The organism is Arthrobacter sp. MDT1-48-3 (assembly GCF_054511015.1).
In genome coordinates this window covers 1-89,934 of record NZ_JBTNDL010000011.1, presented here as the reverse complement: position 1 = coordinate 89,934, position 89,934 = coordinate 1, and the positions used below count along the sequence as shown (strand labels likewise).

The window sequence follows — 89,934 nt, the reverse complement described above, 5'->3', positions numbered from 1 at the left end:
GCGGAACATCACCACGGCCGAGAAGCTGATGGTCGAACCCCTACGGGTACCCGAATCCATGAGCGTCGACACACTCCTGGGCCTGCTGCGCGGACAGGGCCTGCAGGTCGCGATCGTCACTGATGAGCACGGCGGCACCGCGGGTATCGTGACTCTCGAGGACCTCATCGAGGAAATCGTTGGTGAGCTCGAGGACGAACACGACCGCACCCGGGTCGGTGTCATCCGAACGGGCAAGTCCATCACCTTCGATGCGTCACTTCGCCCTGACGAGTTGAAGGAGCGCACCGGTATTGAGGTGCCCGAGGGTGAGGACTACGACACCCTGGCCGGGTACATGACCGACGAACTCGACCGCATCCCGGAACTTGGGGATGAAGTGGCCCTCAGCGATGGGGTCCTGCGCGTCGAGCGGGTTCTCGGATCCCACGTCGAACGGATCCGTTTCACTCCGACGGACCCCTCCGATTACCCACAGAACCCTGACAGTCCGCAGACCCGCCATGATCGGACGATCGATGAGCTGACGAAGGACCTGACCCATGAGTGAGTACCTGCCCGGACTGATCTGGCTGGTCGTGCTCCTGGCGGTCAATGCGTTCTTCGTCGGCGCGGAGTTCGCCGTCATTTCCGCCCGTCGCTCCCAGATCGAGCCGCGCGCCGAGGAGGGTAGCAAGGCCGCGAAGACCACGCTCTGGGCGATGGAACACGCCACGCTCATGCTGGCGACCAGCCAGCTCGGCATCACCGTCTGCTCCCTGGTCATCCTGAACGTGTCCGAGCCGGCGATCCATCATCTGCTCGAATATCCGCTGGCCTTGACGCCGATCCCGCCCGAAGCCATCGGTGTGATCGCTTTCATCATCGCCCTGCTGCTCGTCACCTTCCTGCACGTGGTCCTGGGTGAGATGGTCCCCAAGAACATCTCGTTCTCTGTCCCGACCCGGGCCGCGCTGATTCTTGCGCCGCCCCTCGTGTTCGTCTCGAAGGTGGTTCGACCGGTCATCTGGGCGCTGAACGGCATCGCCAACGGCATCCTGCGGCTGTTCAAAGTCGAACCGAAGAACGAGGCGACCAGCGCCTACACCTTCGACGAGGTAGCGACCATCGTGGAGCAATCCACCAGGGAGGGGATGCTCGCGGACGGCAGCGGCACCCTGACCAACGCGTTCGAGTTCACCTCGAAGACCGTCGCTGACGTCGAAGTCCCTATCGGCGACATTGTGCACCTGCCTGAGACGGCCAGTCCGGCAGATATCCAGCGCACCGTCGGAGAGCACGGGTACTCCCGGTACATCCTTACCCGTGACGGGGAACCGGCCGGATATTTGCATCTCAAGGACGTCACCGATCTCGCTTCCCCGGAAGCCTTCACTGCGCCGGTGCCGGCCAAGCGGGTTCGCAGGCTTGCGTCCGCGTACCGCAGCAGCGACCTCGAAGACGCCCTGGCAACCATGCGCCGGACCGGCGCTCACATCGCCCGGGTCTTCGACGCCGAGGGCAACACCACCGGAATGCTCTTCCTCGAGGACATCCTCGAAGAGCTCGTCGGCGAGGTTCAGGACGCGACTAGCGCCGCCTAGAAGCAGGACTGCCGGCGAGCTGCACCAGATCGTTGAGCTCGACGGCAGTCCAGTCGGAATCAGGAAGGGAGTGTGCCGCGCTCGGGCGCACTCCCACCTCGCCGAGGAGCGCGTCTCGAAAATCTTTATGTTTCTGAGACATGTGAGAACCGGTTGTAGAAGTCATGAGAGGAAGACTTTTGGTGGGTATGCGGACGGGTGCTACAAAGTGTTGCGCGTGGAGGAGCGCGGTGAGGGTGTTTCGGGGATTTCCTTGTGTAGAGGGGGCTCGTAGGGCCTGGGAGGTCACTGGGATTGCGTTGGGGTGGTAGGTGAGAGTTCCGTCAGGTGCCGGCTGCTTGATCCCGGACGGAATACCCCACATCCGCGCTAGCGCTTCCATGTAGTCAACGGTCCGAGCGCGGACGTGTCCGGGATCGTCGTGTTGCTTGCCTCCAGTGTGCACCTCCAACCCGACACAGCGGTGGTCGTAGGGTCTGGTTCCCATCAAGACTTCGGTGTGCACAGCATCAAGCCGGGACCCGAAGCAACAAATGGAGCAAAGGGGCGGGCTCAGGTGGGGCGGGTTAGAGAGCTCGGAACAGGTCGACCAGGGCGTGGGTGCGGGGTTGGTGCTGGTCCTGTCGGGTGAGTTGATGGGCGCGGTCGATGATGTCCTGGGAGATGACGACGACTTTGCGGTTCGTGCGTTGGCTGTACTGGCTGATGGTCTCGAAAGCTTCGGTGGCGTTCAGGCCGGTGCGGCCCATGAGGATGCCTTTGGCCTGCTCGATCACGGCCCGGCTCAGCGCTGATGCGGCGACGGCCTCGTTGGCGAGCTGGTGCCGGTCGACGTGAATGGACTCGGTGAGGTCCACCACCAGGCCCCACACTCCGACGGGTTCGCCGTCCTGGATGATGGTGTCGGCGTGAACGAGGACCTTGTGGACGCGCCCTTTGAGGTCCCGGATCGAGGTGTAGATCGATGCTGCCCCTTTGTTCGCGGACACGTGGTCCCAGAACTGACCGGCGGCGTCCCGGTCGGCCGGCTCGATGTGAGCCAGGCCCAGGTCCAGGCTGGGCACGACCTCGCCACGTTCGTAGCCATGGACGTGGAACATCTGATCGGACCAGTGGAAGGTGTTGTCGGCGAAGTAGTGTTCGACGGTCCCTGTGGGGCAGTCGACGAAGTACTCGACGCTGGACACAACATCGGTCAGAGGAAGTAACGAGTCAGGGGAGTGAGTCACGATAGGCCGTTCGACGTACTCAAGTCGGGCTAGCGTCTTAACCCGGACCTAAAAGAGCACAATACCAAGCACTGACAACCCAGGCTGGACCGCTCAAGGCCCCTCTACCCGGCCCAGATCCCACCCAATCGCCCCCTGACTGGTTTAGGACTGGTCCCCGACACGTCTCTGACTGATCTTCAACTGGTGCCTCGACTGCGTGATCGGTAGTGGTCTGTAAGGGCTGGTGGGGTGAGGGAAGGGCCCTTGTTCTGCAGTGCTCGTAGGGGCGGGCGTAGAATAGTGCTTGTCGTTTATGGGAAAGGCGCTGCAGATTCGCTTGATGTGGCGTCCCGGGTTCTTCCAGGCGTTACTGCTCCACGAACGTCGATCTCCTGATGAGGAGAACCCGCATGAACGACCTTTCACCCTCCACGCTGTCGCCCAGGAACTTGTTGGATGCGCCGCATGCCACGGTGCAGGTCGACGATCCTGTTCCCGGGTCGCCCGCCTATACGGCGATTTTTCTGCAGGACCTGGTCCTTGACGGTGAAGACGTCGAGGTCCTGCTGACCGAACTGGCGCGGGCAGCCGCGCACCACCTGACGGGGCCAGACCAGGACGTGTTCTGCGGTGTGACGTTGCTGCGTCCCAAACACACCGAGACGGTTGCGAGCAGCAGTCCTGCCGCCAGGGAACTCGATGAGATCCAGTACACGTATAAGGACGGGCCGTGCCTGCGAGCGGCACGGACCCATGAGCTAGTTCATGTGCGAGACACCCGTATCGATGATCGTTGGCCGGAGTTCTTCTCGGCGATCGCCCATCACGGAATGTCGTCGATCCTTGGGGTACCGATTCCGCTCGACGGTGAAGCGGACTGCGCACTGAACCTGTACTCGAGCACTGTCGATGCTTTCACCCCGCAGGCCGTCGCGGCTGCTGAAGTGTTCGCCGCTGAAACCTCACGGTCCCTGCGCCTGGCCGTGAGAATAGCCCAGCTGACCGATAGGGCGGAGAACCTCAACGCAGCCCTGGAATCGAGGACCACCATCGACCTCGCGGCCGGCATCATCATGGGACAGAACAAGTGCAGCCAGAGCGCGGCGATCAACATCATGAAGACCGCCGCCAGCCACCGACAAGTCAAACTCAACCGGCTCGCCCACGAACTCGTCACCACTATCGGCAACGAACCTCCAGCCACCCACTTCGACTGACCAGAAGTCCAACCAGCACTCAAGCCACAGCGCCAGGGGCAGGCTCGTTCGCGGCTGATGCTCGGCGAGATATCCGATGGTCGGGCTACTGCCAAAGGCGGAGCACAGCAGCCAACGAACCCTTCTGACGCGGCTATTCGCGGCGGCGGAAGAACCAGGTGCCCGCTGAGATGTCCGTCCGCATCTCATCGACCGCGAGGGCTAGCATCGTGCGGTCCACTCCCGGCAGAGGCATCAGGCCGTGGAGGTACGCGTCCAGGTCTATCTGATCGAGGCTCCCGGAGAGGCTGAAGTAATACAACCACAACTCCTCCACGCTGATCCCGGCGTCCTGGATCATCAGGGCGATCGGCACTTCGTTCTCGCCGTCAAAGGCGGCCTGGCTCACAGCGCTCTCCCAACACCAGCTTTACAGTGCATTTGTATTCGCGAACAACCATAGACACACGTGAACGCGGAGCGCACGCCCTAAAAAACGGACATCGAACCTTGCACCGGGCGTCGCGTTCGCCGCACCTGCGAGAAGCGGAAGGGGAATGGTCCCCCCTCGTGGAAGACGCGCCGACCCCCAACAGGCGGTCATTGACTCCCTGATACAAGTAGCGTGCGCACGCGCTGTACCCCCGCTCCAACGTTTCACCACTATCGAAGAAGTCGCTTCATGGTTGGCGCCCTCCTACGCGCAGCAGCACCCGCGTGAGTCATAAGTAGCAGGGCAGTCCTACGAGGACCCGTCTTGGGAAGCTTTAGCTTTCTGAGACTGCAGTAGGGCTCTTCAATATAGCTCTAACCTCCACGTCAATGCCGAGGGGGCAGCAGAAGCCAGGAAGCTCTTCCGTTCAGGTGGCTGACGTTGGAACGAGGGTCGATAACAACAAATCAGCCGAACCTGCGTCACTGTGAAAGAGGCTGGCTCACTCGCTGTTAGGACTCGTTCTGCTGGTCGTATCGTGATTCTGCTGTGTGCAGTTGAGATTGAAGGCCTTGAAGGACGATGGTCATGCCCTGGTCAAGTTCTGCCTTCCCGTCGTAAGCCAGCAGCAGTGCTGCCAAATCGCGCAGGTGTGGGAAGTCCTTTTCGGGAAGCCGGTGGAGGCCCATGCGTAGTCCGGCTTCGTCCTCGTCAGGGTTCACCACGAGTTCTTCGAGTTCGTTGAGAAGGTGTCCGAGGAGGAATCCGTAATAGGTGCGATAGGCATGGAGTGCTCCGGCGGAATCGAAGCCTGCTTCCCGCAGGATGGTGAGGATCCGCTCGATGGGTCGTAGCGCCCCGAGGGGCCTGAGTCCAAGGGGCGTCGATAAGGGGCGCGTGACCAGGAGGGGGACGATGTTGCGGTGCTGCAGGGTGAGGTCTCGGAAGTTATGGGCGGCCTGCCGAAGCTGCTCCTGCCACGCGCCCTTGGTCCCATCCGTGGCCGGGATCGTCCATTGGTCCAGTAGCAATTCGGTCAGTCCGTCCAGGAGGGCTTCCCGGTTGGCCGCGTACCGGTAGAGCGCCATGGCATCCCTGTCGAGCCGGGCGCCCAGACGCCGCATTGACAGGGCATCGAGCCCGTTCTCATCGACAAGGTCCAAGGCTGCTGCCAGCACTACGTTGCGGCTGAGGGATCCGCGGGCATGACCTGGACGCGACGCGTCGTCCAAGGACCCAGCGGCTCCATTGACGGTTGGGGAGGACGGAGAATCGTTCCGGTTGTTCGCGATCCTGAACACCACTTCCTGGTCTGGTGCTTGTAAGCACGCTTGCTATTCATTGCTCTACACCGTAGAGTCTACAGCGTAGAGCAGCCGTGGAGCAGACCGCGGACCCTTTCAGCTCACATCCCATGAAGCAGCCCGATCCGGGCCTTCATCGCCGACTCTTGGCGCCCTTACCTTTTTCAGGAGAACCCCTTTGGCTAATAACACCGCACACACCAACACCCATAATGACCACGGCGATGTCCGAGGCGAGAACGAGCACGGCCACAGCGCCGGTAACCGGGTCGAGACCCGCCGTTCGACCGAAACGAAGGCCTCGACGAAGACCACCGAGTTCTTCGCCTACATCGCGATGGTCATCGCGACCGTCGTCACCGCGCTGGTCGTCGGCGACGGCGACGGCGAGGACGGCATCGACATGTTCAACGCCCACCAGGGCATGGAGCTGATCACGTTCCTCACCATCGGCTACATGGTGGCCCGCGGCCTGGCGAAGTCCGGCAGCCGCGAGTACTACAACGTCTGACGACACCCGTGAGCCCCGTACCTGAGCTCCTTGCTTTCGGTACGGGGATCACCTGTATCCAGCAGATACGGCCCCGCCGCCGGAGGCGGAGATCAGCGCCAACCGGCCCATCGGTTGCTCGCCGATGAGTCTCCCGCTGATAGTCCCGATCAGTACTCCCACCGGTGTTCCCACAAACGCAGTTTTATGAACGTCAAGGATCTTTATGAGTGACCTCGCTACTTCTGCCGCCCCTGTTGCTGGGAACGTGCCGTCGCCGGCCCCGCGTACCGTCCGTATCTCGAAGCCGAACGACGTCGTCGCCTCCTACTCGGTCCTGCTGAAGCAGGTGCGCAAGGAGGGCCTGTTGACCCGCCGACGCCGTTTCTACGTCTCCGTGTTCGCGCTGCTGGCCCTGGCCATGGGAGCGGCCTGGACGGGCTTCGCCCTGCTCGGGGACACGTGGTTCCAGCTCCTCATCGCGGCGGTCCTCGGCGTGGTCCTGACTCAGGTTGCGTTCCTCGCCCACGAGGCCTCCCACCGCCAGATCTTCAAGACCCGCGGGGCCAACGACTGGTCCGGCCGCATCCTCGCCGCCGGCGTCGTCGGAATCAGCTACGCCTGGTGGATGGACAAACACACACGCCACCACAACGACCCCAACACCAAGGGTAAGGACCCGGACATCGAGGTGGACACCATCTCCTTCCTCGAGGAGGACGCCGCCAAGGCCCGTGGCATCCAGGCCTGGATCACACGCCGCCAGGGCTACCTCTTCTTCCCGCTGCTCACCATGGAGGGCATCAACCTCCACGCCCGCTCCATCAGCACCCTCTTCGCCCGCCGCACCATCAAGGGCCGCTGGGTCGAGCTCGCACTCCTCGGCGCCCGCTTCGGCGCCTACCTGGGCATCCTGTTCTGGTTCCTGCCCGTCGGCATGGCCTTCGCATTCCTCGGCGTCCAGCTCGCCGTGTTCGGCATCTACATGGGGGCCAGCTTCGCCCCCAACCACAAGGGCATGCCCGTGGTACCCAAGGACAGCACGCTCGACTTCTTCCAGAAGCAGGTCCTCACCTCACGCAACATCCGCGGCGGCTCCTTCGTCAACAACGCCTTCGGCGGCCTCAACTTCCAGATCGAGCACCACCTCTTCCCCGACATGCCGCGCCCGCACCTGCGCCGGGCCGCCGTCATCGTCAGGGAGCACTGTGAACGACTCAAGGTCCCCTACACCGAAGTGGGTGTCGCCGCCTCCTACGGCGCCGTCATCTCCTACCTCAACCGTGTAGGACTCGCCGCACGCGACCCCTTCGACTGCCCCATGATCAACCGCTACCGCCGACCCTGATACCCGGGCCGCTACCCGGCGCGGGCAACGGGACGCGATATACAGGATCCCGCGAGTTGGACCCAAAAACTCCTAGACCACGAGAAACCCTTGATGCCAACGCAAACCGCCGACACTGCTGACACTGCCGCAACCGTCGCGAGCACGAGAATGATCGAGATCGAGGACGTGCGCGGGCGTTTTTCCTGCCGGATGCACCTGTCCCGCCGACTGCCGAGACACGGACAAGCCCGGCCCCTCTTTGTGATGGTGCATGGAATCGGGATGTCCCACCGCTACTACGATAAGTTGCAGCGCAGTCTCATCGAGCACGGCGACACCCTCGTCCTGGACCTGCCGGGCTTCGGCGGCACGCCGAAACCAGAGCGCCGGATGAGTGTGGATGACTACGCGGCTGTGATCGCCCGCACCCTGGACGAAGAGGATGCCAGTAGGTGCGTGGTGATTGGGCATTCCATGGGCGCGCAGTTCGTCACCGAACTGGCCATCAGCAGGCCCGACCTCGTGTCCCGGCTCGTGCTGATCGGGCCTGTCACCGACGTCGAGCACCGCTCACCCGTGAAGCACACGCTCATGCTCGCCGCTGACACCCTGCTCGAACGGCCCGTCACGAACCTGATGGTCGGCACCGCTTATGCCGAATGCGGGATCCGGTGGTACCTGCGGGAACTACCCGTCATGCTCGGCTATCGCCTCGATGAGCGGCTGCCCCTCGTCGACTGCCCTGTCCTGGTCACGCGCGGCACCCGCGACATCATCTCGGGCCACGACTGGTGCGAGAAACTTAGCTGCAACGCCCGTAACGGGAACCTCGTGGAAGTACCGGGACAGCCTCACGCCGCCCACCGCGGAGGCGCCGCCGCGGTCGCCGCCGCAGTGCTCGATGCAGCAGTTCTCGCCACAGTGGTGAAGCAGGTAGGGGAGCAGATGGAGGAGCCGCCTGCTGACCAGCCCGATGAGCCAGCGGAGGGGCGGGCAGGTGACCGGCCGCTGCAGGGCGAGCTGCGCCAGGAGAAGCACATGCATGCTTCTTCCCCCCGTTTTTCCAGGTCCTACGCCTCCGGGGTCCGATGCCTTCCCGGGGTGCTTGAACTGAGGAGTATCGCGGTGGGAGACCGTCAGTGCCGGGCCTACTTCATCAGCCATGGCACAGGTCCTGGCCGCGAAGGCCGCACTGACCGCGTCGACCCTCAGGATGGAACCGTCGCGCCGGTGTTCGTATTCATTCACGGGATCGGCATGTCCCACCGGTACTTCCGCCGCCTCGGCGCTGTCCTGGCTGCTTACGGTGACGTGCACCTGATCGACCTGCCGGGGTACGGCTGGACGAGGCGACCAAAGCACGCATCGAGCAACGAGGCCACGGCCGACCTGATCGGGAGGCTCCTCGACGAAGCCGGTGCGTCGTCCTGCGTCGTCGTCGGTCACTCCATGGGAGTGCAGAGCGCAACGGAACTGGCCATCGAACGCCCCGATCTGGTGTCGCACCTCGTCCTCATCGGCGCCGCCGTCGACGTCGATCACCGCACCGTCGGCCAGCAGGCCGTGAGGCTGAGCGTCAACTCGATCCTCGAGAAGCCGTTGCTGAGCATAGTGCAGTCCTTCGACGTCCTGCGGTGCGGGCCGCGCTGGTACCTGGCCCAACTGAAACTGGCGATGAGCTACCCGATTGAGGACCGGTTGCCACTGGCCGAACAGCCCGTGCTGGTCCTGCGTGGTTCACGCGACGTCGTCGCCGGCGCCGCATGGTCCGACCGGCTCGCCCGCACCGCACAACGCGGAGAAGCAGGCACCATCGACGGCGCACCCCACGCAGCACACCACAGCGCCGCCGGAACAGTAGCAGCCGCCATCACCAGCTTCCTGGTTCGCCGATAACCCGCTATGAAAGCCGACCTGCCAACGCGGTCAGCAACAACACCGGCCGCAAGAACGAAACCCTCCCACCGAAAGAACAGACATGGACAAGACATCAACGGAACGGCCTCGCAAGTTCGACACGATCACCATCATCTTCAACCCCAACAGCACCGGCGATGCCCCGGCACTGGCCCGGGAACTTTACGACGAGCTCACACCCCGGCTCCCGGGAACCGATGTCCGGCTAACCCCTACGGAACATGCAGGGCACGCTGTCGATCTCGCCCGGGAAGCGGCATCGGCAGGTAACGCCCTGGTCATCTCGGTCAGTGGAGACGGTGGATACAACGAGGTCGTCAACGGCGTGATGGCCAGCGGCCGGGACGATGCCGTATCGGCGGTCCTGGCGGCCGGGAACGCCAATGACCACAGCCGTGTCACCGGACGGAAACCCCTGGCAGAGGCGATCATCGAAGGCAACGTCCGGCGCATCGATCTGCTTCGGCTCAGCATCCGCTACGGCGGAATCCCGTCCAGCTCCCGGCCGAACCCTGAGCCGATCTATGCTCATTCCTACATCGGGTTCGGTCTGACGCCCATCATGGCGATCGACCTCGAGAAGGGCAGCAAAGGCGCGATCAAGGAAATGTTCTCCGTGGTACGCACCTTCCGCAAGTTCAAGCCGTTCCAGATCCGCCAGAGCGACGGGAAACGCCGGACGTTCGACAGCCTGGTCTTCGCGAACATCTCGCAGATGGCGAAGTACGCCACCCTGAGCGAGGCCAGCGACCACCCCGCTGACGGGAAATTCGAGGTCGTCACCTTCCCCCACATGGCCAAGTGGCGAATCCTCCTCACCGCTCTGCGAGCCTCGACCAAGGGCCTTGGTGACCAGCCGAGCTACACGCAGTACCAGTTCTCAGCCCTGAAACCCATGCCCTACCAGATCGACGGCGAGGTCAAGGACATTGACGCCAACACCACCGTCACCATCGACAGCGTCCACCGGGCCCTGGCCATCCTTGGCTGACGCCCGCCTAACTAACGCCCACCCGGCCATCTGGCAGAAGACGGCCCCGCATGGTGAACGGTCTGCCGGTGCGGGTTTAGTTTCCGCCGAGCAGCTCTCCGCTGCTGACGAGGTGATCAGCAACATTCCAGAGTTTGGTGTTGCTTCGCTGGCTGGCCATTGAAAGCACGATGAAGGCCTGTGGTCCCGTGATTCTGTGGCGCTCGATGAGGATTCCCTTGGCCTGACCGATGATGTCCCGGGTATCGACCGCGACGTTCAGCTGCCGTGACTTTTCGGCTTCGGCGAACGCCACGGCAGCGTGAGAAGCGACCAGCAGCCCGATATCTTCTGATGCGTCGGTGAAAGCATTGGCCTTGTAGGAATACAAATTCAACGCGCCCAGATCATCGCCCTCGACATACAGCTGAAGGGAAAGCATCCCCCTGGCCCCGGCTTCAAAGGCACGCTGGGCGAAGCGCGGCCAACGCTCCTCTGTTTGCATATCCGCGACCCGCACCGTCCGGTGGTCATACGCGGCCTCCAGGCAGGGGCCTTCCCCGGTTTCCATCTGCAACGCATCAATGCGTTCAGGCAGGCCACCGGAAGCAGCCCGAGAACCAATGTTCGTGCGCCCGATCACGACACTGACGGACCCTTCATCCACCCCAGGGATCAGCTCCAACGCCGCATGAACCATCCCACCGAGAACCGCATCCGCGTCGGACGCATGCTGGAGCGAGCGAGCTAACTCAGCCAACTCAGCGGCAAGGTCACCACCCCGGGCTCCGCTCCCGTAATGGGACGAGGGCTCACCCCTGCCAAGGTCGGACTCTTCCGTCATCGCCTACCCCGCCCTGCTGTCCTGCACACACTGAATTCGATTGCAGACTGTTGGTCCATAACGACAGTCTTGCAGGACCGGTCACCATCAGACCACCGCGCCAGGCCGATCGGATACCGGATTTGGGCGCCAGCCGACCAGCAGCCAGCCGGCATCCAACCAAGAACGCCGCTGCCGCTCAGTGCATCCCCTGACCCCTGCACCACCCGTTGTCGAACAACCGACACGTACACCCTCCCTAGAGGGGCTACATCTGAAACGATCGTTTGACCCGATAGTCAGCATACTGTCGAATTGTGGCAGGGGTTCATGATGTCAAGCAGTCGGCATGGTGGATGTCGACAAGGGGTGCAGGTCGGCCGTAGCCGCCCTGCACCCCTCCCCTCTCCCAGAGCCTCGTCATACACCGGGCAACGTGTAGGGCTCAGCACACCACTACATAGGCTCAGCACACCACTACATAGCAAGACGCTAGGGCCGAAAAACACCCTCTAAGTGCCAAGCCCCAACCGCCACTTAGCACTACAAAAATCACGCCACCGATCGCTGCGATTCACAGATTAGTGTGGCTTTAGGGTCCTTTTCTAGTTTTCGCAACGCTTCTGTGCGAAGGTCTAGACATGGCGCAACAAGAAGGGCAGCGGATCGGGTATGCACGTGTGTCGAGTGTTGACCAGAATCTTGCCCGTCAGCTGACCAGTCTCGGCAGCGTCGATCGGCTGTTCGAGGAGAAGCAATCCGGCGCGCAACGATCCGGCCGTATCGCTCTCGCGGAGATGATTGGGTACGCCCGCCATGGTGACACCGTCGCTGTGTCATCCATGGACAGGCTGGCGCGGTCGGTCGTCGACCTCAACCAGATAGTGGGGGAGCTGACTGGTAAGGGTGTAACCGTGGAGTTCATCGCCGAACGGGTTACGTTCACTCCTGGTGGCGCGGATCCTTTCGCAGAGTTCCAGCTGAATATCATGGCGTCCTTCGCGCAGCTCGAGCGAGCGATCACCAGGGAACGGCAGGCCGATGGCATCAGGGCAGCGAAGGAACGCGGTGCCTACCAGGGCCGGTCCCGCAAGCTCACGGACGACCAACTGCTCGAGGCCCGGAACTTGATCGAGGCGCGTGTGTCGAAGGCCGAAGTCGCCCGGCGCCTGAACATCGACCGCACTACCCTGTACCGGGCGCTGGGTCGGACGGCCTCCGCATGACAACGCCACACGACCAACCAGCCGGCGACGCCCTTCTACAGGAGGCCTGTGCCATCGTCGGGCGAGTCGCGGCACAGGCAGGTCTTCCAACACCGGCGGTCGCTCTTGCCTTATCGGTAGGTAAGCCGGGCGCACCCCGCGCGAACGCCGAGTACAAGGCAATCCTCGGGGTACCAACAATCACGGTCGCCACGTCGGCAATGCAAGAACTACCCCCCGACCCCCTTGGGTTCCTGTTGACACACGAGCTGGGCCACTTAGCAGACGAGGCATGGTGGAAGCGGAAAACCCGTCAGTTCCTCGCAGGAATGGCCTTTGCAGCACTCCTAGCAATCGGGGGAGTGGTAGTGGGTCCGATCGGGGAAAACTCCGGCGCCGGATACGCCCCTGGTTTGGCCATGTTCGCTGTCAGTCTCATCGTCGCAGGCGCACTGAGCCTCACCTACCTAGCGAACAGCCGCACGCATGAGTTGCGAGCTGACTTGTTCGCTGCGCGCCAGCACGGGGACCTGTCGAGTGCTCGGGCTCTGTTCGCAGCATGGGACCGAGAAGCACCAGAACGTGAGTGGGGCCGGGGTCTGCTGCTCCCGATCCGAACCCATCCGTACCGTGGCACGAGGCTCACAGCCATCGAAGCTGAACTGAATCGGCAAGACCCGCCGGCGACCAGGAGAACAGGATGATCAGGCTCATCCGCTGGTTGCTCACCTCGAGCATTCGGTACAGCTACCGGTTCGTCCGTGCCACCCTTCGGCTGCCGCTGCTGCTGCTGCCCATCCCGCCGCGGGTGTGCAATCAGGTCGCAGGCGCCTTGGCGATTGCATTCTGGTTCTTCCTTCTGCTCGTCCCGGTCGCCGTCTCCGATAGTCCCTGGTGGGCCGAGTGGCTGGTCATCGGCGCGGCCGCTCTGGTCATCGTCGGTGTGGTGCGGATGGAGGGCCGCCGGCCGATCCTCCGTCGACCTGCGCGGGTCCGATGACGTCCTGGCAGAGGTAGTCGGTGATGAGGCAGCGCAGGGGAGAGGCTGACCGGTTCTGGGAGAAAGTCGTCAAGGGCCCGCGGCCGCAGGACTGCTGGATCTGGACCGGTGCGGTGGCCGACGACGGGTACGGGCGGTTCTGGGTCACGAGAGACGGGGAGCAACGCGCCCTGCGGCCGCAGCGCTACGCCTACGAACACCTCACCGGAGAGACCCTGCACCCCGGCATCGCGCTCATGCACGTCTGCGACGTGCCGCTGTGCGTTCACGCGACCACCGGGACGGAAACTCACCTGCTGCCCGGCACCCAGGCGCTGAACATGCTCGACCGGTCCCAGAAGGGCCGGCACGCGAATGCCTCGACCTTCCGGTGGCGCGGTGTCGGCCGCGCCCAGTTCCGGGCCCAGTCGCTCACACTGCGCACAGCCCTCCTCGAGCACGGATGGGACGAGCCGATCATCCGACCCTTGCTCACGGGCATCGACCCCGAAGCGCCAACGCTCTTCTGACCACGGGAGGGTCCTTTCGGCCATCTCCTCGTCAGGCCGTGTCAGAGCCGTGTTCTACGCTTCGTAGTGGAGTCCTGACCGGGGTGTCCGTCGTACCCGACCTACCGTCGTTGGAGACTCATGCCCGATCGCTCGATACCGCGCCCCGCCGATTTGGCCCACCGCGTCCGCCGTGCGTTCCGTGCCCGGGTCTCCGGTGACCCCACCGGGGCACCGGACTGGGTGCGCGACATCGCCCTGGTTGGAGAAGGCCCAGGCTTGTTCGAACCCGACGGCGTCGTCTGGCAGGTCCACGGTGACCTGGCCACCCTCGTCGGCGGCGTCGCGGCCCTCCTCGGCCAGGGCGCACACCCGCTGGCGATGGCCGGGGTGGCGCGGCACTCCTCCTACCGCAGCGACCCCTGGGCCCGCCTCGCCGGGACAGCACGCTGGCTCACCATCACCACCTTCGGCTCCGCAGAACTCGCCGAGCGGGAGGCGGCGCGGGTCCGCGGTATGCACGGGCGGGTCCGCGGCACCACCGACGACGGCCGCGCCTACTCCGCCTCCGACCCCGCCCTGCTGCGCTGGGTGCACCTGGCCTTCACCGACGCCTTCCTCGGGGCCCACGAGGCCGTCGGCCACGACCTGGCCCCGCGGTTCGGCCGCGACTGGGCCGACACCTACGTCGCCGACTGGTCCCGCAGCGCCCGGGCCCTCGGGGCCGAGGACCTCCCGGTCAACCGACGGGAACTCGCCGAGGCCCTGCGCGCGGTGGAGCCCGACCTCGAACCCGTTCCCGCCGAGCTCCTTACTTTCCTCTCCGCCCCGGACGGGTTGAACCGGGCCGAGCGGATCTTCTACAAGGGCCTGGCCGTCGCCGGGGCGCTGGTGCTCTCCCCGTCCGTGGCCCCCCTCGCCGGGGTGCCCGGCCGCGGTGACCGCTCGCCTGCGGACCGCCTCCGCTTGCAGCGCACCCGCATACAGTTGCGGGCCTTCCAGCTGGCCCTCGGGCCGCACAGCCCCTCCGAGGACGCGGCGCGCTACCGGATCGGCCTCGCCGGCCCGCCGGACTGGCTCGACCGAACCTCGGCCATACCCGGACCGCCTTCAGCAGGGCTTCCGCACCGGCGTCCTAGCGGCGGCGCAGTCAATATCGGGACGCCGTAGCGGAAGACGCGCACTCGGGTGCGGAGCCGCAGGTTACCGGCCGGCACCTTCACGTCCGTGTCGGCGGCGCAGTCTACGATCGGTACCTTGGGCCGTTGCGGCCATCGGGAGGGAAGGATGCGCGAGGTCATGGACGAGTTCGGTGCATCCGGTAGGGCCCTCGGCCGGCCGGCTCCAGCCGCTGCCCGCGCGGAGTTGATGCCATCGGGCTTCGCGTCCCCGGCCCAGGACTGGTTCGAGGACCGGATCGACCTGAACCGGCACCTCATCAAGGACATCACCAGCACCTACATCGTGCGTGTGTCCGGGCACGCCATGGACGGCGCGGGAATCTCCGATGGTGACGAACTGATCGTCGACCGGGCCCTGCACCCCAGGGACGGGTCCGTGGTCGTCGCCGTCCTCGACGGCGAACTCATCGTCCGTCGGCTCCGCATCACCCACTCGGACACCAGCACCGACCCCGAGACCAGTCCCACCACCAAGTCCAACAGCACGGATCCTGGTGACGGTACGGCTGCCGGCGTCGCGCTGGTCGCGGCGAGTTCCGCCTACCCACCCATCCCCGTGCCGGACCCCGATGGCCTGGTCATCTGGGGTGTGGCCACCCGGTGCCTCCACCGTGTCTGATCCTGAACCTTCCCCGCTTGGTCGGGGTCCGGTCGCCGGTCCGGTCACCTCCGGTGTCGCCCTGGTCGACGTCAACAATTTCTACGTCTCCTCCGAGCGGGCCTTCGACCCGTCGCTGGAAGGGCGCCCCCTGGTGGTCCTGTCGAACAACGACGGCTGCGTGATCACCCGCAGCGCCGAGGCGAAGGTACTCGGGATCCCGATGGGCGCTCCCTGGTTCCAGATCGCCGGACAGGCGAAGAACTGGGGGTTGCAGGTCCGCTCGAGCAATTACGAGCTGTACGGGGATATGAGTGCCCGCGTCATGGAAGTCCTCGGCCGCCACACCACCGACCTCGAGATCTACAGCATCGACGAAGCGTTCCTCACCCTCCATGGCACCCACAGGGCACAGCAGGCTACGGGCAGGACCATCAAGGCGACCGTCCGGCGCAACACCGGGCTTCCCGTGTGCGTGGGCATAGCCCCGACGAAGACCCTTGCGAAACTCGCCAATCGGTGGGCCAAGGGCAATCCCCACTTCGACGGGGTCTGCCACTGGGACCTCGTCCCGCAGGATCAGCGGCGCGCCCTGCTGCGCAGGTTGAAAGTCACCGACGTCTGGGGCGTCGGCACCAGGAACGCCGCACGCCTGAACGCCATCGGCATCGACACCGCCTGGGACCTTGCCGCCGCGGACCCGGTACTGATCCGGAAACGGTTCTCCGTGGTCCTCATGCGCACCGTCCTCGAACTGCAGGGCACGCCCTGCATCACCTCCAGCGAGTCCACCGGCAACGAACAGGTTCTCTTCTCCCGCTCCTTCGCCAATCCCGTCACCACCCTGGGCGCGATGCAGCAGGCGTTGAGCGTCTACGCCCAGGGCGCCGCGTCACGCCTTACCCGAAAGAACCTCCAGGGGAGGGTGCTCACCGCGTTCGCCGGAACCTCACCGTTCAGTACCGGCACCAGAAGCGCGCCGAGTATCTGCATTCCGCTCCCGGCCCATACCGCGAACCCCCTGGAACTCACCCGTGCCGCGCACCGGCTCCTGCCGCTCATCGACGAAGGAGTGTCCTACATCCGGGCCGGAGTCATCATCACCGACCTCCAACCCGCCGGGACACAGGACACCCTCCTGACGCTCGACCAGGATGCCGGGGCCGGCGCCGGTCCGACCCTGGGGAAGGACACGGGCCCACTCCTGCACCAGATCGGCCAGAAATTCGGGCGCTCGGCGATCGGCCTCGGCCACGCGGGCCTGAAAGCAGGCTCGGACTGGACCATGAAACGCGACATGCTCTCACCCCACTACACCACCAAGTGGGCGGACCTGCCCGTCGTCAAAGCGCAGTAGGACCATCCAGGACCCTGAGCATCCCGCTCCGGGCCGGACGGGCAGGGCCAGTCAGGAGTGGATGCCCTCGCGGGAGGCCGCGAGGGCCCGTCACTAGCCCTTGGTAGGGGACTTCGCCGCCTTCTGCGCCTTCTTCTGCCTGGCTTCACGGGCGAGGAGTGTCTTCTCGTCGATCGGCGCGTCACCGCTGGCGCGGCGGCGGCGCGTGTACTCGGCGGCCTCGTCCTGGCGCTGCTGCTCCGCTCCGCTCGCGATGGCCGAGCGCAGGTGTTCGGGCCCGTACCCGAACGACTCCACCAGGTCGAGGGCGTGCGGCCGGATCCTGGTCAGCAACCGGTTGATGTACCGGTCCAGTGTCCGCGCGCGCTGGGAGGACAGGCGGCCGTTCATGAGGAACCACGCGAGGTCCTTCTCGATGAGGCACAGACCGAACAGGTCCCGGAGCCGGGTGAGGACCTCGCGTGTTCCCGGGTCCTCGATCTTCTTGAGGCCTCGGGTGAACGCTTCCCACTGGAGCAGCTCGGCGTGTGCGTGGGCCACCTCGATGAGCTCGTTCTGGTGCTCGTTGAAGAGGGCGGCGGACTTCTCCTGCGACATCCCCTTCGCACCGCGCAGCACGGCGGCGACGTCCGCCACACGTGACTGCACCCGGTCCGACAGCAACTCGCGCTGCGTGTCCTCGTCCCGCAGCGCCTTGGCGGACTTCTTGCCGGAGCCGGAGTCCGCCACCGTCTGCGCGACACGGCGGAGACCGGAGCGGTGCAGGGTCTTGCCCGCCGCCTGCGACACGGCGTAGCGGGCCAGGACGCCGAAGTCGACACCCTTGAACTCCTTGGCGTAGTCCGTCAGGAGGCGCTTCGCGACGAGCTGCAGCAGCACGGTGTTGTCGCCCTCGAAGGTGACGTAGACGTCGAGGTCGGCGCGCAGCGATGCGAAGCGGTTCTCGATCAGGAAGCCCTGGCCGCCCGTCGCCTCGCGGCACTCCTGCAGGGTGTCGAGGGCCAGCCAGGTGCTGAGCGGCTTGAGGGCCGCGGCGAGTGTCTCGAGGTCCTGCCGGTCCTCGTCGGTGTCGTTCCTGCCGGAGAAGACGTCGTCGAACTTCTCGAGGAGTTCCTCGTGGGCGAACGACGCCGCGTAGGTCGCCGCGAGGCGCGGCAGGAGCCGGCGCTGGTGCCGCTGGTAGTCCATCAGCACCTCCTCCCTGAGATCGGCGGACGCGTTGAACTGCCGGCGCTGCGTCGAGTAGGTGATGGCGGCGGTCAGCGCGAGCTTGCTGGCGGCGACGGCGGCGCCGTCGAGCGAGACGCGTCCCTGGACGAGGGTGCCGAGCATCGTGAAGAAGCGGCGGCCGGGGGACGCGATGGGTGAGGTGTAGCTGCCGTCGTCGGCGACGTCGCCGTAGCGGTTCAGCAGGTTGGTCCGCGGTACCCGGACACCGGTGAAGTGCAGGCGGCCGTTGTCGATGCCGTTGAGTCCGCCCTTGATGCCGTCATCCTCCCCGCCGATCCCGGGCCGGAAGGTGCCGTCGGCGTCGCGCAGGTCCACGTAGAACCCGTGCACGCCGTGGTTCACGCCGTTGGTGATGAGCTGCGCGAAGACGACGGCGGCGCGCCCGTCGATGGCTCCGTTGCCGATGTAGTCCTTCCAGGCCGCGCGGAAGGGGGTGTCGATGACGAACTCGTCCGTGGCCGGGTCGAAGGTCGCGGTGGTGGCGATGCTCGCCACGTCGCTGCCGTGGCCTGTCTCGGTCATCGCGAAGCAGCCCGGGATGTCCATGTTCATGATCCCCGGCAGCCACGCCTCGTGGTGCCTCTCCGTGCCGAGGTGCATCACCGCCGAGCCGAACAGGCCCCACTGCACGCCGGCCTTGATCTGGAGCGAGGGATCGCCGACCACGAGCTCCTCGAAGCCCGCGACGTTGCCGCCGTGGTCGTCGTCCCCGCCGAAGGCCTCGGGGAAGGCCCGGTGCACGGCCTTCTGCTCCACGAGGTAGTGGAGCTGGTCGAGGCAGCGCCGCCGGTGGTCGTGGTGGGTCAGCCCCTCCACCTTGTGCACCTCCGGTCGTCCGGCGAGCTCCCGTGCGATCCGCCGTACGTGCGCCCACTTGCCGAGGAGCAGCTCCCCGAGTTCGGCCGTGTCGATCGTGGCCTGCTCGTCGTCTCGGATGTCGGCCGTCGCAGGAAGCTGCTGCGGCCGGGAGATGGTCTGGGTCATGGCGTGTCCTTCGCTGGTCGGCGGGTATGGGGGGAGCGTGGGGTCGACGGCGGAACGAGCGCTTCGTAGCGGCTGATGCCGTCGAAGAGCCAGCCCGTGATGTGGTGGGCCATCTGCTCCTCGGTCGGCTTGTGGGGTCCGTCGGGGGTCGAGAGCCAGTGCTCACCGGCGGCGCGGACCATGCCGATCGCGGCCGTCGGCCAGTAGCCCGGTGCGGCGTCGTCGGGCCCGGCCGGACGGTCGGGGGAGAGAAGGTAGGCGCGCATGGGCCGCGAGATCATCTCGGTGATCGCGGCGAGGAAGTGCGCGAGCGTGTCCTGCGCGCCGTCGTCGGCGGCCGTGGATTCGGCGATCCCCACCCGCGTGACGAAGGCGTACACGTTGAGGGAGGTCCGGGCCATCTGCAGGTACGCGAGCACCATCGAGTGTAGGCCCTCGCGGGGCGTCGATGCCGCCTTGGCGGCATCGAGAACCTTCTGCTGCATCTGGCCGATGACCACCTCCGCCATGGCACGCTGCAGTCCTGTCTTGTCACCGAAGTAGCGGTAGTAGACGGACTTGGAGGTGTCCGCTGCAGCGGCGATGTCCTCCATCGACGCGCCCGGGCCGAGCGCGTCGATCGCGCGCCTGGCGGTCTTGATGAGCTGGCGCCGCCTCTCGGCGCGATGCTCCTCCCAGCGGCTGGACCGCCCGTCGGATGGCGGGCGCGCCTCGGGCACCTCGTCGGAGGCACTGGGGAGCACGGCGGCAGACTTCATGATACCCAGCGTATCAGGTACGCTTGGTATCGGTAATCCACCTCTCGTATCAGGAGCACTCCCATGGCAGATCAGGCCGGGTCGCAGAACGCTGCCCGTACACCCCGCACGGCAGTCGTCATCGGCGGCAACCGCATCCCCTTCGCCCGCTCCGGCGGGGCCTATGCCTACTCCTCCAACAAGGATATGCTCATCGCCGCCCTGGACGGCCTCGTCGCGCGCTTCGGGCTCCAGGGCGAGCGCATCGGCGAGGTGGCGGCCGGCGCAGTCCTCAAGCACTCCCGTGACTTCAACCTGACCCGCGAGGCCGTCCTCGGGTCCGCACTGTCGCCCGAGACCCCTGCGTACGACCTGCAGCAGGCCTGTGCGACAGGCCTCGAGACGGTGGTGGGCCTGTCCAACAAGATCAGGCTCGGCCAGATCGAGTCCGGCATCGCGGGCGGAGTCGACTCCGCCTCGGATGCTCCCATCGTCGTGAGCGAAGGTCTCCGCCGCGTACTCCTGGACCTGTCGCGCGCCAGGACTCCCCAGCAGAAGATTAAGGCGCTCGGCAGGCTGCGACCGAAGGACCTCTCGCCCAACGCCCCCACCACGGGTGAGCCGCGCACCGGCCTGTCCATGGGCGAGCACCAGGCACTCACGACCGCAGCCTGGAACATCTCGCGCGAAGCACAGGACGAGCTCGCCTACCGCAGCCACCAGAACCTCGCGGCCGCCTACGAGCGCGGCTTCTTCGCCGACCTCATGACGCCGTACCGCGGCCTGACCAGGGACGCCAACCTCCGCGCGGACACCTCCCTGGAGAAGCTCGCGACGCTCAAGCCCGTGTTCGGCACGTCCCTCGACACGCCGGCGACGATGACCGCGGGCAACTCGACGCCGCTGACCGACGGCGCCGCACTCGTCCTGCTCGGCAGCGAGGAGTACGCCACCGCCAACAACCTGCCGATGCTCGCGACCATCGTCGACGCCGAAGCGGCGGCCGTCGACTTCGTGCACGGCGACGAAGGCCTGCTCATGGGGGGAGTCCACGCCGTACCCCGCCTCCTGCAGCGCAACGGTCTCACCTTCGACGACTTCGACTTCTTCGAGATCCACGAGGCCTTCGCCGGGACGGTCCTCAGCGCGCTGGCCGCCTGGGAGGACGAGGACTACTGCAAGCGGGTCCTCGGGCTCGACGGTGCGCTCGGCAGCATCGACCCCTCGAAGCTCAACGTCAACGGATCCTCACTCGCGGCCGGTCATCCCTTCGCCGCGACCGGCGGCCGCATCGTCGCGACACTCGCCAAGACCCTCTCCGAGAAGGGCGGGCGGGGGCTCATCTCCATCTGCGCCGCCGGTGGCCAGGGCGTCGTCGCGATCCTCGAGGCGAGGAACTGATGGCCGACACGTACCTGGAGCTGGTCAACACCCCTCTGCCCGGAAGGTTCGCCAGGGCGCTCGGCCTGCCACGGCCCTCGGTCCTGCGCCGCTACACCCCCGGTGAGGTCCTGGCAGCACAGCCCGTCCTCGTCGCCGGGGCGGGTGCCGGCGCGGACGCGCTCGCCGACGTGCTGCTCGGGTGGGACATCGAGGTCCGCCGGCACGTGCTGCCCGGGGAGAAGCTCAGCGCCGCCATCGTCGTCCTCGACCGTGCCTCGTCGCCCACGGACCTCACGGGCCCGCTGCTCGAGCTCGGGCAGGCCGTGAAGCTGCTGGTGCCCGGCGGACGCGTCGTCGCCCTCTTCCGTTCCGCAGCGGACACCACCGATCCGGCGGAGGCAGCCGCACGTCAGGGAGTGGACGGGGCCATCAGGTCCGTGGCACACGAGCTCCGGGGCGGGGCCACCGGCAACGGCATCGTCCTGCGCGGCACCGCGACGACGACGGATCCGACCACGCTGGGCGCCCTCCGGTTCCTCCTGTCCGGCAAGAGCGCCTACGTGGACGGGCAGTTCCTCGAGGTGACCGCCGTGTCCGATGACGGCGTCGTCGATCTCGCTGCGACCACGGGCGCCGAGGGGGAGGGGATCCCCGATCAGCCCCTCGCAGGCCGGACCGCCGTGGTCACCGGTGCGGCGCGTGGCATCGGTGCGAAGATCGCCGAGGTCCTGGCACGGGACGGCGCCCGCGTGATCGCCGTCGACGTGCCGGCCGCCGGCGAGCAGCTGGCGGCCGTGGCGAACCGGGTCGGCGGGACGGCCCTGCAGCTCGACATCACGGCGCCGGACGCTGCAGCCCGTATCCTCGAGCACGTCGGAGGTCGCTACGGCGTCCTGGACGTCGTGGTGCACAACGCCGGCATCACCCGCGACAAGCTGCTGGCCAACATGGATGCCGCACGGTGGGACTCCGTCATCGCCGTGAACATCGCCTCCCAGCTGCGCATGAACGAGCAGTTCCTCGCCTCGCCGGTCTTCTCGGAGAGCGGGCGCATCATCAGCCTCGCCTCGACGAGCGGTATCGCGGGCAACCGCGGGCAAACCAACTACGCGGCGTCCAAGGCCGGCGTGATCGGCATGGTCCGCGCCCAGGCAGCGGCGTTCGACGGCGGTGCACGGACGATCAACGCCGTGGCCCCCGGCTTCATCGAGACGGACATGACGGCGAAGATCCCATCGCTCACACGGCAGGTCGCCCGACGCCTCAGCAGCCTGCAGCAGGGCGGCCTGCCGGTGGACGTCGCCGAGGCGATCGCCTTCCTGGCGTCGGACGCCGCAGCCGGCATCAACGGCCAGGTCGTCCGGGTCTGCGGGCAGAACCTGGTCGGCGCATGAACGGCGCGCCGTCCGGCGGGACCGTCCTGGCCGGACTGCCGAGCCTTCCCGGGCTCTACCGGCAGGCGGTCGCGCTCGCCGTGCGGCGGACGATCGGGCACGCCCCGGTGGCCTCGGCCCTGCCGTCCGCACGGCACCGCGTACAGGGCGTGCGCATCGACCTCGCGGAGCTCACGCGCTTCGAGCAGGAGCTGGGGTCGGCCGCGCGGGACAAGCTCCCATCGGCCTACCTCCACACCGTCGCCTTCCCGGTGGCCATGAGCGTGCTGGCGCGATTCGACTTCCCGCTCCCGTTGCTGGGAATGGTGCATCTGAGCAACGAGGTGCACCAGGACCGTCAGGTCGTGGCCTCCGAGGTGCTCGACATCGTGGCCTACAGCGAGAACCTCCGGCCCCACGCTGCGGGGACCCAGGTGGACGTCGTGACCGAGGTGGATGTGGCGGGCCGACGCGTCTGGACCGGCCGGTCCGTCTACCTGGCCCGGGGGGTCCGGCTCGACGCGTCGGGGCCCCGGACGTCCGACGCGGAGCGGCCGCCGTTCACCGCGCCCCGCCCGACGGCCCTCTGGACACTCGACGCCGGTACCGGCCGCCGCTATGCAGCGGTGTCAGGGGACTGGAATCCCATCCACCTCAGCGGACCCACGGCAAGGGTGCTCGGCATGAGGACGGCCATCGCACACGGTATGTACCTTGCAGCGCGCATGGTCGACCAGGCGGTCGCGGCCCCGACCGGCGCCATGGACTGGCGCATCGATTTCGCTGCTCCCGTGCCGCTGCCTGCGGTGGTCGCCGCCTCCTTCACGCGCACGCGGTACGACGGCTGGGAGCGTGTCGACGTCGTCGGCTGGTCGGCCGAGCGCCGGAAGCCCCACTTCACGGGGTGGGTGCGCGCGGAATAGTTCCACGGCGTGGCGGCCCTGTCCAGGGACCAGGAGATTTCCAGGGGGGAATTCCCCCCAACTGCGTTTCTGCACTGGGCACGGCCGCCACCGCCGGGCAGACTCCATGCACCAGCCGACGAAGGCTGGCCCCCGTATGGAAAGAGGAGTTTCGTGAACTCTAGAGGTCTCAAAGCCGGCATGATCGCCGCTTCCGCCCTGATGGCATCGGCACTGATGGCGGCAGGTCCGGTCCAGGCGGCACCCTCGGCGGGAACCGTCGTCGCCGGCACCACCGTGTCCCACGCGCAGAACGAGAGCCAGGCCGCCCTCGACGCCTACTGGACGTCCGACCGGATGAAGAGCGCCAAGCCGGCCAACACCATCAACTCCGGCTGGGCCGCCGAAGGACGCTCGATCCTGCCGAAGTCCGGGCAGGAGTCGGTCGCCAAGGCCCCGAAGGAGCCCGTGGTCGAGCAGCGCGCCACCGCGCAGGCGCCGGTCTCCCGGATCGGCAAGGTGTTCTTCACCATGAACGGCCAGAACTACGTGTGCTCGGGCAACTCCGTCCAGAGCGGCAACCAGAGCACCGTCGCGACGGCGGGCCACTGTACCCACGACCTCGCCTCCGGGTGGGCCACGAACTTCGTCTTCGTGCCCGCCTACAGCAACGGTGCGGCCCCCTACGGCAAGTGGACGGCACGCTCGCTGCACGCGGCGAGCGAATGGGTCTCCCGCAACGACATCAACTACGACGGCGCCTTCGCCGTCGTGAACACCCTGAACGGCAGGACCCTGTCGGCGGCCGTCGGAGCGTCGAGCATCGGCTTCAACATGGCCCGCAACCTCACCTACAGCGCCTACGGCTACCCGGCCGCCTCGCCCTTCAACGGCGAGCGCCTCTTCAGTTGCTACGGCACGGCCTCCGCCGACCGGATCGGCGGCACCCAGTCCCAGGGCATCCCCTGCGACATGACCGGAGGCTCCTCGGGCGGCCCCTGGTTCGTGGGCTCGGGTGCCTCCGGCACGCAGAACTCGGTCAACAGCTTCGGCTACAGCACGCAGAAGAACGTGATGTACGGACCGTACTTCGGCAGTTCCATCCAGTCGGCCTACACGGCTGCGTCCACCCGCTAGTCCTCAGGTCAGCAGTGCACGGGCGGTTCCCCCCGACGGGGAACCGCCCGTGCGCCACGGTGCGGGCCGGCCGCCGCGCCCTTCCGTCCTAGACTGGGCGCATGATGGGCCCTACTCTCCTCGACCGCGCGGCCGGGCTCGACGCCGCAGACCCCCTCGCGCAGCACCGCAAGCTCTTCCTCGGTACCGACGACGATGCGGTGCGCTCCTACCTCGACGGTAACTCGCTGGGCCGTCCCCTCGCGTCGGTGGTCGGCAGCCTGACGTCGTTCGTGGAGGGTCAGTGGGGCGGGCGCCTCATCCGCGGCTGGGACGAGGGCTGGCTCACCCTGCCCGAGCAGATCGGCGACCAGCTGGGGCGGGTGGCCCTCGGCGCCGACGCTGGCCAGTGCATCATCGCGGACTCGACGAGCGTGCTGCTGTACAAGCTCGCACGGGCGGCGGTGGCCGCCCGGCCGGAGCGGACCGAGATCGTGATCGACCGGGACAACTTCCCGACCGACCGTTTCCTCGTCGAGGGCATCGCCCGGGAGCGCGGGCTCACGCTCCGCTGGATCGAGGTGGCCTACGACGGCGGCGCGACGCCGGCCGACGTGGCCGCCGTCGTAGGGCCCGAGACGGCCCTCGTCCTCCTCAGCCACGTCGCCTACCGGTCCGGCTACATCGCCGACGTCCCCGCCATCACCCGGATCGCACACGACGCCGGAGCCCTCGTGCTGTGGGACCTCAGCCATTCCGTCGGATCCGTCCCGGCCGAGCTGGACGCCTGGGACGTGGACTTCGCCGCGGGGTGCAGCTACAAGTACCTGAACGGCGGACCCGGAGCCCCCGCCTGGGCGTACGTGGCGGAACGGCACCTCGACACCCTCGACCAGCCGATCCTCGGGTGGCTCGGCAGCGCTGATCCCTTCGCCATGGGTTCGGCGTACCAGCCCGCGCCCGGCATCCGCCGACTGGTCTCGGGCACCCCGCCCATCGTCGGGATGCTGGCGATGCGGGACATGATCGATCTCATCGAGGAGGCCGGCATGGACGCGGTGCGCCGCAAGTCCGAACTCCTCACCGCCTTCGCCGTCGAGGCCGTCGACGCGGTGCTTGCACCGTACGGGGTGGTCCTCGCCTCGCCACGGGTCGCCGAGGAACGGGGCGGCCACGTCACCATCGATCATCCGGCCTTTCCGGCGATGGTGCCGGAGCTGTGGCAGCAGGGGATTATCCCCGACTACCGGAACCCCGACGGCATCCGGCTGGGCCTCTCACCCCTCTCGACGTCGTTCCACGAGGTGGCCCTCGCCATCGACGCCATCGCCGAGGGCCTGGCGGGACACCGGGCCGCAGGCCGATAGTGGAGGGCGTGTTCCTCCAGCTGTGGGAGCGCATCACCGACGGTTTCACCCGGGCGTCCCCGCCGGAGGTGGGCATGCCCGGGCTCGTCGCCATCGTGCTGGTGGCAGCGGTGCTCTCGGTGCCCCGCCGCTCGTGGCGGTTCTTCGGCCTCTTCGTCACGGTGGTCCACGAACTCGGGCACGCGGCCGCGGTGCTCCTGACCCTGCAGCGGGTCACGGGGATCACCCTGCGCCTCGATCACTCGGGAACGACCACCAGCATGGGCCGGCGCGGCTGGCGTGCCGCCTTCACGACGTTCTGGGGCTATCCGGTGCCCGCCGTGGTCGGTGCTGTGCTCGTACGGTGCGCGGCGTACGGCTGGGCGTCAGCGGCGCTCTCCGTCGGGGCCCTCGTGATGATCGCGGCGCTCCTGCTCATCAGGAACCTCCAGGGCGTCCTCATCCTGGGCGGCAGTGCGGCCGTGTCGCTGGTGCTCGTCTGGTTCGGGGGAGCGGCCTCGGCGGGCCACACCTGCCTCGTCCTCGGCCTTGCCCTGCTGGTGGGCTCCTGCCGCGACTGGGTCAAGGTCGTGCGCGTGCATGTACGACGACGGGACCTCGCGTCGTCGGACGCCTACCTCCTCCAGGGGAGTACCCGTCTCCCCTCCCCGCTGTGGCTAGGTCTGTTCGCGCTCGCCATCGGGATGGCGCTGCTGTCGTCGGTCGGACCGCTGGCGCGGGTCGCGGAGCTTGCCGCCCTCGGGTGAGTGCCGGTTCTCAGGTGCTGCTGCGGCGGTTGTGGCCTGAACTGTAGGGCGCGCCGCGTTGGCGGCACAGGTCGTCGAACAGTTCGTTGACGGCCTGCGAGATGCAGTCGCGTTCGTGCTCGGGCAGGTCGATCAAGCCGTGCAGATAGGCGTTCACCTCGTACTCGTCCACGCCGCCACCCATGCTGAAGTAGTGGATCCAGAGCTCGCCGGGGGAGATGTTGGCTCGCACCATGGCGTCGTACGTCAGGGCGTACTGCTCCTGGCCGGTATTCGTCTCGTCCACGTCGTCATCCCCTGCACTCGGGCTCGGCCCGTCGAGCGGACCGGTGTCGAGGACAGCTTACGCACGTCCTCCCCGGTCGGACCGGGGTGCCAGGAAGGTTGCCGACGCCTCCGTGCGGCGTGTAGGGCCGGGGAGCGTGCCCCGATGCAACGACTTCCCAGAACCCGTGGTAGAGTTTCTCTCGTTGCTTTCGCCGGTTTATACGGCGAAAAACCACCCGCGCGGGTGGCGGAATGGCAGACGCGCTAGCTTGAGGTGCTAGTCCTCTTATTGAGGGTGGGGGTTCAAGTCCCCCTCCGCGCACAAAGAAAACCCCGGTTCGCCGGGGTTTTTTTGTGCCCTCGACCACGCGGAGTGCCCTCTCGACCAGCCTTCGGCCACCGCGGCGAGCTAAGGCCCCTTGTGGGTACTCGGGGAGCGGATGCAGAAGCCCCGGAGGATGACCCCCGGGGCTTCGGTGTGCATCCTGGATCAGGCAGCTGCCGGCGCGGGGATGTCCGTGGGGGTCGGAGCGGGGTTCTGCTCGGCTTCCTCGGCGAGCTCGGCTGCGCGCTTCTCGGCTGATGCGGCCTTCTTCTCGGCCACCTTCGACTCGACGGCCAGCTTGTTCGCCGCCGCACGCTCCTTGCCGGCGAGGGACTTCGCGTCCGCGGCGGCCTTCTTCTGAGCGGCGGTCGACTTGGCCACCAGCTTCTTGGCGTCGGCGGCCGCCTTCTTCTCTGCAGCCACGGCCCTGGCCTCGGCGGACCTGGCGGCGGCTGCTGCCTTGTTGGCCGCGGCACGCTCCTTGCCGGCGAGGGACGTGGCAGCGGCGGCTTCCTGCTTCACGGTGGACTTCGCCTGGGCGACGACGACCTTGGCGGTCGAGGTGGCGGTGGGAGCGGCAGCAGTGGCTGCTCCTGCACCGAAGGATCCGATGATGGCTGCTGCCAGGACGCCTTCTGCGATCTTCTTGCTGATGCTCATGTGGTGCTCCGTATCCGGTGGTGCTGGTGGGGTCCTGGCGATTCAGGCGCTCCTTCAAGGCTAGGAACCGAAACCGAACTGCGCGGACAGGAACGGCAAAGGTTGGCACAGGGTTTACGCAGGCCCGTGCAGAACGGCGCACCCTCGCTGGGGACGACCTCGAGGCGACGAGTCCGGAGTCCTGCCCTGCTGGTCGGGTTCGTTATCGGGATGTCCGCCGGATGTCGATGATTCCGAGGGTTCGGTTGCGTCCAGTAAGGGATCATGAGCCGTACAGGATGAAGGATGGACATGACCAGCGACTGGCAGACAGTGCATCGGGAACGGCGGGCCCTGGCCGAGGACCTCGCATCACTCAGCACTCAGGAATGGGCGACGGCATCACTCTGTGAGGGCTGGGACGTCCACGACGTCGTCGCACATCTCACGGGTTCAGCAAGGACGACCCGGCGTCGCTTCTGGTTGTCGCTCATCCGGGCGGGATTCAGCTTCGACCGGGCGAATGCCCGGGAAGTAGCAGCCGAACGGGCTCCTACCCCTGCCGAGACCCTCCTGCGATTCGAATCCACGATCACCAGCACCACGGCCCCTCCCGGGCCCCTGATCACCCGGCTCATCGAGATCGTCGTGCACGGCGAGGACATCAGACGCCCGCTCGGCCTACGACGCCCAGCCACCCCGTTGGAGCTGCGGGGCACCCTGGCGTATGTCGCGCAGGACCGCCTGTCCGGTGGGAAGAAGCGGTTGAACGGCCTGAGACTTGCCGCTACCGACGAAGGGTTCACCGTCGGCTCCGGTCACACGGTGCAGGGACCAGCGCTGTCGCTCCTGCTCGCGGCGTCCGGACGGACGGCCGCCCTACAGGACCTTCGAGGACCCGGCCTCGCGCTCCTGCAGGGCCGCCTGGGCGCATGAGCACCGGGGCGACGGTGAACCGTCCTCGGACGATCCACCGGTACAGCGCCCAGAACAGGCCCGTGGCAACGACGGAGGCGATCACCGTGCGGCGCGTGGGGGCGAGCAACTCCTCCTGACATGCAGGACGAGGAGATCGACGACGCACCGGCCGCGGTCCCTGTACGCCTCCTGCCCGGCGAACCTCAGGCCGCTTCCGTGTCAGGGAACTCCCGACGGATCGGCAGGTGCACCACGGAAGCCGACCGGCGCTTCCGCAGTGCTGTCTGGATGGGCAGAGGGGGCATGAGCAGACCCCGCCGGACCAGTTCGAGGGTCTGCCGGCACTGCGGAACGGGGACGGTCGAGGTGGCGTCGTGGTACTCGCCGGGGTGAACGATCATGGCTTGCTTGTCTTCCTGGGAATGAGTGCATCCAGGAGTGATTCGTTGCCGGCGACCCCTGGGCGGGGTTCTTCACAGAGCAGATGCATCCGGTGACGCAGTCACCCGGGCGCTGGTGGGGCAGCAGGGACACCCGGTCGGATCAGGTCCAGTAGAGGAGCCGGGCAGCCGGGAGACGCCGGTCCAGCTCCTCCGTGAACCACTCGCGCATCTCCTTCATGGTCTGCTTCGGGTACACGTACTTCACCCCGCCGAACTTCGAGCGCTTCTGGCTCCGCAGGTCCTCGTCCATCTCGAGCTTGGTCCTGGGATACCAGCCCAGCAGCACCTCCTTGCTCGCGGGGGTGAAGCGGTGCGTGATGATCTCTGCCGTGAGATCGAGATCCTCGATACCGGCGACTGCCGCAGCGACGTCGTCCAACAGAGCGCCGTACTGCTCCCGCCAACCGGGGACGGGCATGACCGGGGCGATCGTCAGACCCACGCGGTAGCCGGCCGTCGCAACAGCACGGAGCGCGGCGAGCCGCGCCAGCATGCGCGCGGTCCCACCCTCGAAACGATCGGCGACCTCCGCGGCATTGACCGAGAAGCGGATCCGGGTCCTGCCCGAGTGGTCGAGGCCGACGAGCTCGCCGACGTCGTCGAACTTCGTGGTGAACCGCAACTGCACATCGCTCCCGAAGTCTCCTGCCCCGACCCGGGTTATCGCTGCGGCGAGCGAGCCGGTCACGCTCTCGATCCCGAGCGGATCGGTGTAGCAGGACAGCTCGAACGTCGTACCCTCGTCGCCGCGCTCGAGGGTGCCACGGGTGACCGATCCCCGACCGGCGGACGTGCGTATGCCGTCCAGCACGTCGTCGACGTTCGCGTACACGCGGGTCACCGGCGGCCCCTGCAACGATCCGGCCAGGTAACAGTACTGGCAGTGAGCGGGGCAGCCCCTGGCCAGGTCGATCCGCCAGTCGGCGCTCGGCGGGATCGGCTGCGGCTTGAGCGCGCTGGGAGGGGCGACGACGACCGCGAGGGTGTTCTTGGCGGACGCGTAGGTCTCGCGCTCGGTGGCGCCGCGGAGGCCCGTCAGCGCATTCCCGGACAGGACCCGGATGTCATCGACCCCTGCACGCTCGCATCGCCTGATGATCTCGGCGGTGTGCGGCAGATCAGCTGCGGCCCGGGTGATCATCACGTGCTTGGGGACCCACAGCCGGGTCGGAGAGATAGTGGTCAGGTCCAGTTCCCGGGGCGTCGTCATCACTGTGTACAACAAGCTGGACGGCGGGTATGTTCCACCGGACAGCGCACACGGGCGGCGTCACGGGTGGGTGGATGTGCCGTGTTCCCTGGCGACGTCGAGGAAGGACAGCGCCGCCGGTGTGAGGTCCTTCGTACGGCTGAGGAGTGCTACGTCCAGCCTCGATACGGGTTCGATTCGCAATGTGCGCAACCCGGACCGGTTCGCGGTCGCCGTCCAGGACGACGGCATGACCGCGTGGCCCACGCCTGCCAGGACCATCGGGAGGATGGAGGTGCGGTGCGCCACTTCGACCACGATCTCCACCTCGACCCCCTGGGCGAGGGCGTCGTCCACCAGCCACCGCATCAGTGAGCCACGCTGGCTGGCGATGAGACGGTGGCCGCTGAGCGCTTCCCGGTGGACGACGTCGCCGGCACCGAAGGTGTCCGCCTGAGGATTGACGAGCAGGATCAGGGCCTGCTGCTCGAGTTCGAGCACCGTGATCCCGGGGACCCGGATGGGTCCGTGGGACCCGGCCAGGCCGAGCTCCGAGTGTCCGCTGCGCACGGCTTCGATGACCTCCTCGGGCGTGAACGCCGCTTCGACGTTCAGCCGCATGGAGGGGTTGAGTTCGACGAAACTCGCGATCATGGAGGTGAGGGGTTCGATCCCGGGGGACGGCATGGTCATGATGTCGAGAGTTCCACTCCGCAGACCTCGAAGGGCGTCGACCGCTGAGCGGGCCGCATCGAGGTCCCGCATCACCTGTCGTGCGGGTCCCACGAGTTCCTTGCCCGCTTCACTGAGTACGGCCCGTCGTCCGATGCGGTGGAAGAGCGGGACACCCAGGTCCCGCTCGAGGCTCGCGATGGTCTGGGAGAGCGAGGGTTGTGCGATCAGCAGTTCGTCGGCTGCCCGGTTGAAGCCGTTGCAGTCGACGACGGCAAGAAAGTACCTCAACTTCCTCGTATCCATCGACGCTCCTCGGTGCAGACAGCCGGTCGGTCCACAGACTACGCCCTGCGTGATCCGTGGACCGATCGGCTGCTGGTGTCCTAGGAGCCGATGCCCGTGACGCCGACCATGATCGGGACGATGCTGATGATGAGGATCGCGCCGATGACGTCGAAGGCGAAACCGGTCCTCACCATGCGGGTGATGGGAACTGCGCCGGTGCCGTACACGATGGCGTTCTGCGGGGTCGACACCGGCAGCATGAAGCCGAAGGATGCCGCGAAGGTCGCTGCCAGGGCGGGGACGAAGGGGTCCACTCCCAAGGCCACGCACAGGGGGATGACGATCGGTACGACGACGGCCGCGGAGGCGGTGTTGCTGGTCGTCTCCGAGATGAGGATCGCCAGGATCGCGGAGAACGCGGTGATCGCCACGATGTTGGTGATGCCGAGGTTGTTCGATGCCGCGGTCCCGATGGTCTCGGCGAGTCCCGTGTCGGCGAGCAGGGCGCCGAAGATGATGCCGGTACCGAACAGGAGGATGGTGCCCCAGTCGATCTTCGACGCGTCGGACCAGGTCATGGTCGCCTTGCGCTGCTTCCAGTCCGTCGGGAGGATGAACAGGAGGGAGGCACCGAGCACTGCGACGATGCCCTCGTCGAGCCGGTTGTCGAAAAGGGTGTAGAGATCGGAATCAGGGCCGGCGACGAGGCTGGCAACCGCGGGCAGGAGCCACAGGGTGACGGTCAGGCCGAAGGCGAACAGGGTGTTCTTCTCCGCACGCGACATCCTGCCCTGCTCGGCCTTCTGCTCGCGGATGAATTCCTCGACGCCTTCGATCCTGCGGATCTCCGGCTTGTTGAGCAGGAACATGATCAGGGCGAGGACGACGAACATCGCTGCGCAGATCGGGGCGACCGTCGCTGTCCACTGGACGAAGCCGATCTTGACGCCGGTGGCTTCCTCGATGAGCCCGCGGCCGATGAGGTTCGGGGGAGAGCCGACCGGTGTGAGGAGACCGCCGACGCTGGCCCCGTAGGCCAGCATCAGCATCAGGGCTGCACCGACGCGGAGCCGGAGAGGGTCGAAATCGGCCTTGACGACCCCGCGGTCCTGCATGAGCTTCGCGATGACGGCCAGGATCCCGAGGGCGGTCGGCATGAGCATGGCCACCGTGGCGGTATTGGAGACGAACGCCGACAACAGGCACGTGATCAGGCCGAAGGCGATGATGATCCGGTAGGTCGACTTCGCGACCCCTGGGATGGACAGGACGGCAAAGGCCAGGCGTTGGGCGATGCCGTGCTTGAGCATCGCCGCGGCCAGGATGAAAGCGCCGATGAAGGTGAAGATGGTCGTCGAGCCGAAGGGTGCCAGCACATCGCTCGCCGGAGCGATTCCGAGAAGGACGACGGCAGCCACGCCGATCAGGCCGCCGACGGGGATGGGCACCGGTTCGCAGATCCAGAGGATGATCACGCCCAGCAGCACCGCGGCGAGCAACTGCTGGGAACGGTCCATCCCGGTGGGTAGGAGTGCGAAGATCAGCGCGACGGCGGGAGCCAGGAAGAACCCCAGCGTCTGCCGCGTACGTTCGAATTTCTCCTCCCGCGGCGAGAGTTTCTGCTCGCTGAGGCTCCGGAAGGACTTGCCACCCAGCAGGGCTGTGCGGACGTCGGTCCGGGGACCGGTGGTCGTCAGATCGGTCGGGTCTGCTCGATTGCTGGACATCGTCGTCCTCTCGTCGGAAGGGATGCACTCACTGTGCCCGCGTCAGGTGATTCCGTCCAAGACCGTCTTCCTACTACCCGGATAGGTAAAACCGATCAACGGATCAGATCGACGTGTCCCTCGCTCCCATAGGCAACACCTATCAGCAGTATTCGAAGAAGCTCTTGGACGCCGGGAGTTCCCGAACGCTCTACTGGAGGAGGTAGGGCAGCCGAATCTGCCACCACTCGACGAGGAGGACGGCATGAGCGCCACCCGGACATTCAGAATCGCATCGATCCCCGCGGACGGCGTCGGCAAGGAGGTCGTCTCCGCCGGTCGCAGGGTCCTCGATGCGCTCGCCTCGCACGCCGGCGGTACGTTCGCCTTCGAGTGGACCGAGTTCCCGTGGGGATGCGAGTACTACGCCGAAACGGGGAAGATGATGGCCGAAGACGGCCTGGAGACCCTGAAGGACTTCGACGCCATCTATTTCGGAGCCGTGGGCTGGGAGAACGTGCCGGACCACATCAGCCTCTGGGGTCTGCGCCTGAACATCACCCAGAACTTCGACCAGTGGGCGAACATCCGCCCGGTGAGGTTCCTGCCCGGCGTCCAGTCCCCGCTGCGCAAGGCCGATGACACCGAGCTCGACTGGGTGGTCGTGCGGGAGAACAGCGAGGGCGAGTACGCCGGCATCGGCGGACGCAACCTCAGCGGACGCGGACCGGGGAACGAGGTAGCCCTCCAGACCGCGCTCTTCACCGAGAAGGGCTGCGAGCGCATCATGCGCTTCGCTTTCGACCTGGCCCGCACCCGCACCGTGAAGAAGGTCTCCAGCGTCACCAAGTCCAATGCCCAGCAGTACGGCATGGTGCTGTGGGACGAGGTGTTCGACCGCGTCGCCCTGGATTACCCGGACGTCACGACCGAAAGCGTCCTGGTGGATGCGATGAGCGCGAAATTCGTCCTCAAGCCGGAGGACCTGTCCGTCGTCGTGGCCTCGAACCTGAATGCGGACATCCTCTCGGATCTGGGATCAGCGCTCGCAGGCAGCCTCGGCCTGGCGGCGAGCGCCAACCTGAACCCGGAGCGCCGGTTCCCGTCGATGTTCGAGCCGGTACACGGCACCGCCCCGGACATCGCGGGCAAGGGCATCAGCAACCCCATCGGTGCCATTGCCAGTGCAGCCCTGATGCTCGACCACTTCGGACTGCACGATGAGGCACGACAGCTCGAATCAGCCATCGAGCGGACCACCGCCGCCGGGCACCTGACCCGCGACATCGGCGGAGAAGCCACCACCGACGACGTCACCGACGCCATCATCGAAGCCCTGGCGCCGTCACCTGCGGTTCTCTAGTCAGGACGTACCGTAGGGGCGCCGGATTGTCGGCACGGATCGTGGTGGGGGTTCAGGTCTCGAAGTGTGTGGCGGGAGTCTGTTGTCCGAGGGATTCCACGACGGCGGCTGCGACATCGCGGAGTTTCATGTTCCGGCCGCTGGAAGCGGCCCGGAGAATGGTCATCGCGTTGTCGTGGCCGCACCGGTTCTGGGCCATGATGATGCCCGCGGCGACGTCGATCGTGGTCCGCGAATTCATCGCCTGGGTGAGGTCGTGGTTCGTTGCCGTGAGGTGGGCGATGTGCACCGCCATGCGCAGCAGCTGGGACGCTTCCGCGGCGAGTCCCTCAGCGGCCACGATGACCTCGTCGTCGAAGACGTCCGGGGCCGTGGCGTAGAGGTCGAGCCCTGCTGCGGCATGGCCCTCCAGGGTGATCGGTATGCCCAGGGCGGAGCGGATGCCGTGCTCGAGGACGGTGGGGGCGTAGTCCCCGAAGCGGTCCTCGGTGGTGAAGTCCTGGACCGTGTAGGTCTGCCCGTCGCGTGCGGCCCGCAGGCACGGGCCGTCGTCGAAGGACAGCTGCACCTCGTCCACTTCCCTGGCGTGGTCGCTGCTGCTGGCGATGACCCCCTTGGTCCTGGGGCGCAGCAGGGTCACGCTGCAGAGGACCTCCCGGGTGTCCGAGGAGAAGGTCTGCGCCACGAATTCGGAGAGTCGGGTCAGAAGCTTCTCGAGGTCGGTGCTGTCGAGGACCAAGTCCTGAAGCCGTGCGGGCTCCCTCCTCTCATCGTCAGCACTCTTCCCGACCATGCTCGCTCCTCTGTCCACCGGATCAGGCCGCACCCCGGCCGTCCGCGCCCGCGGACGACGTCGTATGGCATTCACGGTATCGGGAACTCCCCGCGCTGTGTGCAGAAGCTGCCCCGAGCACATGGTGGGCATGCCCTCCCCTGTCGGTCATGATCACGCAACCGTTGAGGGACCGGAGACGCTGTGTGCACACTGATCACCAGAAGGGCCGCCGGGCTTCGAGCGCGCCGGCCATGGGGACAACGGTCTCCTTCGCCCACGGGTGGCCGCGGAGTAGCTGGAGGCACGCATGGATCCCGTATCCCCCATCAGTGGACTCGGTGTCCTCGTCGGACGCACGAAGGGTCTCCTCCTGGCGGAACAGGCCGCGCAGCACGCCGTGGATGACCTCGCAGAAGCCGTCCGGACCGGCAGCCGATGCCGGTATCCGGTCGTGCGCCACCGTGCCCCTCGTCCGGGGCAAGGAATCGATCGGAGCACTGAAGACCTATTCGGGCATACCGAACGCCTTCACGACCGCTGATGCTCGGGTGCTGTCCCATCTCGCCACCTCAGCAGCGGCCCTGCTCGGCCATATCCGAGCCGGTGACACTCCGCAGGGCATCGATACCGACGTGACCAGGGCACTCAGCACGAGGGGCACCATCGATCTCGCCCGGGGCATCATGATGGAGCGTCACGACATGGATCCGGATGAAACCCTCGAGCACATGCTCATGCTGGTCACGGACACCGGCATCACCATGGCCGAACTGGCGACCACCGTCGTCGCCCGTCGCGATCTCGACCCCTCCCGATTCATCGGTGGGACCTGATGCACGGCGACCAGCACGACGATCGTGAACGAAAGCCGGGCGATCCCCCTGGTCATCACCTTGGTCATCGCCCTGGGAAGGCGAGCTCGAACAGCACCGCACGCAGTGCCGGCAGCAGCAGGAGTGCGGAACAACGACTTCTGACCAGCAAGGCCATCCATGAAGCGGGGGTGAGCATCTCGGAGGTGTGGTTACGCTATTTCTCCTTCTCCGGCATGGTCGAGGAGTACGAAGTCCACGCATATCTCCAGGCGCTGATCGACCTGCCCCGCTTACAACGGGACCTCATAGCGCAGGCCGTCAACGAACTGATCGACGAACTGCCCGCCCCCCGACGAGCCCCTTCGGACGCCGACCTCGACCACGTGCCGGACTCCGATCCCGATCCGACCGGGTAGCCCGCGTTGCCGGTGGCCCTCCCACGCCCAGGGGCCTCGCCGGGGCCACCCGACTTGGTAGCGTGTCCCGCATGCCCATCAGACTCGAGAACGTAGGCATCGCGGTCCGCGACCTCGAAGCGGCGATCGCCTTCTTCACCGACCTCGGGCTCACAGTCCTCGGCCGCGACACGGTCAGTGGGGAGTGGGCCGACACCGCCGTCGGCCTCGACGGTAATCACGCCAGGATCGCCATGCTGCAGACTCCGGAAGGGGATGGTCGCCTCGAGCTCTTCGAGTACATCCACCCGGACGCGATCGAGACGGAGCCGACCCGTCCCAACGAGATCGGCATGCACCGGATCGCCTTCTCGGTGGACGACATCGACGAGGCCCTCGACATCGCCGCACGGCACGGCTGCTACCTCCTGCGTGGCGTGGCGAGATACGGGGACGCCTACAAACTCACCTACGTCCGCGGTCCGAGCGGCATCGTCGTCATGCTGGCCGAGGAACTGAAGAGGAACTGACCGCACCCCGTGCAGGACGTGACCCCGGCGGAGAAGGCCGGATGTCCGATGCCGACGGAACGGGAAGGCGTGGCCGGTCGGGCGGTCACTCTCGGTAGGCTGGAGCAGTAACCGCTACCCAGGAGGACCACGTGGGCATTACACCCGAAGATGAAGTTGTCAGGATCTGCCAGGAACTGATCCGTTTCGATACCTCGAACTTCGGGGACAACGTCGGCCCCGGGGAGAGGAAGGCCGCCGAGTACACGGCAGGGCTCATCGAGGAGGTGGGCCTGTCCACGCAGATCTTCGAATCCGCGCCCGGTCGCGCATCCGTCGTCGCCCGCATGGAGGGCTCGGATCCGTCGCTGCCCGCGCTGGTGGTGCACGGTCACCTGGACGTCGTGCCGGCACAGAAGGAGGACTGGACCGTCGACCCCTTCGGCGGCGAGGAGAAGGACGGCCTGATCTGGGGGCGCGGCGCCGTGGACATGAAGGACATGGACGCCATGATCCTCTCCGTCCTGCGGTCAATGCAGCGTGACGGCATCAAGCCGCAGCGCGACCTCATCTTCGGCTTCTTCGCGGACGAGGAAGCGGGAGGCGCCTACGGTGCATCCTGGCTGGTCGACAACAAGCCGGAGGTCTTCGAGGGGGCCGCCGAAGCCATCTCGGAGGTCGGTGGTTTCTCCGCCACCATCGGCGGGCAGCGCACGTACCTCCTGCAGACGGCCGAGAAGGGCATCTCCTGGCTGCGGCTCGTGGCCCACGGGCGCGCCGGCCACGGCTCGCAGATCAACACCGACAACGCCGTGACCGCGCTCGCGCGCGCCGTCACGCGGATCGGGGAGCACCGCTGGCCCATCGAGCTGACGCCCACCACGCGCCAGTTCCTCGACGGTGTCACCGAGCTGACCGGGGTCGAATTCGATCCCGACAACCCCGACGTGCTCCTGAAGGAACTCGGTACCGTGGCGCGCTTCGTCGGGGCGACCCTGCAGAACACCGCGAACCCCACCGTCCTCAAGAGCGGCTACAAGCACAACGTGATCCCGGGCACCGCCGAGGCCCTCATCGACGTGCGTACCCTGCCCGGCCAGCAGGACCAGGTCCTCGAGATCATCCGGGGCCTCGCCGGCGAAGGGGTCGACGTGACCTACGAGCACAAGGACACCTCGCTCGAGGTCCCGTTCGCGGGCAACCTCGTGGACTCCATGATCGACGCCCTGCACGCCGAGGATCCGGGCGCGAAGGTGCTGCCCTACACGCTCTCGGGAGGCACGGACAACAAGTCGCTCAGCCGCCTCGGCATCACCGGCTACGGCTTCGTCCCGTTGCAGCTGCCCGACGAGCTCGACTTCACCGGCATGTTCCATGGCGTGGACGAGCGCGTGCCGGCAGATTCCCTCCGCTTCGGCGCCAAGGTGCTCGCCCGCCTGCTGACAACCTACTGAGCGGCGGGGGAGCGGGATGACGACGGCGGACCGGTCCGCCTACCTGACCGAGGCGATGCTGGGGCGGTTCAGGGAACGCGCCGCGGGCTACGACGCGGCCAACGCGTTCTTCCACGAGGACTTCGCGGAGCTCGTGGACTCCGGTTACCTCCGGATGCTCGTCGAGACACCGCCCGGCGACGAGGGTGGGATGGGCAGGGCTGCTGCTGCACAGCGCGTCCTCGCCGCCGCCGCTCCGGCGACCGCGCTGGGCGTGAACATGCACCTCGTCTGGACGGCCGTGGCGGGCCTGCTCGCCGACCGCGGGGATGCCTCGCTCCAGTTCGTCCTCGACGAGCCGGCCGGGGGCGAGGTGTTCGCGTTCGGTGTCTCGGAACCGGGCAACGACGCCGTCCTGTTCGACTCCCTGACGCGCGTGGAAAGGCTCGCCGACGGCATCCTCAGCTACACGGGCACCAAGGTTTTCACGAGCCTGTCCCCGGTGTGGACCCGCCTCGGGATCTTCGGCCGGCTCGAGGGGCTCGACGGCGGCGACGATGCGATCCTCCATGCCTTCGTCCCTCGCGGCACCCCCGGCGTGGACACCGTGCCGGACTGGGACCCGCTGGGGATGCGTGCCACGCAGTCGAACACCACGCGGCTGACCGACGTCCGTGTGCCGCCCGACGCCGTCTTCCGGCAGCTACCCGTGGGCCCCACCGCGGACCCGCTGGTCTTCGGCATCTTCGCCGCCTTCGAGACCCTGATCGGCGCGGTCTACCTCGGGATCGCCGACCGCGCGCTCGACCTGGCGGCGGAATTCCTCGCCGCGCGCCGCAGCCATGTCGCAGGCCGCGCCCTGTCCGATGATCCGGTGCTGAGGAATCTCCTGGCGGGCGTCGCGATGCAGCGGACGGGCGTGGAGGCCGAACTCCGCAGCGTCACGCAGGACCTCGACGGTCGTGCAGGCGAGGCGTCCCAGTGGTTCGCACGCCTCGTGACCCTCAAGACGCACGCGGTCGACGCGGCGGTCGCGGCGACGTCCGCCGCCCTGCACGTCGGAGGAGGATCGGGCTTCTCCGCGTCGTCCGAGGTGGCGCGGCTGCACCGGGACGCCCTGGCCGGACAGTTCCATCCGTCGACCCGGGAATCCGCGCGGGCAACGGTCGCCACGGCCCTGCTCGGCCCGCCGACCGCCTAGGCGGGGTGCCGTGGCGAGCGGGGCTCCGTCCCGGTCCCGGTCACGCCGTCCGTTCCACCCGCAGCACTTTCCGCCGAAGCCAGTAGCGCCTGCTGCCACCCAGGTAGATGCAGCTGCGTTCGAGTTCCCACTTGCCGTACTCGGCATGCTCGGTCAGGAGTTTGCGCGCGGCCGGCAGGGGTTCACCCGCGCTGACGGTCAGCACCAGGTACTCGTACTGGCGCCCGTAGTCGCGCTTTCGGACGGCGGTCGCGTTCACAAAATGTTCTCGCATATCCCTCCAATTCTGCCCACTTTACCGATAACGTCTAATCCATGAGCATAGATCCGCGTGTCGCGCTCCAGTCCCTCGTGACGGCCCTCGAAGAACACCTTGCGGCGTCGGCATCACGACGGCGGGAGGACGATCCGGCGGTCGAAGCGGCCTATCTGGGCATCGCCGACGCGTTCGAAGCCTACGAGGAAGCCCTGTACGACGCCTTCGGGGAAGTGACACCACTCGAGATCTACGAAGAGTCCGACGACGACGAGGAGGACGGGGACGACGATCCGGAGGACGCCGACTACGCGTCCGACCTCGTCGAAGCCGAAGTGGAGCACTGACCGGCCGATCCGGAACTCCCGGACCCCACCGGCCGGAGCAGTACCCGGGGTGGAGCGCCGCATCCCGCACGCGGGTGGGGTCAGCCCTGCAGGACCGATACCTCGTCGAGCACTTCAGCGATGGGCTCCGCCACAGGAGCTCCGCTGGTCTGCAGGATCTCCTTGAGCTGCTGCGCGGTGCGTGCCCCGACGATCGCGGAGGCCACACCCGGCCGGTGCAGGAGCCACCGGAGGGCGAGTTCGTGCGGTTGGAGATCCAGTCCCCGTGACGCCGTGCAGAGTGCCTCGGTGATGCGCTGGGGCTTGCCCGAGAGGTAGGGCTCGACATAGGGCGCCCACACGTCCGAGGCTCCACGGGATTCGGAGGGGATCCTGCCACGGTACTTGCCGGTCAGCACACCCCGACCCAGCGGACCCCACGCCAGGATGGCAGCGCCGAACGCTTCCGCCGAGGGAAGGACATCCCGCTCGGCGCCGCGGCTCAGCAGGGAGTACTCGACATCGTTCACGATGAGCGGGAAGGAGGCGGTCGCCGCGGCGCGTGCGAACTCCCAGCCGGAGTAGTTGGACACCCCGACGTACCGCGCGCGTCCTGTCACATAGGCGGACTCGAGCGCACTGAGGGTCTCCTGCAGCGGGACCGCGGCATCGGGGGAGGGCGCCAGCCAGAGATCGACGTGGTCGGTGCCCAGCAGCGACAGCGAGGCGTCCAGCGAGTCCAGGAGTCCGCGGCGCGAGGCGTCCAGGCGCCGGCTACCGGATCGGGTCGTGCCGCCCTGCACCACCACCACCAGTTCGGAGCGGGCCACGGTGTCACCGATGAAGCTGCCCAGCATGGCCTCGGCCTGGCCCTCGCCGTAACGGGCAGCGGTCTCGATGAGCGTGCCGCCGGCTTCGGTGAAGATGCGCAGCTGCTCGCGGGCGGCCTCCTCGCTGACCTCCTGGCCCCAGTTCATGGTGCCGAGTCCCAGAGCCGAGACCGTCAGTCCGCTCGCTCCCACGTTTCGCCGTTGCATGGAGCCAAGCCTAGAGCCTTCCCTGCGCCGCATGGCTTAGGGTCGTAGACGTGAAGTGGATAGAAGCAGTCATCCTGGGGTTCGTCCAGGGCCTTACCGAGTTCCTACCCATTTCATCGAGCGCACACCTGCGCATCGTCGGGGAGCTCCTGCCGAATGCGCAGGACCCGGGTGCGGCGTTCACCGCCATCACGCAGCTGGGGACGGAGACCGCCGTCATCGTGTTCTTCTGGCGGGACATCGTCCGCATCATCACGGCCTGGTTCGGCGCGCTGAGGGGCACGGTGCCGAGGAACGACCCGGACGCCCGCATGGGGTGGCTCGTGATTCTCGGCAGCATACCGATCGTGGTCCTCGGGCTGCTGTTCCAGGACCAGATCGAGAGCACGTTCCGCAGCATGTGGATCGTGGCCACCATGCTGATCGTCTTCGGCCTCATCCTCGCCGTGGCGGACCGCGTGGGCCGTCAGACGCGCGACCTCCAGAGCCTCACCTACCGGCACGGCATCCTCTACGGGCTGGCGCAGGCGATGGCCCTGATCCCGGGCGTGTCGCGGTCCGGCGGCACGATCACCGCGGGCCTGCTCATGGGGTACACCCGTGAGGCGGCAGCACGGTACTCCTTCCTGCTGGCCATCCCCGCCGTGTTCGGCAGCGGTGTGTTCCAGCTCGTCAAGAGCTACGACGAGCCCGGGCCGTACGCGCTCCCGGAAACCGCGGTGGCGACGGTCGTGGCCTTCGTCGTCGGCTTCGCGATCATCGGCTGGTTCCTGAAGTTCGTCAGCACGCGCGGCTACGGGCTCTTCGTCTGGTACCGCATCCTGCTCGGTCTCGCCCTGTACCTCCTGCTCGGCTTCGGCGTCATCACCGCCTGACGCCGGGCCGTAAGGTAGAACGTGTGATTGCGTGGAATTCGACTCCTGTCCCAGAACTCGACGGCACCCAGTCGGGCATCAACCTGTTCGACACGGCAAGCCAGGAGCCGGCACCCCTCGGGAACCATCCCGAGCGCAGCCTCTACGTCTGCGGCATCACCCCCTATGACGCGACCCACCTCGGCCACGCGTCCACGTATGTCGCCTTCGACCTCCTGAACCGCACCTGGCGCGACGCCGGGGCAACGGTCTCCTACGTCCAGAACGTGACCGACGTCGACGATCCGCTCCTCGAGCGCGCCACGGCCACCGGCGTGGACTGGCGTGAGCTCGCCGCCGAGCAGATCGCCCTGTTCCGTGAGGACATGGAAGCACTGAACGTCCTGCCGCCCGACCACTACATCGGAGCCGTGGAGGCGATCGACTGGATCGTCCCGGCCGTCGAGGAGCTCGTGGCGCGCGGACTGGCCTATGCCGTGCCGGGCGAGGGCGGGGAGCCCGACGGCGACATCTACTTCTCCCTCGACGCCACCGCCACGCTCGACGCGAGCGACCCGGCCTCCTGGTTCCTGGGCCAGGTGTCGCACCTGGCGCCCGACACGATGCTCGCCTTGTCCGCGGAGCGTGGTGGCGACCCCCAGCGCCCGCACAAGCGCAACGCGCTCGATCCGCTGCTCTGGCGGTCCGAACGCGCCGGTGAGCCCAGCTGGTCCGGCGGCACGCTCGGCCGGGGCCGTCCTGGCTGGCACATCGAGTGCGCGGTGATCGCGCAGCGCTTCCTGCCCGCGCCCTTCACCGTGCAGGGAGGCGGCTCGGACCTCGTATTCCCCCATCACGAGATGAGCGCGTCCCACGCCTGGGCGGCCGGTGGCACCCCTCTGGCCGAGCACTACGCCCACGCCGGGATGGTCGGCTACGACGGCGAGAAGATGAGCAAATCCCGCGGCAACCTGGTGCTCGTGTCGAAGCTGCGCCGCGAGGGCGTGGACCCCGCAGCCATCCGTCTCGCCATCCTCGCGCACCACTACCGCTCGGACTGGTCCTGGACCGACGCCGTCCTCGAGGAGGCGGTGGCCCGCCTCGACCGTTGGCGCCGCGCCGCGGACGGGGCGGCAGCGGCCGACGTCGTGGCGGTGCGCGAGCAGATCCGCGTATGCCTGGCCGACGACCTCGACGCGCCCTCGGCCCTGGCCGCGGTGGACGCCTTCGCCGCGTCCGCACACCGTTCCGCGGGCGATGCCGCCGGCAGGCAGGGCCTGGCGGACGTGGTCGACGCGCTGCTCGGCGTCCGGCTCTAGCAGCGGCCGCAGCGGAGCTGCCCGGTCGAACGTGTCCGTGCGCGTGGCGGCCCGTCCTGCCCGGCCCGTCAGGACCGCTAGTCCCGGCGGCGCTTCTTCAGGTAGCGCTCGAACTCGCGGGCGATCGACTCGCCACTCGCCTCGGGGAGGTCCACGGTGTCCTTGGCCTCCTCGAGCTGGCGCACGTACGCGGCCACCTCCGGGTCCTCCGTCGCGAGCTCGTCCACGCCCCGTTCCCACGCCTCGGACTCCTCCGTCAGGACATGGGTGTCGACCGTGATCTGCAGGATCTCCTCGAGCTTGTTCAGGAGGGCCAGCTGCGCCTTCGGCGACGGGGACTGACCGACGTAGTGCGGTACGGCCGCCCACAGCGACATCGTGGGGATGTCCGCGAGCAGGCCCATCTCGGCCAGCACACCGACGATGCCGATGGGTCCCTCGTAGGTGGACGGTTCGACGTCGAGGCTCTCACGGACGAGGTCGTCGTCCGAGGTGACCGTCACAGGTATGGGCCGCGAGTGGGGCACGTCGGCCAGCAGCGCGCCGACCAGGACGATGCAGTCGACACTCAGCTCCTTCGCGAGCGCGACGAGCTCCGCGGTGTAGGCGCGCCACTTGTAGGAGGGCTCGACGCCGTTGACGAGGATCAGGTCGACGTTCGAGTCGGGGACGACGGCCTTGCTGATCCGGGTGTTGGGCCACTTGATGCGTCGCTGGCCGGAGGAGTTCCGCTTGATCATGGGACGGGTGAACTGGAAGTCGTAGAACTCGTCGGCGTCGATGGTCGAGATGCGCTCGCTGCCGAAGAACCGGCCCAGGTACTTCAGTCCGTCGCTGGCCGCCTCGCCGGCGTCGTTCCAACCCTCGAACGCGGCGAGCATGATCGTGATGCGGCGCTCGGGTTCGCCGGCATCCTGGAAAAGGTCCTGTACGCCACTGGGCTGGTTCTCTTCGAAGCTGTCCACGTTCTCACCCTAAACCCCGGTGCGCGACCATGTCAGGCGAGGTTCCGCGGCTACGCGCAGAGCAGATGTGCGGGCCTGTCAAGGGGTCGCCGTAGACTGGAAGGTATGGCCAACCACCCCACCGGCAGCGTCCAGACCCTTCCCCGCACCGCCCTCCGGAGCGACGGCTCCGCAGCCGACGGGAACCTCGGCGGACTGCAGGGCGTGCTGTGGGACATGGACGGGACGATCGTCGACACGGAGCCGTACTGGATCCGGGCCGAGAAGGAACTGGTCGAATCCCACGGTGGCACCTGGACCACCGAGCAGGCCACCCTGCTCGTCGGCCAGGCCCTCGAGTACTCCGCCGGGCAGCTCCAGCAGGCCGGCGTCGACCTCGATGTCCGTACCATCATCGAACACCTCACGGAGCGTGTGGCGGCGGACGTGCGCACGGAGGTGCCCTGGCGCCCGGGGGCGAGGGAGCTGCTGGCAGCCCTCCGCGCGGAAGGCGTCCCCTGTGCGATGGTCACAATGTCGGAGAGCCTCCTCGCCGGTGCGGTCGCCGCGCGGCTGCCCGAGGGCACCTTCTCCCACCTCGTCACGGGGGACCGCGTGAGTGCCGGCAAGCCCGACCCGGAGGCATACCAGCTGGGCTTCGACCTGCTCGCAGCGGACCACCCGGGCCTCAGCAAGGACCGCGTCGTCGCCGTGGAGGACTCCCTTCCCGGCGTCACCTCCGCCCTCGCCGCCGGACTGGTCACGCTCGCCGTCCCCCACTTCGTGCCGCTGCCGCCCGACGACCGCCGCACCGACTGGGACACCCTCGAGGGACGGACGCCGGCCGACCTCGCCGCGCTCCTGCCCGGGAACAGCCGGTCCGAGGGCGCGGGGAACGGCGCATGAGTCGAGGACAGCAGGTTCCCCCGAGGGAGACGAGCCCCGGGCTCTCCCTCGGGCGCATCGCCGGCATCCCGGTGGTCCTGGCCTGGTCGTGGTTCGTCATCACGGCCTTCATCGTTCTCGTCTTCGGGCCCCGCGTCAGTGGCGCCTTCCCGGAGATCGGGCCCGGCGCCTACGGCGTCGCCCTCGGGTACGCCCTGCTCCTCGCCGCGTCCGTGCTCATCCACGAACTGGCCCACGCCCTCACCGCCCGTGCCTTCGGCTGGCCGACCACGCGGATCGTCCTGAACCTGTGGGGCGGACACACCCAGTTCGCGAGCTTCAACGCCTCGCCCGGCCGGTCCCTGGCGGTCGCGCTCGCCGGCCCCGCCGCCAACTTCGTCCTCGCGGGTCTGGGGTGGGCGCTGCTCCAGGCGATGACGCCCGGCTCCGTGTCCTACCTCCTCGTCACCATCCTGGTCTGGGCCAACCTCCTCGTGGCCGCGTTCAACGTCCTGCCCGGCCTGCCGCTCGACGGCGGCCGCCTGGTCGAGAGCGCGGTGTGGAAGGCGACCGGCAGTCAGGAGAAGGGCACCGTGGCCGCCGGGTGGGCAGGGCGCATCATCGTCGTCCTGCTGCTCGGCGTGGTGGTCGGCGTACCGCTGCTCCAGGGGCGCGGCCCGGACCTGACGGTCATCCTCATCGCCGTGGTCATGGGTGCCTTCCTGTGGCTGGGGGCGACGTCCGCCATCGAGAACGCACGCATGCGTCAGCGCCTGCCCGCCATCAGCGCGGGACGGCTCCAGCAGCGCGCACTCGGCCTCCCCGCCGGCACCACGGTGCTCGCCGCCCGCCGCCTGCTCCGGGAGAACCCGGGCGCCGCCGTCGTCGTGACCGGCGCATCCGGGGTCCCGGAGGCCGTCGTCGACGAGGCCGCACTGCTCGCCGTCCCCGAGGAGGCTGCGGGCACGACGGCGGTCAATGCGACCGCACGTCGCCTCGCCGCAGGGGCCTATGTACCCGAGTGGGCCGAGGGGCAGGAACTCGTGCAGTTCCTCGCACGCCTCGAGGGCAGCGAGTACGCCGTGGTGAACCGCCAGGGCGCCGTGACCGGCCTGCTCCACCAGCGCACGGTCGTACAGGCCATCACCGGTAAGACCACCCCCGGCGCCTAAGGGCCCCGGGGCATCGCCCACCCATCTCCACCTCATCCATGCCGGTCCTGCCGGCCTTCGCCGAAGGATCCCCCATGAGCTCCACCCCCACACCCCCCGACGCACCGGCAGGCCCCCATGGCGCCGCAGCCCGCCGCGGCCCCTTCCGCCCGGGCGAGCGCGTCCAGCTGACGGACGAGAAGGGCAGGATGAACACCATCACCCTGACCCCCGGCGGCGCGTTCCACACCCACAAGGGCTTCCTGCAGCACGACGCCCTCATCGGCGCCACCGAGGGGACCATCCTCGAGAACACCACCGGGCAGCTGTACCAGGCGCTGCGTCCGCTCCTGTCCGACTTCGTGCTGTCGATGCCCCGCGGTGCCGCCGTCGTCTACCCGAAGGACGCCGGCCAGATCGTGACCATGGCCGACATCTACCCCGGGGCCCGCGTGGTCGAGGCGGGTGTCGGCTCCGGCGCGCTCTCCATCTCGCTGCTGCGGGCCGTCGGCGACTCCGGGTACCTCCACTCGTTCGAGCGGCGCGAGGAGTTCGCCGACATCGCACGGGGCAACGTCGAGACGATCTTCGGCGGGCCCCACCCGGCGTGGCAGATCACCCTCGGCGACTTCCAGGAGCAGGTCGTGGAGCACGAGGAGCCGGGGTCCGTGGACCGCGTCGTCCTCGACATGCTCGCGCCCTGGGAGTGCCTCGACGCCGTCGCGACCGTCCTCGGTGCCGGCGGCGTGTGGATCAGCTACGTCGCGACCGTCACGCAGCTCTCCCGCACCGCCGAGGCCATCCGCGCCGACGGACGCTTCACCGAGCCCGAGGGCTGGGAGTCGATGGTGCGCGGCTGGCACCTCGAAGGACTGGCCGTCCGTCCGGACCACCGGATGGTGGCCCACACGGGGTTCCTGCTCACCACGCGCAGGCTCGCCGACGGCGCCGTCGGATTCACCCCGAAGCGCAGGCCGTCCAAGACCGGCTTCAGCGAGGAGGACCTCAACGCGTGGACACCGCAGGCCGTCGGTGAACGCGAGGTCTCGGACAAGCGGCTCCGGCGCGTGGCGCGGGACGCGGCATCCACGATCCAGCGCGGTTCCCTGCCCCCGGAGGAGGCACAGGCCCGCCGCGACGCGATCGCCGACGGCGGTACGGTCGAGTAGGGGAGCCCGGCGCACCCGGGGCGATACAGCATCCGCGGCGGGCAGGAACAGGGGAGAGGTCCGCGGACGCCGGGCGTTAACACTGCACGCCGTGCGCTGACGTCTGCGCTAAGGTCGAAAGACAGCCGAAGGTCGAACACGAGGTGGCGAACCGAAATGACGGACTCCGAAGACAGCGCTCCCGCCGCCGACGCGCGCGGTATCACCCCGCCTCCCGCCGACACCGCCGTGGCCCAGCGTCAGCTCAACATCCTGCGGGACCGGCTGCGCCACATCGACCGGCAGCTGGCCTCCGCGACCCAGAACAACGGCAAGCTCGTCAGCGCCCTGGAATCGGCCCGCACCGAGATCGTCCGGCTCAAGGCCGCCCTCGAGAAGGAGGGTGCAGCGCCTTTCAGCTTCGCGACGGTCATGCAGGTCAACCCGAAGCGGCCGGCAGAGCCGGGGACCACCACCGAGGCGACGGTGCAGGACACCGCTGACATCCTCCAGTCGGGGCGGAAGCTCCGCGTCACCGTCAGCCCGCTCATCAGCGTGCGGCAGCTCACGCCCGGCCAGGAGGTGTTGCTCAACGAATCGCTGACCATCGTCGCGGCCCTCGGCTTCGAGCGGGCCGGGGAGATCGTGACCGTCAAGGAACTCCTGGGAGCCGATCGTGCCCTCGTCGTCGGGCGGACGGACGACGAGCGCGTCATCCGCCTCAGCGGGCCGCTGCAGGCCGAGAGGATCCGGGTCGGCGATGCGCTGGCCGTCGACACGAAGTCCGGCTACGGCCTGGAGAAGGTGCCCCGGAGCGAGGTGGAGAATCTCGTGCTCGAGGAGGTGCCCGACATCGCGTACGGGGACATCGGCGGACTGGGTCCGCAGATCGAGCAGATCCGCGACGCCGTGGAACTGCCGTTCCTCCACCCCGACCTCTACCGCGAACACGGCCTCAAGCCGCCCAAGGGGATCCTCCTCTACGGCCCTCCCGGGTGCGGCAAGACGCTCATCGCGAAGGCCGTCGCGAATTCCCTCGCGGCACGTGCCGCGGAGCGCGCAGGCCTCGAACAGATCCGCAGCTACTTCCTGAACATCAAGGGCCCCGAGCTGCTGGACAAGTACGTCGGGGAGACCGAGCGCCACATCCGGCTGATCTTCGCGCGTGCCCGCGAGAAGGCGTCGGACGGCAGTCCAGTCGTCGTGTTCTTCGACGAGATGGACTCGCTGTTCCGCACGCGCGGCACCGGCGTCTCCTCCGACGTCGAGACCACCATCGTGCCGCAGCTGCTGAGCGAGATCGACGGTGTCGAGAAGCTGGAGAACGTGATCGTCATCGGCGCCTCGAACCGTGAGGACATGATCGATCCGGCCATCCTGCGGCCGGGCCGGCTTGATGTGAAGATCAAGATCCAGCGGCCCGACGCCGAGGGCGCCGCCGAGATCTTCGCGAAGTACATCACCGCCGACCTGCCCCTGCATGCCGACGACCTCGCGGAGAACGGCAACGACCCGCAGACCACGATCTCAGAGATGATCCGCCGGACCGTCGAGCAGATGTACTCGACGGACAAGTCGAACGAGTACCTCGAGGTGACCTACGCCAACGGGGACACGGAGATGCTCTACTTCAAGGACTTCAACTCCGGTGCGGTGATCCAGAACGTGGTGGACCGCGCCAAGAAGTACGCCATCAAGGACCTCCTCCTCGACGGCAGCAAGGGCCTGCGCATCGAGCACCTCATGCGGGCCGTGGTCGACGAGTTCCGCGAGCACGAGGACATGCCGAACACCACGAACCCGGACGACTGGGCACGCATCTCGGGCAAGAAGGGCGAGCGCATCACCTACATCCGGACGATCGTCCAGGGGAAGGCCGGGCAGGAGCCGGGCAAGTCGATCGAGACGACGGCGAACACGGGCCAGTATCTGTGATCGAAACGGGTGGACGACGGACCGGTGGGACGGATGCGCTGCCGGCCGTGGGCAAGGGGGTCTCCGTCCACCGTGTCATGGGGACGGAGACCGAGTACGGCATCATCGCGCCCGCCCTTCCCTCGGCGAATCCCACGCTCCTGTCCTCGCAGGTGGTCAACGCCTACGCGGCGACCCTGAGGGAGGGGCTCGGCAACCTCGCGGGCACCCGCTGGGACTATACGGACGAGACACCGCTGACGGACGCCCGCGGGTTCCGGATGGATCGGGCCGCCGCTCATCCCAGCCAGCTGACCGACGAACCCGCGGAACTCAGCGCGGAACAGATAGCCCTCGAACGGGGGGAGCCGGCCGAGGCGGCGGTGCTGATGAACCTCGTGCTGAACAACGGTGCGAGGCTCTACGTGGACCACGCGCACCCCGAGTACTCCTCGCCCGAGGTGACCAATCCGCTGGACGCCGTCCTGTGGGACCGGGCGGGGGACCACGTCGCCGCGGCCGCCATGACCCGGATCGGCTCCACCCCCGGCTTCTCGCCCGTCATCCTCTACAAGAACAACACGGACAACAAGAGCGTCTCGTACGGCTCGCACGAGAACTACCTCGTTCCCCGGAGCGTGCCGTTCTCGAAGCTCGCTGAAGCGCTCCTGCCCTTCTTCGTCTCACGGCAGGTCATCTGCGGCGCCGGCCGCGTGGGCATCGGCCCGCTGAACCAGGAACCCGGATTCCAGATCAGCCAGCGTGCCGACTTCTTCGAGAACGAGATCGGCCTGGAGACCACTGTCCGGCGTCCCATCATCAACACGCGCGACGAGCCGCACGCCGTCGCCGAGAAGTACCGCCGGCTGCACGTGATCATCGGTGACGCCAACCTGAACGAGGTGTCCAACTACCTCAAGCTGGGCACCACCTCCCTCGTCCTGGCGCTGGTGGAGCAGGGCCTGGCGCCGGTCCCCACCCTCGAGGACCCCGTGCAGGCACTGCGTACCATCAGTCACGACCCGTCGCTGGCGGCCACGGTCCGGTTGACGGACGGCCGCAGCGTCTCCGGACTCGACCTTCAGGAGATCTACTGCGAGGCGGTGACGCGCGCCGTGCCGGAGGACGCCGACGAGCAGACCCGCGACGTCGTCGAACGCTGGCAGGCACTGCTGGCGACCCTGCGCCGCGAACCTCTTGCGGCGGCCCGGCAGGTGGACTGGATCGCGAAGCTGAAAGTGCTCGAGGCCTACCGCACGCGGGACGGACTCGCCTGGACGGACCCGCGGCTCGCGCTCATCGACCTGCAGTACGCGGACCTGCGGCCGGAGAAGGGCATCTACCAGCGGCTCGCGCGCCGGGGCGACGTCGACCTGCTCGTGCGCCCCGAGGACGTGGCGCGGGCAGCCGTCGAGCCGCCGCGCGACACCAGGGCCTACTTCCGCGGCCGCTGCATCTCCGAGTATCCGGCGGAGGTCGTCGGTGCGAGCTGGGACTCGCTGATCTTCGAGCTGGCAGGGGAGCGGCGGCTGCAGCGCGTGCAGACACGCGAGCCGCTCCGGGGCACGGCGGTACTGACCGAGGAGTTGTTCGATACAGCAGCCGACGCCCAGGATTTCCTCGCCCGATTGTTGAGCGGCCCCGACCGCCGCGTGGCACCATAGGAACCTGATCACGAACACGGAAAGGGTGGCCGTCATGGCGACACAGGACCGCATCAACACCGGTGGGACGTCCTCCGCATCGGAGGAGGAGCTCCCCGATCCCGCCCCGGCAGCGCCGGCCGCCCAGGACTCCGCGCAGACCCAGGGTGTCGACGACCTGCTCGACGAGATCGACGGTGTCCTCGAGTCCAACGCCGAGGAATTCGTGCGCGGATTCGTGCAGAAGGGCGGCCAGTAGCGGATGCTCCCGGACGATGCAGCAGCAGCGGTGCCCCGGGCCGCCTCCACGTCCTTCGCCGACTTCCTGAACGCCCACCATCCCGGCCTGCTGCCGTCGAACCGCACGCTCGGCCCGGGGACCTCGACCGACGCGTCCCATCTCGCGCCCCACGCGACCACGATCGTCTCCCTGACCTTCCCCGGCGGGGTGCTGATGGCCGGTGACCGGCGCGCGACGATGGGAAACGTCATCGCCAGCCGGCACATCGAGAAGGTCTTCCCGGCCGATCGGTACTCCGTCCTGGGGATCGCCGGGAGTGCGGGGATCGGCCTCGACCTCACCCGACTGTTCCAGGTGGAACTCGAACACTACGAGAAGATCGAGGCGACGATGATGAGCCTCGACGGCAAGGCCAACCGCCTCGCCGCGATGGTGCGGCAGAACCTCCCCATGGCCATGCAGGGCCTCGCGGTGGTGCCGCTCTTCGCCGGGTTCGACACCGAGCGGCACGTGGGCCGGCTCTTCTCCTTCGACGTCACCGGCGGCCGCTACGAGGAGCACGAGCACCACTCGGTCGGCTCGGGCTCCGTGTTCGCCCGCGGCGCCCTCAAGAAGCTGTGGAATCCGCGCCTGGACGAGGCATCGGCTGTGCGGGTGGCCGTCGAGGCCCTCTACGACGCAGCCGACGACGACTCGGCGACCGGCGGGCCGGACACCGTGCGGGCCCTGTGGCCCGTGGTCTACGTCGTCGACGGCACCGGCGCGCGCCGCATCCCCGAGCGCGAGCTCGAGGCCGCGGCGCACACCATCATCGAGGCCCGCTCCTCGGCGGGCCGGGAGGCATAGGCCATGACACAGCAGTTCTACGTCTCGCCCGAGCAGCTGATGAAGGACCGTGCGGACTTCGCCCGCAAGGGGATCGGCCGCGGCCGCTCGGTGGTGGTGATGAGCTGCCGCGACGGCATCGCCCTGGTCGCCGAGAACCCCTCGCCCTCGCTCCACAAGCTGGGGGAGATCTACGACCGCATCGCCTTCGCCGCCGTCGGCAAGTACAACGAGTTCGAGAGCCTGCGGCAGGCCGGCGTCCGCTACGCCGACGTCCGCGGCTACTCCTACGCCCGCGAGGACGTCACGGCCCGGGGGCTCGCCAGCGTGTACGCGCAGAGCCTGGGCGCCGTCTTCACCGCGGAGAGCAAACCGTTCGAGGTCGAGCTCGTGGTCGCCGAGGTGGGCCGTAGCCAGGACGAGGACCACCTGTACCGCCTCACGTTCGACGGATCCATCGCGGACGAGACCGGGTTCGTGGTCATGGGCGGTGCTGCCGACGCCGTCGTCCACGCCCTCGAAGGTCCCTGGTCGCCCGAGCTGAGCCTCCCCGAGGCGGTCCGCGCCGCCGCCCGCGCCCTGCGGAACGACGGATCATCCGCGCAGACCGGGAGCGACGGCGGTTCGTCCGGAATCGCCGCACTGGACCCCTCGCTCCTCGAGGTCGCGTTCCTCGAACGTGACCCCGACACCCTGCGCGGCAGCCGCCGCGCCTTCCGCCGCATCGGCGGACCCGAGCTCGAGAACCTCCTGCAGTACGAACAGGACACATGATGGACCGGCGCATCTTCGGGGTCGAGACGGAATTCGGCATCTCCTACTCAGGGCCCAACTCGCGCCCGCTCTCGCCCGAGGAGGTCGCCCGGTACCTGTTCCGGAAGGTCGTCAGCTGGGGCAGGTCCTCCAACGTGTTCCTCACCAACGGGTCCCGCCTCTACCTCGACGTCGGATCCCATCCGGAGTACGCGACGGCCGAGTGCGACGACCTCGCACAGCTGATCGCTCACGACCGCGCGGGCGAGCTGATCCTCGAGGACCTCGTCTCGGAGGCCCAGCGCAAGCTCGCGCAGGAGGGGTACGACGGGCGGATCTACCTCTTCAAGAACAACACCGACTCCGCGGGCAACTCCTACGGCAGCCACGAGAACTACCTCATCCCTCGCAAGCTCGAGTTCTCACGCCTCGCCGACATCCTCATCCCCTTCCTCGTGACGCGGCAGCTGCTGGTCGGCGCGGGCAAGGTCCTCAAGACGCAGACGGGGTCCCTCTACGCGTTCTCGCAGCGGGCCGACCACCTGTGGGAAGGGATCTCGTCCGCGACCACACGCTCACGGCCCATCATCAACACGCGGGACGAGCCGCACGCCGACGCCGAGCACTACCGGCGCCTGCACGTGATCGCGGGCGACTCGAACATGTCCGAGACCACCATGCTGCTCAAGGTCGGGTCCGTGGACCTGCTGCTGCGGATGGTGGAGGCGGGGGAGATGATGCGGGACTTCCGGCTGGAGAACCCGATCCGGAGCATCCGGGAGATCTCGCACGACCTCACCGGGACGCAGCTCCTCAAGCTCGCCAACGGGCGCCACATGACCGCGCTCGAGATGCAGCGCGAGTACCTCGCCCGGGTGACCGCGTTCGTGGACCAGCACGGCGCCCACAACCGCCATGTCCCGGCCATCCTCGACCTGTGGGAGCGCGTGCTCGACGCCGTCGAGACCGGCAGGACCGACCGGATCGACACCGAGGTGGACTGGGCGATCAAGAAGAAGCTGATCGACAGGTACCTCGCACGGTCCGGAGAGGACCTCGACTCCGCGAAGGCGGCCCAGCTCGACCTCACGTACCACGACATCTCGCGTTCCCGGGGTCTGTTCTTCCTGCTGCAGGCGCACGGGGAGGCGGCCCGGGTCGTGGACGACACCGCCGTCAAGGAGGCCGTCGACCTTCCGCCGCAGACGACGCGCGCGCGGCTGCGTGGGGAGTTCGTCCGGCGGGCGAAGGAAGCGAACCGCGACTACACGGTGGACTGGGTCCACCTGAAGCTCAACGACCGGGCCCAGCAGACCATCCTCTGCAAGGATCCGTTCACCTCCGTGGACGACCGCGTGGAAGCACTCCTGCAGCAGTTGTGACGGCTGCGGGGCGTGCAGCGGGCCGCGTGCAACCACCAGCACAGGGTGTTCCCAGGAGAAACCGCACGCCATGAGCCGTTAGGCTTGTCAGGGCCCTTTGTTCTACGGGCGGCCTGAACTGACACCAATCCGAAAGTGGTTCTGTGCGAAAAGTACTAGCAATCCTCCTGCCGCTGCTGCTGTTGCTGACAGCCTGCGGCGGTACGACGACGGGGAAGTCGGCCGGCGCCGCCGAGGTCTTCGACACTGTCAAGGTGAGCGGAGGATCCGACGAGGAGGCGCCGACCGTCGAGTTCGAGTCGCCGCTGGACGTCACAGCGGTCGCGGCCAGGACCGTCGAAGAAGGCGAAGGGGACGCGGTGGAGGCCGGGCAGCAGATCCGCTACCAGCTCGTCGCCCTCAACGCCACGGACGGCGAGGTCCTCGGCGACACCTACAGCCAGGGGGACCCGCAGGTCCTGCCGGTGGACGACTCGCTCAAGGAGCAGGACAGCGAGCTCTACGAGGTCCTCGTGGGGACGAAGGTCGGGGCGCAGGTCGCCTACACCCGTCCCTCCGCCGAGCCCGCCGAGGGTGAGACCGCCGCTCCGGAGCAGCTGATCGTGCTCAAGGTCATCTCGGCCGAGCAGCCCCCGCCGGAGCCCGAGGTCCTCTCGCCCGAGGACGTCAAGAAGCTCGACGAGGAGGGCAAGCTCCCCACGTTCACGTTCGCCGACAACGGCGCACCCGAGGTGACCATCCCCGAGAACGATCCCTCCGACGACCTCGTCGTGAAGGTGCTCGAGGAGGGCGACGGCGAGGTCGTCGCCGAGACGGACAGCATCACGGCGAACTACAGCGGCTGGACCTACTCCGACGGCGAGAAGTTCGATTCCAGCTTCGACCGCGGCGAGCCCGCGACCTTCCCGCTGAACCAGGTCATCACCGGCTGGACCAAGGGCCTGGCCGGCCAGAAGGTCGGGTCGAAGGTTCTGCTCGTGATCCCCGAGCCGTGGGCATACCCCACGGCACAGGCGGGTCAGCCATCCGGCACGCTCGTGTTCTTCGTCGAGATCGTCAGCAAGGAAGCCGCGCAGTAGTCCGGCGCTCCTTCACACCGACGACAATCCCAGGAAAGGAAACCCATGTCCTTCGGACAGCGCAATTTCGACCGGCAGAAGCCGGAGATCGACTTCCCCGCCCACGAGGTGCCCACCGACCTCGTGATCGAGGACCTCATCGAGGGCAAGGGTGACGAGGCGAAGCCCGGCAACACCGTGTCCACCCACTACGTGGGTGTCGCGTTCTCCACGGGCGAGGAGTTCGACGCCTCATGGAACCGCGGCGCGCCGCTCGACTTCCGGGTCGGCGTCGGCCAGGTCATCCAGGGCTGGGACCAGGGCCTCCTCGGGATGAAGGTCGGCGGCCGCCGCCGGCTCGAGATCCCCTCCCACCTCGCCTACGGCGCCAGTGGGGCCGGATCGGCGATCGGACCGAACGAAGCACTCATCTTCGTGGTGGACCTGCTCGCCGTCCGCTAGCCGGATCCGTCGGAGCACGGAGCTCCGGCATCGCAGTCCAGGAGGGACGCAGGCCACCACCGGTTGGCCTGCGTCCCTCCTGCCTCTCCCGGGAAGATAGGGTTTCACCGTGTCCGCAAAACGTACCGAACGCCTCCTCACCCTCGTGATCATGCTCCTCTCGAGCCGACGCGGGTACACGAAGGAGGAACTGTTCGACGAGATCGACCTCTACCGCGAGGCGACGTCGGTGGCCGCACGGGAGAAGCTCTTCGACCGCGACAAGGCAGCCCTCCGGGAACAGGGCATCCCCCTCGAGTCCTTCAGCGAGGACGCCCTGTTCGACAACGACAACACCGTGCAGCGGTACCGCATCAGCGCGGAGGACTACCGCCTCGGCGGGGTCACCTTCCAGCCGGAGGAATACGCCGTCCTCAACCTGGCCGCCGGGGTGTGGGACCAGGGGTCGCTCGACTCCGCGGCGTCCCGGGCACTGCGGAAGCTGAGTTCGCGCAGCACCGACGGCGCGGTCGAGCTCACGCCCCTCATCCAGCCCCGCATCACCACCGACGCGCCCTACTGGGACATCGTGTGGCAGGCCCTGACCTCCCGCACGCCCCTGCGCTTCCCCTACCGCGCGGCCAGTACGGGCCGTGAGGAGGTGCGGACGGTACACCCGTGGGGGATGGGCGCGCGGTTCGGCCACTGGTACGTGGTGGGGTTCGACACCACCCGCAAGGCCGAACGCTTCTTCCGCCTGTCCCGCATGACGGGGGAACCCGTCCTCCTGAAGGGCACCTTCGACGTGCCGGCGTCCTTCGACATGAACGCCACGCTGTCCTCGCTGTCACGCAGCGAGCCGGACCGCACCGCCGTCGTCGCCGCCCGCCCCGGCTCCTGCCAGGTGCTGCGCGTGCGCAAGGACGCCGAGGTCCTGCAGACGGGCGAGGAGTGGGACGTCCTCCGCGTGCCCTACGCGGCATCGAGTCCGATGGCGGCGACGATCGCCGGGCTGGGGACCAACGCGAGGGTGGAGGAGCCCCGGGAGCTGGCGACGGAGGTCGCCCGGCTCCTCGAAGGAGCGCTGACGGCCGCCCGGACGGCTCCCCGGGACGTCGAGATCACCGCCGGCGCACGTCCCGCACCCCGGAAGAAGTCCTCCTCGCAGGACCACCTGCTGCGCCTGCTCGACCTCGTGCCCTACCTCCTCGCGCATCCGGGGGCCGAGGTGGGCGAGACGGCGCGCAGGTTCGACATCACGGAGGGCCAGCTGACGAAGGACCTCGACCTGCTGTTCGTCAGCGGTCCCCGGCACTACCCGGACGGCCTCATGGACGTGAACATCGAGGACGGCCGCATCTACCTGACGAACGCACGCGACCTCGCGGAGCCGGTGAAGCTGAGCATGGACGAGGCCTGCTCGCTGATCGTGGGGCTCCAGGCCCTCCGCGAACTCCCCGGTATGAGGAACAACGAGGCCATCGTCAGCGCCCAGACCAAGCTGACCGCTGCCGCCGGGGACGCCGCGCACATCGGCACCGCCGTCGCCACCAAGCTCACCGAGGACGACATCGACCCGACGCTCGACGTCCTGCAGGCGGCCCTGCACTCCGGGGTGCGGGTGGAGGTGGACTACTTCGTGCCGACACGTGACGAGATCACGCACCGCCTGCTCGAGCCGATCCGGATCTTCCTGCACCAGGACACGTGGTACCTCGAGGCATGGTGCGTCGACTCCGACGGCCTGCGGAACTTCCGCCTGGACCGCATCCAGAGCGCCACCCTGACCGACCAGCCCGCCACGTCCTCCACGTCCTCCACGGACGAGGAGTCCTCCGCACAGGACCCGCGAGCGGCGGCGCCCTACCGGTCGGGGGAGACCGACCAGGCCGTGACACTCGTGCTGGAACCGCGGGCGCGATGGATCGCAGCCCAGTACAACGCGGACGCCGTGCAGGAGCTGGGCGAGGACCGGCTGGCGGCACGCCTGAAGGTGGCGTCCAGTTCCTGGATTCCCGGGCTCGTGGCGGGCCTCGGTGGATCCGCCGCCGTCGTCGCCCCCGATGAGCTGCGCGAGGAGACCCTCCGCTGGCTGGAGGCCGCCCGGGCGCACCAGGCGCTGGCCTAGACTGGCATCATGCTCTGGTGGATGTGGATCGTCCTGTGGGTCGCGCTGGTAGCCGTCAGCGTGATCTTCCTCGTCGTGGTCGGCTTCCGCGTCTTCCGGCGCGGAATGCGAACTCTGGGTGAATTCGGGGAGGCGATGGACCGCCTCGCGGTGGGCGTCCCGACCGACGACGGCGCCGCCGTGCCACACGCGGGCGTCCCCGGAATCCCGGTGCCGGCGGTGTTCGCCGCGCCGGCCGACGTCCGTGCGGCTCGCGACGCCGCCCGTACCCGCCGCACCGGAGACCGCCGCAGCAGGCGCGTCCGGAAGCGCTCGGACCGTCGGCAGCCGCAGCTCCTGCGGGACATGCCCCACCTGTGACCTAAACTGGAGCGGGATCAACGAGAGGAATCGGACATGAGGCTCGAAGGCTGGCACATCGTCATCATCATCGTTCTAGCGATCGTGCTGTTCGGCGCGCCGAAACTGCCTGGACTGGCCCGGAGCGTCGGACAGTCGCTGCGGATCTTCAAGTCCGAGGTGAAGCAGATGAAGGACGAGAACAACACCGGCGAGACCGGCACGGAGCCCGTGGAGGGCCGGGTGGTCGACACCCCCCGGACGCAGACCTACAACCCCTCCCACGAGACTCCTGTACAGCACCCCGGGCGTCCCGTACCGCACCACCCGGGCGGCGGCGCCGACGGCCACAGGGACGGCCAGTCGCAGGCGGGACCGTTCCAGCAGGGCGGTTCCTCGCACACCAGCCAGTAGGGCCTCCCTGTGTCACCCGCCAAGGTCCGCAAGCGCAGGAAGGCCAATCCGGAAGGCCGGATGGCCCTGAAGGAACACCTGCGAGAGGCCCGGAACAGGCTGTTCAAGTCCGCGATCGCGGTCATCCTCGGCACCGTGGCCGGATTCTTCGTCTACGAACCCGTGCTGCGTGCGCTGGCCGCACCGATCATCGCGATCAACGGCCAGGAGGGCAGGACGGCGTCGCTGAATTTCGACAGCGCCGCGTCCCCGTTCGACCTGCTCATCCAGGTCTCGGTGTTCCTGGGCCTCGTCCTGTCCAGCCCGGTCTGGCTGTACCAGCTCTGGGCGTTCATCACGCCGGGGCTGAAGACGAAGGAACGGCGGATCGCGCTGGCATTCATCGCCGTCGCGTTCCCGCTGTTCCTGGCCGGCATCGCCCTGGCCTGGCTGATCCTCCCCAACGCGGTGCGCGTCCTGACGGAGTTCACGCCGGAGGACTTCTCGAACTACATCAGCGTCTCCGTGTACTTCACGTTCGTGCTCCGGCTGATGCTGGCGTTCGGCATCGCGTTCCTCCTGCCGGTGGTCCTGGTCGGTCTGAACATGGTGGGCCTGGTCTCGGGCCGTCAGGTCCTCAAGGCCTGGCGTATCACGGTGTTCCTGGTGTGCCTGTTCGCGGCGATGGCCGCCCCCGGCGGGGACGCCCTGAGCATGTTCTACCTCGCCGTCCCCCTGCTGCTGCTGTTCTTCCTCGCGATCGGCCTGTGCCTGCTCAACGACAAGCGCCGGGCCCGCCGCACCGCAGCCCGGGAAGCCGCCGTGGACGCCACCGCCGACACCGCCACCCCCCTCGACGCGCTCTGACCCGACCCACGGCCGGCGCCGGTCCCGCAAGCACGACCGGCGCGGGATCGCTCACCGCGTACACCGCGTGCCCGCCCCCAGCCGAACGTCTAGGGTGGATTTCATGAGCACCCCCGCGGAGAGATACGCAGCAGCCAAGGCCCGCACGGAACACTCACGGACGCAGCTGTCCCATTTCGAGCAGACCCTCGACTTCGACCTCGACCCGTTCCAGCGGGAGGCGTGTACCGCCCTCGAGGCCGGTCGGGGTGTGCTGGTCGCCGCTCCCACGGGTGCCGGGAAGACCGTGGTGGGCGAGTTCGCGGTGTTCATGGCGCTGCAGCGCGGCCTGAAGGCGTTCTACACCACGCCGATCAAGGCGCTCAGCAACCAGAAGTACTCCGAGCTCGCCGCCGTGCACGGCAACGACCGCGTCGGTCTGCTCACCGGTGACACGAGCATCAATGCGGACGCCGACGTGATCGTGATGACCACCGAGGTGCTGCGCAACATGCTCTACGCCAACTCGGACGCCCTCGACAACCTCGGGTACGTGGTGATGGACGAGGTCCACTACCTCGCGGACCGGTTCAGGGGAGCGGTGTGGGAGGAAGTGATCATCCACCTGCCCACCGAGGTGAAGCTGGTGTCGCTCAGTGCCACCGTCTCCAACGCGGAGGAGTTCGGCGCGTGGCTGGACACCGTCCGCGGCGACACCGACGTCGTCGTCTCCGAACACCGGCCGGTTCCCCTCTGGCAGCACGTCATGGTCGGCCAGAGCCTGATCGACCTCTTCGCCGGTGACATCGCCTTCGACGAGGCGGCGCCGGCCGGCACCGACGCCGGCGCACGGGACCAGTACGACGTGAACCCGGAACTGCTCGAACTCGCCAGCAACGAGATCCGCCTCAACCAGCGTGCCAACTGGGGCGGCGGGCGCCGCGGAGGACCGCGGAACGGGCGGGGCGGCCCCCCGCGGACGACGGCCGTCCGCCGTGCGACGCGCCCGCAGGTCATCAGCGCCCTCGACCGCGCCGACCTGCTCCCGGCGATCACCTTCATCTTCTCGAGGGCCGGCTGCGAAGCGGCCGTCACGCAGTGCCTCCACGCCGGGCTGTGGCTTACCACCGAGGACGAACGCGACGAGATCAGCGAGACCATCGACGAGGCCACGATGGACATCCCGCGCGACGACCTCGAGATCCTGGGCTTCTGGACATGGCGTGAGGGACTCATCCGCGGCTTCACGGCGCACCACGCGGGAATGCTGCCCACCTTCAAGGAGATCGTCGAGCGGCTGTTCGCGGCCGGGCTCGTGAAGGCGGTCTTCGCGACGGAGACCCTCGCGCTCGGCGTGAACATGCCCGCACGGACCGTCGTGCTGGAGAAGCTCGACAAGTTCAACGGCGAGGCCCACGTGAACGTCACCGCGGGGGAGTACACGCAGCTCACCGGCCGGGCCGGCCGGCGCGGGATCGACGTCGAGGGCCACGCCGTCGTGCTGTGGCAGCCGGGCACGAATCCCGGTGCCGTGGCGGGGCTCGCCTCGCGTCGCACCTACCCCCTGAACTCGAGCTTCCGGCCCACGTACAACATGAGCATCAACCTCATGGCGCAGTTCGGGCAGGAGCGGTCCCGGGAGATCCTCGAGACGTCCTTCGCCCAGTTCCAGGCGGACCGCTCCGTGGTGGGCCTGGCCAAGCAGGTGCGCAGCCGCGAGGAATCGCTCAAGGGCTACGAGAAGTCCATGACGTGCCATCTCGGCGACTTCCGTGAATACGCGAACCTCCGGCGCGAACTGTCCGACCTCGAGTCGCGCGCGTCCCGGGACAAGTCGCGGTCGCTGCGCTCGGCCGCGGAGTCGTCGCTGGAGTCGCTCCGGCCCGGTGACGTCATCGACGTCCCGGGAGGGCGGAGCCAGGGGTACGCCGTGGTCCTGGACAGCGACACGTCGCGTGAGCCGCGGCCGACCGTCCTCACGCTCGAGACGCAGATCCGCCGCGTCGGCGTGCAGGACCTCGACGGTCCCGTGGAGGTCCTCTCCCGCATCCGGATCCCCAAGCACTTCAGCGCGCGCAGCCCGAAGGACCGCCGCGATCTGACGTCCTCTCTCCGCAACGCACTGCAGGAGAAGCGGCCGCCGCGGCGGGGTGCCGACCGGGTCGCGAGCGGCTACTCGGCATCGGCGGCCGCGGAGGAACGTGCCATCACCGATCTGCGGCGGCGGCTCCGCGCCCACCCCTGCCATGGCTGCAGCGAACGGGAACAGCACGCGCGCTGGGCCGAGCGCTGGTTCAAGCTGCGCCGCGAGACCGACAAGCTGGGCGGGCAGATCCGGGGCCGCACGAACACGATCGCCAAGACGTTCGACCGCGTCTCCGAGGTCCTGGCACACTACGGCTACCTCGAGTACACGGACGACGGCGTCTTCGTGAGCGCCTCCGGGCAGAAGCTCCGGCGGATCTACGGCGAGAAGGACCTGCTGATCGCGCTGTGCGTCGAGGAGGGCGCCTTCACCGATCTCGACGCCGCCGAACTCGCGGCCCTCACCACGGTCCTCGTCTACCAGGCCAAGCGCGAGGAGCGCGGCGTCCGGCCCGTGATGCCGAGCGTGTCCCTGGAGGGGTCGGTGGAGACCATCATCCGCCAGTGGTCCCAGCTCAACGACGTCGAGGAGCAGCACCGGCTCCCCGTGACCGGTGAACCCGAACTCTCACTCGTGTGGCCGATGTTCAAGTGGGCGCAGGGCCGGTCGCTCCAGGCGGCCCTGAGCGGCACGGAACTCGCGGCCGGGGACTTCGTGCGGTGGTCCAAGCAGGTCATCGACCTCCTGGACCAGCTGGCCAAGGTGCCGGACCTGCCGGGCGGCCTGCAGCAGACCTGCGTGCGGGCGATCAGGCTGGTCCGTCGTGGCGTGGTGGCATACTCGAACATCAGTGAGTAGTCCCCGTTCGGGACACCCGACGACAGAAAGCCTCCTGCACCTCCATGCCGACTTCGAAGCGCCCCCTGCCCGTCCTCTACCGCAACGGGTCCGTCTACAGCCCCGCTGATCCCTTCGCCACCGCGATGCTCGTCGACGGGGCGACGGTGGCCTGGGTCGGGTCCGAGCACGCCGCTGCGAACCTCGCCGGCCCCGACGTGCGCACCGTGGACCTCGACGGTGCACTCGTGACGCCCGGGTTCGTCGACGCCCACACGCACACCACCGAGACGGGCATCGCCCTCGGCTCGATCGATCTGGCCTCCTGCCGCTCCCTCGATGACCTGCTCGGCGCGGTCGCCGCTGCGGCGAGGTCCGGTGCGTCCACGATCCTCGGCTTCGGCTGGGACGAATCCCAGTGGCCGGAGAAGCGGGTCCCGACGGCCGCCGAGCTCGACCGCGCGGGCCACGGCGCCCTGGTCTACCTCGTGAGGGTCGACATCCACTCGGCCGTCGTCTCGGGGAGCCTCGCCGCGGCACTCGGCCTCGCCGCGGTCGACGGGTGGGACGACGGGTTCGTCGTCCGCGCGGCACACGAAGCCGCCCGCCAGGCGACGCGCAACCTCGCCCCGGAGCAGCGCCGCACCTACCAGCAGGCCGCCCTGCGCCACGCTGCCGCCCGGGGGTACGTCGCGGTCACCGAGATGGCCGCTCCGCACATCGCACCGCGGGAGGACCTCGAAGTGCTGCTCTCGATCGACGGTGCGCAGGGCGAACTCGCGCTCCCGGAGGTCATCCCGTACTGGGCACAACGCGCCTCGTCGCGGGACGAGGTGCGCGAGCTGATGCAGGGCTTCGGCGGTCGCCTCGCGGGGCTGGCGGGCGACCTCAACGTCGACGGTTCCATCGGGTCGCGGACGGCCGCCCTGCGCAAACCGTACAGCGACGACCCGGCGAACCGCGGCACGCTCTACCTGACGGAGAACGACGTCGCGGCCCACCTGCTCGCGACCACCGCCGAGACCGTCCAGGCGGGATTCCACGTCATCGGCGACGCCGGGCTCGACGTCGTCCTGAGCGGCCTCGAGGCGACCGCGCGCGAGCTCAGCGTCGAGGCGGTGCGCCGCTCACGCCACCGCCTGGAACACGTGGAGCTCGCCGACGATGCCGCGATCGCCGCGCTGGTGCACTACGGCGTCGCCGTCAGCGGACAACCCGCCTTCGATGCGCTGTGGGGCCGGGAGGGCGGACTGTACGACCAGCGGCTGGGGGAGCGCAGGACCGGGATGAATCGGTTCGCCTCCCTCCTGTCCGCGGGCGTGCTCGTGGCGCTGGGATCGGACAGCCCGGTGACACCCCTCGATCCATGGGCGTCCGTGCGTGCCTGCCTGCAGCACAGCACCGCCGCGGAGAACATCTCCGCCCGCGCCGCGTTCATCGCGCACACCAGGGCCGGCTGGCGCCTCTCGGGCCGCAGCACCATGATGGGACAGCTCGCGCCCGGCACCCCGGCGTCCTTCGCCGTCTGGAAGGTGGACGAGCTCATGGTGCAGACACCGGACAACCGCGTCCAGTCCTGGAGCACGGACCCCCGGGCGGGCACCCCGCTGTTGCCGGCACTGGACACGGAGAACGCGCCGTCGTGCCTGGAGACCGTGCACGACGGGCGCCGTCTGTTCGCCGCCGAGGAGTTCGCGGCGGCGTAGGACCACCCGAATCCGCGGCCCGTCGACGACCGCCGTCTGACCTGCGCAAAGGCCTGTCGTCGCAGGTCAGAGCGCTGTTGACACCTCCTCCACAGCACGTAAGCTTTTGCCCTACGGGTTGGAGGAACTCCCACGGGAGGAAACCTGGCCGGCCTCTACGAGCGCAACGCATCGGCCTTTCCAATGGCGCGTGTTGCCCCTCCAGGTGGAGCCGGCACTTCCAAGGGCAGGTCCACGCATCAGTAGAAAACGGTGTCGCCATGCGTGACGGCATCGGTACGAAGATGCGTGGATCTGCCGACCCGTCCACCCGGGAGCCGGGCCTCTCCTTTTCCGGGCGTGCCGCGACGGTCGCCTATACTTGCAGACTGGCTCCGGTACGGAGTCGGTCCCTGCGCGATGCGCGTCCCGATGGAAAGGCCCACCTGCGTGCGAGTCGTCACGATCATCCCCACCTACAACGAGATCGAATCGCTCCCGCTGACCCTCGCCCGCCTCCGGGCAGCCGTCCCCGCATCCGACGTCCTCATCGTGGACGACAACAGCCCCGACGGCACGGGTGACCTGGCGGATCGTGCCGCTGCCGCCGACGCCCAGGTGCACGTGCTGCACCGGAAGGGCAAGGAGGGCCTCGGTGCCGCCTACATCGCCGGTTTCCGGTGGGGCCTGGACCGGGACTACGACGTCCTCGTGGAGATGGACGCGGATGGTTCCCACAAACCCGAGCAGCTGCAGGACCTCCTCGATGCCGTGGATCGGGCCGACCTCGTGATCGGCAGCCGCTGGGTCGCCGGTGGCAGCGTTGTCAACTGGCCGGCCCACCGCAAGCTCCTCTCGCGTGGCGGCAGCACGTACTCCCGCCTGATGCTCGGACTGCCCGTCCGCGACATCACCGCCGGCTTCCGGGCCTTCCGCCGGTCGACGCTGGAGAGCCTCGATCTCGCCGCCGTCGAGTCCGTGGGCTACGGCTTCCAGGTGGACATGACCTTCCGGGTGGCGCGCGCCGGCCTCACCATCGTCGAGGTGCCCATCACCTTCGTGGAGCGCGAGCTCGGCGCATCCAAGATGAGCGGGAACATCGTGTTCGAGGCCATCGCCAATGTCACCCGCTGGGGGCTCGCCGCCCGGTGGGCCACGCTGACCGGGCGTTCCTGACAGCAAGGAAAAAGGCACCCGCCGCGGCGGGTGCCTTTTTCCTTGCTGTCTCGGGTTACGCCGAGCGGCGCTCTCCGCGACGCTCACGCAGGATCGTGAGCCGGTCCTGGAGGATCTGCTCGAGCTCCTCGACCGACCGGCGCTCGAGGAGCATGTCCCAGTGGGTGCGGACGGGCTTGTCGTTCGAGGTGTCCGGCTTCTCCCCGTCGACGAGGAGGGCTTCCTTGCCGGTCTTCGAGACCCAGGTGGCCGGGATGTCCGCTTCCGAGGAGAAGGTCACGAAGACCCGCTCGCCGTCCTCGCAGCGGTACTCGACCCGCTGACGGGGAGCAGGCTCGACGCCGGATTCCGTTTCCATGGACTGCGCACCGAGGCGCATGCCGCGCAGGCTGCGATCGCTCATGATTCTCTCCTAGTCACCGTGGCCTCCCGTCTACCGGTCGGCCGTTACCGCTGTTTCTCACCGAAGTCCTACCCGGGCTCCGGTACCCGCGATCGCCGTCGGGCGAAAGGGAAGCTGTCCGTATAACACTCCGTACCGCGCAGATGTTCCTGCCGGGGGAGGGGTAAACACCTAAGTATACAGCCGGCCTCCGGGCACCGGTGAGCTCCGGGTGGGATCGGTCGTGGCTCAGGTGCGCGTGACCGCCTCGGGGCCGTCGGAGGGGGAGTCCGGGGTGGTGGTGCCGAGGACGTTGCCAATGCCCTTCAATGCCTCGCCGACCTCGCTCGGGATGATCCAGAGCTTGTTCGCCGAGCCGTCCGCGAGCTTGGGCAGTGTCTGCAGGTACTGGTAGGCGAGCAGCTTCTGCGTCGGGTTGCCCTTGTGGATGGCGTCGAACACCTTGTGGATCGCCTGTGCCTCGCCGTCGGCGCGCAGGATCGCGGCCTTCGCGTCACCCTCGGCGGCGAGGATCGCGGCCTGGCGCTGGCCCTCCGCCGTGAGGATCTGGGACTGCTTGGTACCCTCCGCGGTCAGGATCGCGGCTCGGCGGTCACGTTCGGCGCGCATCTGCTTCTCCATCGAGTCCTGGATGGAGTGGGGCGGATCGATCGCCTTGAGTTCCACGCGTCCGACGCGGATACCCCAGCGGCCGGTCGCCTCGTCGAGCACTCCGCGGAGCTGACCGTTGATCTGGTCCCGTGAGGTGAGGGCCTCCTCGAGGTTGAGTCCACCCACCACGTTGCGCAGGGTGGTCGTCGTGAGCTGCTCCACGGCCTGGATGTAGTTGGCGATCTCGTAGGTCGCCGCGCGCGGGTCGGTCACCTGGAAGTAGACGACCGTGTCGATGGACACCACCAGGTTGTCCTCGGTGATCACGGGCTGCGGTGGGAAGGACACCACCTGCTCGCGGAGGTCGAGGAGCGGCAGCAGCCGGTCGACGAACGGGATGAGGATGGTCAGTCCCGGGTTCAGCGTCCGCTGGTACTTGCCGAGCCGTTCGACGACGCCTGCGCGCGCCTGCGGGATGATCCTGACGGACTTCACGAGTACGACCAGGACGAAGATGATGAGGACGATCAGGACCAGAGTGAGTCCGATCGTCCCGGCGGTGCCGTTCATGGATCCCCTTTGTTGTGGTGGGTGCGCCCCTCGGGGGCCGATGTGCGGCCAGGACGCGGAAAAGGCGTGGGCGGAGCGCTCTATGCCTCGGTGACCGGAGGCAGGGGACGGTCGGCGACCGGTTCGACGACGGCGGTGGCGCCGTCGATCCTGGCGACGGAGAGGCGGGTGCCGGCGGGAAGCGCCACACCGTCGGCGGAGCGGGCCGTCCACGTGTCACCGCCGATCTTGACCGTGCCCGAGTGGGCCGTCACGGGTTCCAGGGCGAGGGCGGCGGCGCCGATGAGGCGGTCGATGTTGTTCCGCTGGTCTGCCGGTCCCTTCTCCAGGTGGCGGACGGCCACGGGCCGCACGAGCAGGATCATGAGGAGCGACACGACGGCGAAGACCACGATCTGCAGCACGAACCCCGCACCGGTCACGGTGGCCACGAGGGCTGCCAGCGCGCCGACGGACAGCATGATGAAGAACAGGTCGAGCGTGAGGGTCTCCACGGCGGCGAGCCCCAGGAACAGGGCGAGCCACAGGACCCAGCCGTTGGCGAGCAACCATTCCATCGAGCATCCCCCTCGTGTCCGCGCCGCGGTCGGCAGCGCTTGCGTCCATTCTGGCAAACGGGTGTGACATAACCTAGGTCGGCCGGACCTGCAGGGCGAGTTGTTACCCTTCCGTGCCGTCCGCGGGGGATCGGGACGGCCCCCGCGCCGACAGCACCTGGACGGTGAAACGGGCCTCGACCGCGAGGAGGTCGTCCGGGGCTCCGGCCGCGGTCCCGGCGGTGGCGGGTGGCGCGTGGTGGGCCGCGGGCCCCATGGTCAGGGCCGACCGCGCCAGGTCCCGCGGCAGGTGCATGACGTAGTCGAGGTCCTGCCGTGCAATCTCGTCCAGCGCGCCGGCGAAGGCCGCGAGGACGTCGTCCGCCTTCTGCGGAGGGACGGACAGGAGGGATCCCACGGCTTCGAGGCCGGCCAGGTGCCCGGGTCGCGGTGTCACGACGACGACGCGGCCGCCCGGCGCGAGGACCCTCAGGAACTCGTCCGCGTTCCGCGGGGCGAAGACGTTGAGCAGGACGTCCACCACTCCGTCCGCGACCGGCAGCGGGCGCCAGACATCCCACACGATGCTGATGCCACCGGGCAGGCGGCGCGCCGCCCGGCGGAGTGCGACCTTCGAGATGTCCAGCGCGACGGGGACCATGTGCGGCGCGGCGTCCGCGAGCCCCTCGAGGTAGTAGCCCGTCCCGGCCCCGGCGTCCAGCGCGACCGCCGGCCGCGCGGCATGGCGGAGCGCGGCTGCCACGACCGCCTCCCGCAGGGGCGCGTAGTGGCCCGACGCCAGGAACTCCTCCCGCGCGTCGACCATCGCTGCGGTGTCGCCCTCGAACGGCGTCCCCTTCCCGGTCAGCAGGTTGTAGTAGCCCTGGCGGGCGGCGTCGAAGCGGTGTCCGTGGCCGCACGCGAGCGCGCGGGCCGCCTGTCCGAGCGGCTGTCCGCAGACCGGACAGAGCAGGAGGTGGTCGGGGAGGTCGGGCATCCTCCCATCCTAGGGAGAAGTACTTGCGCACCGTTGACTCAGGCCACTGTTTCGGGTCTAGTCGGAGGGTGAAACCAGACCAGATAGAACTCCTGACCACCACGGGTACCCCGACACTCCACCCCGACGGTTCCCGTCTCGTCGTCGCCGCGACCCGCCCCGACCTCCGCGCCGACGCCTATGTCGGCCAGCTGTGGGAGGTCACGCTCGACGGCGGGCGCCGCCGGCTGACCCGCGGGTTCCGCGACACCGCGCCCCGCTACTCACCCGATGGCGAACTGCTCCTGTTCCTGCGGGCGGCACCGGGCGGGAAGCCCCAGCTGTTCGCGGCACGGGCGTCCGGCGGGGAGCCCGTCCAGCTCACCGACCAGCCGTTGGGCGTCGCCCACTTCGACGTCTCCCCGGACTCGCGGACGGTCGTCTTCGCCGCGCGCGTCCCCGAGCACGGCCGCTACGGGACGCTGGACGGCGTCAGCGCGGGGCTCGAGGATCCGCGGCTCGTCACGCAGTACAAGTACCGGATGAACGGGCTCGGCTACACCACGGACAAGCGTTCACAGCTCTTCACCGTGGCGGTCCCGGATCTCGACGCCGAGCCCTACATCCCCGCTGTCGGACGGCTCAAGGAGGAGCACGCCGACGGACCCGGCGCCCTCGAGGAGCAGGGCGCGGTGCCGTCGGCCACCCAGCTGACCACGGCCGACGCGGACCACCTCGAGCCGGTCTTCTCGGCGGACGGCCACCGCATCTACTTCACCGCCGCGCTGGGGGCCGAGGCCGATACCACGCTCGTCTCGGACATCCACTCGATCTCGCACGACGGGGGCGACCACCGACGGCTGACGAACGACGGCGGTGGCACCCGGCTCGGCTGTGGTGCTCCCCGGCCCAGCACCGACGGTGCCTGGCTGTTCTTCCTGGCCTCGGATCTCTCGCCGTCGGGCCTGGACTTCGTGGCCCGGAACACCGCACTGTACGTCCTGCGGACCGACGAGCCACAGGACGTCCGGCGACTCACCGATCCCGAGACCGTGGACCTCGGTGACGTCCAGGAGATCGTCGCCGACGGGCCGGAGTCCGTCCTCGTCTTCAACCGGGCGCAGGGCAGAGGCGAGCTGCTGCGCGTCCCGGCTTCGGGGGAGTCGTCCATCCTGGTCACCGGTCCCACCGTGGTGACGGGCGCCGCGGCGTCCGGACAGGCGGTCGTCGTCTCCTACACGGACCCCTCGACCTCCGGTGACGTCGCGGTCGTCGAGCCGTCGGGGTTGCGGCCGCTGTCGGACTTCTCCGCTGCCCTCCGCTCCGACACGAGGGTGGGCGAGCTGCAGGAACGCACCTACCCGGCGCCGGACGGCACGCCAGTCCACGGGTGGGTCGTCCTGCCCGAAGGGGAGGGACCGCACCCGGTGCTGCTCGTCATCCACGGCGGGCCGTTCGCGCAGTACGGCTGGGGCTACTTCGACGAGGCCCAGGTCTACGCCGCCGCGGGCTACGCGGTGCTGCTCTGCAATCCCCGCGGTGCCGCCGGCTACGGCCAGGCCCACGGGCGGGTCATCAAGGAGGCCATGGGCACCGTGGACCTCGACGACGTCCTGGCGTACCTCGACGGCGCGCTCGCCGACTTCGGGGCCATGGACGCCACCCGTCTCGGTGTGATGGGCGGATCGTACGGCGGGTACCTGACGGCATGGACGATCGCGCACGACCACCGCTTCGAGGCGGCGATCGTCGAGCGGGGCTACCTGGATCCGCCGTCGTTCGTCGGGTCCTCCGACATCGGCTGGTTCTTTTCGGAGGCATACACCGGCACGGACCCGGCGCGTGTCGAGGCACAGAACCCCTTCGCGAAGATCGGGCAGGTGAGGACCCCCGCGTTCGTCATCCACTCCGAGGAGGACCTCCGCTGCCCCATCGAACAGGCGCAGCGGTACTACACGGCGCTCAAGAAGCAGGGCGTGGAGACCGAGATGCTGGTGTTCCCGGGCGAGACCCACGAACTCTCGAGGTCGGGATCGCCGTGGCACCGCAGGCAGCGTTTCGACCACATCCTGAGGTGGTGGGCCAGGTACCTGCCGACCGACGCGAACCCGCCCGCCACGGCGGTGCGGTAGCCGGCGGCGGCGCGGCGGGGCCTCAGAAGCCGAGGCCCCGCCGCGCGTCGTCGACGGTCGGCTGCGCCCAGCGGCCGTGCTCCGAGTTCGCACTGAGGGATCGGATGATCGCCCGATCCAGGTAGAGCCGGCCGTCCAGGTGGTCCGTCTCGTGCTGCACGATGCGCGCGGGCCAGCCCTCGAACCCGGCGGTGACCGTGACGCCGTCCGGCTGCGTGTAGGTGGCCGTGATACGGGCATGGCGCTCGACGACGGCCTGGTAGCCGGGCACCGACAGGCAGCCCTCGTAGAACGCGTGCAGGGAGTGGTCCACGGCCTCGTAGGCGGGATTGATGAGCACGGTGAACGGCAGGGGGGTGCGGGAACGGGCCTGGGCGACCACCGGGTCCTGGACGCCCTCGTCCTCGAGGACTGCGATCCGCAGGGGGATGCCGATCTGCGGGGCGGCGAGACCCACTCCGGGCGCGGCGTGCATCACGCGGCGCATCGTGGCGATGAGCCGGCCCAGGGTGTCGTCGTCGAGCTGTCCGTCGACGTCGACCGCCGGCCGGCGCAGCACCGGGTCGCCCGCGGCCACGATCCGGGGCAGGTCCACCGACAGGACGGCCTCGACCTGCTCGCGGAGGGCTCCGGCCGGGAGCCCGGGCCGGACCTGGTTGCGTGAGGTATCGGTACTCATCCCACCAGCAAAGCACGATCGCGGACAGCAACGGGTGCCCACCCCATTGCCGGTTCCGCATCGACGACGGACAATCAGACGTGCTGCCCGCGGCTGGTCCCTGTGCCGCGGCTCCCGGCAGACCACCGGCGGAAGCGGCCCCCGAACGATGGAGACACGATGACCACGGCCACCACGGACGTCCAGCAGCCCCAGCTCCACACAGCCGACACGCACGACCTCATCCGGGTGCAGGGGGCGCGCGAGAACAACCTGAGGGACGTCTCGATCGACATCCCGAAACGCCGCCTCTCCGTCTTCACGGGCGTCTCCGGCTCCGGCAAGAGTTCCCTCGTCTTCAACACCATCGCCGCCGAGTCGCAGCGCATGATCAACGAGACCTACAGCGCCTTCCTGCAGGGCTTCATGCCGACGCTCGCGCGCCCCGAGGTGGACGTCCTCGAAGGGCTGACGACGGCGATCATCGTGGACCAGGAACGCATGGGCGCCAATCCCCGGTCGACCGTGGGTACCGCCACCGATGTCAATGCGATGCTGCGCATCGTCTTCTCCCGGCTGGGGAACCCCCGGATCGGGTCTCCGCAGGCCTTCTCGTTCAACGTCGCCTCGATCAGCGGTGCCGGCGCGGTGACCCTCGAGCGTGGCGGCACCACGGTGAAGGAGCGGCGCAGCTTCACCGTCACCGGCGGCATGTGCCCACGGTGCGAAGGCATGGGCGCGGTGACGGACATGGACCTCACCCAGCTCTACGACGACACGAAGTCCCTGAACGGGGGCGCGCTGACCATCCCCGGCTACAGCATGGACGGATGGTACGGCCGGATCTTCGGCGGCTGCGGCTTCTTCGATGCCGACAAGCCCATCCGCGACTTCACGAAGCGTGAGCTGCAGGACCTGCTCCACAAGGAACCGACCAAGATCAAGGTCGACGGCATCAACATCACGTACGAGGGCCTGGTACCCAAGATCCAGAAGTCGATGCTCTCCAAGGATCGCGAGGCGATGCAGCCGCACATCCGCGCCTTCGTCGACCGGGCCGTCACGTTCACCACCTGCCCCGAGTGCGACGGCACCCGACTGAGCGAGGCCGCGCGCTCCTCCAAGATCGCCGGGCTCAGCATCGCCGACGCGTGCGCCCTGCAGATCAGCGATCTCGCCGCCTGGGTACGGGACCTCCACGAACCCTCGGTGGCGCCACTCCTGACGGCGCTGGGGGAGACCCTCGACTCGTTCGTCGAGATCGGGCTCGGCTACCTCAGTCTCGACCGCCCGTCCGGGACGCTGTCCGGCGGCGAGTCCCAGCGCACCAAGATGATCCGCCACCTCGGTTCGTCGCTCACCGACATCACCTACGTCTTCGACGAGCCCACGATCGGCCTGCATCCGCACGACATCCAGCGCATGAACGACCTGCTCCTGCGCCTGCGGGACAAGGGCAACACCGTGCTGGTCGTCGAGCACAAGCCGGAGATGATCGAGATCGCCGACCACGTCGTCGACCTCGGTCCGGGCGCCGGGACCGCCGGCGGCACGGTCTGCTTCGAGGGTTCCGTCGAGGGCCTGCGCCACAGCGGGACGCTCACGGGCCGGCACCTCGACGACCGCGCCTCGCTCAAGGAGAGCGTGCGCGCCCGCAACGGCGCACTGGAGATCAGGGGAGCGACGTCGCACAACGTGCAGGACGTCGACGTCGACATACCCCTGGGCGTGCTGTGCGTGGTCACGGGCGTGGCGGGCTCGGGCAAGAGCTCACTGATCCACGGCTCCGTGTCCGGCAGGGACGGCGTCGTCGCGGTGGACCAGACGGCCATCAAGGGCTCACGCCGCAGCAACCCCGCCACGTACACCGGCATGCTGGAGCCCATCCGGAAGGCGTTCGCGAAGGCAAACGGCGTCAAGCCGGCCCTGTTCAGCGCGAACTCCGAGGGCGCCTGCCCCACCTGCAACGGCGCAGGCGTCATCTTCACGGACCTCGCCATGATGGCCGGCGTCGCGACCACCTGCGAGGTCTGCGGCGGCAAGCGGTTCCTGGCCGAGGTGCTCGAGTACACGCTCGGCGGGAAGGACATCAGCGAGGTCCTGGCGATGCCCGTCACCGAGGCCACCGAGTTCTTCCGGGCCGGCGAGGCCAGGGTGCCCGCCGCCCATGCCATCCTCAGCCGGCTCTCCGACGTCGGGCTCGGGTACCTGAGCCTCGGCCAGCCCCTGACCACGCTGTCCGGCGGCGAGCGCCAGCGCCTCAAGCTCGCCACCCACATGGGGGAGAAGGGCGGCATCCTGGTCCTCGACGAACCCACGGCAGGCCTGCACCTGGCCGACGTCGAGAATCTGCTGGGCCTGCTGGACCGCCTGGTCGACGCCGGCAAGTCCGTTCTCGTCATCGAGCACCATCAGGCGGTGATGGCGCACGCGGACTGGATCATCGACATCGGACCCGGAGCGGGGCACGACGGCGGGAAGGTGGTCTTCGAAGGAACGCCGGCAGAACTCGTCGCTTCCCGGGCGACGCTCACCGGACGGCACCTCGCCGAGTACGTGGGCCGTCCGGCCGGGTGAACGAGGTCGCGCCCGAGGTGGCCGGACGGGGTTCCGGGCGGGTAGCGAGCAGGCGGGGCAGGGCGGCGACGCCGGGATGTGCTGCCGCCGGCGAGCACTCCGAATGCGGGTAGCCGGACCCGCGTAATGCGTAGCCACCACTCGTGTCGGTCCGGTTCTCCCTCCCCTTCAATGGAGGCATAGTACTCAACGAGCTGGGGGAGGACATTGTGATCACCTTGGAGCTGGCGAAGGAACCAGGCGTTTCCAATCATGTTCCGGAGGCCGCCGCAGAGTCGCCCACGCTCGAGATCTCGGTGCTGGGCCCGCTGACCATCCGCCGCGGAGACGTAGAGCTCACGGCAGGCGATCTCGGTGGCCCCAAGCCACGTCAGGTGCTCGAGATCCTCCTGCTCAACTTCGGATCGGCGGTGTCGAAGACCCGCATCATCGATCTGCTGTGGAACGGCAATCATCCGGCCGTCGCCCTGCCGACCCTCGAGAGCTATGTCAGCGTCCTCCGACGGCGCCTGCAACCAGGAGCCGGCCGGACGGGTCCCCTGCGGACGGTCACGGGCGGCTACGTGATCGACCGGACGATGGTGGACCTCGATCTGGAGCGCTTCACGACGTTGACCGAGCAGGCCGCCGTGGCAGCGCCCCATGCAGCGCTGGAACTGCTCACCGAAGCCCTCGAACTGGCAGCATCTCCGCTGCTCGGGGACGAGCTGCTGCCGGGCTGGGCCGAAGAGGAGCGGGCCCTGCATGCGGAGCGGGTGGGCCGTGCCCGCGTGCTGGCCGCGGAGTCGGCGCTCCTCGTGGGCGAGGTGGGCAAGGCGATCGCCTGGAGCGGTGCCGCCGCACGGGAGGACTCGCTCAACGAACGGGCATGGACCACGCTGGTCCTTTCTCTGGAGCAGAACGGGGAGAACACGGAAGCGTTGCGGGCCTTCGATCGATGCCGCCGGATCATGGACGAGGAACTGGGCTGCGCACCCACGGGACTCCTCAAGGAGGCACACGCCAGGCTGCTGACGAGCACTGCGCCGTCCAGCGGGCCGCCGGCACGCCCTGCACCCGTCCATCCGACGGCGGAGAACCACCCCGACGCACCGCCGGCCACCCGGCAGGAGACGGGACGCCTGCGGATCCTCATCGTCGACGATCACACGACCTTCTCGGACCTGCTGGCGGGTGCGTTGGACCGCGAACCCGACCTCACGAGCGTGGGGGCTGCGACATCGGTGGATTCGGCTGCGTCGATGTTCCGGGAACTGCGGCCCGACGTCGTCGTCATGGACCTGTACCTCGCGGACGGCTCCGGACTCAACGCAGCCGAGCGCATCCTCGCCGAAACACCGGCGGCGCGGATCGTCATGCTGACGGGCAACCCGTCCCAGGAAGCGCTGCGCGAAGCCGCCCGCATGGGAATCTGCGGGTTCCTGCCGAAGGACGGCGCCCTGGGAGTCATGCTCGACACCCTGCGGCATGCCCGCCCGGGCAACATGATCGTGCACCCGTCGCTGGTTGCGCGGCTCGGCAGCATGACGGGCTCCGCCCCGGATCCCGCCGGTAGATAGCCGGGCACCCGAAGCCGTGCGCGTGCTCCGCCCCGGCAGGGCCGACGACGACGGGACGAGAGCCCCTGGCGTCGTCGAACGACGCGAGGTGCAGTCCGCCGTCGCGCGCTTCCTCACGGTCGGCTTCCTGGCGCTCGTCCTCGTCGCGACCCCCGTGGCCTTCTGGATCCGTGCCGAGGCGGAACGCCACGCTCTCATGAATGCCCGGGACATGACCCAGCGTCTGGCCGACAACGTGGTCGGGCCCCTGATCACCCGTGAGCTCCTCGCCCGGGATCCCGTCGCGCTGGAACGGCTCGACCGGCGACTGGCGCCCTGGCTTGCCAACGGCAATGTGACGAGGATCAAGGTGTGGGACGAGCAGGGCAGGGTGGTCTACTCGGACGCCGAATCGCTCATCGGACGGGATTTCGAGCAGGAGGAATGGGCACGCCTGCTGCTCGACGGCGGGCCGGCGACTGCCACGCTGGAATCCCAGACCGGGGAGGAGAACGAGTTCGAGGACGGTTCGGGTGAACTCGTGGAGGTCTATGTGCGCTCGACCTCGCAGACCGGTGACCCGATGATCTTCGAGACCTACTCCTCCGGGGAGGCGGTGCGCCGTGAGCAGTACGCAGTGCTCATGGGGATGATCCCGCCGACCCTGCTGTCCCTGGCGGTCCTGCAACTGGCGCAACTCATCCCGGCCGTGCGCCTGGCCCGCAGGATCCAGGACCACCAGGCGACGCGCACCGCGTTGCTGCGCTGCGCGATAGAGGCCTCCGACCAGGAGCGCCGGCAGATCGCCAGTGAACTCCACGACGAAGTGATCCAGGACCTGTCCGGACTCGCGTACGCCCTGGAATCGGAGGAACGCCGGGGCCCGCCGTCGATGGGCCCCGTCTTCACGAACGCCCGCACCATGCTGCAGAACGACGTCCGTCTCCTACGTGCCATGACCACGGAACTCTACCCGCCGGACCTCGAAGAACTGGGGCTGAAGGCCTCCCTCATGAGGCTGGAGACGCCCCTGGTGGAGCGCGGGATCGCCTTTCTGGTCGAGATCTCGGACGAGCTGGTGCTGGACCGGGATCAGACGGTCCTGGTCTACCGGGTGGCGCGCGAAGCCCTGGTCAACGCGACCAGGCATTCGTCGGCACAATCGGTGGAGATCCGGATCCGGCAGTCCAGCCAGCGGACAGAGATCACGGTGTCGGACGACGGAGTCGGCTTCGATACGGACGAGGCCCGCCCGGAAGGCCACTTCGGCCTGAGGATCCTCGGCGACACCATCCGGCAGGCGGGCGGCTCCCTCGACATCACCTCGACGCTCGGGGTCGGAACCTGCGTCACCGCGGCATTCGGTGGAACGGCGCCTGGAGTCCGCCGCGCGCGCAGGCGTCCCGCCAGATCCCCGAGCCAGGGCGCGGCCCGGCTGCCGGCCACCTGACTCCCGCTCCCGACCGTTCGACCCGGAGGTGCCTGTCCCGCCCGTGCCTCTGTGCCGGGCTGGTGGTTTCCCGGCCGGGCGCCCCGGTGCCTCCCGTGATCCTCCGGCCCGTTGCCGGATCCAGGCCTCCTCACGGTGCACCCGCCCCGGACGGTCGTTGCAGTGGGGGCCGGCGGCAAGGGTCTCCGACCTTCGTGGCGGAGGTCGTGCCGGTCCGCTCCGCGCTCGCAGTCTGGGAACTTTCGGGCGCCACCTCGAGGACGACGCACCGGGGTCCGGCTGCTGCCCGCAGACTGCGGGAGCAACCGGACCCCGGTGGTGGACGGTCGATGGTCTATCCCACCGGTCTACCTGTTCGCGACGGTCGTCGGACCGGCGGTACCTCCCACCGTGGACTCGATCCACACGCTGCCCGGGTTCGTGGTGCCTGCAGCGGCATTGCGCAGCCGCAGGCTGTAGACGCCACCGGTCTCCGGAGCGACTGCAGCGGTGACAGGGGCTGTCCCCAGGATCCGGCCGGTGGGGCCGCCGACCCGGACGGTGATCGTCCCGCCGACGACGTTGCTCGTGCCTCCGATGCGCAGGTCGCCCGTCTTCCATTGGGCCAGGCCGATGGTGACCCTGTCCGGAACGGGAGTCACCTTGACCTCGTCGGTCCTGGTGCTTCCGCCCGCCGTGACCGTCAGCTTGAACGTGAGCGGCCTGTTGGTCATCGGCGTCCGGTAGACCGGCAGGCTGAACGTCGGCTTCAGGGTCGTGCCGGCGTCCAGGGTGACCTTGTCCGGATCGGTGGGTCCGGTGAGGACCTGCTCCCAGAGGTAGGTCGCGCCGGTGGCGGTGGAGCCGGTGCCGTCCAGGGTGACGGCCGTGGCGCTGGTGCCTCGTGCGACGGTCTGATCCGGTCCGGCGATGGCGACCAGGGCGCCCTGCACAGTGACCGGGTCACTCTTGGCCGATTCCGGTCCGGTGCCGTTGATGTTCGTGGCCCTGACGGTGAACTGGTAGGCGGTGTCGCCGTTCAGCCCGTCGTAGACCAGTGTGGTGACAGTCCCGGCGACCGTCCTGGGAGCGCCGAAGGCTACACCGTCGGCGGTGTAGGCCTGGACCGAGTAGCCGTCGATGGTGAGTCCCGGTGCCCCGGCGTCGGGTGCTGCCCAGGACACTTCCGCTGTTCCCTGCCCTGCCTTCGGTGCTGCGGTGAAGACCGGAGCGGCCGGTACGGGATCGTCGGTGATGGTGAAGGTGACGTTCCCGTTCTCGGAGACGTTCCCGGAGGGATCGATCGCGGCGAACGTGACGGTGCTGGTGCGGGCGACGTCGATCGGGTCGGTGTACAGGAGCGCGTGGGGGGCGCTCACGCCGCCGGAGACGGGGTCCGTGCCGTCCAGGGTGTAGTAGATGTCGCTGCCTGCTTCACTGGCTGTCAGGGTGACCTTCTGCGCGGTCGGGAAGGTCCCACCATTGGGCGTGGCCGTCACGGTCGGAGCGTCGGTGTCCTCTGCCGGGATGGCGTGGCTGGCCGGGAAGGTCTCGCCGACGCTGCTGACGGACGCCACGTAGACGTCGTACTCCTCATCGGCCTTCAGGCCCCGGATGGTCGTACTGGAGGCCTTCGGGTTGCTGATGCGCACACCGGATTCGACCTGCTCGCTCCCGGACACGGTCTTGGCGACCGCTGTGACGCGGTAACCGGTGATGGCCGGCGTGCCGGGGACGGCCTGAGCGGGGGTCCAGTTCACCTTGACGTCGCCACTGACCTTCGCAGCGATGATGCTGGTGGGTCCTGCAGGGCCCGACTGCAGGGGTCCGTTCGGGCAGCCGCCCATCCCGGGGCCGCCGAGCTCGCCGAACTCGGCGATGGTCAGGCCCTGCCGGTTGGCGTCGGCGTCCTCCACCTGCCAGGACATCGCGCGCTCGCCGCCGGCGTCTCCCGCGATCTCGGCCGTCGCCCGGTCGGCGAAGATGTAGGTGGCGGTGAAGGTGTCCGGGCCGTCCAGCCCGAACTGGAGGCGGGACTGGTAGCCGTCCTCCTGGGCGAGTTCTCCCGGGGCCGCACGGACATCGCGGCGCCCGACCGGGGTGTCCTTCAGCGCGGGCTCGACGATCCGCTGTTCCATCTGGCTCGTGTTGACGCCCGACCCGACGTGGCCCCGAACGGTCAGGGTGTTGCCTTCCAGGGTGGAGTCGGACGTGACGAAGGCGTCCTGGACCGTGGTGGTTCCTGCCTCGGTGCCGGCGAACGTGATGGAGACGTTGTCGCCGGGCAGGATGTCAGGGGTGACATTGAGTCCGGTCCCCGCGCCCCAGCACACCCCGCCGAGGTGGTTGATCTCGAAAGCCACGTCACCGGCGGCGACGACGCTCTTCGCGGAGCCTACGATGCCGACGCCGGGCCGGCGGACCTCCACCGTGGCGGTCTGTCCTACGTAGTCCTGGTAGCCCTCGATGGTGACGAAATCACGGTCGGGGAAGACCACGACGTTGTCCGGGAAGGTCGGGACGGCCGCGTTGGCGGCGGGGACCGCCAGAAGGGACGTGGTGCCGAGGACGGCGGAAACCGTCGCGACAACCGCGGTCCGCCCGTAATGCTGGACGCGGGACTTCGGCTGTCCCTTTTCGTGAAATGCAGATTTCATGACGGCCTCACTGATCCTCGTTGCGTGAGTAAGGGGTTCACTCGTGGACACAAGCTAGGTCGACCACCTTGGGGAAATACTGCTGGCCCCCTTCCCGATTCGTGCCGAGGTCGGACCCCGGGTGGGTCGCCTGTCCTCTCCGACGGATAGGGGGAATGCCGATTCCTAGGGATTCCCTAGGAATCCGATGAAGACTGGCGGGCATGGTATCCACAACCCGGTCCCGCCCCGCGCCGCTGCACGGTCCTGCCTCACCGCCCCGTTCCCCGTCATCGCCCCGGCGCATCAGGTTTCTCATCCCGGTCGCCCTGCTCCTGCTTGTGGGGGCGGTGGTCGCGAGTGTTCTGATGGCTGCGCCGCGGACGCCTCCGGCCCTGTTGGGCGCATCGGCCACCGTCGATGGTGGTCTGGGGCGCATCCAGGGAGTCCTACCGACCGAGGTCGACGGCTGGTCACCTCCGTCACCGTCCGCTGCGCTCGCTGAGCCGGCCACTGACGGGAGTCATCGTGTCCGTATCCTGCTGGAGTTGACGGCGATGGAGGAGGACGGGCTGTCCTTCGACCCGTCCCGGTACACCGTCTCTGCGCTCGGCGCGGAGACCTGGGAATCGGTCTGGTCCTCTCCCGCTCCTTCGACGGCTCGACAGGGCGAGACCATCGACGCCGTCCTCGTGTTCGAGCTGCCGGATCGAGCCATCGATCTGACCCTGCAGGTGCCGGGCGGACCCGGGCTGTCCCTGGGGGAGGGCCACCACCGGGGCGAGTAGCAGGCAGTCGTCATCCCGACCGGCACGGGACGTGGAGGGCTGCGCGGTCCTCGTCGTGCAAGAACCTTGGAATGCGGTCGCGATCGATCCGCACTCGCTCATCCGCCCGACAAGAAGAGACATCCCAGCATCGGAATCCCTGGCACGGCGAAATGCATGCTGGGAGCTCGACGCTCATCGGGCTTCCGCTTGACAGAGGCGTCCAAAGGTTTATCCAAGAATGGAGTTGCAGTGTTCTCCTGAGTGGGGGTGGCAGTAGGACATCTCCATCGGGCCCGGCCCCGCCGGGATGATCAGGAGGATCGAACTCATGGGTAGGAAACTTTCCACTTCATTGGCTGGGGTCGCACTGACCATGCTGGCTCTCACCGGTTGCTCCGGGTCCGCCCAGGAAGCCACCGAATCAGTGGCGGCAGAAATCACGGAGGCACCGGCAGAGACCCCCGAGGCGGCGGAGACCACGGAGGCGGCGGAGACGACCGAGGCAACGGCCAGCGCGCCTGCGGCGACCGGTCCGACGACGCTGGGCGTGGCCACGAGTGACCTGGGTGAGATCGTGGTCGACGCCAACGGCATGTCGGTCTACTACTTCACCAAGGATGTCGCCGAGTCGGGGGTCAGCGCCTGTACGGATGACTGCCTCGTCGCCTGGCCGCCGGTGATCAGCGAGACCGACACTCCGGAGGTGGAGGGTGTCACCGGTGACGTCGGCACCATCGAGACCCCGGAGGGCGAACTGCAGATGACCATCAACGGCATGCCGATCTACTACTTCAACAAGGACCTGGCCGCTGGTGACACCAATGGACAGGCTGTCGGAGACGTCTGGTACGTCGTCGCTCCAGACGGGACGATGATCCAGTAGATCCTCCGCGGTGACGGCGGCACCTCGCGACAGCGGGGCCGTCGGGTGCCGGAAGTCGTCGGGCAGCTCATCCGCTGCGGGTTCTCCTTCGCAGAACCGGCCCGGAGCTGCCGGCGACTTCTGTCCCTCCCGCCTCCCGCCACGACCACGTCCCCTCTGCCTGGACAGCCCACCCCTTCGACTGGGAGAAATGCCATGAAAGCACGTCACCGACTGTCGGTCCTGATGGTCGCCGCTGCGCTCATCGGCGTCACCGCCTGCGGCTTCGACGCCGAGCCCCGCGCCACGGCGGCGGCCGGCGCATCGAGCGAGGCCGCGGCGCCCGCACCACCGGCCGCCACAGGTCCGACGCCCGCCGGCTCGGCGGACACTGTGCCCACCGAAGGAGCGACGATCACCATCGCGGACTTCGAATACGTGATGCCCGAGGCCATCGCCCCCGGCACCACGGTGACCGTCGTCAACGAGGACGACGCCCCGCACACGGTCACGGCGAAGGACGACGGCGGGTTCGACGTCGATGTCGCCGCCGGTGGGACGGCGACGTTCACCGCACCCGACGAAGCCGGCGAGTACGCGGTCATCTGTGTCTACCACCCCGCGATGTCCGGAACCCTGGTCGTCGGATGAGCGGGACAGGAGCTCCGTCCGGCAACAGGCGAGGTGCACCCTCCAGGCGGCAGGAGTCCACCACCGGGGGATCGGAGCGACGTCGCCTGCCGATGATCGCCCTACGCACCCTGGCCGGTGCTGGTCTGATCGTCAGCGCCGTCATCCATTTCCAACTCGCACCAGGGTTCCAGCAGGCTGCACCGGCAGGAATCGGCGGGGGCACCCTCTTCCGGATCCAGGCCGTCGTCGCGATGCTCGCCGCACTGTACGTGCTCATGAGGGGGAGCCGAGCAGCGTTCGCGCTCGCGGCAGTGGTGGCACTCTCCGCGCTGGGCGCGGTCGTCCTCTACCGGTATGTGCAGGTCCCGGACATCGGATTCATCCCGTCGATGTACGAACCCGTGTGGTATGCGAAAAAGAGCCTGACCGCAGGAGCAGAAGCCATCGCGGGCGCTTCAGCGGTTCTCGGGTTCGTCCTCCTGCACCGACACCGGACCCTGTAAGCCACGGCAGGTGCCGTTCCTTGGGACATTGCAGCGGATTCAAGGGTTTCTCCAAGTAATCGGAGGCCCGGCGCGAGGTATCTCCAACGTGGGTGCGGGACAGTCGTCGTACTGAACGAAGGGAACGCAATGTCAACCACACGCCGTCAGGTTCTGCTGCTGGGGGGACTCGGAGTCCTCGGGGCAGGCGCCGCCACACTTCCGACAGGGTCGGTGGACGCCAAGTCGGCGAGCCGGCTGAGCGACAGCCAGATGCCGCGCCCGTTCCAGGTGCCCTTCGTCCAGGCCCCGTTCCTCCAGCCGTACACGACAGGGATCGACCCGGCCGACGGGTTGCCCGTCAACTACTACCAGGTGACGGAGAAGGCCGCGACGGCCCAGATCCTGCCGCGGCTGACGACGCCCATCCTCGGGTACAACGGAATATTCCCGGGCCCGACCATCAGCCTGGACCAGGGCACGAAGGCGGTCGTGAGGGTCCGCAACCAGCTGCCGGCCCAGCACCCTCTGGACGGTCACGCCCTGTCCACGTCCACCCACCTGCACGGGTCCGCGTCGCTCCCGCAGTACGACGGCTACGCCAGCGACATCACGAATCCGGGATTCTACAAGGACTACCGGTATCCCAACTTCCAGCCGGCCCGCACGCTCTGGTACCACGACCACGGCGTCCACTTCACCGCTCAGAACGCGTACTCCGGCCTCGCCGCGCAGTACCACATGCACGATCCCCTAGAACGCCAGTTGCTGCCGCAGGGCCGGTACGACGTTGCCCTGACCGTCAGCGACGCGATGTTCGCCGAGAACGGTTCTCTGGGCTACGACGACAACACCCACTCCGGGCTGTGGGGGGACGTGATCCTGGTCAACGGGAAGCCATGGCCCGTCATGAAGGTACAGAAGCGCGTGTACCGCTTCAGGATCCTCAACTGCTCCATCTCACGCTCCCTACGACCAACGCTCAGCACGGGGGACCCCCTCGTGATCGTCGGGACCGATGGTGGCCTGATCCCGAAGGCACAGAGCGTGGCGAACTACCGCCATGCCGGCGCGGAGCGGTACGAGGTCCTCATCGATTTCCGCAAGTACAGGACGGGGCAGCGCATCGAGCTCCGCAACCTCTCGAACAAGAACAACGTGGATTACGACTTCACGGGGAAGATCATGGCGTTCGACGTGACCGACGAAGCCGTCGACACCACCGACCCGACCTGGAACCGCATCCCCACGACCTTGGTCGGCAGTGAAGCCATGTCACTGACGGCCGCGCAGTCGGTGAGGACCCGCAGGTTCCGGGTCAAGCGCAACGACGTCACCAATATGTGGACCATCAACGATGACAGCTGGCAGGACGTCATCGCCAGCGGGTACAAGAAGGTCGTCGCCGATCCGGCGGTCGACTCCGTGGAGATCTGGGAGGTCGAGAACAGCTCGGGCGGGTGGTTCCACCCCCTCCACATCCACTTGGTCGACTTCCAGATCCTCAGCCGCAACGGGAGCGCAGCGTTCTCCTACGAGCGTGGCCCGAAGGACGTCGTGTACGTGGGTGAAGGCGAGACCGTCCGGCTCCTGATGAAATTCTCCCCCCACGCCGGCGTCTACATGATGCACTGCCACAACCTGCCGCACGAGGACCACGACATGATGGCCCAGTTCCGCGTGGGCCTGAAGGAGACCGACTACGACCCCAATGATCCCATGACGGCGGCCCGAGCCGAATGGGACGATGACGACGACTGAGCCGGGCGACGGAATGCCCCAGGACAGGGGACGCCCCATCCTGATGCGTTCGCCGGAGCTGTCGCCGGGGGCGGAAGCGGCGGAGAGACGCCGACCCCGCGTCCTGGTGGTGGCACTGATTCCCCTGCTCCTCGTCCTTGCCCTGCGGGCATGGGTCCTGGAACCGGTCACCGTGTCCTCCGACAGCATGGAACCGACCATCGCATCCGGTGCCGTGGTGCTCCTCTACAAACCCTCCGCCGGTGCGGACTCGATCCGGCCCGGCGTCGTCGTCGCTTTCACCAACCCACTCGACGGCCGGACCGTCATTAAGCGGGTCATCGCAGGGGAGAGGCAGACCGTCGCCATCCGTGATGCTGAACTGTACGTCGACGACGTCGCGATAGCGGAGCCGTTCGTCGACCACAGCCGCATCGACGCGACCTATTTCGGCCCTGTGACGGTGCCGACCGGGAGTGTCTTCGTGCTGGGCGACAACCGCGGCGTCTCCATCGATTCCCGGGATTTTGGAGCCGTGCCTCTCACATCGATCCGGGGCACTCTGCTCACCGGCCGGAAATAGGCGCGCTCCCGCAGGGGGAGCAACTCGATTCCCGCATCGGTCCGGCATCCGCCGCACACCTGCGGCGAGGACCTCACCGAACTCCACCCCGGCGACACCGTCCACACGTCGGCAGGGGAGTGGCACTGGCGCGGCACCACCGCGGACAACTTCATGCTTCTGCCAAATCTGCGGGCAGACGGGACTGCGAGGTCGCAGGGTGGCCTGTTACCGTGGCCATCCATGACCGGTACCGGAAGAGGACGACGTGACACTGGATGACCTGCTGATCGAACTGAACGCCGGCAGAACCATTCCGGGAGATTCACCTCTCCACGCGGTGATGCACCGGACCAGTCAGGAGGCCCTGCGCATCACGGGGGAGTTGAACAGCGGGTGGAAGGACCCGGCAGAGGTCCGTCGGCTCCTGTCCCGGCTGATCGGCACACCGGTCGACGAGTCGGTGACTGTCTTCCCTCCGATCCACGCCGACTTCGGCAGGAACATCACCATCGGACGACGGGTCTTCATCAATGCCGGGTGCATGTTCCAGGACCAGGGCGGGATCACCATCGGGGACGACTGCCTCATCGGACATAATGTGGTCTTCGCGACGCTCAACTAGGATCTCGCTCCCAGCCGCCGTACCGACCTGCTCCCGGCGCCGATCGTCCTCGGGGCCAATGTGTGGATCGGAGCGAATGCGACGATCCTGCCAGGGGTGACCATCGGACGGAACGCCGTCGTGGCGGCTGCCGCGGTCGTGACGAAGGACGTGCCTGACAACGCGATCGTCGTCGGGTCACCGGCAAAGGTCGTCCGATACGTCTCGGACTGACGCAGCCGTGGACATCCGACCCACCGAATGAGCCCGGAAGCAGTCCCTGACGCGGACCACGCGTATCCGTTCGCGAGGAGGCATCCACGCCCGGACATGACCTCGAGGAACTGCGTCTCAACGGCCCCTCTCGCCGGTATACCAAGTTCGCCGATAACCTCCCGTTACGTCGCAAGTGGCGAGGATCGACCCCTCAACTTCAGGCGTGGCTAACTTGCTGCGAAGGGTGGTGCTCTAAGCGGTTAGAGAGTCAGGGTGCGGGGCGGGCGGTAGCGGAAGTTCTTATCGGCGTTGGTGATAGGACGCGGGATTCGTGCTGGTGTGCCTGCGGCCCCTTGCTCGTAGCGTCGCAAAGGTCTGTCGGCGACGCCTCGTAGCCAGCTGCAGGACACCTCCTTCTATCTGAGTACAAGCTGCCAGCGGTAAGTACAGGTACACAGAAGGACAAATCTGCTGCGGAGCTGTCTTCGCATTTCGCGACTAGCTGCAGTGCGTTCAATGAGATGAATTGATGCCGCATCTCACGTCGGATCTTTCGGGGAGACGACGCCCCCGCTTTCATGACCCTGACGATGCTGGTGCAGGAAGCTCGACACCGCGCGCAGCGCGTCGTGAACACGGCGATGACTGACCGGTCCTGGAGCAGTGGGCGGTCCGTTCTGGACAGGCCGGCCGACGAACCCTGGGGAATTGACGGTGAGGTTGAAGGCGTCAACGCCGAGACGACTCTAACCATCGACAGTAGCCGCGAAGCCCTGGCGGTTCTCGGCGAGAGACCGGCGCGGCTCCTTCTGCGTAAATTTCAGGAGCACTTTTACAGGTGCGGGCAGGACTATCGAAGAGGGACGGCCCGTTCCTGGAACCAGCGGATCAGTGCGCGAACGGTCTGAATCGTGTCGTCGAGGTCCTCTTCGCGACGGCTGACTTCGGTGATGTCCTCAAAGGACTTTTCATAGCCGGGAATGTCATGCCCGGCACTCGTGGTGATGGCTTCGTAGGCCATAGTCCAGTCAGGGAACTGGCGGTGTTGGGTCCGGTCCTCGACGAGGACCTGTACATCCATGTGGCGGGTGTCCGTCTTAATGGCGAGGAAGCGGTCGCGTACACCTGCTTCGGGGCCCTCGAGCACCTGAAGGAAACGGCCGCCCCGATACAACAGCATCCCTGTCACCTCGGCGCGGGCATTATTTCGCCGGCTGATTGCCAGCAGGGCCGAGAGGTCCGCATCATTTAGAGGACGCGTTGCGGTGCTCGAATACACGATCGACAACGTCTGATCCCTTGAGGTGGCCATGGCGTGAGCCTACCCGACACACATCCCCGCACTTCCCTTCGTCCCCGTGGTCTTGGTTCAGGGAAGCCATCTTGAGGTAAGGAGTCGGCGGCGCCCTAGAAGCCTGGGTCTCAACAGGATTTCGGGCGCCGCCGCCCCTACCAGCAGTCGCTTCCGCGCTGGGGGACGGGAAGCTACCAGCATCGTCGCTTCCGGTCTCAAGAGAAAGACGCTGCCAGGGGTGTCAACCAACCACATCGCGAGAACGGGCAGGGCTGTCCACCCCTGAGCCAACGCTACGAGCTCCACCCTTCTCGAGCACGAGTGCCACCCACCCGAGTTAGCAGCTCGAATACTCGAAAGACGGGCGACGACTACCGGCAGTATCATCCGTGGATTCGACTGAAGATCGAGCGAGTCTTACTGTCTGCAGTCACGGGAAAGCTTAAACCGGCGCTCATGGCTCACAGTGTAGGTTTTGGCACAATTACCGATACGACGCGCTATGACGGCACTTTCCTGACTTTCGAAGCCGACTCGATGGGCACCATCTTGTCGCTACCCGGCAAGCAGCGCGAACGCGTATTCGGCACCGCTCGACTGATGGCCACGTGCCTGAGGAAAGAGAAGATCGCCGCGTGGGTCAGCCCCCGCATGGGAAGCACTGCGCACGAACTCGACGACAGAACTCGCGAACTGGTGGAACAGCTACGCCAATTCCACCATGGCCGTCCTCTCCTCCGGCAGCGGCCCCTTCCACCGCGGCACATCGATGGAATACATACTGGCCAACAAGCCCTTCACCTTTCCTTTCAGCACCCGAAGCCCTTCACGCGAGCTGACCCATGGGAGTTTGATTCGCGGGTACCTATTTGTTGACGTATCGATCGGTGACGAGAGTTTGTCGGAGGGGGCGGGGTTAGGCGGAGGGGCTGCCCCGGCTGGCCGTCTGCTTGACCAGTTGGGGCGGCCCCTGTCAAGTGGATCACGCAGCAACCACAGGACGTCAGTTGGATGAGCTACTGGGCGGGCACTCGACAAAGACGGTCAACAGTCGGACTAACTAGGCACTACAGACGGTGAAGCTGTCTACTACGGGCCGACCTGTGGAATTGCGTGCGTGCAGGTTGTGGTGCGGGTTGCTCAGTTGCTTCGTGGCCGGTGCGGCTCCTGTTGTACCGCCACACCAGGCACGCCCGTCATTCAGCTGACAGTTCAGGAGAGCGGGCCCCCAGGTCTAGGACACGTGCATCAGTTGCCGGTACTGCGGGTTCTCCCGCAGGAAACCTTGCACGACGGGACAATACGGAATGGCCGCGAGCCGGCGCTTGTGGGCTACGAGGATCACGTTACGCGTCAGTATGCCCTCGATGCCCATTCTCTCGAAGTCTTCAGTGATGACGGTGCGGTGCAACCGCAGGGCTCCGGCCCGCATCGTGTAGCTGACATAACCGGCGAGGGACCCGTTGCGGAACAGCTCGAAGCGGCGGCTCAGAGCGTTGTCGCGGAACTTCTCCCGCACCATCGATGGTGAAGCCTGCGCACGCTTGGCTGTCCGTCGCTCGAGCTCAGCTGTTATCCGCTCATAGTCATCGCATGCGCCATAGGGCGGGAAGTCCGAGTCGATGACCTTGTATAGGGCATTGCTCCACCGACGAAGATCCCGGTTAGTTTCCTCAGTGAGATCAAACGGGACCTTTATCGCATCGTTGCATCCAAGTGCAACCTGCTGCACCTGCTCCAGCCCGCCAGAAGGCAGACCAATGAGATCAGTAGGGGTAACGGCGTGAAGGACATGCTCCACAGGTTCAGAAACGGAGGCTTCGGACATGGAGCGGGCAACCAGGGGGATGCTTGTGCGAGGGGAGGGTGCCAAGGGAGAGACAGACATGAGCCGAACCTTTGAACCTCTTCAAGATCACCTGAAGACGATGATGGCCGCTTTCTTGACCTGAGCTGAGCCTACGCAGTTACCTAGCAAAATGTAAAGCTAGACAATCTAGCGATATGCGACCTGACCAGTTGGAGTCTTCCTCTGGCCCATCAACAGGTCCTGACTGCTCAAAGTGCCGGTTGCCGGAGCGGCAAGTCGACGAGGAGCTAGGACAGGAATCTGGGCCAACGTCATTGAACCGGTGCATTCTTGGCACGAGGAGTTTGTGGGCTCAGGCGAGCCGCTGGCGGACGTCATCGAGGACGGCGGCGAAGTACTGCTCGATGATCGCTACGTCCGCGCAGGCAAGGCCCGCTGCTACGTCGAGGAAGCTCGCTCGCAGCAGCGAGGCCGGGTACTGATCGGTCCATTCCTGCATGGAAGATGACGGCTTGAGCAGTATGGCTCTACGGTCGGTGCTACTCGGCCGCCGTGTCACGTATCCATCGGCTTCAAGCCGATCCAGGACCAAGGTCGTCGTCGCCGAGGACAGCCCGAGGTGAGCGGCGATGTCTTTCGGACTCACCTCCCTGCCCTCGCCCCATTCCTGGGACAGGTAACCCAGCGCCGCCATGTCTTTATCGTTGAGATTCCGCGTATCTCTCTGCTCTCGGTACGCCTTGTTGGTGAGCTGGCGCATCTCCCGAAGCTTCGCGACCATATCGTCGACGTGGCGTAGCTGCTCCTGCGAAGGCGTGTTGTCCGATTGCCTCTGGGTGTCTGTCATGGTGTCCTGCCCCTATGAATGCATGGGGGACCCAGATGTTGCGCCCCCGCATCATGCCTCTACCGTTGCAGATCCCGGCCTGCTGTGTCACAAATTTGATAGCTAGATTATCTAGCTTGTCCGTTTCTGACCTTTGATGTAGCGTATGGAACGAGTCATCAACGGTTATGCGGGGGCGCGTACCGAAGCAGCAGCACGTGTTCCCCCGCACCGTCAGCTACTTCTTCTGTGCGCCCGCTTACCGCGGGTGATCTACCCCCACAGTGAGCGCCTTGCGCTCGAGCAGAAGGAGCAAAGCCATGACCGAGAACCTCACCCGCCCCGCCTCGAACGGCCAGGCTCCCCGAGCAGCCCCGGGCACGGGTGCCGGCACTGGCACGGGCGCGGAGAAGACCGGAGCCCAGCCCTCGGGCCTGCACACGGACCAGGGCAAGACCTCGATCGCTGACACCGTGGTGCAGAAGATCTCCGGCATCGCCGCCCGCGAGGTACCCGGCGTCCACGCCATGGGCAACGCAGCCCGACGTGCCTTCGACCAG

89 protein-coding genes and 1 tRNA gene are annotated in these 89,934 nt (G+C 67.7%); 64 read left to right on the top strand and 26 right to left on the bottom strand.

Features of this window, described 5'->3' with window-relative positions; genetic code table 11:
• The coding region (locus tag ACX80L_RS16690) for a transporter associated domain-containing protein (protein WP_459291149.1) at nucleotides 1-550 on the top strand (550 nt) is incomplete at its 5' end.
• Nucleotides 543-1,583 (top strand): hemolysin family protein, encoded by a 1,041-nt coding sequence (locus ACX80L_RS16685; protein WP_459291147.1) that lies wholly within the window; start codon nucleotides 543-545, stop codon nucleotides 1,581-1,583. The genes ACX80L_RS16690 and ACX80L_RS16685, both read left to right, overlap by 8 nt.
• Nucleotides 1,584-2,149: 566 nt before the next feature.
• On the opposite strand, the gene ACX80L_RS16680 is transcribed toward ACX80L_RS16685, so the two are convergent.
• Nucleotides 2,150-2,770, bottom strand: a complete 621-nt coding sequence (locus tag ACX80L_RS16680) for an ANTAR domain-containing protein (RefSeq protein WP_459291145.1) — start codon at nucleotides 2,768-2,770, stop codon at nucleotides 2,150-2,152.
• 434 nt (nucleotides 2,771-3,204) lie between these two features.
• Between ACX80L_RS16680 and ACX80L_RS16675 the strand changes: the two genes are divergently transcribed.
• Complete coding sequence (locus tag ACX80L_RS16675; RefSeq protein WP_459291143.1) at nucleotides 3,205-4,011, top strand: GAF and ANTAR domain-containing protein; 807 nt, start codon at nucleotides 3,205-3,207, stop codon at nucleotides 4,009-4,011.
• Between the two features lie 133 nt (nucleotides 4,012-4,144).
• Here the strand turns inward: ACX80L_RS16675 and ACX80L_RS16670 are convergent, their stop codons facing one another.
• Nucleotides 4,145-4,399: a hypothetical protein gene (locus ACX80L_RS16670; protein WP_459291141.1), complete on the bottom strand. Its 255-nt coding sequence runs from the start codon at nucleotides 4,397-4,399 to the stop codon at nucleotides 4,145-4,147.
• A gap of 536 nt (nucleotides 4,400-4,935) precedes the next feature.
• Nucleotides 4,936-5,601 carry a TetR/AcrR family transcriptional regulator C-terminal domain-containing protein gene (locus ACX80L_RS16665; RefSeq protein WP_459291139.1) on the bottom strand — a complete coding sequence of 222 codons (666 nt, stop codon included), beginning with the start codon at nucleotides 5,599-5,601 and terminating at the stop codon, nucleotides 4,936-4,938.
• A gap of 304 nt (nucleotides 5,602-5,905) precedes the next feature.
• On the opposite strand from ACX80L_RS16665, the gene ACX80L_RS16660 reads away from it, so the two are divergent.
• From ACX80L_RS16660 to ACX80L_RS16645, 4 genes are all read left to right on the top strand, one after another.
• Nucleotides 5,906-6,238 carry a hypothetical protein gene (locus ACX80L_RS16660; protein WP_459291137.1) on the top strand — a complete coding sequence of 111 codons (333 nt, stop codon included), beginning with the start codon at nucleotides 5,906-5,908 and terminating at the stop codon, nucleotides 6,236-6,238.
• Between the two features lie 205 nt (nucleotides 6,239-6,443).
• Nucleotides 6,444-7,565 (top strand): fatty acid desaturase family protein, encoded by a 1,122-nt coding sequence (locus ACX80L_RS16655; protein ID WP_459291135.1) that lies wholly within the window; start codon nucleotides 6,444-6,446, stop codon nucleotides 7,563-7,565.
• Nucleotides 7,566-7,715: 150 nt separating this feature from the next.
• A complete protein-coding gene (locus ACX80L_RS16650) occupies nucleotides 7,716-9,443 on the top strand; it encodes an alpha/beta fold hydrolase (RefSeq protein WP_459291133.1) in 1,728 nt (575 codons plus the stop codon).
• Between the two features lie 82 nt (nucleotides 9,444-9,525).
• Nucleotides 9,526-10,455, top strand: coding sequence for a diacylglycerol/lipid kinase family protein (locus tag ACX80L_RS16645; protein ID WP_459291131.1), 930 nt, complete (start codon nucleotides 9,526-9,528; stop codon nucleotides 10,453-10,455).
• Between the two features lie 76 nt (nucleotides 10,456-10,531).
• On the opposite strand, the gene ACX80L_RS16640 is transcribed toward ACX80L_RS16645, so the two are convergent.
• Entirely contained in the window at nucleotides 10,532-11,194 is a 663-nt protein-coding gene (locus ACX80L_RS16640) for a GAF and ANTAR domain-containing protein (protein WP_459291129.1), read from the bottom strand.
• A gap of 704 nt (nucleotides 11,195-11,898) precedes the next feature.
• On the opposite strand from ACX80L_RS16640, the gene ACX80L_RS16635 reads away from it, so the two are divergent.
• From ACX80L_RS16635 to ACX80L_RS16605, 7 genes are all read left to right on the top strand, one after another.
• Nucleotides 11,899-12,483, top strand: a complete 585-nt coding sequence (locus tag ACX80L_RS16635) for a recombinase family protein (protein ID WP_459291127.1) — start codon at nucleotides 11,899-11,901, stop codon at nucleotides 12,481-12,483.
• On the top strand, nucleotides 12,480-13,166 hold the full coding sequence (locus tag ACX80L_RS16630; RefSeq protein ID WP_459291125.1) for a M48 family metalloprotease: 687 nt from the start codon (nucleotides 12,480-12,482) through the stop codon (nucleotides 13,164-13,166). Before ACX80L_RS16635 ends, ACX80L_RS16630 begins: the two co-directional genes overlap by 4 nt.
• The gene (locus ACX80L_RS16625; protein WP_459291123.1) at nucleotides 13,163-13,462 is read left to right on the top strand and encodes a hypothetical protein; all 300 of its coding nucleotides are present in this window, start codon (nucleotides 13,163-13,165) and stop codon (nucleotides 13,460-13,462) included. The genes ACX80L_RS16630 and ACX80L_RS16625 overlap by 4 nt, the downstream gene beginning before the upstream one ends.
• A 23-nt stretch (nucleotides 13,463-13,485) precedes the next feature.
• Nucleotides 13,486-13,971 carry a hypothetical protein gene (locus tag ACX80L_RS16620; RefSeq protein WP_459291121.1) on the top strand — a complete coding sequence of 162 codons (486 nt, stop codon included), beginning with the start codon at nucleotides 13,486-13,488 and terminating at the stop codon, nucleotides 13,969-13,971.
• Between the two features lie 120 nt (nucleotides 13,972-14,091).
• Complete coding sequence (locus ACX80L_RS16615) at nucleotides 14,092-15,120, top strand: oxygenase MpaB family protein (protein WP_459291119.1); 1,029 nt, start codon at nucleotides 14,092-14,094, stop codon at nucleotides 15,118-15,120.
• Between the two features lie 198 nt (nucleotides 15,121-15,318).
• On the top strand, nucleotides 15,319-15,750 hold the full coding sequence (locus ACX80L_RS16610; protein WP_244186340.1) for a LexA family protein: 432 nt from the start codon (nucleotides 15,319-15,321) through the stop codon (nucleotides 15,748-15,750).
• A 61-nt stretch (nucleotides 15,751-15,811) separates the two neighbouring features.
• A complete protein-coding gene (locus ACX80L_RS16605; protein WP_459291154.1) occupies nucleotides 15,812-17,086 on the top strand; it encodes a Y-family DNA polymerase in 1,275 nt (424 codons plus the stop codon).
• A gap of 93 nt (nucleotides 17,087-17,179) precedes the next feature.
• Here ACX80L_RS16605 and ACX80L_RS16600 read toward each other — a convergent pair whose 3' ends face one another.
• Nucleotides 17,180-19,300 (bottom strand): acyl-CoA dehydrogenase family protein, encoded by a 2,121-nt coding sequence (locus ACX80L_RS16600; protein WP_459291117.1) that lies wholly within the window; start codon nucleotides 19,298-19,300, stop codon nucleotides 17,180-17,182.
• Nucleotides 19,297-20,058 carry a TetR/AcrR family transcriptional regulator gene (locus ACX80L_RS16595; RefSeq protein ID WP_459291115.1) on the bottom strand — a complete coding sequence of 254 codons (762 nt, stop codon included), beginning with the start codon at nucleotides 20,056-20,058 and terminating at the stop codon, nucleotides 19,297-19,299. Before ACX80L_RS16595 ends, ACX80L_RS16600 begins: the two co-directional genes overlap by 4 nt.
• Before the next feature lie 63 nt (nucleotides 20,059-20,121).
• On the opposite strand from ACX80L_RS16595, the gene ACX80L_RS16590 reads away from it, so the two are divergent.
• From ACX80L_RS16590 to ACX80L_RS16565, 6 genes are all read left to right on the top strand, one after another.
• Nucleotides 20,122-21,438: an acetyl-CoA C-acetyltransferase gene (locus ACX80L_RS16590; RefSeq protein ID WP_459291113.1), complete on the top strand. Its 1,317-nt coding sequence runs from the start codon at nucleotides 20,122-20,124 to the stop codon at nucleotides 21,436-21,438.
• Nucleotides 21,438-22,814, top strand: coding sequence for a 3-oxoacyl-ACP reductase (locus ACX80L_RS16585; protein ID WP_459291111.1), 1,377 nt, complete (start codon nucleotides 21,438-21,440; stop codon nucleotides 22,812-22,814). Before ACX80L_RS16590 ends, ACX80L_RS16585 begins: the two co-directional genes overlap by 1 nt.
• Complete coding sequence (locus ACX80L_RS16580; protein WP_459291109.1) at nucleotides 22,811-23,716, top strand: MaoC/PaaZ C-terminal domain-containing protein; 906 nt, start codon at nucleotides 22,811-22,813, stop codon at nucleotides 23,714-23,716. Before ACX80L_RS16585 ends, ACX80L_RS16580 begins: the two co-directional genes overlap by 4 nt.
• Nucleotides 23,717-23,869: 153 nt before the next feature.
• Nucleotides 23,870-24,832 carry a trypsin-like serine peptidase gene (locus ACX80L_RS16575; protein WP_459291107.1) on the top strand — a complete coding sequence of 321 codons (963 nt, stop codon included), beginning with the start codon at nucleotides 23,870-23,872 and terminating at the stop codon, nucleotides 24,830-24,832.
• 101 nt (nucleotides 24,833-24,933) lie between these two features.
• Nucleotides 24,934-26,178 (top strand): kynureninase, encoded by a 1,245-nt coding sequence (locus ACX80L_RS16570; RefSeq protein WP_459291105.1) that lies wholly within the window; start codon nucleotides 24,934-24,936, stop codon nucleotides 26,176-26,178.
• 8 nt (nucleotides 26,179-26,186) lie between these two features.
• Entirely contained in the window at nucleotides 26,187-26,924 is a 738-nt protein-coding gene (locus ACX80L_RS16565; protein WP_459291103.1) for a M50 family metallopeptidase, read from the top strand.
• A gap of 10 nt (nucleotides 26,925-26,934) precedes the next feature.
• Here ACX80L_RS16565 and ACX80L_RS16560 read toward each other — a convergent pair whose 3' ends face one another.
• Nucleotides 26,935-27,210 (bottom strand): hypothetical protein, encoded by a 276-nt coding sequence (locus tag ACX80L_RS16560; RefSeq protein WP_133083081.1) that lies wholly within the window; start codon nucleotides 27,208-27,210, stop codon nucleotides 26,935-26,937.
• A gap of 219 nt (nucleotides 27,211-27,429) precedes the next feature.
• On the opposite strand from ACX80L_RS16560, the gene ACX80L_RS16555 reads away from it, so the two are divergent.
• Nucleotides 27,430-27,513: transfer RNA gene (locus tag ACX80L_RS16555), tRNA-Leu, on the top strand.
• 168 nt (nucleotides 27,514-27,681) lie between these two features.
• Here ACX80L_RS16555 and ACX80L_RS16550 read toward each other — a convergent pair.
• Nucleotides 27,682-28,176 (bottom strand): hypothetical protein, encoded by a 495-nt coding sequence (locus ACX80L_RS16550; protein WP_459291101.1) that lies wholly within the window; start codon nucleotides 28,174-28,176, stop codon nucleotides 27,682-27,684.
• Between the two features lie 291 nt (nucleotides 28,177-28,467).
• Here ACX80L_RS16550 and ACX80L_RS16545 point away from each other — a divergent pair, with 291 nt between their 5' ends.
• Both ACX80L_RS16545 and ACX80L_RS16540 read left to right on the top strand, forming a co-directional pair.
• The gene (locus ACX80L_RS16545; protein ID WP_459291099.1) at nucleotides 28,468-29,091 is read left to right on the top strand and encodes a maleylpyruvate isomerase family mycothiol-dependent enzyme; all 624 of its coding nucleotides are present in this window, start codon (nucleotides 28,468-28,470) and stop codon (nucleotides 29,089-29,091) included.
• A complete protein-coding gene (locus ACX80L_RS16540) occupies nucleotides 29,088-29,210 on the top strand; it encodes a hypothetical protein (protein ID WP_459291097.1) in 123 nt (40 codons plus the stop codon). The genes ACX80L_RS16545 and ACX80L_RS16540 overlap by 4 nt, the downstream gene beginning before the upstream one ends.
• Before the next feature lie 66 nt (nucleotides 29,211-29,276).
• Here ACX80L_RS16540 and ACX80L_RS16535 read toward each other — a convergent pair whose 3' ends face one another.
• The 4 genes from ACX80L_RS16535 to ACX80L_RS16520 form a co-directional block, all read right to left on the bottom strand.
• Nucleotides 29,277-29,474: a hypothetical protein gene (locus ACX80L_RS16535; protein WP_459291095.1), complete on the bottom strand. Its 198-nt coding sequence runs from the start codon at nucleotides 29,472-29,474 to the stop codon at nucleotides 29,277-29,279.
• Between the two features lie 142 nt (nucleotides 29,475-29,616).
• Complete coding sequence (locus ACX80L_RS16530) at nucleotides 29,617-30,726, bottom strand: spore photoproduct lyase family protein (RefSeq protein WP_459291093.1); 1,110 nt, start codon at nucleotides 30,724-30,726, stop codon at nucleotides 29,617-29,619.
• 60 nt (nucleotides 30,727-30,786) lie between these two features.
• Nucleotides 30,787-31,683, bottom strand: a complete 897-nt coding sequence (locus ACX80L_RS16525) for a LysR family transcriptional regulator (RefSeq protein WP_459291091.1) — start codon at nucleotides 31,681-31,683, stop codon at nucleotides 30,787-30,789.
• A gap of 80 nt (nucleotides 31,684-31,763) precedes the next feature.
• A complete protein-coding gene (locus ACX80L_RS16520) occupies nucleotides 31,764-33,392 on the bottom strand; it encodes an SLC13 family permease (RefSeq protein WP_459291089.1) in 1,629 nt (542 codons plus the stop codon).
• Between the two features lie 244 nt (nucleotides 33,393-33,636).
• Between ACX80L_RS16520 and ACX80L_RS16515 the strand changes: the two genes are divergently transcribed.
• On the top strand, nucleotides 33,637-34,734 hold the full coding sequence (locus ACX80L_RS16515; RefSeq protein ID WP_459291087.1) for a tartrate dehydrogenase: 1,098 nt from the start codon (nucleotides 33,637-33,639) through the stop codon (nucleotides 34,732-34,734).
• 52 nt (nucleotides 34,735-34,786) lie between these two features.
• Here the strand turns inward: ACX80L_RS16515 and ACX80L_RS16510 are convergent, their stop codons facing one another.
• Nucleotides 34,787-35,527, bottom strand: a complete 741-nt coding sequence (locus tag ACX80L_RS16510) for an ANTAR domain-containing protein (RefSeq protein ID WP_459291085.1) — start codon at nucleotides 35,525-35,527, stop codon at nucleotides 34,787-34,789.
• A gap of 196 nt (nucleotides 35,528-35,723) precedes the next feature.
• Nucleotides 35,724-35,969 carry a hypothetical protein gene (locus tag ACX80L_RS16505; RefSeq protein ID WP_459291083.1) on the bottom strand — a complete coding sequence of 82 codons (246 nt, stop codon included), beginning with the start codon at nucleotides 35,967-35,969 and terminating at the stop codon, nucleotides 35,724-35,726.
• Nucleotide 35,970: 1 nt separating this feature from the next.
• On the opposite strand from ACX80L_RS16505, the gene ACX80L_RS16500 reads away from it, so the two are divergent.
• The 5 genes from ACX80L_RS16500 (at nucleotide 35,971) to ACX80L_RS16480 (ending at nucleotide 39,862) form a co-directional block, all read left to right on the top strand.
• On the top strand, nucleotides 35,971-36,342 hold the full coding sequence (locus tag ACX80L_RS16500; RefSeq protein WP_459291081.1) for an ANTAR domain-containing protein: 372 nt from the start codon (nucleotides 35,971-35,973) through the stop codon (nucleotides 36,340-36,342).
• 170 nt (nucleotides 36,343-36,512) lie between these two features.
• Complete coding sequence (locus ACX80L_RS16495) at nucleotides 36,513-36,740, top strand: hypothetical protein (RefSeq protein ID WP_208740406.1); 228 nt, start codon at nucleotides 36,513-36,515, stop codon at nucleotides 36,738-36,740.
• A gap of 71 nt (nucleotides 36,741-36,811) precedes the next feature.
• Nucleotides 36,812-37,249: a VOC family protein gene (locus tag ACX80L_RS16490; protein WP_459291079.1), complete on the top strand. Its 438-nt coding sequence runs from the start codon at nucleotides 36,812-36,814 to the stop codon at nucleotides 37,247-37,249.
• A 131-nt stretch (nucleotides 37,250-37,380) separates the two neighbouring features.
• Nucleotides 37,381-38,682, top strand: coding sequence for a M20/M25/M40 family metallo-hydrolase (locus ACX80L_RS16485; protein WP_459291077.1), 1,302 nt, complete (start codon nucleotides 37,381-37,383; stop codon nucleotides 38,680-38,682).
• 16 nt (nucleotides 38,683-38,698) lie between these two features.
• Nucleotides 38,699-39,862 (top strand): acyl-CoA dehydrogenase family protein, encoded by a 1,164-nt coding sequence (locus ACX80L_RS16480; protein ID WP_459291075.1) that lies wholly within the window; start codon nucleotides 38,699-38,701, stop codon nucleotides 39,860-39,862.
• A gap of 40 nt (nucleotides 39,863-39,902) precedes the next feature.
• Here the strand turns inward: ACX80L_RS16480 and ACX80L_RS16475 are convergent, their stop codons facing one another.
• Entirely contained in the window at nucleotides 39,903-40,136 is a 234-nt protein-coding gene (locus tag ACX80L_RS16475) for a DUF5703 family protein (RefSeq protein ID WP_459291073.1), read from the bottom strand.
• Nucleotides 40,137-40,177: 41 nt separating this feature from the next.
• Here ACX80L_RS16475 and ACX80L_RS16470 point away from each other — a divergent pair, with 41 nt between their 5' ends.
• Nucleotides 40,178-40,465 carry a hypothetical protein gene (locus tag ACX80L_RS16470; protein ID WP_133083094.1) on the top strand — a complete coding sequence of 96 codons (288 nt, stop codon included), beginning with the start codon at nucleotides 40,178-40,180 and terminating at the stop codon, nucleotides 40,463-40,465.
• A gap of 80 nt (nucleotides 40,466-40,545) precedes the next feature.
• Here the strand turns inward: ACX80L_RS16470 and ACX80L_RS16465 are convergent, their stop codons facing one another.
• Nucleotides 40,546-41,481 (bottom strand): aldo/keto reductase, encoded by a 936-nt coding sequence (locus ACX80L_RS16465; RefSeq protein ID WP_208741149.1) that lies wholly within the window; start codon nucleotides 41,479-41,481, stop codon nucleotides 40,546-40,548.
• A gap of 50 nt (nucleotides 41,482-41,531) precedes the next feature.
• On the opposite strand from ACX80L_RS16465, the gene ACX80L_RS16460 reads away from it, so the two are divergent.
• Both ACX80L_RS16460 and mshC read left to right on the top strand, forming a co-directional pair.
• The gene (locus ACX80L_RS16460; RefSeq protein ID WP_459291071.1) at nucleotides 41,532-42,356 is read left to right on the top strand and encodes an undecaprenyl-diphosphate phosphatase; all 825 of its coding nucleotides are present in this window, start codon (nucleotides 41,532-41,534) and stop codon (nucleotides 42,354-42,356) included.
• 23 nt (nucleotides 42,357-42,379) lie between these two features.
• Complete coding sequence (gene mshC / locus ACX80L_RS16455) at nucleotides 42,380-43,654, top strand: cysteine--1-D-myo-inosityl 2-amino-2-deoxy-alpha-D-glucopyranoside ligase (protein ID WP_459291069.1); 1,275 nt, start codon at nucleotides 42,380-42,382, stop codon at nucleotides 43,652-43,654.
• 77 nt (nucleotides 43,655-43,731) lie between these two features.
• On the opposite strand, the gene ACX80L_RS16450 is transcribed toward mshC, so the two are convergent.
• A complete protein-coding gene (locus tag ACX80L_RS16450; RefSeq protein WP_244186060.1) occupies nucleotides 43,732-44,619 on the bottom strand; it encodes a PAC2 family protein in 888 nt (295 codons plus the stop codon).
• 105 nt (nucleotides 44,620-44,724) lie between these two features.
• Between ACX80L_RS16450 and ACX80L_RS16445 the strand changes: the two genes are divergently transcribed.
• The 18 genes from ACX80L_RS16445 (at nucleotide 44,725) to ACX80L_RS16360 (ending at nucleotide 65,529) form a co-directional block, all read left to right on the top strand.
• Nucleotides 44,725-45,504: an HAD family hydrolase gene (locus ACX80L_RS16445; protein ID WP_133083097.1), complete on the top strand. Its 780-nt coding sequence runs from the start codon at nucleotides 44,725-44,727 to the stop codon at nucleotides 45,502-45,504.
• Nucleotides 45,501-46,655 (top strand): site-2 protease family protein, encoded by a 1,155-nt coding sequence (locus tag ACX80L_RS16440; RefSeq protein WP_133083098.1) that lies wholly within the window; start codon nucleotides 45,501-45,503, stop codon nucleotides 46,653-46,655. Before ACX80L_RS16445 ends, ACX80L_RS16440 begins: the two co-directional genes overlap by 4 nt.
• 74 nt (nucleotides 46,656-46,729) lie before the next feature.
• The gene (locus tag ACX80L_RS16435) at nucleotides 46,730-47,803 is read left to right on the top strand and encodes a tRNA (adenine-N1)-methyltransferase (protein WP_459291066.1); all 1,074 of its coding nucleotides are present in this window, start codon (nucleotides 46,730-46,732) and stop codon (nucleotides 47,801-47,803) included.
• Between the two features lie 156 nt (nucleotides 47,804-47,959).
• A complete protein-coding gene (gene arc, locus ACX80L_RS16430) occupies nucleotides 47,960-49,717 on the top strand; it encodes a proteasome ATPase (protein ID WP_208741154.1) in 1,758 nt (585 codons plus the stop codon).
• A gap of 77 nt (nucleotides 49,718-49,794) precedes the next feature.
• Nucleotides 49,795-51,360 carry a depupylase/deamidase Dop gene (gene dop / locus ACX80L_RS16425; protein WP_133083125.1) on the top strand — a complete coding sequence of 522 codons (1,566 nt, stop codon included), beginning with the start codon at nucleotides 49,795-49,797 and terminating at the stop codon, nucleotides 51,358-51,360.
• Nucleotides 51,361-51,394: 34 nt separating this feature from the next.
• On the top strand, nucleotides 51,395-51,598 hold the full coding sequence (locus ACX80L_RS16420; RefSeq protein ID WP_133083101.1) for a ubiquitin-like protein Pup: 204 nt from the start codon (nucleotides 51,395-51,397) through the stop codon (nucleotides 51,596-51,598).
• A 3-nt stretch (nucleotides 51,599-51,601) separates the two neighbouring features.
• Nucleotides 51,602-52,426, top strand: coding sequence for a proteasome subunit beta (gene prcB / locus ACX80L_RS16415; RefSeq protein ID WP_133083102.1), 825 nt, complete (start codon nucleotides 51,602-51,604; stop codon nucleotides 52,424-52,426).
• A 3-nt stretch (nucleotides 52,427-52,429) separates the two neighbouring features.
• Nucleotides 52,430-53,179 carry a proteasome subunit alpha gene (gene prcA / locus ACX80L_RS16410; RefSeq protein ID WP_133083103.1) on the top strand — a complete coding sequence of 250 codons (750 nt, stop codon included), beginning with the start codon at nucleotides 52,430-52,432 and terminating at the stop codon, nucleotides 53,177-53,179.
• Complete coding sequence (pafA, locus tag ACX80L_RS16405; protein ID WP_133083104.1) at nucleotides 53,179-54,540, top strand: Pup--protein ligase; 1,362 nt, start codon at nucleotides 53,179-53,181, stop codon at nucleotides 54,538-54,540. Before prcA ends, pafA begins: the two co-directional genes overlap by 1 nt.
• 143 nt (nucleotides 54,541-54,683) lie before the next feature.
• A complete protein-coding gene (locus ACX80L_RS16400) occupies nucleotides 54,684-55,619 on the top strand; it encodes an FKBP-type peptidyl-prolyl cis-trans isomerase (RefSeq protein WP_133083105.1) in 936 nt (311 codons plus the stop codon).
• A gap of 45 nt (nucleotides 55,620-55,664) precedes the next feature.
• Nucleotides 55,665-56,060: an FKBP-type peptidyl-prolyl cis-trans isomerase gene (locus ACX80L_RS16395; protein ID WP_133083106.1), complete on the top strand. Its 396-nt coding sequence runs from the start codon at nucleotides 55,665-55,667 to the stop codon at nucleotides 56,058-56,060.
• Between the two features lie 109 nt (nucleotides 56,061-56,169).
• Nucleotides 56,170-58,167: a helix-turn-helix transcriptional regulator gene (locus tag ACX80L_RS16390; RefSeq protein ID WP_459291064.1), complete on the top strand. Its 1,998-nt coding sequence runs from the start codon at nucleotides 56,170-56,172 to the stop codon at nucleotides 58,165-58,167.
• A gap of 9 nt (nucleotides 58,168-58,176) precedes the next feature.
• A complete protein-coding gene (locus ACX80L_RS16385; protein WP_459268298.1) occupies nucleotides 58,177-58,527 on the top strand; it encodes a hypothetical protein in 351 nt (116 codons plus the stop codon).
• 36 nt (nucleotides 58,528-58,563) lie between these two features.
• Entirely contained in the window at nucleotides 58,564-58,920 is a 357-nt protein-coding gene (gene tatA / locus ACX80L_RS16380; protein WP_459291062.1) for a Sec-independent protein translocase subunit TatA, read from the top strand.
• A gap of 60 nt (nucleotides 58,921-58,980) precedes the next feature.
• Nucleotides 58,981-59,766: a twin-arginine translocase subunit TatC gene (gene tatC / locus ACX80L_RS16375; RefSeq protein ID WP_133083126.1), complete on the top strand. Its 786-nt coding sequence runs from the start codon at nucleotides 58,981-58,983 to the stop codon at nucleotides 59,764-59,766.
• 103 nt (nucleotides 59,767-59,869) lie between these two features.
• Nucleotides 59,870-62,689 carry a DEAD/DEAH box helicase gene (locus tag ACX80L_RS16370; protein ID WP_459291060.1) on the top strand — a complete coding sequence of 940 codons (2,820 nt, stop codon included), beginning with the start codon at nucleotides 59,870-59,872 and terminating at the stop codon, nucleotides 62,687-62,689.
• A gap of 44 nt (nucleotides 62,690-62,733) precedes the next feature.
• Entirely contained in the window at nucleotides 62,734-64,374 is a 1,641-nt protein-coding gene (locus ACX80L_RS16365; RefSeq protein ID WP_459291058.1) for an amidohydrolase, read from the top strand.
• Between the two features lie 429 nt (nucleotides 64,375-64,803).
• On the top strand, nucleotides 64,804-65,529 hold the full coding sequence (locus ACX80L_RS16360) for a polyprenol monophosphomannose synthase (protein ID WP_459268301.1): 726 nt from the start codon (nucleotides 64,804-64,806) through the stop codon (nucleotides 65,527-65,529).
• Between the two features lie 55 nt (nucleotides 65,530-65,584).
• Here ACX80L_RS16360 and ACX80L_RS16355 read toward each other — a convergent pair whose 3' ends face one another.
• The 4 genes from ACX80L_RS16355 to ACX80L_RS16340 all read right to left on the bottom strand — a co-directional run bounded on the left by ACX80L_RS16355 (nucleotide 65,585) and on the right by ACX80L_RS16340 (nucleotide 68,626).
• Nucleotides 65,585-65,932 (bottom strand): RNA polymerase-binding protein RbpA, encoded by a 348-nt coding sequence (locus ACX80L_RS16355; protein ID WP_043445375.1) that lies wholly within the window; start codon nucleotides 65,930-65,932, stop codon nucleotides 65,585-65,587.
• Between the two features lie 228 nt (nucleotides 65,933-66,160).
• The gene (locus tag ACX80L_RS16350) at nucleotides 66,161-67,093 is read right to left on the bottom strand and encodes an SPFH domain-containing protein (RefSeq protein ID WP_133083113.1); all 933 of its coding nucleotides are present in this window, start codon (nucleotides 67,091-67,093) and stop codon (nucleotides 66,161-66,163) included.
• Between the two features lie 80 nt (nucleotides 67,094-67,173).
• Nucleotides 67,174-67,650: an NfeD family protein gene (locus ACX80L_RS16345; protein WP_133083114.1), complete on the bottom strand. Its 477-nt coding sequence runs from the start codon at nucleotides 67,648-67,650 to the stop codon at nucleotides 67,174-67,176.
• 103 nt (nucleotides 67,651-67,753) lie between these two features.
• Nucleotides 67,754-68,626: a putative RNA methyltransferase gene (locus ACX80L_RS16340; RefSeq protein ID WP_459291055.1), complete on the bottom strand. Its 873-nt coding sequence runs from the start codon at nucleotides 68,624-68,626 to the stop codon at nucleotides 67,754-67,756.
• 68 nt (nucleotides 68,627-68,694) lie between these two features.
• On the opposite strand from ACX80L_RS16340, the gene ACX80L_RS16335 reads away from it, so the two are divergent.
• Nucleotides 68,695-70,737: a S9 family peptidase gene (locus ACX80L_RS16335; protein WP_459291053.1), complete on the top strand. Its 2,043-nt coding sequence runs from the start codon at nucleotides 68,695-68,697 to the stop codon at nucleotides 70,735-70,737.
• A gap of 22 nt (nucleotides 70,738-70,759) precedes the next feature.
• On the opposite strand, the gene ACX80L_RS16330 is transcribed toward ACX80L_RS16335, so the two are convergent.
• The gene (locus tag ACX80L_RS16330; protein WP_459291051.1) at nucleotides 70,760-71,416 is read right to left on the bottom strand and encodes a peptide deformylase; all 657 of its coding nucleotides are present in this window, start codon (nucleotides 71,414-71,416) and stop codon (nucleotides 70,760-70,762) included.
• A 159-nt stretch (nucleotides 71,417-71,575) separates the two neighbouring features.
• Between ACX80L_RS16330 and ACX80L_RS16325 the strand changes: the two genes are divergently transcribed.
• The 3 genes from ACX80L_RS16325 (at nucleotide 71,576) to ACX80L_RS16315 (ending at nucleotide 76,960) form a co-directional block, all read left to right on the top strand.
• Nucleotides 71,576-73,972: an ATP-binding cassette domain-containing protein gene (locus ACX80L_RS16325; protein ID WP_459291049.1), complete on the top strand. Its 2,397-nt coding sequence runs from the start codon at nucleotides 71,576-71,578 to the stop codon at nucleotides 73,970-73,972.
• A 209-nt stretch (nucleotides 73,973-74,181) separates the two neighbouring features.
• On the top strand, nucleotides 74,182-75,531 hold the full coding sequence (locus tag ACX80L_RS16320; protein WP_459291047.1) for a response regulator: 1,350 nt from the start codon (nucleotides 74,182-74,184) through the stop codon (nucleotides 75,529-75,531).
• 22 nt (nucleotides 75,532-75,553) lie between these two features.
• Nucleotides 75,554-76,960, top strand: coding sequence for a sensor histidine kinase (locus ACX80L_RS16315; protein ID WP_459291045.1), 1,407 nt, complete (start codon nucleotides 75,554-75,556; stop codon nucleotides 76,958-76,960).
• A 347-nt stretch (nucleotides 76,961-77,307) separates the two neighbouring features.
• On the opposite strand, the gene ACX80L_RS16310 is transcribed toward ACX80L_RS16315, so the two are convergent.
• On the bottom strand, nucleotides 77,308-79,596 hold the full coding sequence (locus ACX80L_RS16310; protein ID WP_459291044.1) for a fibronectin type III domain-containing protein: 2,289 nt from the start codon (nucleotides 79,594-79,596) through the stop codon (nucleotides 77,308-77,310).
• 203 nt (nucleotides 79,597-79,799) lie between these two features.
• On the opposite strand from ACX80L_RS16310, the gene ACX80L_RS16305 reads away from it, so the two are divergent.
• The 8 genes from ACX80L_RS16305 to ACX80L_RS16270 all read left to right on the top strand — a co-directional run bounded on the left by ACX80L_RS16305 (nucleotide 79,800) and on the right by ACX80L_RS16270 (nucleotide 85,462).
• A complete protein-coding gene (locus ACX80L_RS16305; protein ID WP_459291042.1) occupies nucleotides 79,800-80,363 on the top strand; it encodes a hypothetical protein in 564 nt (187 codons plus the stop codon).
• 406 nt (nucleotides 80,364-80,769) lie between these two features.
• The gene (locus tag ACX80L_RS16300; protein WP_459291040.1) at nucleotides 80,770-81,228 is read left to right on the top strand and encodes a COG4315 family predicted lipoprotein; all 459 of its coding nucleotides are present in this window, start codon (nucleotides 80,770-80,772) and stop codon (nucleotides 81,226-81,228) included.
• Between the two features lie 195 nt (nucleotides 81,229-81,423).
• Entirely contained in the window at nucleotides 81,424-81,858 is a 435-nt protein-coding gene (locus ACX80L_RS16295; protein ID WP_459291038.1) for a cupredoxin domain-containing protein, read from the top strand.
• Between the two features lie 92 nt (nucleotides 81,859-81,950).
• Nucleotides 81,951-82,343: a hypothetical protein gene (locus ACX80L_RS16290; RefSeq protein WP_459291036.1), complete on the top strand. Its 393-nt coding sequence runs from the start codon at nucleotides 81,951-81,953 to the stop codon at nucleotides 82,341-82,343.
• Nucleotides 82,344-82,472: 129 nt separating this feature from the next.
• Entirely contained in the window at nucleotides 82,473-84,083 is a 1,611-nt protein-coding gene (locus ACX80L_RS16285) for a multicopper oxidase family protein (protein WP_208740050.1), read from the top strand.
• Complete coding sequence (lepB, locus tag ACX80L_RS16280) at nucleotides 84,070-84,645, top strand: signal peptidase I (RefSeq protein WP_459291034.1); 576 nt, start codon at nucleotides 84,070-84,072, stop codon at nucleotides 84,643-84,645. Before ACX80L_RS16285 ends, lepB begins: the two co-directional genes overlap by 14 nt.
• Before the next feature lie 247 nt (nucleotides 84,646-84,892).
• Entirely contained in the window at nucleotides 84,893-85,249 is a 357-nt protein-coding gene (locus ACX80L_RS16275) for an LbetaH domain-containing protein (RefSeq protein WP_459291032.1), read from the top strand.
• Between the two features lie 27 nt (nucleotides 85,250-85,276).
• The gene (locus ACX80L_RS16270; RefSeq protein ID WP_459291152.1) at nucleotides 85,277-85,462 is read left to right on the top strand and encodes a DapH/DapD/GlmU-related protein; all 186 of its coding nucleotides are present in this window, start codon (nucleotides 85,277-85,279) and stop codon (nucleotides 85,460-85,462) included.
• Between the two features lie 832 nt (nucleotides 85,463-86,294).
• Here the strand turns inward: ACX80L_RS16270 and ACX80L_RS16265 are convergent.
• Entirely contained in the window at nucleotides 86,295-86,756 is a 462-nt protein-coding gene (locus tag ACX80L_RS16265; RefSeq protein WP_459291030.1) for a BLUF domain-containing protein, read from the bottom strand.
• 643 nt (nucleotides 86,757-87,399) lie between these two features.
• Between ACX80L_RS16265 and ACX80L_RS16260 the strand changes: the two genes are divergently transcribed.
• The gene (locus ACX80L_RS16260; RefSeq protein ID WP_459291151.1) at nucleotides 87,400-87,753 is read left to right on the top strand and encodes a hypothetical protein; all 354 of its coding nucleotides are present in this window, start codon (nucleotides 87,400-87,402) and stop codon (nucleotides 87,751-87,753) included.
• 219 nt (nucleotides 87,754-87,972) lie between these two features.
• On the opposite strand, the gene ACX80L_RS16255 is transcribed toward ACX80L_RS16260, so the two are convergent.
• Entirely contained in the window at nucleotides 87,973-88,566 is a 594-nt protein-coding gene (locus ACX80L_RS16255) for a GNAT family N-acetyltransferase (protein ID WP_459291028.1), read from the bottom strand.
• A gap of 334 nt (nucleotides 88,567-88,900) precedes the next feature.
• Nucleotides 88,901-89,395: a MarR family winged helix-turn-helix transcriptional regulator gene (locus ACX80L_RS16250; RefSeq protein ID WP_459291026.1), complete on the bottom strand. Its 495-nt coding sequence runs from the start codon at nucleotides 89,393-89,395 to the stop codon at nucleotides 88,901-88,903.
• A 299-nt stretch (nucleotides 89,396-89,694) separates the two neighbouring features.
• Between ACX80L_RS16250 and ACX80L_RS16245 the strand changes: the two genes are divergently transcribed.
• On the top strand, nucleotides 89,695-89,934 hold a 240-nt coding region (locus ACX80L_RS16245; RefSeq protein ID WP_459291024.1), incomplete at its 3' end, for an Asp23/Gls24 family envelope stress response protein.

What these genes read in the sequence shown, in the direction of transcription:
- ACX80L_RS16685 (WP_459291147.1), top strand. Translation starts at nt 543, where the DNA reads ATGAGTGAGTACCTGCCCGGACTGATCTGGCTGGTCGTGCTCCTGGCG.
- ACX80L_RS16675 (WP_459291143.1), top strand. Translation starts at nt 3,205, where the DNA reads ATGAACGACCTTTCACCCTCCACGCTGTCGCCCAGGAACTTGTTGGAT.
- ACX80L_RS16655 (WP_459291135.1), top strand. Translation starts at nt 6,444, where the DNA reads ATGAGTGACCTCGCTACTTCTGCCGCCCCTGTTGCTGGGAACGTGCCG.
- ACX80L_RS16650 (WP_459291133.1), top strand. Translation starts at nt 7,716, where the DNA reads ATGATCGAGATCGAGGACGTGCGCGGGCGTTTTTCCTGCCGGATGCAC.
- ACX80L_RS16645 (WP_459291131.1), top strand. Translation starts at nt 9,526, where the DNA reads ATGGACAAGACATCAACGGAACGGCCTCGCAAGTTCGACACGATCACC.
- ACX80L_RS16635 (WP_459291127.1), top strand. Translation starts at nt 11,899, where the DNA reads ATGGCGCAACAAGAAGGGCAGCGGATCGGGTATGCACGTGTGTCGAGT.
- ACX80L_RS16630 (WP_459291125.1), top strand. Translation starts at nt 12,480, where the DNA reads ATGACAACGCCACACGACCAACCAGCCGGCGACGCCCTTCTACAGGAG.
- ACX80L_RS16625 (WP_459291123.1), top strand. Translation starts at nt 13,163, where the DNA reads ATGATCAGGCTCATCCGCTGGTTGCTCACCTCGAGCATTCGGTACAGC.
- ACX80L_RS16620 (WP_459291121.1), top strand. Translation starts at nt 13,486, where the DNA reads ATGAGGCAGCGCAGGGGAGAGGCTGACCGGTTCTGGGAGAAAGTCGTC.
- ACX80L_RS16615 (WP_459291119.1), top strand. Translation starts at nt 14,092, where the DNA reads ATGCCCGATCGCTCGATACCGCGCCCCGCCGATTTGGCCCACCGCGTC.
- ACX80L_RS16610 (WP_244186340.1), top strand. Translation starts at nt 15,319, where the DNA reads ATGCCATCGGGCTTCGCGTCCCCGGCCCAGGACTGGTTCGAGGACCGG.
- ACX80L_RS16600 (WP_459291117.1), bottom strand. Translation starts at nt 19,300, where the DNA reads ATGACCCAGACCATCTCCCGGCCGCAGCAGCTTCCTGCGACGGCCGAC.
- ACX80L_RS16595 (WP_459291115.1), bottom strand. Translation starts at nt 20,058, where the DNA reads ATGAAGTCTGCCGCCGTGCTCCCCAGTGCCTCCGACGAGGTGCCCGAG.
- ACX80L_RS16590 (WP_459291113.1), top strand. Translation starts at nt 20,122, where the DNA reads ATGGCAGATCAGGCCGGGTCGCAGAACGCTGCCCGTACACCCCGCACG.
- ACX80L_RS16585 (WP_459291111.1), top strand. Translation starts at nt 21,438, where the DNA reads ATGGCCGACACGTACCTGGAGCTGGTCAACACCCCTCTGCCCGGAAGG.
- ACX80L_RS16580 (WP_459291109.1), top strand. Translation starts at nt 22,811, where the DNA reads ATGAACGGCGCGCCGTCCGGCGGGACCGTCCTGGCCGGACTGCCGAGC.
- ACX80L_RS16570 (WP_459291105.1), top strand. Translation starts at nt 24,934, where the DNA reads ATGATGGGCCCTACTCTCCTCGACCGCGCGGCCGGGCTCGACGCCGCA.
- ACX80L_RS16550 (WP_459291101.1), bottom strand. Translation starts at nt 28,176, where the DNA reads ATGAGCATCAGCAAGAAGATCGCAGAAGGCGTCCTGGCAGCAGCCATC.
- ACX80L_RS16545 (WP_459291099.1), top strand. Translation starts at nt 28,468, where the DNA reads ATGACCAGCGACTGGCAGACAGTGCATCGGGAACGGCGGGCCCTGGCC.
- ACX80L_RS16540 (WP_459291097.1), top strand. Translation starts at nt 29,088, where the DNA reads ATGAGCACCGGGGCGACGGTGAACCGTCCTCGGACGATCCACCGGTAC.
- ACX80L_RS16535 (WP_459291095.1), bottom strand. Translation starts at nt 29,474, where the DNA reads ATGATCGTTCACCCCGGCGAGTACCACGACGCCACCTCGACCGTCCCC.
- ACX80L_RS16530 (WP_459291093.1), bottom strand. Translation starts at nt 30,726, where the DNA reads ATGACGACGCCCCGGGAACTGGACCTGACCACTATCTCTCCGACCCGG.
- ACX80L_RS16525 (WP_459291091.1), bottom strand. Translation starts at nt 31,683, where the DNA reads ATGGATACGAGGAAGTTGAGGTACTTTCTTGCCGTCGTCGACTGCAAC.
- ACX80L_RS16520 (WP_459291089.1), bottom strand. Translation starts at nt 33,392, where the DNA reads ATGTCCAGCAATCGAGCAGACCCGACCGATCTGACGACCACCGGTCCC.
- ACX80L_RS16515 (WP_459291087.1), top strand. Translation starts at nt 33,637, where the DNA reads ATGAGCGCCACCCGGACATTCAGAATCGCATCGATCCCCGCGGACGGC.
- ACX80L_RS16510 (WP_459291085.1), bottom strand. Translation starts at nt 35,527, where the DNA reads ATGGTCGGGAAGAGTGCTGACGATGAGAGGAGGGAGCCCGCACGGCTT.
- ACX80L_RS16490 (WP_459291079.1), top strand. Translation starts at nt 36,812, where the DNA reads ATGCCCATCAGACTCGAGAACGTAGGCATCGCGGTCCGCGACCTCGAA.
- ACX80L_RS16480 (WP_459291075.1), top strand. Translation starts at nt 38,699, where the DNA reads ATGACGACGGCGGACCGGTCCGCCTACCTGACCGAGGCGATGCTGGGG.
- ACX80L_RS16475 (WP_459291073.1), bottom strand. Translation starts at nt 40,136, where the DNA reads ATGCGAGAACATTTTGTGAACGCGACCGCCGTCCGAAAGCGCGACTAC.
- ACX80L_RS16470 (WP_133083094.1), top strand. Translation starts at nt 40,178, where the DNA reads ATGAGCATAGATCCGCGTGTCGCGCTCCAGTCCCTCGTGACGGCCCTC.
- ACX80L_RS16465 (WP_208741149.1), bottom strand. Translation starts at nt 41,481, where the DNA reads ATGCAACGGCGAAACGTGGGAGCGAGCGGACTGACGGTCTCGGCTCTG.
- ACX80L_RS16445 (WP_133083097.1), top strand. Translation starts at nt 44,725, where the DNA reads ATGGCCAACCACCCCACCGGCAGCGTCCAGACCCTTCCCCGCACCGCC.
- ACX80L_RS16440 (WP_133083098.1), top strand. Translation starts at nt 45,501, where the DNA reads ATGAGTCGAGGACAGCAGGTTCCCCCGAGGGAGACGAGCCCCGGGCTC.
- ACX80L_RS16435 (WP_459291066.1), top strand. Translation starts at nt 46,730, where the DNA reads ATGAGCTCCACCCCCACACCCCCCGACGCACCGGCAGGCCCCCATGGC.
- arc (WP_208741154.1), top strand. Translation starts at nt 47,960, where the DNA reads ATGACGGACTCCGAAGACAGCGCTCCCGCCGCCGACGCGCGCGGTATC.
- dop (WP_133083125.1), top strand. Translation starts at nt 49,795, where the DNA reads ATGGGGACGGAGACCGAGTACGGCATCATCGCGCCCGCCCTTCCCTCG.
- ACX80L_RS16420 (WP_133083101.1), top strand. Translation starts at nt 51,395, where the DNA reads ATGGCGACACAGGACCGCATCAACACCGGTGGGACGTCCTCCGCATCG.
- prcB (WP_133083102.1), top strand. Translation starts at nt 51,602, where the DNA reads ATGCTCCCGGACGATGCAGCAGCAGCGGTGCCCCGGGCCGCCTCCACG.
- prcA (WP_133083103.1), top strand. Translation starts at nt 52,430, where the DNA reads ATGACACAGCAGTTCTACGTCTCGCCCGAGCAGCTGATGAAGGACCGT.
- pafA (WP_133083104.1), top strand. Translation starts at nt 53,179, where the DNA reads ATGGACCGGCGCATCTTCGGGGTCGAGACGGAATTCGGCATCTCCTAC.
- ACX80L_RS16395 (WP_133083106.1), top strand. Translation starts at nt 55,665, where the DNA reads ATGTCCTTCGGACAGCGCAATTTCGACCGGCAGAAGCCGGAGATCGAC.
- ACX80L_RS16385 (WP_459268298.1), top strand. Translation starts at nt 58,177, where the DNA reads ATGCTCTGGTGGATGTGGATCGTCCTGTGGGTCGCGCTGGTAGCCGTC.
- tatA (WP_459291062.1), top strand. Translation starts at nt 58,564, where the DNA reads ATGAGGCTCGAAGGCTGGCACATCGTCATCATCATCGTTCTAGCGATC.
- tatC (WP_133083126.1), top strand. Translation starts at nt 58,981, where the DNA reads ATGGCCCTGAAGGAACACCTGCGAGAGGCCCGGAACAGGCTGTTCAAG.
- ACX80L_RS16370 (WP_459291060.1), top strand. Translation starts at nt 59,870, where the DNA reads ATGAGCACCCCCGCGGAGAGATACGCAGCAGCCAAGGCCCGCACGGAA.
- ACX80L_RS16365 (WP_459291058.1), top strand. Translation starts at nt 62,734, where the DNA reads ATGCCGACTTCGAAGCGCCCCCTGCCCGTCCTCTACCGCAACGGGTCC.
- ACX80L_RS16355 (WP_043445375.1), bottom strand. Translation starts at nt 65,932, where the DNA reads ATGAGCGATCGCAGCCTGCGCGGCATGCGCCTCGGTGCGCAGTCCATG.
- ACX80L_RS16350 (WP_133083113.1), bottom strand. Translation starts at nt 67,093, where the DNA reads ATGAACGGCACCGCCGGGACGATCGGACTCACTCTGGTCCTGATCGTC.
- ACX80L_RS16345 (WP_133083114.1), bottom strand. Translation starts at nt 67,650, where the DNA reads ATGGAATGGTTGCTCGCCAACGGCTGGGTCCTGTGGCTCGCCCTGTTC.
- ACX80L_RS16340 (WP_459291055.1), bottom strand. Translation starts at nt 68,626, where the DNA reads ATGCCCGACCTCCCCGACCACCTCCTGCTCTGTCCGGTCTGCGGACAG.
- ACX80L_RS16330 (WP_459291051.1), bottom strand. Translation starts at nt 71,416, where the DNA reads ATGAGTACCGATACCTCACGCAACCAGGTCCGGCCCGGGCTCCCGGCC.
- ACX80L_RS16325 (WP_459291049.1), top strand. Translation starts at nt 71,576, where the DNA reads ATGACCACGGCCACCACGGACGTCCAGCAGCCCCAGCTCCACACAGCC.
- ACX80L_RS16310 (WP_459291044.1), bottom strand. Translation starts at nt 79,596, where the DNA reads ATGAAATCTGCATTTCACGAAAAGGGACAGCCGAAGTCCCGCGTCCAG.
- ACX80L_RS16305 (WP_459291042.1), top strand. Translation starts at nt 79,800, where the DNA reads ATGGTATCCACAACCCGGTCCCGCCCCGCGCCGCTGCACGGTCCTGCC.
- ACX80L_RS16295 (WP_459291038.1), top strand. Translation starts at nt 81,424, where the DNA reads ATGAAAGCACGTCACCGACTGTCGGTCCTGATGGTCGCCGCTGCGCTC.
- ACX80L_RS16290 (WP_459291036.1), top strand. Translation starts at nt 81,951, where the DNA reads ATGATCGCCCTACGCACCCTGGCCGGTGCTGGTCTGATCGTCAGCGCC.
- ACX80L_RS16285 (WP_208740050.1), top strand. Translation starts at nt 82,473, where the DNA reads ATGTCAACCACACGCCGTCAGGTTCTGCTGCTGGGGGGACTCGGAGTC.
- lepB (WP_459291034.1), top strand. Translation starts at nt 84,070, where the DNA reads ATGACGACGACTGAGCCGGGCGACGGAATGCCCCAGGACAGGGGACGC.
- ACX80L_RS16265 (WP_459291030.1), bottom strand. Translation starts at nt 86,756, where the DNA reads ATGGCCACCTCAAGGGATCAGACGTTGTCGATCGTGTATTCGAGCACC.
- ACX80L_RS16255 (WP_459291028.1), bottom strand. Translation starts at nt 88,566, where the DNA reads ATGTCCGAAGCCTCCGTTTCTGAACCTGTGGAGCATGTCCTTCACGCC.
- ACX80L_RS16250 (WP_459291026.1), bottom strand. Translation starts at nt 89,395, where the DNA reads ATGACAGACACCCAGAGGCAATCGGACAACACGCCTTCGCAGGAGCAG.